We start from the raw sequence: 114,163 nt of genomic DNA, 5'->3' as shown, positions 1-114,163 counted from the left end.
GATGAGCAGTTGTTGGCGGCGGTGATGCTCAACCGCAGCCGTAAGATTTTTTGCTGCCTTTTGAGCTTCTGCGTTGGCGGCTTTCTCGCCCTCCACATCGCCCCAGGCGACAGCCTGCGCGTAAGCGGTGGCTGCGTCCGTTTCAGCTTGTCGAGCCTTTGCCATGTCTTCCTGATCGCTCTGGCGGACTTGCTGCAACCTGGTCTCGATGCTGCTGCGCTTTTCGTTAAGCTCCATCTCGTCGGCTTTCCAGTTCGCAATGCCGCTGAGGTAACCCGCAGCCAAGCTCTCACGGTTCGCCAGAGCCTCTAGGCGATCGATTTTTTGATTCACGCGATAGATCTCATGATCTCGTGAGTCGATGCGTCTTTTGTGATCGTTGATTTCATCTTGCACTGCCCGTTGACGGCCTGCTGGATAACCTCCGGGCTTTCCAGCGCTTCTTCGAAGGGCGCCAGGTCGCGCTGAATGCTCTCCATTTCGAGGGTCAGTGTGTCGCGGCGGTCTTTCAGTTCTTGGATAGTGTTCATCTGTATTGTCTCTGGTTACTGCGGTTGATAGGGATGGTTCTCGAACGGCTGGCGAGGCCGGAAATGAGCTGGCGCTACCTCAATCAGCAGGCATGCCGTCAGGCGGCCTTGGCCTCGCCTTCATCGTTCCCGGAACCGTCTTCACCACATAGCAGCGTTGACGTCCTAACCCTGGCAGGCGAATCGAGCTGTACGCCTTGCCGTCACTTCCCGGCTCAAGCACACCCCGTTGCAGCAGCTCCTTGTTCACCGCACTGATATTCATGCCCTTGAAGATCTCGGCCCTCCAAGCTTCCGGCAAGGGCATCGCCCATGCCGTGTTCCATCGTCTTGCGAAAGCCCAACCGATCAATCATGCGTGGGCCGTGCTCATCGATCTTGGCGGCGGCAGACTCCCACCAGGTAAAGCGGCTTTCTCCAAAACGCTCGATGACCTGTCTCAGCCGCGCCAAAATCGCATCACCCTCGAAATTTCCGACGCCGCCACGCTCGGCCAGCCACGCATGCAGGCATACGCGTATAGCGGTTGTGGTGGTGTCGTCCGCCAGCCGGTGACGCCGAACGCGGTGGCTAGCTCGCCAACAGCCGCGGCGAGGCCAAAGCGAAGGGCGGCGCACTGGGCTTGTCCACTGGCGGAGGCGGGCAGGTTTTGCGTGATGGACTGTTCAACCGTGTGGAGAACAATCACCGACCATCCGAGCATTTCCCCAGGCGCACACTGTGCGTGCAGGAAGGCGATGAGGGGTATGTGGTTACATGCGCCTTGACCACACCAGATGCGGTCTGCCATGGGCTGAGGTGGGGTGCGCGTGAGTTGTCGGCATAGAGACGTGAGTTGCTCGACTCTCGCCTGAGTACGTTCAGTAGTAGTCCTGTAAACGCCACTGAGATCACAAATGCCAAGCGGTAATTACGCTGTAACGGATAGCCAGAAACAAGAAAGCCCGCACAGGGCGGGCTTCTTGGGGTGTTTCGTAGACTGTCTGAGACAGCCAGAAACTAGTATGTGGTGCACCCGGCGGGATTCGAACCCACGACCCCTGCCTTCGGAGGGCAGTACTCTATCCAGCTGAGCTACGGATGCTTGTGCGGGCGACATCATACCCATGTCGACCTTGGGCGTCCATGCTGGTCTTTGGCCGTTCAAACGTAGGAATTTGCCGCGCAGAGGCCCTGCGCCGTGCGGTAGGGATCAACCCGGTGGAGCACGGGCCGATCACGCTGATCAGAAAAATCCGGTAAATGCGCGGTTTTCGTTCTTTTTTTCGAACAGACTATTGCCCTGCCCCCCCATTGATCCTAGGATTCGTTTGAGATTTCAAACGCTCTGTCTCCCGTGCGCTCTTTCACTTCCCGCGCGTGCTGGGGCTGATTTCCCTGACGGCAGCCCACAAGGCGCCTTTCAACAACTCTAATTCGCTCCGCGTGCGCGCGGTGCTGTTAAGGAAAGCCGACATGCAGCTCAAAGATACCCAGTTGTTCCGCCAACAAGCCTTTATCGATGGCGCTTGGGTGGATGCGGACAATGGTCAAACCATCAAGGTCAACAACCCGGCCACGGGTGAGATTATCGGCACCGTGCCGAAGATGGGCGCCGCTGAAACCCGCCGCGCCATCGAAGCCGCCGACAAGGCCTTGCCGGCCTGGCGTGCGCTGACCGCCAAGGAGCGCGCCAATAAGCTGCGCCGTTGGTTCGAACTGCTGATCGAAAACCAGGACGACCTCGGTCGCCTGATGACCCTCGAGCAAGGCAAGCCGTTGACCGAAGCCAAGGGCGAGATCGTCTACGCCGCTTCCTTTATCGAGTGGTTCGCCGAAGAAGCCAAGCGCATCTACGGTGACGTGATCCCTGGCCACCAGCCCGACAAGCGTCTGATCGTGATCAAGCAGCCGATCGGCGTGACTGCCGCGATCACGCCGTGGAACTTCCCGGCCGCGATGATCACCCGTAAAGCCGGCCCGGCCCTGGCCGCCGGTTGCACCATGGTGATCAAGCCTGCCTCGCAAACCCCGTTCTCGGCCCTGGCCCTGGTTGAGCTGGCGCACCGTGCCGGTATCCCTAAAGGCGTGCTGAGCGTGGTCACCGGCAGCGCCGGCGACATCGGCGGCGAGCTGACCAGCAACCCGATCGTGCGTAAATTGTCCTTCACCGGCTCGACCGAAATCGGTCGCCAACTGATGGCCGAATGCGCCAAGGACATCAAGAAAGTTTCCCTGGAGCTGGGTGGCAACGCGCCGTTCATCGTGTTCGACGACGCTGACCTGGATAAGGCCGTCGAAGGCGCGATCATCTCCAAGTACCGCAATAACGGCCAGACCTGCGTCTGTGCCAACCGCCTGTACATCCAGGATTCGGTGTACGACGCGTTCGCTGAAAAGCTCAAGGTGGCCGTGGCCAAGCTCAAGATCGGCAACGGTCTGGAAGAAGGCACCACCACGGGCCCGCTGATCGACGGAAAAGCCGTGGCCAAGGTTCAGGAGCACATTGCCGATGCCCTGAGCAAAGGCGCCAAGCTGTTGGCCGGTGGCAAGGTGATGGAAGGCAACTTCTTCGAACCGACCATCCTGGTCGACGTGCCGAAGAACGCTGCCGTGGCCAAGGAAGAAACCTTTGGCCCGCTGGCGCCGCTGTTCCGTTTCAAGGACGAAGCCGAAGTGATCGCGATGTCCAACGACACCGAGTTCGGCCTGGCGTCCTACTTCTATGCGCGTGACCTGGGCCGTGTGTTCCGTGTGGCTGAAGCCCTGGAATACGGCATGGTTGGCGTCAACACCGGGTTGATCTCCAACGAAGTGGCGCCGTTCGGCGGCATCAAGGCCTCGGGCCTGGGCCGTGAAGGCTCCAAGTACGGGATCGAGGACTACCTGGAAATCAAATACCTCTGCCTGGGCATCTAAGTTCTGTAAGGGATAAGCCCGGCAAGGGATTGCAGTAAACGCAAAGGGCACGAGAGCGCTGACCCTTTGCGTGTTTCACATCGTTATTCGTAGTGGCCGGGAAAGCTGTGGCAGTCGATCATCGCATGCTGCCGTAGTTGCCTCCCCGCCACGTATTCCTTGGACCACGCCACCCGATGAGTGGCGAATGAGGACTTTATGAGCAAGACCAACGCTTCCCTGATGAAACGCCGCGAAGCCGCTGTACCGCGCGGTGTTGGCCAGATTCACCCGATCTTCGCCGAATCCGCGAAGAACGCCACCGTGACCGACGTTGAAGGTCGCGAGTTCATCGATTTCGCTGGTGGTATCGCCGTGCTGAACACCGGCCACGTGCACCCGAAAATCATCGCGGCCGTGACCGAGCAGCTGAACAAGCTGACCCACACTTGCTTCCAGGTATTGGCCTACGAGCCCTACGTAGAGCTGTGCGAAAAAATCAACGCCAAGGTCCCAGGTGATTTCGCCAAGAAAACCCTGCTGGTCACTACCGGTTCCGAAGCGGTAGAAAACGCGGTGAAAATCGCCCGCGCCGCCACTGGCCGTGCCGGTGTCATCGCGTTCACTGGCGCCTACCACGGTCGTACCATGATGACCCTGGGCCTTACCGGTAAAGTCGTGCCTTACTCGGCCGGCATGGGCCTGATGCCAGGTGGCATCTTCCGCGCGCTGTACCCGAACGAGCTGCACGGCGTGAGCGTCGACGACTCCATCGCCAGCATCGAGCGCATCTTCAAGAACGATGCCGAGCCGCGTGACATCGCTGCGATCATCATCGAGCCAGTGCAGGGCGAAGGCGGTTTCTACGTCGCGCCTAAAGCCTTCATGAAGCGCCTGCGTGAACTGTGCGACAAGCACGGCATCCTGCTGATCGCTGACGAAGTGCAAACCGGTGCCGGCCGTACCGGTACTTTCTTCGCCATGGAACAGATGGGCGTCACTGCCGACCTGACCACCTTCGCCAAATCCATCGCCGGCGGTTTCCCGCTGGCCGGTGTGTGCGGCAAGGCCGAATACATGGACGCCATCGCCCCAGGTGGCCTGGGTGGCACCTACGCGGGTAGCCCGATCGCCTGCGCGGCGGCCCTGGCCGTGCTGGAAGTGTTCGAAGAAGAGCATCTGCTGGATCGCTGCAAAGCCCTTGGCGAACGTCTGGTCACCGGCCTCAAGGCCATCCAGGCCAAGTACCCGGTGATCGGCGACGTGCGTGCCCTGGGCGCCATGATCGCGATCGAGCTGTTCGAAGGTGGCGACACCCACAAGCCAAACGCCGCTGCCGTCTCCGCCGTGGTGGCCAAGGCGCGTGAGAAGGGCTTGATCCTGCTGTCCTGCGGCCCTTACGGCAACGTGTTGCGCATCCTGGTGCCGCTGACCGCGCCGGACGAGCAACTGGACAAAGGCTTGGCAATCATCGAAGAGTGCTTCTCCGAGCTGTAATCGGAAGCTGGCCTGTTCGTAAAGAAACCCGCTTCGGCGGGTTTTTTTGTGCCCGAGGCAGCACATTCAGGCGTTGTTCATTGTACGCAGGCGGCGGCATTGACTAAGGTTGCAGGCATTGCCGATGGAGCGTGCAGATGACTGCTGTTGTTTTACCCGCTGTACCCCGTGTGCTGATTGCCGAGGCAGACCCTTGGTCGCGGGATCTGCTCAAGCAAGTCTTGCTGAATGTGCGCTGTGACGCGCGGCTGGATGTGTGTGCCGATGGGCAGCACGCGGCCACGTTGCTGCGCGAAAAACACTACGACCTGATCCTGGCGGATTGGGAACTGCCGGGCATCGATGGCCTGAGCCTGCTGCGCGACGTACGCCAGCAGCGCCGCTCGCCCGTGCTGCCCTTCATTCTGCTGAGCAGTCGCAATGACAGCGCCAGCGTACGCGAAGCCTTGCCCCTGGCGCCCACGGCCTATCTCACCAAGCCCCTGAACTTGGATGGCCTGACCCAGCGCCTGCAAGACTTGCTGCTCAACGAAGGCGAAAGCGTGTATTGCGAAGTGCCGGCGCTGACGCCGGGCATGACCTTGCCGGCGTTCCTCGAACGTCGCCGCGACGCCTGCGATGGTGCGCCGTTGCGGGTCGATGTGAGGGCGGCCGTGCAGCACAGCCTTGGGCCTGAGGGCCTGGACCTCAAGCAGCTGGAAGATCAGGTGCGCATGGACCCGCAGATTACCGCCGTACTGATCGCCGCCGCCAACAGTGCCGGCCATCACGGCACGCCCGTGCAAACCCTGGCGGCAGCCCTGCACAAACTGGCGGCCGGGCAAAGCATGAACCTGATCCTCGGCCTGGCGCTCAAGCACAATGTGGTATTGGGCGACCCAGCCCTGGTGGCCTACGCCGAGCGCTACTGGCAGGTGTCCCAGGACACCGCCGACTACGCCCGGCGCCTGGCGCGCATGTTGGAACTGGACCACGAACGCTGTTACAGCGCCGGCATCCTGCATCGGCTGGGCGACCTGGCCTTGCTGCGCTGCCTGGAAGACTGGCGCCAGGGCGGCGGAGCCCTGGATGACGAAGCCATCGGCGAGTCCCTGTACACGTTTGGTGCCGCTTATGGCTCGGCACTGCGCGCACGTTGGCGCTTGCCGTTGGAGCTGCGCCAACTGATCGCCGCGATCTATTCCCTGGAGGGTGGGGTGTATGCCCGGGATGCGCTGGTGGTGCACCTGGCCGCGCAAATGGCGCGCTTGACCGAGCGAGAAGGGTTGGAAGAGTTGGCCAGAAGTAAAACGGCACGCTTGCTGAAAGTGGGGTTGTCGGAGCTGATGCGGTTGCGCAAGGCCTAGAGAACGATGACATTCAAGTATGGGAGGTGCAGTGCTGTCGCGCAGCAAACTGAACCCCCTGTGGCGAGCGGGCTTGCCCCGCGTTGGGCTGCGCAGCAGCCCCAATAAGGCCACCGCATTTCTTCTGGTAGAACCGGGAGACTGGTTTTAGGGCCGCTACGCGCCCCAACGCGGGGCAAGCCCGCTCGCCACAACGGCCCGCTTGCCACAACAGCTCGCGCGCCACAAAAATACGCTCGTTTAAGGAAAGGTTTTAATCCTTCATTTGATCTGATCTTCTAACCCGCAACCACGCGATTCTTGCCCTGCCGCTTGGCTTCGTACATCGCCGCATCGGCGCGGGCGAACAGGCTGTCCAGGGTTGAATCTTCGTCGGTGAGGCTGGCCAGGCCCTGGCTGACGGTCACGGTGAACGCCTGGCCTTCGTAGCTGAAATTCAGGGCCTGGATCTCTTTGCCCAGGCGTTCGGCCACTTGCAACGCCATCTCCGGTGCGCATCCAGGCAGTACGGCGGCAAACTCTTCACCGCCAATGCGCCCGAACAGGTCGCCACGGCGCAATACGCCTCGACCGCTCTCGGCGATGCGGCGCAGCACCTGGTCGCCCTCCAGGTGGCCGTAGGTGTCGTTGACGTCCTTGAAATCATCGATGTCCAGCAACAGGAACGCCAGCGGCGCGCCTTGGGCGCGGGCGCTGTCGAAGGCCTGCTTGGCACATTCGAAAAAGTGCCGGCGGTTGCTGCTCTGGGTCAGTACGTCGGTGGTGGCCAGCCGGTGCAGTTCCATCTCCAGCTGCTTCTTTTCGGTGATGTCTTCGGCTATGCCCACCACGATCACCGGTTCGCCCGGTCCGACCTGCTGGTTGATGTAGCATTTGTCGCTCAACCAGCGAATTTGCCCGTCGGCGGTGATGATGCGGTACTCACGGTCTTCCACGGCACCGTGGTCCAGCACGCGGGCCAGGCTGTATTCGGCGTAGTCGAGGTCTTCGGGGTGAATGCTGTTGCGCCATTCCCGATAGTCGGCGAGCAGCAGGCCGGCCGGGCGTCCAAATATCCGCTCATAGGCCGGGCTGACGTACAGCACGCGGCGCGTCTGCCAATCGACGGCCCACAGCACGGCGTTTACGCTGACCAGCAGTGAACTCAGTAATTGCTCGCGCTCACTGAGCCGTTCGACTTCGCCCTGGGCATGCATGAGCGCCAGCAAGGTCGCCGCCGCTGCGGGTCGGGGCGGCTCTGTGGTGGGCGGATCGGACAGGTAGGGTTTTTCGTGGACCATCGGCACAACTCTCTCTGGGCGCGCCGCAGGATTCAGCAGCGGTCACAACAAGGGGCCACCATGATGGCGAAGTGTTGTTTGAGAGGGACGAATTGCAGCGAAGTTCCGTCATCAGGGGCGATTAGGACGGATTAGCGCGTGTCTGGAGAATGACGTCAAAAAAGTGATTGCGGGGGAGGGCAGGCCCCTCCCCCTGCATCATCAGACCGCCGCAGGGCGCAGCGAATAGGTTTTCAGCTGGTGGGCAAAATCGCGCAGGGACTGAATACCACTGGCCTCTGCCTCATGCACCCATTCCTTGATTGCTGCCAGCATGTCGTGGCCATTGGAGCTGGTCTTGAGCCAGATCTGCTGCAGTGCCAGGCGTTTTTCGTAGATCACGGTCAGCGCGTGGCTGTGTTCCAGCATGCTCTGGATACGCAGGTGATGGCGGTCATCCAGCAAGCTGGTTTCCCGCGACAGCAGGCGCTTGGCGCGGTGGAACTGGTGGCGCACCGAGTGATCGACCTTTTCCAGCTCTTGCTTGACCAGTGGGCCGATCACCAGCTTGCGGTACTGGGCCATGATCTGGAAGCGGTTGTTGAGGATCGCCATGGCGGTGTCCATGTCCAGGTGGCCCTTGCCTTCCACGCGGTGGGCAATCGGTGCCACGCGCTGTACCTTGGCCAGGCGCAGGAAGCTGAACACCTTGATCCACGCCCAACCCAGGTCGAACTCCCACTTTTTCACCGACAATTTGGCGGAGTTGGGATAGGTGTGGTGGTTGTTGTGCAGCTCTTCGCCACCGACGATGATGCCCCATGGCACCAGGTTGGTCGCCGCATCGCGGCATTCGAAGTTACGGTAGCCGATGGCATGGCCGAGGCCGTTGATCACGCCGGCGGCCCAGAACGGAATCCACATCATCTGGATCGCCCAGATGGTGATGCCGATGGTGCCGAACAGCAGCAGGTCGATCACGCCCATGATCGCCACGCCCAGCAACGGGTACGGCGTGTAGAGCTTGCGTTCAAGCCAGTCGTCCGGGCAGTTCTTGCCGTAGATGCGCAGGGTCTCGGGGTTTTCCGCCTCGGCCCGGTACAGCTCGGCACCTTTGCGCAGTACGGTGGACAGGCCTTTGATCACCGGGCTGTGGGGGTCGTCGACGGTTTCGCATTTGGCGTGGTGCTTGCGGTGGATAGCGGTCCACTCGCGGGTGTTCTGCGCCGTGGTCAGCCACAGCCAGAAGCGGAAGAAGTGTTTCAGGCCGGCATTGAGCTCCAGGGAGCGATGGGCTGAATAGCGGTGCAGATAGACGGTGACCGCAACGATGGTCACGTGGGTCATCAACAGAGTGACTGCCACCAGTTGCCAGGCCGACAAGTCAAGAAAACCGTTGTACCACATAGGCTGTATGGCCCTCAGATAAAGAAAAAAACAGCTCACGCATTATCACTAAGCCTACAGAGAAAACCAGCCACCCTTTCAGATAGGAGTGACTGGATGTTTCTTATTCTATAATCCGCAGCCTTTGTAGGGCGAATCTGGCTTTTTAGTAAGGACTACTAACCATATGCTGTTTTCATACCGAGGCGCCCGCCGTGCCGGGTTGGTATATCTGCTGGTTTCGATGCTGTGGGTTGGGCTCACTCAACGGGTATTGATCGAGTTTCTCGATAATCCCAGCGAGCTGAACCAATGGCTGCAGGTGCGCGGCTATGTGTGGGTGGCGCTCAGTGCCCTGGCGATCTACCTGATTTGCGCGCGCTTTGCCCGGGCCAATCTGCTTGCCCAGCCCCTGAAAGAAAACCGCGAGCGCCTGCGCCAGGCGGCTGCTGTATTCGATTGCACCCGTGAAGGCGTACTGGTCACCGACGCCCGTGGGCTGATCGTGCATGTGAACCGCGCCTTTATGGCGATCACCGGTTATCGGCGCGAAGACGTCATGGGCCAGCAACCGAGCCTGTTCAAGTCCGGGCGCCATTCGTCGAGTTTTTATCAACAGATGTTCCAGACCCTGGAGCGAACCGGCGAATGGAGTGGCGAAATCTGGAACCGGCGCAAAAGCGGCGAAATTTATCCACAGTGGCAAACCATCCGCGTGATCCATGATGATCACGGCCAGCTCAGTCATTACGTCGCGGTGTTTTCCGATATCACCGCGATCAAGGATTCCGAGCACGAACTGGCCCACCTCGCCCACCACGACCCCCTGACCGGCCTGCCCAACCGCCTGTTGTTCACCGACCGCGCCGAGCAGGCACTGGCCTCGGCGCAGGTCCACAAGCGCGGCTGCGCCTTGCTGTTGCTTGACCTGGACCACTTCAAGATCATCAACGACAGCCTCGGCCATAACGTCGGCGACCAACTGCTCAAGCAGGTCAGTGAACGCCTTGCGGGTCTGTTTGGCCCGGGTGTCACCCTGGCACGCCTGGGTGGGGATGAGTTCGCCGTATTGGTGGAAAGTTGTCCACAGGTGGTGCAGGCCGCCGCGCTGGCGCAACGCATACTCGATGCTTTGCGGGAGCCGTTCATCTTCGACGGCCATCAGTTGTTTATCAGTGCAAGCATCGGTATCAGCCTGTTCCCCAGTGATGCCCTGAGCGCCGAACAGTTACTGCGCAACGCCGATTCCGCGCTGTTCAAGGCCAAGAGCGTGGGCCGCGAAGGTTACGCCCTGTACACCGAAGAGCTGACCGCCCACGCGCAGAACCGGGTGGAAATCGCCAGCGAACTGCGCCGCGCGCTCGAACAGCAAGAGCTGCGCGTCTACTACCAGCCGGTGCATGATCTGCACAACAGCCGCCTGATCGGTGTCGAAGCGCTGGTGCGCTGGCAACACCCGGAGCGCGGCCTGGTGCCGCCGGTCGAGTTCATCCCCATCGCCGAACGGACCGGGCTGATCGCCGATATCGACGCCTGGGTCATGGACCAGGCCTGTCGCCAAATGTGCCAGTGGCTGGCCGATGGCGTGCAACTGAGCTTTATCGCCATCAATGTCTCCAGCCGCCTGTTCGCCCGACGCGAGCTGTATGAGCAAGTGGCGCAGGTGCTGCACACCACTGGCCTGGACCCCGCCTTTCTGGAGCTGGAAGTCACCGAGAGCGCAGTGATGGAAGACCCTGAAGTGGCGCTGGAACAACTGCACCGCCTGCGCGAACTGGGCTTGCGCCTGGCCATCGACGACTTTGGCACTGGCTATTCCTCGTTGTTGCGCCTCAAGCGCCTGCCGGTGCAGAAGCTCAAGATCGACCAAGGGTTTGTTGCCGGGTTGCCGTGGGACGAAGATGACGCCGCGATTGTGCGGGTGGTCATCGCCCTGGCCAAAAGCATGGGCATGCAGGTGCATGCCGAGGGCATTGAACAGGTGGAGCAGGCCCGGTTCTTGTTGGAGCAAGGCTGCGATATGGGGCAGGGGTATTGGTTTGGGCGGCCAATGCCGGCGCAGGACATTGATTGGCAGCGCGCCCCGCCAATCCAGACCTGAAATGCAGTCAAATGTGGGAGTTAAGCGTACATCGCCTTCTGTAGGAGCGAGGGGGACGCCTAGTTCTTGCTCGCGAAAAACCTCAACGATAACGCGTGTGTCCTGAATGAACTCGGTGCCTGTGAGTTTTTCGCGAGCAAGCTCGCTCCTACAAAAAGCCTTCAGCAAGCCCCCTCCCACATTCGGAACTTCACAAGGCGTTATTTCGGCGCTCGGGCGCAAAACCCTCGCGCAACCCCGCGTCCTGCCAGAAAATTCTTTCTGGTTATATAAACATTCTTAAATAGTATTTTTAAGAATATCCGCGCTTATCTACTATCGCCCTCACGCCGCAAGCAGTGCCGCCACTGCGAGGCACTATTCATTTCAGGAGCGAGACCATGAGCGCATCTCTACGTAGCGTCGACGGCCAGGACGAAGCAGCCATTTTGCGTGAGATCCAGAGCGCCCTGCGCGATCTGCGGTTTGGCGCGGTGGAAATCACGGTGCACAACGCCCAAGTGGTACAGATCGAACGCAAGGAAAAATTCCGTCTGCAGAACCCGGGGAACAAACCGAGCTAGGCAAGAACGGCGATAGACCCGCAACTATAAGAAAAAGCCAACACCCCCAGAATTTCAGGAGCTTCTATGTCGTCGATTCGCCGTTATGCCCTGGCCGCCTTGGCCAGTGCCGTGTTTGCCGGTTCCGCCGTTGCCAAGGACTACGAGTTGCTCAACGTCTCGTATGACCCTACCCGTGAGCTGTACCAGGACTACAACGCTGAGTTCACCGCCTTCTGGAAACAGTCCCACCCCGGCGACAACGTCAAGATCCAGCAATCCCACGGTGGTTCGGGCAAGCAAGGCCGGGCCGTGATCGACGGCCTGCGCGCCGACGTGGTGACCCTGGCCCTGGCCGGTGACATCGACGAAATCGCCAAGCTGGGCAAGACCCTGCCGGAGAACTGGCAGACCCGCCTGCCGGACGCCAGCACCCCATACACCTCGACCATCGTGTTCCTGGTGCGCAAGGGCAACCCCAAAGGCATCAAGGACTGGGGCGACCTGATCAAGAAAGATGTGTCGGTGATCACTCCGAACCCGAAAACCTCCGGCGGTGCGCGCTGGAACTTCCTCGCCGCCTGGGCCTATGGCCTCAAGGCCGGTGGCAGCGAAGCCAAGGCCCAGGAGTACGTGAAAGAGCTGTTCAAGCACGTACCGGTTCTGGACACGGGTGCCCGTGGTTCGACCATCACCTTCGTCAACAACGGTCAGGGTGACGTGTTGCTGGCCTGGGAAAACGAGGCGTTCCTGGCGCTGAAAGAAGATGGCGGCGCCGACAAGTTCGATATCGTCGTGCCTTCCCTGTCGATCCTCGCCGAGCCGCCAGTGGCCGTGGTCGACAAGAACGCCGAGAAAAAGGGCAACACCGAAATCGCCACTGAATATCTGAAGCACCTGTACAGCCCAGCTGGCCAGGAGATTGCAGCCAAGAATTTCTACCGCCCACGCGATGCAAAAGTGGCTGCCAAATACGCCCAGCAGTTCCCGAAACTGGACCTGGTGACTATCGACAAAGACTTCGGCGGCTGGAAAACTGCCCAACCGAAATTCTTTAACGACGGTGGCGTGTTCGACCAGATCTACACGGCGCAGTAAGCCAAAGTACCTGTAGGAGCGAGGGGGACGCCTAGTTCTTGCTCGCGAAGATCGTCAATGATGACGCGGGCATTCTGAATGAACGCGGTGCCCTTGAGTTCTTCGCGAGCAAGCTCGCTCCTACAGTGGTTTCTACCTTTAACCAAGGACTCTTATGTCGCGTCGTATTTCCCCCGTCATACCCGGCTTCGGGCTGACGCTGGGCTACACCGTGGTGTACCTCAGCCTGATCGTACTCATCCCCCTCGCGGCGATGTTTGTACATGCCGCTCAACTCACCTGGGATCAGTTCTGGAACATCATCTCCGCACCCCGTGTGCTGGCGGCGTTGAAACTGAGCTTCAGCACCGCGTTGTACGCCGCGCTGATCAACGGTGTGATCGGCACGCTGCTGGCCTGGGTGCTGGTGCGCTACACCTTCCCCGGCCGCAAGATCATCGACGCGATGATCGACCTGCCGTTCGCCCTGCCCACCGCCGTGGCCGGTATCGCGCTGACCGCGCTGTACACGCCGACCGGCCTGGTCGGTCAGTTCGCCGCCGACCTGGGTTTCAAGATCGCCTACAGCCCCTTGGGCATCACCCTGGCGCTGACCTTCGTCACGCTGCCGTTCGTGGTGCGCACGGTGCAGCCGGTGCTCGCCGATATCCCCCGGGAAGTCGAAGAGGCCGCCGCCTGCCTGGGCGCCAAGCCGTTGCAGGTGTTCCGCTATATCCTCGTGCCCGCGTTGCTGCCCGCCTGGCTGACCGGCTTCGCCCTGGCGTTTGCCCGGGGTGTCGGTGAGTATGGTTCGGTGATTTTCATCGCCGGCAACATGCCGATGAAGACCGAGATCCTGCCGCTGCTGATCATGGTCAAGCTCGACCAATACGACTACCGCGGCGCCACGTCCATCGGTGTGCTGATGCTGGTGGTTTCCTTTGTCCTGTTGCTGCTGATCAACTTGTTGCAGCGGCGCATCGAACGTCCATAAGGAGGCGCGGAACATGTCCCAATCGTCTATTTCCGCTGCAGCCTCGGCCAACGCAGCCCGCCGTGGCAGCGCTGTTTCCCGGCGCATCCTGATCGGCCTGGGCTGGCTGGTGTTCTTCCTGTTCCTGTTGCTGCCGCTGTTTATCGTGGTGTCCCAGGGCTTGAAGAACGGCCTCGGTGCGTTTTTCACCGCGATCCTTGAGCCGGACGCGTTGTCCGCGCTGAAGCTCACGGTGATCGCCGTGTTGATTTCGGTGCCGCTCAACCTGGTATTCGGCGTCAGTGCCGCCTGGTGCGTGAGCAAGTACTCGTTCCGTGGCAAAAGCATCCTGGTGACGCTGATCGACCTGCCGTTCTCGGTCTCGCCGGTGATCGCGGGCCTGGTCTACGTATTGATGTTCGGCGCCCAGGGCCTCTTCGGACCCTGGTTGCAGGCGCATGACATCCAGATCGTGTTCGCCTTGCCCGGCATCGTGTTGGCGACCATCTTCGTGACCGTGCCCTTTGTCGCCCGTGAACTGATCCCGCTGATGCAGGAACAGGGCACCCAGGAAGAAGAGGCCGCGCGCCTGCTGGGCGCCAATGGCTGGCAGATGTTCTGGCATGTGACCGTGCCGAATATCAAATGGGGCCTGATCTACGGCGTGGTGTTGTGTACCGCGCGGGCCATGGGTGAGTTCGGCGCGGTGTCGGTGGTGTCCGGCCACATTCGTGGGGTCACCAACACCTTGCCGCTGCACGTCGAGATTCTCTACAACGAATACAACCACGTCGCCGCCTTTGCGGTGGCGAGCCTGCTGCTGATCCTGGCGCTCTTCATCCTGCTGCTCAAGCAGTGGAGCGAGAACCGTATTAACCGCCTGCGCGCCGCAGCGGCTGAGGAATAAGTCATGTCGATCGAAGTCCGTAATGTCAGCAAGAACTTCAACGCTTTCAAGGCCCTGGACAGCATCAATCTGGATATCCAGAGTGGCGAGCTGGTGGCGTTGCTGGGCCCCTCCGGCTGTGGCAAGACAACGTTGCTGCGCATCATCGCCGGCCTCGAAACCCCGGATGCCGGCAGCATCGTGTTCCACGGTGAAGATGTCTCCGGCCACGACGTACGTGATCGCAATGTCGGGTTTGTGTTCCAGCACTACGCGCTGTTCCGCCATATGACCGTGTTCGACAACGTTGCCTTCGGCCTGCGCATGAAGCCGAAGAACCAGCGTCCGAACGAAAGCCAGATCGCGGCCAAAGTCCACGAACTGCTGAACATGGTGCAGTTGGACTGGCTGGCCGACCGTTACCCGGAACAACTCTCCGGTGGCCAACGCCAGCGTATCGCCCTGGCCCGCGCCCTGGCGGTAGAGCCCAAAGTGCTGTTGCTGGATGAACCGTTCGGCGCCCTCGACGCCAAGGTGCGTAAAGAGCTGCGCCGCTGGCTGGCGCGCCTGCACGAAGACATCAACCTGACGTCGGTGTTCGTGACCCACGACCAGGAAGAGGCCATGGAAGTCGCCGACCGCATCGTGGTGATGAACAAGGGGGTGATCGAACAGATCGGCTCACCGGGCGACGTCTACGAAAACCCGGCCAGCGATTTTGTGTACCACTTCCTCGGCGACTCCAACCGCCTGCACCTGGGTGAAGACCAGCATGTGCTGTTCCGCCCCCATGAAGTGTCGCTGTCACGTCATGAGCTGGAAGACCACCACGCCGCCGAAGTGCGCGATATTCGCCCCTTGGGCGCGACCACGCGGGTGACGTTGAAGGTTGAAGGCCAAAGCGAGCTGATCGAAGCCGAAGTGGTGAAAGACCACGACAGCCTGACCGGCCTGGCCCGTGGCGAGACCCTGTTCTTCAAGCCCAAGGTCTGGCAAAAAGCGTGATAACTCCGCACTACCCAATGTGAAAATGGAACCAAATGTGGAAGGGGGCTTGCCCCCGATAGCGGTGTGTCAGCTAACGAATACTTGGCTGAAGGACCGCAATCGGGGGCAAGCCCCCTCCCACATTTAGATTTCTCTCGGCTTTAGATCGCGGCGCGCCACCGGGCCTGAGCGTTGCTCAATGTCCGCCTTCAGGTCATGCCGCAACCCCAGCAGAAACGCCAACTCCGCCACCACAAACAGCGGCCCGACAATCAGCCCCGACACATCATCCACAAACGCCGGTTTCTTGCCCTCGTAGTAGTGCCCGACGAACTGAATCACCCAGCCCACCACGAACATGCCGATGCCGCTGCCGAGCCACACCTGCGTGCTGTGCGCGGCCAGCTCATGCCCGGCCCACACTGACAGCCCCATCAGCACCGTCATCAACACACCCAGGGCCAGTTCCAGGCGTAGGTAAAACCACGCCGCCAGCAGCGCGACCAAGACGGCCGGCGATAGCCAGAACCCGGCCAGCGGCCATTCCGGGCGTGAAAGCAGCACCGCGACGGCCACCACGATCAGCGGGATGCCGATAAAGTGGCTGGCGATATTGCGCGGGTCGCGGTGGTAGGCGGCGTATTGACTGAGGTGGTCGACGAGGCTTTTCATTGTTGTTCCTCCTGTAGGATGTTTGATCATGCCCTGTCAGCCTGCGACTAACTGTCAGTTGGGCGACAATCTTCGGAGTTCCCATGGATGCGACGCAATGGCACGCCCGGCTGGCCGTCGGTCACTGGTTCAGTCACTTGCCTGTACCTTTCCAGCATAGTCTGCTGGCCCGTGCCCGGCTGCGGCAGCTGACGGCGGGACAATACCTGTTCAAGCGAGGTGATCCGCCCTGTGGCTTGTATGCGGTGCTTGAAGGCACCTTGCGTGTCAGTGCGGTGAACGAGCACGGCAAGGAAGCGCTGTTGAGCCTGGTGGGCGCGCCCTATTGGTTCGGCGAAATCTGCCTGTTCGACGGCTTGCCGCGCACCCACGACGCCTGTGCCACGGGGCCGTGCACGCTGGTGCAGGTGCCGCAGCAGGCGTTGCTGAAGATCCTCGAGGAGTCCCCCCAGTACTGGCGTGACCTGGCCTTGTTGATGAGCCAGAAGCTGCGCCTGAGTTTTATCGGCCTTGAACAGCTCAGCCTGATGCCTGCCTCGGTCCGCCTGGCCCACCGGCTGTTGATGATCGTTGAGGGTTACGGCGACATGGAACCGTCAAAACGCGTGCTGCAACTGCCCCAGGAAGACCTGGCGGCGATGTTGAGCCTGTCGCGCCAGACCACCAATGCCTTGCTCAAGGACCTGCAAGCCCAGGGCATCGTGCGCCTGGGCTACGGCGAGATCGAAATCCTCGACGCACAGCGGCTACGAGAGGCGGCGCACACCTGAGGGTGTTAGCCTGCAACCCTGATCAATCGAGGTGTGTTATGCGCGTGCTGTTAGTGGAACATGAATCCGAAGAGGCACAGCGGATGGCCCAGGGCTTGAACGAGGCGGGCTACACCGTGGAAGTCGCGGCCAACGGCATGGCGGCGCAGCGGTTTGTCGAAAGCGCGGAGTACGACCTGGTAATCCTGGATGTCATGCTGCCGGGCTTGAATGCCTGGAAGTTGCAGCAGGCGATTCGGCAGAAGGGCGAAACGCCGGTGTTGTTCCTGACCACGCCGGGTGGAATTGAAGATCGCCTGCGCGGGCTGGAATTGCACGAGGATGATTACCTGCTCAAGCCGTTTGCGGCCAAGGCATTGGTGATGCGGGTCAAGAAACTGTTGCGGCGGGACCGGAGCCGCTGAATGATCCCGTGACGGTAGTGCCCGAACGATCGCCATCGGGGGCAAGCCCCCTCCCACAGTTGAAATGCGTTGCCCTGTGGGAAGGGGCTTTGCTCAAGCCGTTTGCGGCCAAGGCATTGGTGATGCGGGTCAAGAAACTGTTGCGGCGGGATCGGAGCCGCTGAATGATCCCGTGACGGTAGTGCCTGAACGATCGCCATCGGGGGCAAGCCCCCTCCCACAGGGGAACGCATTTCAACTGTGGGAGGGGGCTTGCCCCCGATGAGGCCTTCAGCCACCCCGCAAATCCACCTACCGCAACCCATCCCGAAACTGCCCCGGCGTCATCCCCGTCCAGCGCTTGAACGCGCGATTAAAGCTGCTGGTATCAGCAAACCCGAGCAGATGACTGATCTCCGCCAATGAGCACTGCGGATCACGCAAGTGCAGCAGCGCCAGGTTTTCCCGGCATTCATTGAGCAACGCATCAAAGCGACACCCCTCGTCCGCCAGATGCCGTTGCAAACTGCGCAAACTCAAATGCAACGCCTGGGCAATCCGCTCGGCATTCGGCTCGCCATCGGGCAGTTGCGCCTCGATGGCCGCGCGCACCTTGCGTTCCCAGGTCAGCGGTTGCAGTTGGGCGAGGGTGCGTTTGAGCACGGTTTCGTTGTGTTCGGCCAGTTCCGGGTTGGCATCGTCCAGGTGGCTGTCGAAATCCCTGGCGGCGAATTCGAGGCGGTCTTCCTCGGCGCCGAAAAACACCGGGGCGCGGAACACCGTGTGCCAGGGCTTGGGGTCGGCGGGTTCCGGGCGCCGTAGGTAAACCGCCAACGGCGCATAGTCGCGGCCCAGGCGATTGCGGCAGGTGCGCACATAGATCGCGGCAAATGCATCGATGGCTTCCAGCGCCGGCGCCGGGCTGCCCGGCGGTTGCAGCAGCCGAAAGCGGTAGCGCTCGCCTTCCCGGCTCAGCTCCAGCGTCAGGGCATCGCTGACCACCTGGTGATAACGCACGATGCGTTCGAACACCTCGCGCAGGCTGCCGCTGGCCACCAACGCATAGCCCAACGCATGAAAGGTGGTCGGGCTGACAAACCGCGACACCCGCAAGCCGATCGCCGGGTCGTTGCTGGCCTGCACCGCCAGTTCCCATAGCCGGGTGGTGGCCGACAACGGGTAGCGCGCATTGGGGTCGTCCATCTGCTGGGGGTCGAGACCGGCCTGGGCGCACAGGGCGGCGCTGTCGAGGCCCAGGGCGTCGAGCTGCTTGCGCAGTGCGCGGGTCCAGCTGGCGAGGGAAGTCGGTTCGGTCATGGCGATTGGCGCTTGCGGTCAACAGGTTGGCGTCCGGGGCTAGCGTCCTGCCGGATCGCTTGGGGCAGGATGGACACATCAGTAAACAAGAGGATGGAAGCATGGACGGTACTTCTGCAAGTCCCCAGCAGATGAACGCGCAACAGCGTTCGGCGCATATCCGTGAGGTGGTGCTGGCCGAAGGCGTGCGCTTGCGCCAGCAGCACCCCTGGCTGTTGCATCAAGACGCATTGGGCGCGGGCATACTGGCGTTTGCCTTGGCCGGCATGATCGGCTCGGCGGCGCTCTACATCACGGGGGCCATGGCCTGGTGGGTGTGCCTGTTGCTGAACGCGTTCCTGGCCTCACTGACCCACGAGCTGGAACACGACCTGATCCACAGCATGTATTTTCGCAAGCAGCGCCTGCCGCACAACCTGATGATGGGCCTGGTCTGGCTGGCGCGGCCGAGCACCATCAACCCGTGGATTCGCCGGCACCTGCACCTCAATCATCACAAGGTCTCCGGCACCGAGACCGATATGGAAGAACGCGCCATCACCAACGGCGAGCCCTGGGGCTTGGCGCGGTTGCTGATGGTGGGCGATAACGTGATGTCGGCGTTTATCCGCATGCTGCGCGCCAAGACCTGGGACCACAAACTCAAGATCCTCAAGCGTTCGCTGCTGGTGTATGCGCCGCTGGCGTTGCTGCATTGGGGCGCGTGGTACGTGTTCCTCGGTTTTCATGCCGCCAACGGCATCGCCAGCCTGCTGGGCACGCCGATCGCCTGGTCCGCCGGTACCTTGCAGGTGATGCACGTGATCGATATCGCGGCCGTGGTGATCATCGGCCCCAACGTGCTGCGCACCTTTTGCCTGCACTTCGTCAGTTCCAACATGCACTACTACGGCGATGTTGAGCTGGGCAATGTGATCCAGCAGACCCAAGTACTCAACCCCTGGTGGATGTGGCCATTGCAGGCGTTCTGCTTCAACTTCGGCAGCACCCACGGGATTCACCATTTTGTGGTCAAGGAACCGTTCTACATCCGCCAGATGACGGCCAAGGTGGCGCATAAGGTCATGGCTGAGATGGGCGTGCGGTTCAATGATTTCGGTACGTTTGCGCGGGCCAATCGGCTTGAACCCGCCACGCGGCCGCAGGCCCGCCTCAATCCGGCTGAAACGGCGATGCGCTGAGCACCACGCCGGTTTCGTCCACATACTGTTGCCAGTGGCCGATTAACGTGGCGAGTTTGTCCGGATGACTCAAGGCCAGGTCGTGGATTTCTCCAGGGTCCTGGCCCAGGTCATACAGCTGCCAGGTCGCCGGGCCCACGGGGCCGGGGATGTATACGGCCTTCCACTGGCCCTGGCGAATCGCGCGGCTGCCAAACAGTTCCCAGCCGGTCACCGTATTGTCGTCGTGCACCTGGGTGGTTTCGCCAGAGAGGAAGCCCAGCCACGACTTGCCCCGCAGCGGCGCCACCGGCTTGCCGCGCCATTGTTTGCCCGGATGACGCACGCCGGCCAGGTCCAGGATGGTCGGCGTGATGTCCATCACCGTGCCGAACCCGTGGCTGATACGACCTTTGAGCGACAGCTGCGGATAGTGCACCAGCGCCGGTACGCGAATCCCGCCTTCGGTGGTGAACGCCTTGAACAACCGCGACGGCGCCGTCGCCACCTGCGCCCATGACGGGCCATACCAGACATAGGAGTTGGCGCGGCCAATGTTGTCCAGGCTGTTGTCGTAATGTTGGTTGAGGTAGGTGAGCAACTGCGGTCCGAACTTGGGGAACGCCTCCAACAGCGCACCTTCGGCGCCGTTGTCGGACATGAACACAATGAACGTATTGTCCAACTGCCCCTGCTGGCGCAGGTAATCCACGACCCGGCCGATGTTCCAGTCCATGCGCTCGACCATCGCCGCATACACCTCCATGGCCCGCGCCGATACCTGGCGCTGCTCGTCGGTCAAGGCGGCCCACTGGGTGGTCAGCTCGATCAACGGGTGGGGTTCGACTTCAGCGTCGATCAGCCCCAGTGCCTTGAGTTTTTCCAGGCGTTCCAGGCGCAGCACTTCGGGGCCGGCGTCGTAGCGGCCACGGTACTTCTCGACGATGTCCGCAGGCGCTTGCAACGGCCAGTGCGGCGCCGAAAACGGCAGGTAAGCGAAGAACGGCCGGGCCTGGTCGCGCTCCTTGAGGTAGTGCAGCAGCTTGTCGCCGAAGGCATCCGAGGAATAGAAATCCTTGGGCAACTGCTCGACGAACCGGTCGTCTTCGATGTACAGCGCCGGGGTGGATTTGAGCAGGCCTGGGGTGTCGTCGTTATAGGTCGGTTCGAAGCCGTAGTGGTTGGCCGCCCCCGGCAGCAGTGAGAACGAACGCTCGAAACCGCGGGCGTGAGGCGCCAGTTCGGCGGTCAGGCCCAGGTGCCACTTGCCGCTCATCAGCGTCTGGTAACCGGCCTCGCGCAGCAGCTCTGGCAGCGCCACCACCTTGTCATTCAAGTAACCCTCGTAGCCGGGCTTACCGATCAGCTCCGGGGTCAGCGCCTCGGCCATGGTGCCGATACCGGCGATATGGTGGTCGGTGCCAGTCAGCAGCATCGAGCGGGTGGGCGAGCAGGTGGGGGCGGTGTGGAAGTCGGTCAGGCGCAGGCCGTTCAGCGCCAGGGCGTCCAGGTGCGGGGTGGAAATTTCCCCGCCAAAGGCGCCGAGGTCGGAGAAGCCCATGTCATCGGCCAGGATCACGAGAAAATTGGGACGTTGCGGCATCAAGGCGCTCCTCATTAGCAGGCGGTTTTTCAGCAGGCAATAAAAGCCAGTGGCAGGTCGCGGATCTGTTCGCGCGCGGGCGGCTGGTAATGGCCGTCGCTGGTCAGTTCGTGCAGCAGCTCCTCACGCAGTTGGTGGAATTCGAAACTGCTGCGCTGGCGCGGGTGGGGCAGGGCGATATCCACCACCTGCTTGATGCGCCCAGGCCGGGGCTCCATCACCACCACGCGGTCGGCGAGGAAAATCGCTTCCTCCACATCGTGGGTCACCAATACCGTGGTGATTTTGGCGCGGGCGCGGATCGCCAGGAGTTCGTCCTGCATTTGCTGGCGGGTCAGGGCGTCGAGGGCGCCGAACGGTTCGTCCAGCAGCAGGATGCGCGGGCTGGCCACCAGGCCGCGGGCAATCGCCACCCGTTGCGCCATGCCACCGGACAGTTGGTGTGGATAGGCGCGGGTGAAGTCGGTGAGGCCGACCAGTTCGATAAAGTCAGCAATGCGCCGGTTTCGCTCGGCCTCGCTCAACGGCTCGTTGACCAGGCCCAGGCCGATGTTTTCCGCCACGGTCAGCCAGGGGAACAAACGGTGCTCCTGGAACACGATGCCGCGTTCGCCGCCGATGCCGCTGACCGCTTTGCCGTCGACGCGGATCTCGCCGCGAAACTGCGTATCCAGCCCCACCAACAGACGCAGCAGGGTGGATTTGCCGCAGCCGCTGGAGCCGACAATCGCGACGAATTCGCCTTCGGCAATCTCCAGGTTGAATTCGCGGATGGCTTCCAGCTCGAAGCCGTCGACGTCAAAGGTCTTGCCCACATGGTTGAAGCTGACGATAGGTGCGTTCATGCGTGTCTCCAGCGGGTGGCGCGGGTTTCGATGCGCTGGCCGATCAGGTTGAGGGCCGCGCCGGTGAGGCCGACCAGGAGCATGCCGCTCATGATCAGGTCCATGCGCAGCAGTTGTTGGGCGCCGATCATCAGGCTGCCGATACCGCCGTTGGACGGCATGAAATATTCCGCACCGATGGTGCCCAGCCAGGCGTAGATCAGGCTCAGGCGCAGGCCGGCGAAAATGCCGGCTGCGGCGCCTGGCAGCACCAGGCGTCGTAACCGTTGGAACAGGTTCAGGCGCAACACCTGCGCCGCTTCGTTGAGCTGCGGCGACAGATTCAGCACGCTGCGTTGGGTGGCGATAAACAGCGGGAAGAAGGCGGCGAGGGCGATGAACACCCACTTGGCCAACTCACCCAGGCCAAACCAGGCAGTGAGCAACGGCACCCAGGCGAAAATCGCGATCTGGCGCAAGGCGGCCAGGGTCGGCCCGAGGACCCGCTCGCTGCGCCGGGACAGCCCCAGCCACAGGCCCATGGCAAAGCCAAGGCCGCCCCCGAGTAGCAACCCGCCCAGGCTTCGCCCCAGGCTGGTGCCCAGTGCAGCGCTCAGGTTGCCATCCACGACCCCGGCGACGGTGGTGTGCAACACCACCCATGGGCTGACCAGAATGTTCGGGTCTACCCAGCCTTGTTGCGTCGCGACCTGCCACAGCGCCAGCAACAGCAAGGGCAGCAACCACGGTTGCAAACGCTGCCAGCCTTGATAGCGCGGCCCGCGACGAATCTGCGCCGTGGCTGGATGGGGCCAGTGCACCCATTTGCGATCCAGCCAGCCAATGCCACGGTCCATCGCCACGCCGAATACGCCGATGACCACGATGCACACGAAGACAATATCGAGCATGAACAGCTGGCGCGCCCACACCATCAGGTAGCCGATGCCTTCGCTGGAGGCCAGCAATTCCACCGCCAGCAGCGAGGTCCAGCCGGCCGCCAGGGCCAGGCGTACACCGGCCATGAATGCCGGCAGCGCGGCGGGCAGGATCAGGCGACGGATCAACAGATACGTGGGCAGGCGCAATACACGGGCGGCTTCACGCAACTGGGGTTGGGCGTCGCGTACGCCGACCAGGGTATGCAGGGTCACGGGCACCACGATCGCCTTCACCAGCACCACCAGTTTGAGGGTTTCGCCAATGCCGAAGAACACCATGAACAGTGGAATCCAGGCCAGCGTCGGTACTTGCGACAATGCGCTGAACGTCGGAAACACCAGGCGCTCGGCGCGCGCACTGAAACCCAGCAACGCCCCCAGCAGCGCCCCGGCGCCAATGCCCGCCAGCAGCCCCCAGAACAGGCGTTGCAGGCTGATTGCCAGGTGGCTCCACAACTCGCCGCCGGCCAGTTCCACGGCGCTGCTCCACACCAGGGACGGTGGCGGCAGGATCTGCTCGCTCATCCAGTGATTGCGGCTGGCCAGCCACCACAGCGCCAACAGCGTCACCGGCAGCAACCATGGCAACAGCCGTTCACTGCGCAGCGGCCAGCGTGGCGTGGCGCCGGGGGCCGCGAGCGGGAGGCTCAAAAGTGAAATTCGGGCCATGGAGGACCTCCGTTGTCGCCGATGGCGTTATGTGTTTTTGATCTTATAAAAACGCAATCAAGATGATTGGGGGATAAGAAAAATCATTTAAAGCTTCTGCCCGGCACGCATCCAATGCATTCGAAGAATATTTTCGATGCTGTTTATGCATAGTCCTCTGGGGCCGGCGTTTTCACTTGCATAGATCTAAAAGCTATTAAATTGTGAATTTATAGTATTTAAAGTTTTTATCCGCCTGTGCCTACTTTCTGCTCCCCAGGCGACCCTCGCCCACAAGGAGCTGCGCTTATGAAACTTCCTTTCAAACGTCTGATCACCCTGGTCGCAGGCACCGCACTGGCGGGCCTTGTACAGGCTGCTGACCTCAAGGAAATCCGCATCGCCGTGCCCGACCTCAGCGCCGGCAGCCAGCACAGTGGTGGGGGCATAACGGACGTGCTGCGCGAGCAGCAGATCTTCGAAAAAGCCTTTGCCGACCAAGGCATCAAGATCCAGTGGAACTACTTCAAGGGCGCCGGCCCCGTGATCAATGAAGCCTTCGCCAACGGGCAGGTGGACCTGGCTTACCTGGGCGACCTGGCGGCGATCATCGGCCGCTCCAATGGCCTGGAGACGCGCTTGCTCAGTGCCAGCGCGCGCGACGTCAAGCAGTACCTCGGCGTGGTGCCGGGCTCAGGCATCAAGACCTTGCAGGACCTCAAGGGCAAGCGCGTCGCGGTGTTCCGTGGTACGGCCAGCCAGTTGTCGTTCGATGCCGCATTGGCCAGCCAGGGCTTGAGTGAAAAAGACCTGAAGGTCATCAACCTGGACTTCAACGCCGCCGGTGCGGCGCTGGCCGCCAAGCAGATCGACGCCACCTGGGGCGGTTCGAACCTGACGGCGTTGCAAGCCAAGGGGCTGGCTGAAATACCCCTGACCACCAAGGATCTCGGCGGCGCCGGCAGCGTCCAGGCGGTGCTGGTGGGCAGCAAACAGTTTGTCGACGAGCATCCCGACGCCGTGGCCAAGCTGCTCAAGGCCCAGCAGCAGGCGGTGCAATGGTTGACCGATGACAACAACAAGCAAGCCTACATTGCGCTGGTGTCCGGGCTGGCCAGCTACCCGCCGCTGATCCTCACCAATGACTTGAAAGACCAGACCCTCAGCGAGATCTTCCCGTCGACCCTGGACCCGGTGTTCCTGGCTAAATTGCAGGGCGCGGTGGACCTGGCCTCCCAGGAGAAGCTGATTCGCAAGTCGTTCCAGGTGAGTGACTGGGTGGCGCCGAATCTGGCGGCGGCGGGGCTCTGAGTTGGGTGGTGTCCAGGCGATGAGACCCTTCAAACCGCCACACTCATCTCCTGGCTGTCCACCTCCACCAAGGTCTCGATCATCGCCTTCGCCGCCGGCGACAACCGCGAACCGGTGCGGCTGACGATGCCGCAGCGGGCGCTCATGGTCTCCATGTTCTGCGGCAGGTTGCGCCAGTGCAGCAGCTTCAACGTGCCCTGGGCGATGTCGTCGGCGAACGCCTCCTCGGTGCCCACGCCGATGGCATTGGACTGCAGCACAATCTTCACCAGCGCCGGGAAATGTTCGGTCTGGATGCTCGGGGAAAAATCCATGCGCCCACTCAGGTTCGCCAACAGTTTGCGAATGCCCTGGGAGATCAGCGGCGACGCCAGCGGGTAGTCGAACATGTCGTTGGTCGACAGGCTGTCCTTGTCCAGCAGCGGGTGCCCCGGGCGGCAGAAAAATACCCCGCGCTTGGGCGTCAGTGCACGGGTCTGGAAATTCGGATCAGCTTCGAACTGACGGATGTCGGCGATAAAGAATTCGATCTCTTCGCGGCTCAGGGCGCGGCTGAGTTTTTCCCAGTTATCCACCTGGAAACTGGTACGGATTTTCGGGTGGGCGCTGATAAAGCGCGCCACCGCATCCGGCACCAGTTTCACCGCTGGCGCGGGGCCGCAGCCAAAGCGCAGGTCGCCGGCGTCGAGCTTGGTCATGCGCGTCACTTCACTGCTCAGCAGGTTGGCGCCATGCACCAGGGTCAGCGCGTGTTGCAGTACCACCTGGCCTTCCGGCGTGGGGCGCAGATCCTTGTGGCCGCGGTCGACCAGCACACAGCCGAATTCCTGTTCCAGCCCCTGGATGCTGCGGCTGAACGCCGGTTGGGTGATGCCCATGGCGTCCGCCGCACGCACGAAACTGCGGTGTTCGTTGAGGGCGATGAAGTACCGCAGTTGGCGAAGATCCATATGCTTTCCCTGCATCTTAAAAATAGGTCGAAGGCATTTGCGACCACGGGAGCAGAGGTTTTAAATGCAAGCTCTTATTCCGTCAATGAAGCATTGGTTCATTTGCTAGATCTAAATTGCATATGAATAGAGCGTTGTCGGAAAGCTCCCCACCATCAGTAGGCACAAGAGGGTCATCACAATGAGCAACGCCGCATTAGCTGTTCAACCCGTCGCCCAGGCACTGGATATTCACCCGGTCGCCGGCCGCATCGGCGCCGAGATCCGTGGCATCAGGCTGTCCGGCGATCTGGATGCCGCCACGGTCGACGCCATCCAGCAGGCGCTGGTGCAATACAAGGTGATCTTCTTCCGTGAGCAGACCCACCTCGATGACCAGAGCCAGGAAGCTTTCGCCCACTTGCTCGGCGAGCCGATTGCCCACCCGACGGTGCCGGTGCGCGACGGTACGCGCTTCCTGATGGAACTGGACGGTACCCGTGGCCAGCGCGCCAATTCCTGGCACACCGACGTGACCTTCGTCGACGCCTACCCGAAAGCCTCGATCCTGCGTTCGGTACTCGCCCCCAAGTCCGGTGGCGACACGGTGTGGGCCAACACCTCAAGCGCCTACAACGACCTCAGCGTCGAACTGCGCGCATTGGCGGATAACTTGTGGGCGGTGCACAGCAACGAATACGACTACGCCGCGCTCAAGCCGGATGTGTCGGCAGAGCGGCTTGAGGCATACCGCAAGGTGTTCACCTCGACGGTGTACGAAACCGAGCACCCGGTGGTGCGCGTACACCCGGTCAGTGGTGAGAAGACCCTGTTGCTGGGGCACTTCGTCAAGCGCCTGAAAGGCTATTCCCAGGCAGATTCGACCCAGTTGTTCAACCTCTTGCAAAGCCACGTCACCCGCCTGGAAAACACCGTGCGCTGGCGTTGGAATACCGGCGACGTGGCGATCTGGGACAACCGCGCGACCCAGCATTACGCGGTGGACGACTACGGCACCCAGGAACGCATCGTGCGCCGGGTGACGCTCAAGGGCGATGTGCCGGTGGGTGTGCAGGGGCAGCGCAGCCAGACCACCAAAGGTCTCTGAGCTGACAACGCTTCACGTGTGGGAGGGGGCGAGCCCTGATGCCAGTCAGTTAAGGCTTTTTTGTAGGAGCGAGCTTGCTCGCGAAAAACGTCAACGATAACGCGTGTCTCCTGAATGAACGCGGCGCCTGTGAGTTTTTCGCGAGCAAGCTCGCTCCTACAAAAGGCGATGTACGCTTAACTGAACGGCATTAGGGCAAGCCCGCTCGCCACAACAGGCCCGCTCGCCACGGGTTACTGTTTGCCCATTCTATCTCTTAACTGACCGGCATCAGGGCTTGCCACGGAGGTACCCATTTGCTGCGCGACAGCGGCACCTCCCACATTCGATTTGTGGTTTACCAGACGCCGATTTTCACCACTTTCTCCGCCTCCGGCTCACCGTAACGAAACCGTTGGCCACGCAGATCGATCTCTGTGTGGCTGATGGTGGTGCGCCGCTTCAACCCGCGCAGCCATTCGAACAGATACCCCAAATGAATGTCGCGCACTTGAGCGTAGGCCGGGTCGCTGCCCAGGTCGTGCAGCTCCTGCGGGTCGTTTTCCAGGTCGAACAGTTGTGCGCGAAAGCCGTCGTACGCCAGGTATTTCCAGCGCTCGCTGCGTACCATCGTCATCCGGCAACGGTCGATGGGTTGCGCCAGGCGTTCGCGGGCCGGGGCCTGGAAGGCGTAGTCGTACTCGGCGATGGCGTAGCGGCGCCAGCTCGTTTCTTGGCAATGCAGCAGCGGGATCAGCGAGCGGCCTTCCAGGCGATGGTCGGCGGCGGGCAGGCCCAAGGCCTCGAGGAAGGTCGGCAGCGCATCGATGGTTTCCACCAGCCGCGCGTCCACTGTGCCACGGCTGATATCGGCCGCGGCCCGTGGGTCGCGCACGATCAGCGGAATGCCCACGGCCGGCTCCAGCAAAAATTCTTTTTCGCCGAGGAAGTGATCGCCGAGAAAGTCGCCGTGGTCGCTGGTGAACACAATCAGGGTGTCGTCCCAACGGCCGTTGCTTTGCAGGAAATCGAACAGTCGCCCCAGTTGGTCGTCGACTTGTTTGATCAAGCCCATGTAGGTGGGAATCACCGTGAGCCGTACCTCGTCACGGGAAAAGTTCAGGCTCTCCTGGTGTTGGCGGAACGCCTGGTACACCGGGTGATCGCTGGTTTCCCCAGGCTGGATCGGTGCCTGGATATGCTCGGCGCCATACAGCGCGTGATAGGGCGCCGGTGCGATGTAGGGCCAGTGTGGCTTGATATAGGACAAGTGCAGGCACCACGGTTGTTCGGCCTGCTCGCGGATGAAGTCGATAGCGCGGTCGGTGGTGTAGACGGTTTCCGAATGCTCCTCGGCCACGCGCGCGGGCAGGCCGGCATTGCGCATGTGCCAACCGCTGAGCACTTCGCCGTTTTCACCTGCTGCGGCATTGGCCCATTCGTGCCACGGGTTGGTGCCGCTGTAGCCCTGTTCGCGCAGGTAATGGGTATAGGGCGCGGACTCGCGTTTGTCATCGAACAGCGGGCTGTCGGGGTAGATGCCGTCGTGACGCAAGTACGCCTCGAAGCCGACCTCGTTCAATGGCTCGGCCTGCTCGCTCCCAGGGTCGATATTCAGGCGCTGCAAGGCTTCGACATTCGGCGTGGCGTGGGTCTTGCCGACCAGCGCCGTGCGGATACCGTGGGGGCGCAGGTAGTCGCCGATGGTCAGTTCTTCCAGGGGCAACGGCACTGCGTTCCACGCCACCTGGTGGCTGCTGACGTAGCGCCCGGTATAGGCCGACATGCGCGAGGGCCCGCAGATGGTGCCTTGGGTATAGGCGCGGCTGAAGCGCACACCGGCGGCTGCCAGGCGATCGATGTTCGGCGTGTGCAGGTGAGCGTGGCCGTAGCACGACAGGTAATCGCGGCGCAGTTGGTCGCACATGATGTACAGCACGTTGCGCACGGGTTGGGAGTGGGGCATGGGGTTTCACCAGACGGAGGACAGGTGAGTTTTTTCGCCGTTCGGGTGGGGGGCTGGCAAGTGCATTTGGGGACTGGATTTCATGCAGGGGATGCATGGCCTAAACCGCGACATTCTCCAGTGCACACACATCCTCATCCACCTCATCGATCTGTTTGATCTGCTCGATCATCGCTTGCGCCAGCGGCGACAAGCGATACCCGGCCCGGCTGACGATGCCGTAGCGGGTGTAACGCTCCTCCAGATCCTCGGCCAGGCCCTCGATCTTCAAGCACACCAACTCGCCCCGGGCCATGTGCAGCACATCGCTGTTGGCGCTGACGATGCCGATGGCGTCGGAGCGCAGCACCACACCCATCAGGCTATAGCCGTTCTCGCATTCGACATTGGGCTGGTAATCGGGGCGGCCGCTGAGGTCGACGATGACCTTGCGCAGGTTGGGCGGGCGGATGGTCACGGCCAGCGGGTAACTCATCAGCTCGGCGGCGCTCACGCTGTCGCGCAGGGCCAGCGGGTGGCCGGCGCGGCAGCAGAAATACCAGCGGCGCGGGCGCAGGCGGTGAGTGTGATAGTCCGGGTTGGCTTCGAAGTGGCGGGTGTCGGCGACAAAAAACTCGAACTCTTCACTGAGCAGGCGTTTGCTCAGGCTTTGCCAGTCGTCGACCTGGTACTGCACCCGTGCCTTAGGGTAGCGCCCGATAAAACTGCCGATGGCGCGGGGCACCAAGCCACCCGCCGGCGCCGGGCCACAACCGAAGCGCAACTCCCCTGCCTCCAGGCCATTGAACTGGTCGATCTCGTTGGCCAGTTGCTGCGCACCGCTGACCAGGCGCCGGGCGTGCTCCAGCAATACCTGGCCTTGTTTGGTCGGTGCCAGGTCTTTACGGCCACGGTCAATCAGCTGGCAGCCGGCGCTGTGCTCCAGGGCCTGGATACTGCGACTGAACGCTGACTGCGACAGGTTCACCGTCAACGCGGCTGCGACAAAACTGCGTTGTTCGGCAAGGGCGATGAAGTGACGAAGCTGGCGCAAATCGATATGCATTTTTCACATCAAAAATATCCGGGAAATGCATTGGCTATGCATTAGGTCGACTCTTTATAAAGGCTATCTCTTATGCAGTAAATGTTAGTTAAAACATAAATAAATAACCTAAAGGAATATCTCTCGATGGATATTTCCGGGTTCCGGAGCCGCTTATGAGTCTGTTGAAGTCCGCTGTCCCTTCCTCTCCCTGGCGGCTCAAGCGTTTGCCGCTGGCGCTGTTGCTGGCCGGCAGTGCCAGCTGGACGCCCAGCCACGCGGCCGACGCAAACAAGCCTGCGCCCGAAGGCGAGAACGCCACTGGCCAACTGGAAACCGTCACGGTCACCGCTCGGCGCCGCACCGAAAGTGCCCAGGATGTGCCGACGCCCATGAGCGTGATCGGTGGCCAGGCCCTGGAGAGCCAGCGGGTGTATCGGATTCAGGATTTGCAGCAACTGGTGCCCAGCGTCAACGTCGCCTACATGCATGCGCGCCAGTCCAGCGTGTCGATTCGCGGCCTTGGCAACAACCCGGCGAGTGACGGCCTTGAGGGCAGCGTGGGGCTGTATATCGACAACGTTTACCTCGGGCGGCCGGGCATGGCGGTGTTCGACCTGATGGACATCGAGCAGCTTGAAGTCTTGCGCGGCCCGCAAGGGACGTTGTTCGGCAAAAACACCACGGCCGGGGTGATCAACATCAGCACGCGCGCGCCGAGTTTCACCCCGGAGCGCAGCATTGAAACCTCGTTGGGCGAGGACGGCTACTTCCAGACCAAGGGCACGATTTCCGGCCCGCTCACCGATGAGCTGGCGGGGCGTTTCTCGGCGTATCGCACCCGCAGCGACGGCGACATCAAGAACGAATACAACGGCCATGATCTCAACGGTGGCTCGCGCCAAGGCTTTCGCGGGCAACTGCTGTACAAGCCCAGCGAGGCGTTCAACCTGCGCTGGATCGGCGATTACAACGAAGAGGATTCCAGCGCCGGCACCCGTGTGCTGTACAGCACCGGGCCGACCATCAACGGCACCAACCTCTACCAGTCGCGGGCCAACGCGGCAGGCGCGACCCTGGTCGATGGCACCCATCGCAAGGTCAACCTGGACAGCGACCAGCAGGTCACGGTGTTCCAGGGCGGCACGTCGCTGGAAGCCAACTGGACGTTGCCAAGTGACTTCACCCTGACCTCGGTGAGTTCCTATCGCTTCTGGAACTTCACCCCACGCAACGACGACGGCCTTAACGTGCCGGCGTCGTATAACGCCGGGGTGTCGGTGGAAGATAAGCAGTGGTCCCAGGAATTCCGGCTGGCTTCGCCCACCGGCGGTTTCTTCGATTACGTGCTCGGTGCCTACTACTTCGGCAATTCGCTGGACAACAAATCCTTCGCCTATTACGGGCCCCAGGCCGACATTTGGAACGGCACGCCAGCCGGGGCATTGGCCAACGTCAGCAGCGTCGGCAACGGGCACATTCGCACCGACAGTTTTGCACTGTTTGCCCAAGGCACCTGGCACCTCACCGAACGCCTGGATTTCACCGCCGGCCTGCGCGGCACCTATGAAGAAAAAAGTGCCTGGGTCACGCGTAACAATCCCCTCGGCGGTGCGGCGGTCACCGGTGCTGCCGCTACGGCTCGACGTGGCCGCGCGGGGGCGTACGATTCCGGTGACCTCACGCAATACAGCACCAGCCCCTCGGGTTTGCTCAACCTGAGCTACCGCTTCAACGAAAACCTGTTGGGCTACGCGACGCTGTCCCATGGCGAAAAGTCCGGCGGGGTCAACCTGGCGGTAGGCTCGGCACCGACGGCCGGTGCCGACTCACTGCTGATCGGCACCGAGCGCGCCAACAACGCCGAACTGGGTTTCAAAAGCACGCTGTGGGACCGACGGCTGCAGCTCAATGCCAACCTGTTCTGGACCCAGGTCAATGGTTACCAGACCAATGCCTATGACCAGGACAACCGTGTGCAGTACCTGACCAACGCCGGTTCGGTGCGCTCGCGGGGCGTCGAGGTGGAAAGCACCCTGGTGCCGATCAAGGGCCTGACGTTGAACGTCAACGGCTCGTTCAATGATGTGAGCTACCTGTCTTACAAGGATGCACCGTGCCCGCCGGAAGTCAGTCTGCGCCCCGGTGCGCCGGCCTCCTGCGACCTGAGCGGGCATCAAGTGGTGGGGGCGTCGAAATGGATCGCCAACGCCAACGGCGAATACAAGTGGAACCTGGATAACGGCTTCGAACCCTACGTCACCGCCAGCTATGCCTTCCGCTCCAAGGCCGTGGGCACGGTGGAGGACTCTGACTATGGACAGATTCCCGCCTACGCCGTGGTCAACCTGTCCACCGGCCTGCGCGGCAACTATGAGCAGGGGCAGTGGGACGTGTCGTTATGGCTGAAGAACGCCTTCGACAAGACCTACTACACCACCCTGTGGACCGGCGGTAACGGCGGTTATGAAGGGCTGCTGGGCACGCCGCGTACGCTGGGCCTGACCGGGCGCTACGACTTCTAGCCGGGTACGGCGGCGGTGCGGTAGGTGGCTGGGCTGAACACTCGCGTCACCATGAGCATCGCCACTGCCGTGAGCGTCAACACCCACCAGGCGCTGGTGAAATGGCCGGTAAGTTCGCGCAGCCAGCCGGTCATCCATGGCGAGACCGCGTTGATCAAAAAGCCTATGCCTTGCACAAAGGCCGCCAGTTGCCCGGCTTGCCGAGGGTCGCGATGGTGGTCGAGGGTCAGCAGCAGGCTCAGGGCGAAACACGCGCCCAGGCCGAAGCCGCACAGGGCGACCCACAGGTGGGTCAATTCCAGCGGCGCCAGCAACAGGCCGAGATAACCCACGGTCTGGGCGAGCAAGGCAATGCCCAGCAGCGGCCGCCGATCGATACCGCGTTGCGCCAGCCCCGGCATCAGCAGCGCGGCGATCACCTGGAAGATGGTCATGAACGCCAGCAACGAACCGCTGGGCAGCACGCCCCAGCCCAATTGCTGATAGTAGGCCGGCAACCACGCCACCAGGCTCATGTAGCCGCAATTGACCAGGCCGAAGTACAGCGCCAGCAACCAGGCGCGACGATTGCGCAGGCCCTTGAACGTGGGCATCACCTTGGAACTTCTGGCCGCGCCCAGCGGTAAGAACACCCACAGCAGCCACGCGGCCAGCGCCGGTAGCAACCAGATTCCCAGCCCCGCCTGCCATTGCTGGAAATGGCTGGCCACCAGTGGGCTGAGCAGCGCTGCCAGCCCACCGCCGGCCATCAGCGCCGCCGAATACACCCCCATCGCCACCGGCACGCGCTGCTGGAATTCGCGCTTGATCATCGCCGGCACCAACGCCTGGATCAGCGCGACACCGGCACCACCGAGCAGGGCAGTGGCCAGCAATGCCGAGCCCTGGCCCATCAGCCAGCGCGCCAGGCATGCCAGCAGGATCATCATCAAGCCCAGGGCAATGCCGCGCCGTTCACCCAAGCGCGCTTCCACCCGCACACCCACCAGCGCCACCAGGCCCATGCACACCACCGGCAGGCTGGTCAGCAGGGCGCTGCTCTGGAAACTCAGGCCGGTGGCCTGGCGAATCTCGCCGAGCAACGGGCTGATCGAGCTGAGGATCGGCCGCAGGTTGAGGCCCAGTACCACCAGCAGGCCCCAGCCCGCGAGTTTGCTCACGAATGAAGAGTTAAACGTCATGCGGGGCCTGTTCGAGGTGCCAGAAGAGGCAAGTAGTATCGCCAGCTGGTGAGGTATTCTGAAATTAAATATAACCATGCCAATCAGTGGCAAATGGAATGGTGACGAGCATGTTCGATCCTGTGTTGTTGCGCAGTTTTGTCGCGGTGGTGGATTGCGGCAATTTCACCCGCGCCGCCGAGCGCCTGCACTTGACCCAGTCCACCGTGAGCCAGCAGATCCGGCGGTTGGAAGAAGCGGTGACGTGCCAACTGCTGGACCGCGACCAGCGCCGTGTGGTCGCCACTGCCGAAGGCGAGCGGCTGCTGGCCTATGCGCGGCGCATCCTGGCGCTGCATGAAGAAGCCGCCGATGTGTTGATCAACCAGCAAAGTGATGGCGTGCTGCGCCTTGGCGTACCGGAAGACTTTGCTGCCGAGCGCCTGATGCCGTTGCTGTCGGCGTTCGTGCTGGCGTATCCACGGGTGCGCCTGGAGGTCACCAGCGGTCTCGGCCCCGAGTTGCAGCGTCAGTACCGCAGCGGCGAATTCGATGTGTTGCTGGTCAAGCAGATGGGCGACAGCGCCGACTGCCTGGCCTCATGGCCCGAGCCGTTGTGCTGGGTCGACAGCCGCAGCACACCCTCCCTGGGGCGCGATCCATTGCCGTTGGTGGCGTTTCCGGTGGGCGGCCTGTACCGCAATGAAATGCTCCAGCACCTGGAGGTGGCGGGTTGGCGCTGGCGCATCGGCTATTCCAGCGCGAGTTTGGCCAGTGTGTGCTCGGCGGTGGCGGCGGGGCTGGGGATCAGCCTGCTGCCGCGCCGGGTGGTGCAGGCCGGGCATGCGGTGCTGGGGGCCGAGAGTGGCTTGCCGGCCGTGCAGGGCGTGCGACTGGCGTTGTATGGCCGCAGTGGCCTGGGAGCGGCAGGGCAGAGTTTGCAGCGCCAATTGCTCGATTTGTGTGCAAACAGCCCTGCCTGATCCATGCCTTTGCTGAATATTTTGTATGCCTGAGAAGCATCAAAAAAACGCGCTGGGGCGCCAGGCCACGGATTACGGGGCTTTGGCGTCTGCGGGTATTTTGCTTATTCAGATTAGATCTATCTATAACTTTAAAGATTACTTTAAGAGATAAGCGTCTGGCCCCGATGATTCAGCCCTCGACGGCCGCTTTGGCAGGCCTGTCGGTTTTTTGTTGCGAAACCGTAGGGAGTGAATCAATGGGCAATGTCCAGACCGCCGCCAGTGCACCCGAGGCGCTATGGCGCCAGGCACCGAGTGGTGAGTTGGTCGACCTTGGCCGGCCGCATCGCGCGCCGTTAGGGCAGTTGCGTTTGCAGAAAACCCCCAAGCGCTTTTCGAGCCGTCGCGAGGGGATTCTGCTCGGGTTGCTGGTGTTGGCCCTGCACGGTGCGGTGATCTATTGGGTGAGCCAGAAGCCCACCCCGGTGCTGCCGATTGTGCCGCCGGAAATCCCGCCAATGACCATCGAATTTTCCCAGCCGGCACCGCCCGTGGTGGAACCGCCACCGCCTGTGCCACCACCACCGCCGCCGCCCGTGGTCGAGCCACCGCCGCCGGTTGTGGATGAGTTGGCCGCCAAGCCGGCACCGCCCAAGCCGATTCCAAAACCTAAGCCCAAGCCGGTGCCAAAGCCTGAGCCCAAGCCCGCCCCGAAACCGGTCGAGCAGGCGCCCACGCCACCGCAACCGGCGCCACCGGCCCCCGCGCCCGCTCCGCCCGCGCCAGCCCCGGTGACCCCTGCTTCGGCCAACGCCGCGTACCTCAAGAACCCGGCGCCGGAGTACCCGTCACTGGCGCAGCGTCGCGGTTGGGAAGGCACGGTGTTGTTGCGAGTGCATGTGCTGGCCAGCGGTAAGCCGGGCGAAATCCAGGTCCAGAAAAGCAGCGGTCGCCAGCAACTCGACGACGCCGCGCTGACCGCCGTGAAGCGTTGGAGCTTCGTGCCGGCCAAGCAAGGCGATGTGGCCCAGGACGGCTGGGTCAGCGTACCGATCGATTTCAAGATTCACTAACTATTCGGCTGCGGTGTGTTGCACACGCCGCGACCCGCACAAGAGGGAAAACATCATGGCATTAGCATCTCCACTTGAATCCATCGAAAGCGCGGTGATCTGGCTGCTGGTGGTCTTTTCGGTCGCCACCTGGGGCCTGGCCCTGCTCAAGGGCGTGCAGTTCGGTCGCCTTAAAGCGCAGGATCGCAAGTTCCACAAACAGTTCTGGGCGGCGTCGAGTCTCGACTCGGCCGCCGAGTTGGCCGAGACCCAGCCTGGCGCCGCTGCCCGTGTGGCCCAGGCCGGTTACGCCGCGATCCAGGTCGGGGAAGCGCCGCACGCGGCCGACCTGAGCCAGGCGATCAACCACCAGGACCGCCTCGAGCGTGCCCTGCGCCAGCAGATCGTACGTGAGCGCCGCTCCCTGGAAACCGGCCTGGCCGTGGTCGCCAGTATCGGCAGTACCTCGCCGTTTATCGGTCTGTTCGGCACCGTGTGGGGGATCATGGAAGCGCTGAAGGGGATCAGCGCGGCCGGCTCCGCCAGCCTGGAAACCGTGGCTGGCCCGATCGGTGCGGCGCTGGTCGCTACCGGCGTGGGTATTGCCGTCGCCGTCCCGGCGGTGCTGGTCTACAACTACTTCCTGCGCCGCCTGAAGCTCACGGCGGCCGACCTGGATGACTTTGCCCACGACTTCTATAGCCTGGCGCAGAAGAATTCGTTCCGCGTGCTGCTGCACCCTGCGCTGACCAAAGGCGCGGCCGGCAACCCGCAAAAAGTAAAGGAGGCGTCCTGAGATGGCCTTCTCCACCCAAGACAGCGATGAGGTGCTGAGCGAGATCAACGTCACGCCGTTGGTCGACGTGATGCTGGTACTGCTGGTGGTGTTTATCGTCACCGCGCCGCTTTTGACCAACGCGATCCCGATCAACCTGCCCAAGACCGAGGCGGTCGCCCCGGTGGAGCAGAAGGACCCGCTGGTGGTGAGCATCGACGGTGCCGGCAAACTGTTTATCAACAAGGACGAAATCCAGCCGGACCTGCTGGAATTCAACCTGCAGGCGGCCAAGGCCAAGGACCCCGATGTGCGGGTGCAACTGCAGGCCGATGATGGTGTGAACTACGGCGAAGTGGCGCGAGCTATGGCGTCTATCGAGCGCGCGGGGATTACCAAGCTGTCGGTGATCACGGCACGTTAGTTTCAAAGCCTCGACAATTTTTTGGCCGTTTCCTTGGCAGGGTGCGGCCTTTTTTTTGCCTGGAATTTAAGTCGCGCCGCCAAATCCCGATCGGGAATGGGGCCAATGTGGGAGGGGGCTTGCCCCGATGGCGGAGTGTCAGTTGGCCAATTTGTCTGCTGACCCACTGCCATCGGGGGCAAGCCCCCTCCCACATTTTGATCTCATGCAGGATTGGTTTTTTGGTTATTAATAAATAGCTTCTTATTCCTTAACGAATATAACCCTCGTCCCTATACTGTCCTACAACGTTAAACGCTGCAGGAGGGCACACCCATGCACAGCGAGTTGATTCGTTATCTGATCGTGCCGGGCTGGCAAGGATCGCCAGAAGATCATTGGCAAAGTCACTGGCAGAACAGCCTGCCCAACAGCGCACGCGTGGAGCAGGCCGATTGGCTCACGCCGCGCCGTGAAGACTGGGTCGCCGCGCTGGCCGAGGCGATTGCCGCCGACAGCACGCCGGTGATTCTGATCGCCCATAGCCTGGGCTGCATCACCGTGGCCCATTGGGCGGCCACTGCCCCGGTGCAGTTCCTGCGGCAGGTGCGCGGTGCCTTGCTGGTGGCCCCGGCGGACGTCGAGCGTCCGGCGTGCTCGCCTGCCCTGCGCAACTTTGCGCCGATCCCGACCGACCTGTTGCCGTTTCCCAGCCAGGTGGTCAGTTCCGATAACGACAGCGCCGTCAGCGCCCCCCGGGCCCTGGAATTGGCCCGCAACTGGGGGGCCGAAGCCGGCATTCTCTCGGGGGCCGGGCATATCAATGTGAAGTCCGGTCACCAACGCTGGGAGCAGGGCTTCGCCTACCTGTATCGCTTGCAAAGCCGCCTCGAACATCACGCCCGGCGCACTGCCTGATATTTTTTAAACGCCCCGTCCCTGAGCGGATTTGGGGCGGGAGCCTGCCATGAGCCTGCATGAAACCTTCGGTCAGCCCCTGCTGACCTTCCCCGACGCCGAAAAAAGCCCGCTGAGCATCCGCGCCAAAGCGCTGGTGTTTGTCGACCCGCGTTCGCGACAACTGCGCGAAGAACTGGAAAACCTCGCCCCCCGCGCCTTGCCCGTATTGATTCGCGGCGAGACCGGTAGCGGTAAAGAGCTGCTGGCGCGGCATATCCACCGTGGCAGCGATCGCGCCGGGCTGTTTGTCTCGGTCAATTGCGGCGCCATCAGCCCGACCTACGCCGATGCTGAGCTGTTCGGCTACGCTGCCGGCGCCCACAGCGGCGCGGCGAGCAGCCGTGCCGGCTGGTTCGGGTCGGCCAATGGCGGCACCTTGTACCTGGATGAAATCGGCGATTTGCCGCTGCCGATCCAGGTCAAGTTGCTCGCCGCCCTGGAAAACCACGAAGTCACTCGCGTCGGTGCGCATCAGCCAAGCCCGGTGGATGTGCGCCTGGTAGCAGCCACCAGCATCGACCTGGCCCAAGCCGTGGCTGCCGGCAAGTTTCATGAGCGGCTGTTCCATTACCTGAGCGAAGGCCAGCTGGAATTGCCGGCATTGCGCGAGCGGGTCGGCGATATCCTGTCCCTGGCCGAGTACTTCCTCGGTATCTACAGCCAGCGCCTGGACCTGCCGGTGCCGTTGATCAGCGACGCCGCCCAGCGCGTACTGGAACACCACAGCTGGCCGGGCAATACCCGCGAGTTGGAGAACGTCATTCACTTTGCGCTGCTGGTCAGCAGCGGCGATGAGATTCTGCCGGAGCATCTGAATCTGCCCGTCGCCGGTTCGCCCCTTGAACAGGTGCAGCGAATATTCGATAACGCCAGCCCCGCCGAGCAGGAAACCTTGCGCCGCTTTCTACATGAACAAAATGGAATATCAACGTGAATAAAAGATATTGTTCGGGAATAAAAAATCTAGGTATTGTCGCTTGCATGCCGCGATAGCACTTCCTGGCACTTCTCATCAAAACGGTCGTCAGAGACGCCCCGCAATTCCAATAAGGACACTGCATGAAAAAGGTTCTGTTGTTTACCGCACTGGCGGCTGCCCTGACTGCAAGCTTCGCCCAGGCCAACGAAAAACTGGTGGTGGCTGCCACTCCGATCCCGCACGCGGAGATCCTTGAGCTGGTCAAGCCGACCCTGGCCAAAGAAGGCGTGGACCTGGAAATCAAAGTCTTCACCGACTACGTTCAACCCAACACTCAAGTGGCCGAGAAGCGTCTGGACGCCAACTACTTCCAGACCCTGCCGTACCTGGAAAACTTCAACAAGGGCAAGGGCACCAACCTGGTCACCGTGATCGGTGTGCATGTTGAACCCATCGGTGGCTACTCGAAAAAGATCAAGAATATTTCCGAGCTCAAGGACGGCGCCACCGTTGCCATCCCGAACGAAGGCTCCAACAGCGGTCGTGCCCTGTTGCTGTTGCAAAAGAATGGTCTGATTACGCTCAAAGACCCGACCAACGCGCTGTCCACGCCGAAAGACATCAAGGACAACCCCAAGCACCTGAAATTCAAGGAGCTGGAATCGGCCCTGCTGCCACGTGTGCTGGACCAGGTCGACCTCGATGTGATCAACACCAACTACGCCCTGGAAGCTGGCCTCAACCCAGCGAAAGACGCGCTGATCATCGAAGACGCCAAGTCGCCTTACGTGAACTTCCTGGTGGCTCGCCCGGACAACAAGGACAGCGCCGCTATCCAGAAATTGGCCAAGGCGCTGACCAGCCCGGAAGTCAAAGCTTTCATCGAGAAGAAGTACAACGGCGCAGTCGTGCCAGCGTTCTGATGTAAGCCCAAACCCCTTCAAGGTTTCAACGCCGACGGCTACTACAGCGTCGGCGTTTTTTATGCCTGGAATTTGGAATGCAATAAAAACTGTGGGAGGGGGCTTGCCCCCGATGGCGGTATGTCAGTCACAGATGCATTGACTGAGCCACTGCTATCGGGGGCAAGCCCCCTCCCACATGGGATCTACGGTGTTTTAGAGATCCCGGCTATTGATCGCCCTGCGCAACGCCACCAACCATTTCACCAGCTCCTGCGGATCAATCGGCTTCGCTTTGTTCATTGTTCATTCCTTCGAAACACAGACCCCCCAACCATAGCCGTCACTTGGAAAACCCGCGAATCCGGCGGTTATCTTTTTGGGTGATATCAATATGCTATTTCGGTATTTAAATTTTATTTTTTATACCTTTAGAGTTCGCGCTACCCGGCGTTACCCACGCCGGCCTGGACGGCACTCGCTGCATTACCCCTGCGGCGTCATGGACTCAAGATGACCTTCGATTTCGCTTTTATCCTCAGCACCCTGCCGGCGTTTTTCAAAGCCGTGGGGGTGACGCTGCAAGTGGGCCTGATCGCCATTGCCACCTCGCTGTTGGTGGCGCTGATCAACGCCGCCTTGCTGGTGTTTCGCACGCCTTACCTGTCGCGCCTGGTTGGGCTCTATGTGGAGTTGGCGCGTAACACCCCGCTGCTGATCCAGCTGTTTTTTGTGTACTTCGCCCTGCCGGCCCTGGGCTTCAATATTTCCGGGTTTTGGGCGGCGATCATCACCATGACCTTCCTCGGCGGCGCCTACCTCACCGAAGTGCTGCGCGCGGGCGTGGAAGCGGTGCCGCTGGCGCAGGTCGAATCGGGCAAATCCATCGGTCTGTCCGACTGGCAGTTGCTGCGCCATGTGATCCTGCCCCAGGCCGGCATCCTCAGCCTGCCGGCGCTGTTCGCCAATTTCATCTTCCTGCTCAAGGAGACCACCGTGGTCTCTGCCGTGGCGGTGCCGGAGATTCTCTACACCACCAAGAGCTACATCGCTCTCTACTACAAGACTTACGAAATGCTCGCCGTGCTGACGCTGATTTGCGTGCTGCTGTTCCTGCCGTTGTCGCTGCTGCTCAGCCGCCTGGAAAGGAGGCTCCAGCATGGCCAGTTCGGGTCTTGAATTGTTGTGGGTGTCGCTGCCGCAACTGGGTAAGGGCGCTGCGCAAACCCTGTCGATTTCCTTTCTGAGCATCGCTTTCAGTACGGTCGGCGGGGTGCTGTACGGCGTGTTGCGCACGTTGAATCAAACGGTGATCAATGGGCTGCTGCGCATTTACCTGGAGCTGTTCCGTGCGATCCCGGTGCTGGTGTGGCTGTACCTGCTGTTTTTCGGCCTGCCGATTTTCTTCGGCCTGAGCATTCCGAGTTTCTGGTGTGCGGTGTTGGTGCTGTCGCTGTGGGGCGCCAGCGAGGTGGGCGAAGTGGTGCGCGGCGCTTTGCATTCGCTGCCCCGTGGCCAGCGCGAGGCGGGCTTGTCGATTGGCCTGTCCGCCCCGCAGCTGTACGGCTACGTGCTGCTGCCCCAGGCCCTCAAGCGCATGACGCCGCCGACCATCAACGTCTACACGCGCATCATCAAGACCAGCTCCCTGGCGGTGCTGATCGGTGTGGTGGACGTGATCAAGGTGGGCCAGCAAATCATCGAGCGCACCTATGAGTCGGTGTTGATCTACGGCGCGCTGTTCCTGTTTTTCTTCTTCATCTGCTACCCGTTGTCAGCCGCCTCCAAGCTGCTGGAACGGCGCTGGGGCCAAGCATGAGCGCACTGATCGAGTTCCGGGGTTTCAATAAGTTCTTCGGCGACCAGCAGGTGCTCAAGGGCATCGACCTGAGTGTGCAAAGCGGCGAAGTGGTGGTGATCCTCGGCCCCAGCGGCTGTGGCAAAAGCACGTTGCTGCGCTGCCTCAACGGCTTGGAAGCAGCCCATAGCGGCAGCCTGCGATTTGCCGGCAAGGAGCTGCTGGCTAAACACACGGATTGGCGCCAGGTACGCCAGGATGTGGGCATGGTGTTCCAGAGCTACCACCTGTTCCCCCATATGAGTGTGCTCGACAACCTGCTGCTCGGCCCGCTGAAAGTGCAAAAGCGCGAGCCCCGCGAAGCGCGCGCCCAGGCAGAAAAACTGTTGGACCGCGTCGGCCTGGCCGACAAGCGCGACGCCTACCCGCGCCAGCTTTCCGGCGGCCAGCAGCAACGCATCGCTATCGTCCGTTCGTTGTGCATGAACCCCCAGGTCATGCTGTTTGACGAAGTCACCGCCGCCCTCGACCCGGAGATGGTCAAGGAAGTGCTGGAAGTGATCCAGGGCCTGGCCCGCGACGGCATGACCCTGCTGATCGTCACCCACGAAATGGCCTTCGCCCGCGCCGTGGCCGACCGCGTGGTGTTCATGGAGGCCGGTCGCATCCTCGAACACAACACCCCCGAAGAATTCTTTACGAACCCGCAAACCGCACGCGCGCAGCAGTTCCTGGAGAAGTTCTCCTTTGTTTCAACACTGCCCAAGAAAACCCAGGAACTGGAGCTGATATGAAAAAGTTACTGCTGCCACTGTTTGCCGTTGCCTTACTGGCCGGCTGCGATAAAAAGGCCGAAGAGCCCGCTAAACCTGCCGCCGCCGTGAGTTACATCGACAAGATCAAGGCGCGCGACAAACTCATCGTTGGCGTGTTCACCGACAAACCACCGTTCGGCTTTGTCAACGAAGCCGGGCGCTACGTCGGCTTCGATACCGACATCGGCCGCCGATTCGCCAAGGACTTGCTGGGCGATGAGAACAAAGTCGAATTCGTCGCCGTCGAGCCGGCCAGCCGTATTCCCTTCCTGCAAAGCGACAAGGTCGACCTGATCCTCGCCAACATGACCGTGACCCCGGAGCGTAGGGAAGCGGTGGACTTCACCAACCCCAACCTGAAAGTCGCGGTACAGGCCCTGGTGCCCAACGACAGCCCGGTCAAGAGCCTGGATGACCTGGCCACCCGCACCACCATCGTCACCACCGGCACCACGGCCGATATCTGGCTGACCAAGAACCACCCGGACTGGAAACTGCTCAAGTTCGAGAAAAACTCCGAGTCGTTGCAGGCGCTGTCGGCCGGGCGTGGCGATGCGTACGCGCAAGACAACCTGGTGCTGTTCAGCTGGGCCAAGCAGAACCCGGGCTACCGCGTGTTGGAACAGAAACTCGGCGACGAGGCCCCGATCGCGCCAGCGGTGAAGAAGGGCAATATCGAATTGCGTGACTGGGTGAATGCCGAGTTGGCGAAGCTGGGTGAGGAGAAGTTCTTGCTCAAGTTGTATGACCAATATGTGCGCAAAGAGCTGAGCGACGACACCAAGCCTGAGAGTGTGATTGTCGAAGGCGGTAAGTGGCAGGGCTGATGCTGCGCTGACTGTTTTACTGCTATCGCAGGCAAGCCCTAATGCCGTTCAGTCAGGGCTTTTTTGTAGGAGCGAGCTTGCTCGCGAAGAACTCACAGGCGCCGCGCTCATTCAGGAAATACGCGTTATCGTTGACGTTTTTCGCGAGTAAGAACTAGGCGTCCCCCTCGCTCCTACAGAAGGCGATGTGCGCTTAACTGACCGGCGTTAGGTCAAACCCCCTCAATACGCCTTCCCCATGCAGAAAAGGAACCCTGATCTAAGCTCACAGTCGCATACACACTGGCACATCGCATCGCGCACAAGGAGTCCGCATGGGCGGTCGTATTTCCATCTGTATGGTCGGCATGGGTTTGGCGGTGTTGCTGAGTGGTTGTGGTCAGGAAAAAACCGAACCCAAGCAGCATTCCCGGGTGTTTGTGCAAACCGTGCAACCCGCGGATTTCGCTGCGGCCGTCACGCTGACCGGTGATATCCAGGCCCGTGTGCAAACCGATTTGTCCTTCCGCGTGGGCGGCAAGATCATTCAGCGCATGGTGGACGTGGGCGACCGGGTCAGCGCCAAGCAAGTGCTGGCCAAGCTCGATCCCAAGGACTTACAGACCAACGTCGATTCCGCCCAGGCCCAGGTCGTGGCCGAGCAGGCGCGGGTCAAGCAAGCCGCCGCGGCCTTCGTGCGCCAGGAAAAGCTCTTGCCCAAGGGTTACACCAGCCGCAGCGAATATGACAGCGCCCAGGCCGCGTTGCGCAGCAGCCAAAGCGCCTTGGCCGCTGCCCAGGCGCAGTTGGCCAACGCTCGCGAGCAATTGGGCTACACCGCCCTGGTCGCCGAAGCGCCTGGGGTGATTACCGCACGCCAGGCGGAAGTGGGCCAGGTGGTGCAGGCCACCGTACCGATCTTCAGCCTGGCCCGCGACGGCGAGCGTGACGCGGTGTTCGACGTGTATGAATCGTTGCTGGTGGAACCGGCCAATGATGACGTGATGACGGTCAAGTTGCTGGATAAGCCGCACGTGCAGGCCACCGGTAGAATCCGCGAGACCACCCCCGCGGTGAACGCTGCCAGCGGTACCTTGCAGGTGAAGATTGCATTGAACACGTTGCCCCAGGGCATGGACCTGGGCGCTGTGGTCAGCACCACTCTCCATGCCCCGGCCAAGGCCAGTATCGAACTGCCATGGGCGGCGCTGACCAAAGACCTCAGCGAACCCGCCGTATGGCTGGTGGACGGCGACGGCAAGGCGCAGTTGCACAAAGTCAGCGTGGCGCGTTACCTCACTGGCCAAGTGATCATCAGCGACGGCCTCAAAGGTGGCGAAAAAGTCGTGGTGGCGGGCGGGCAATTGCTGCACCCCGGCATGCAGGTCGAGATCGCCCAGGCGCCGGACCCGGCGCAGGCCCAAGGCGCGCAACCATGAAGTACCTGACGGTTGTCCTCATCGCCGGCCTGCTGCTCGTGGGTTGCTCCAAGCCGGAACCGCCGCCCGAGCCGGTGCGCCCGGTGCTGTCCATGGAAGTGAAATCCGAAGACCAGGAAACCTTCGGCCGTTTCGCTGGCACCATCCAGGCGCGCTATGAAAGCAACCTCGGCTTTCGTGTTCCGGGTCGCATCGCCCGGCGCGCCGTGGATGTGGGCGCCGAAGTGGAGAAAGGTGCCGTGCTCGCCGTGCTCGACCCCACCGACCAACAAAACCAACTGCGCGCGGCCCAGGGCGACCTCGCGCGCGTCCAGGCGCAATTTATCAACGCCCAGGCCAATGCCCGGCGCCAGCAAGCGTTGTTCAACCGTGGCGTCGGCGCCCAAGCCCAATTGGATGCGGCCCAGACTGACCTGAAAACCACCCAGGCCAGCCTCGACCAGGCCCAGGCCACGGTCAACCAGGCCAAGGACCAGCTCAACTATGCCGAACTGCGCACCGACCATGGCGGCATTGTCACCGCCTGGAGCGCCGAAGCCGGCCAGGTGGTCAGCGCCGGCCAGCAAGTGGTGACCCTGGCCCGCCCGGACGTCAAGGAAGCGGTGATCGACCTGCCCGCCGGCCTTGCCGAGCGCCTGCCGCCGGACGTGGTGTTCCTCGTCGCCGGGCAGCTGGACCCCAGCATCAACACCACCGCCACCGTGCGCGAGATCGAGCCCCAGGCCCAGAGCGCCACGCGTACCCGTCGGGCGCGGCTGACCCTGGCCGAAACACCGCCCGCGTTCCGCCTTGGCACGGCGATCAGTGTGACCTTGAGTTCGACCATCGCCCCACGTATCGAGTTGCCCCTGAGCGCCTTGCAGGAAGTCGACGGCAAGACCCGCATTTGGCTGCTCGATACCCACAGCCAGACCGTGCAACCGCGCGACATCACCGTGCTTAGCCGTGACGCTGACAGCGCCTTGCTCAACGGCGGCGTCAACCCCGGCGAGCGTATCGTCACCGCCGGCGTGAACAGCCTGAAACCCGGGCAGAAAGTCAAAATCGACGAGGACAGCCCGCGATGAAAGGGAGCTTCAACTTATCCGACTGGGCCCTCAAGCATCAGTCCTTCGTCTGGTACCTGATGTTCGTCGCGCTGCTGATGGGCGTGTTCTCCTACCTGAACCTGGGCCGCGAGGAAGACCCTTCGTTCACCATCAAGACCATGGTGATCCAGACCCGCTGGCCGGGTGCGACCCAGGAAGAAACCCTCAAGCAGGTGACCGACCGCATCGAGAAAAAACTCGAAGAGATCGACTCTCTCGACTACGTGAAAAGCTACACCCGGCCTGGAGAGTCCACGGTGTTCGTGTTCCTCAAGGACACCACCAGCGCCAAGGCGATCCCCGAGATCTGGTACCAGGTGCGCAAGAAGCTCGACGATATTCGCGGCACCTTCCCCCAGGGCCTGCAAGGGCCGTCGTTCAACGATGAATTTGGTGATGTGTTCGGCTCGGTGTATGCGTTTACCGGCGATGGCCTGTCGATGCGCCAACTGCGCGATTACGTGGAGCAGGTGCGCGCCGAGATCCGCTCGGTGCCGGGGTTGGGCAAGGTCGAGATGATCGGCCAGCAGGATGAAGTGATTTACCTGAATTTCTCCACGCGCAAACTGGCGGCCCTGGGCATTGACCAGCGCCAGGTGGTGCAGAGCCTGCAATCGCAGAACGCCGTAACGCCCGCTGGGGTGATCGAGGCTGGGCCGGAGCGGATTTCCGTGCGCACCTCCGGGCAGTTTGCTTCGGAAAAAGACCTGGCCGACGTGAACCTGCGGCTCAATGATCGCTTCTATCGCCTGGCGGATATCGCCGAGATCACCCGCGGCTACGTCGACCCGGCGCGGCCGATGTTTCGCTTCAACGGCAAGCCGGCCATCGGCCTGGCTATCGCCATGCAGAAGGGCGGCAATATCCAATCGTTCGGTGAGGCCCTGCACACGCGCATGGACGAGCTGACCGCCGACTTGCCCGTGGGCGTCGGCGTGCACAAGGTCTCCGACCAGGCCGAAGTGGTGGAAGAGGCCGTCGGCGGCTTTACCAGTGCGCTGTTCGAAGCGGTGATCATTGTCTTGGTGGTGAGCTTTATCAGCCTCGGCCTGCGTGCCGGGCTGGTGGTGGCGTGTTCGATCCCGCTGGTGCTGGCGCTGGTATTCGTGTTCATGGAATACAGCGGCATCACCATGCAGCGTGTGTCGCTGGGCGCGTTGATCATCGCCCTTGGCTTGTTGGTGGACGACGCGATGATCACCGTGGAAATGATGATCACACGCCTGGAAAAAGGCGAAACCAAGGAACAGGCGGCGACCTACGCGTACACGTCCACGGCATTCCCCATGCTCACCGGCACGCTGGTGACCGTGGCCGGCTTTGTCCCGATTGGCCTCAACGCCAGCTCGGCGGGGGAGTACACCTTCACCCTGTTCGCGGTCATTGCGGTGGCGATGCTGGTGTCGTGGGTGGTGGCGGTGCTGTTTGCGCCGGTGATTGGCGTGCATATCCTCAGTGCCAATGTGAAGCCCCATGGCAACGAACCGGGGCGCATCGGCCGCGCGTTCAATGCCGGTATGCTCTGGGCCATGCGCAACCGTTGGTGGGCGATCGGCATCACCGTGGCCCTGTTTGCCGCGTCGGTGTTTTCCATGCAGTTCGTGCAGAACCAGTTCTTCCCGTCGTCGGACCGCCCGGAAATCCTCGTCGACCTCAACCTGCCGCAAAACGCCTCGATCAATGAAACCCGCAAGGCGGTCGACCGCCTCGAAGCCATCATCAAGGACGACCCGGACATCGCGCGCTGGAGCACCTACATCGGCCAGGGCGCGATCCGTTTCTACCTGCCCCTCGACCAGCAACTGGAGAACCCGTATTACGCGCAGTTGGTGATTGTCAGTAAGGGCCTGGAAGAGCGCGGTGCGTTGATCACGCGTCTGCAAAAACGCCTGCGTGACGATTTTGTCGGTGTCGGCAGCTTTGTGCAGCCGCTGGAAATGGGCCCGCCGGTGGGGCGGCCGATCCAGTACCGCGTTTCCGGTAAAGACACCGACCAGGTGCGCAAGCACGCCATCGAATTGGCGACCTTGCTCGACAAGAACAGCCACCTGGGCGAGATCATTTACGACTGGAACGAGCCGGGCAAAGTGCTGAGGGTCGACATCGCCCAGGACAAGGCGCGGCAGTTGGGTTTGTCATCCGAAGACGTGGCGCAGTTGATGAACAGCGTGGTCAGCGGGGCCTCGGTGACCCAGGTGCATGACGATATCTACCTGATCAACGTGGTCGGCCGCGCCGTAGACGCCGAACGTGGCACGCCGGAAACCTTGCAGAACCTGCAGATCGTGACACCCAACGGCACCTCGATCCCGCTGCTGGCCTTCGCCACCGTGCGCTATGAGTTGGAGCAGCCGCTGGTGTGGCGCCGCGACCGCAAGCCGACCATCACCATCAAGGCGGCGGTGCGCGACGAGATGCAGCCCACTGACCTGGTCAAGCAGCTCAAGCCCGAGATCGACGCGTTCAGCGCCGACCTGCCGGTGGGCTACACGGTCGCCACGGGCGGCACCGTGGAAGAAAGCGGCAAGGCCCAGGGCCCGATTGCCAGCGTGGTGCCGTTGATGCTGTTTTTGATGGCGACCTTCCTGATGATCCAACTGCACAGCGTGCAGAAGATGTTCCTGGTGGCCAGCGTCGCGCCGCTGGGACTGATCGGCGTGGTGCTGGCGCTGATCCCCACAGGCACGCCCATGGGCTTTGTGGCGATCCTCGGTATTCTCGCGCTGATCGGCATCATCATCCGCAACTCGGTGATCCTGGTGACGCAGATTCACGAATATGAAGTGGCCGGCCATTCGCCGTGGGATGCGGTGGTGCAAGCCACCGAGCACCGGCGCCGGCCGATCCTGCTCACGGCCGCGGCGGCCAGCCTGGGCATGATCCCGATTGCACGGGAAGTGTTCTGGGGGCCGATGGCCTACGCGATGATTGGCGGCATCATCATCGCCACCTTGCTGACGCTGTTATTCCTGCCGGCGCTGTATGTGGCCTGGTACAAGATCCGCGAACCCCAACAGTAACCTGTGGCGAGCGGGCTTGTTGTGATGAACGGGTTTGTTGTGGATAGCAGGCTTGTTGTGGCGAGCGGGCTTGCCCCGCGTTGGGCTGCGAAGCAGCCCCAATAAGGCCGCCGCATTTCTTCTGGTAGAACCGGGAGACTGGTTTTAGGGCCGCTACGCGCCCCAACGCGGGGCAAGCCCGCTCGCCACAACAAGCCCGCTTGCCACAACAAACCCGTTCATCACAACAAGCCTGCTATCCACAACAAGCCCGCTCGCCACAGTTACAGTGTTGCTCCTTAATTGACTGGCATCCGGGCTTGCCCCCTCCCACAAGTTGATCTCGGCTGGGCATTTGAGCCGTGGGAAATTTCTGGAAGTGACGCTTGTTACCCTGGCCGACCGTTGAGTGATTTAACCTCCGGCCTCCACCTCTCAACGGTCGCCTGCCATGAACCGTATGCGTCATACCTTGCTGATGTGTTGCTGCTTGCTGTCGCCCGTGGCTTTTGCCAGCACCGTATTGGAAAACCCGTTGTGGCGAGTCGAACTCGACCCGGCCACCCTCGCCATCCGCGTGACACCCAGCGGCCAGCCAGAGGTCCAGGCCTCCAACGGCGTAGCGGCCCGTGCCGTCAGTCAACTTGCACAACACGATCAACAGGCCAGTTGGCAATGGGATGACGGTGCCTATCGGGTAACTGCCAGCCTGGAGCAGCGCGACCTGGTGCTGTCGATCACGGCGCGGGAAGCCGGTGAGCTGCCGATACTTTTGCAGCCGGCGAGCGCCATGGGCCGAGGGTTGATGTGGCCGCTGGCCGAAGGGCATTACGTGCCGGTCGGCAATACCACGTGGAACACTTTCCTGGTGGCCCAGGGCGATATCAACACCACCCAGGACCTCAGCCTGCCGCTGTGGGGTGTCGATCACGGCGCCTTCACCCTTAACTGGTTGCTGACCAATCCCTATAACAACCGCCTGCGCTGGCGGGGCCAGGCGTTGTCGTTGACCCATGAGTTCACCTCGCTCGCACCTGCCGCCCCCATGACCCTGTTGTTGCACCTGGGCGAAAGCGATCCGCTGGCCGGCGCCAGGCGCTATCGCCAATGGCTGGTTGAGCAGGGCCGCTATGAACCCCTGGCAGACAAGCTGCGGCAAACCCCTGGGGCTGAAAAGCTGCTGGGCGCCAGCCATGTTTACCTGTGGGGCAATGATCTGCTGGCGCCGGAGGATGTGCGTGATTGGCCGCTATTGCTCAAGCGCTTGCGTGCTCATGAGCTCAAAGGCCTGTTGGACAAGGACTCCGCAAAGATCCTGGCGCAGCCCCGCGGGTTGAATCGCTACGAACAAAGCGTGCTGTTGCGCGGCCTCAACGCCGCGATCAACAGGAAGGCCCGGCAGAGTTGGCAGGTGGACGAGCCCGATATGAGCCGTCTTGCCGCCCGCTACGGTGAATTGCGTCGCGAACTGGCCGTGGACTTTGCCGGTGCCCTCGGCGACAGTCCCGACACCTGGGGCAGCCAGGCAGTACAAACCCTGCGCGACGCCGGCTTGCCACGCTTGATGCTGACCCTGGGCGAAGGCTGGGAAGGCGGCCTTTGGCACCCCGAAACCATCCGCGCCGGCGTCGACGCCGGCTACCTGATGGCGCCCTACGATTCCTATCAAACCGCGTTGTCCGCCACCGAAAACCCCGACTGGACTACCGCCCACCTGGGCAACCGGGCCTACCGCGACTGCGCCATCGTGTTGAAGGACGGCAAACTCAAGACCGGCTTCCAGCAGTCCGGCCACTACACTGACCCGCGCTGTGTGCGGCCTCTGCTGGAAGCGCGGGTGAAAGCCGTGCAGGCCAGGGCCGGCTTCAATGCCTGGTTTCTCGATGCGTATGCCACCAGCATGGTGCTCGACAGTTACCGCGACAGCGCTCCGATGACCCAGGCGCAGAACGCTGAAGGCAATATCGATGCGTCCCGTTGGCTGAATACCACGCTGCAAATGCCGACAGGTTCCGAAGACGGCAACGCCATCACCGCCCAGGGCATTCTGTTCGCCCATGGCATGCAAACCCCGGTGCTGGGCTGGGGTGATCGCGACATGACCCAGGACAAGCAGTCGCCCTACTACGTGGGTAACTGGTACCCGCCGGAGCAACCGGCGGTGTTCTTCAAGTCGGTGCCGCTGAACGAGCCGTTTCGTACGCTCTACTTCGACCCGACGCTGCGCCTGCCGCTGTATCAGGCGGTGTTCCACGGCGCGGTGATCACCACCCATCACTGGCTGTTCGACAGCCTCAAACTGAGCAATGTGCGCGCCGAGAACGAGCTGGCCCAACTGCTCTACAACGTGCCGCCGCTGTATCACCTGAGTGCCGCGACGCTCAAGGCGCGGCTGCCGCTGATCCAGCGCCAGGACCGATTTTTTCGACCGTTGCATGAGCGCCTGGCCACCCAGGCGATGACCGGGTTTCGCTGGCTGACGGCGGATCGACAGGTGCAGGAAACCACGTTTGCCGATGGCACGCGGTTGGTGGCGAATTTTTCCACGGCGTCGAGAGAGGGGTTTGCGGCAAGGAGCGTGACAGCGGTGGTGGATGAGAAATCGGTGGTGTATCAGGTGCAGTAGTGGCGTCCATCAGTCCGTCATCGGGGGCAAGCCCCCTCCCACAGGGGCATGCATTTCAAATGTGGGAGGGGGCTTGCCCCGATGGCATCCGCCCAGGCAACCCAGCCTCAAGCCTTGCGCCAAACACTGGCCAGCCAAGGCTGCTGCTCCCTGGGCAATCCCCCTCCCACAGGGGCATGCATTTCAAATGTGGGAGGGGCTTGCCCCCGATGGCATCCGCCCAGGCAACCCCGGACTCAAGCCTTGCGCCAAACACTGGCCAGCCAAGGCTGCTGCTCCCGGGGTAATCCCGCCGGGCGGTAGTAATGCTCCAGCTCCACAAACCCGGCGGTGGTGAGCAGTGTTTGCCACGCATCGAGGTCGTGATAAGACCCATAGCGCGGCCCATTCCAGCCTTCCTGGTTTTCCCCCCGTGGATTGGAGCTGAACAACACTCCACCCGGTTTCAGCGCCCCATGCAGTTGCCTGAGCACACGCGGCAGTTCCTGCTTGGGGATATGAAACAGCACCGCATTGGCAAAGATGCCGTCAAAGCGTTCAGCGGGCAGTTCCAGCTTGAGGAAATCCTGCTGCAACACCTCACAGCCACTGTCTTCCCGCGCCATCTGCGCAAAGCGTTCCGAACCATCGAGCCCGACGGCGATATGCCCCATGCGCGTAAAGGTCTGCAAATCCCGCCCCGGCCCGCAGCCGAAGTCCAGCACGGTAAAGGGCGGCGTGCCCTGGATATGCCGCAGCAGCGCGTTGATGTTCTGGCTCACATCGTGGTCGCGGGTACCTTCACGGAAGTCCTCGGCCACCTTGTTGTAGTGGCCGAGGGTGGTGGACGTGATCTGGTCGAGGTCGTCGGGCTTGAGAGGCATGGTGATGAATACCGGGCGCTGAGATGGCCCGACTATACCCCATGTGTCGAGCGGGCTTGCCGTCACACCAGTCAGTTAAGGAGGAGCACTGTAACTGTGGCGAGCGGGCTTGCCCTAATGCCGTTCAGTTAAGCGTACATCGCCTTCTGTAGGAGCGAGGGGGACGCCTAGTTCTTGCTCGCGAAAAACGTCAACGATAACGCGTGTTTCCTGAATGAACGCGGCGCCTGTGAGTTTTTCGCGAGCAAGCTCGCTCCTACAAAAAAGCCTTAACTGAACGGCATTAGGGCTTGCCCCGCGTCGGGCTGCGCAGCAGCCCCAGCTTTCAGCGCTTATTCAGCCCCCGCGCCAACCGATCGCCACCCAACTGGATCGCCGCCACCAGGATCACCAGCAGCACAATCACCGTGAGCATGATCTGCGTATCGAAACGCTGGTAGCCGTAGCGGTAGGCAATGTCGCCCAAGCCACCGGCGCCGATTGCCCCGGCCATGGCCGACGAGTTGATCATGGTCACCAGGGTGATGGTGAACCCGCCGACAATCCCCGGCAGGGCTTCGGGCAACAGCACGTGCCAGATGATGTGCCAGCGCCGGCAGCCCATGGCCTGTGCGGCTTCGATCAGGCCGTGGTCGACCTCGCGCAGACTCACTTCGGCGATCCGCGCAAAGAACGGTGTAGCGGCGATAGTCAGCGGTACCACCGCCGCCCATACGCCATAGGTGGTGCCGACGATCAACCGCGTGAACGGGATCAGCGCCACCATCAGGATCAGGAACGGAATGGAGCGGAACAGGTTGACGAACGCCCCCAGCACCCGGTTCAACGCAGGCGCCTGGTAGATGCCGCCCTTGTCGCTGGTGACCAGGAACACCGCCAGCGGAATGCCCACCAGCAACGCGATCAGCGATGACACGCCGACCATCAACAAGGTGTCGAGGGCACCCTGTACTAAACGATCAAACCACATAGCCCACCACCTCTACCTGTTGTGCCCAGCGCCCGGCGCGATTGCGCAGCGCTTCGGCGTTATGGGGCGAGCCGTTCACTGCCAGCAGCAGTTGCCCCAGGGCATGCCCCTGGATGCGTTCCACGCCGCCCTGCAGCAAGCGCACGCGCCCGCCAAGTGCGCCGAACAGCGCGGCCAGGTCTGGTTCATCGGTAGCGCTGCCGGTGAACTGCAAGCGCAGCACCACGGCCGCGTCTGACGACGCGGGCGTGGCCTGCAAACGGCTTTGCAGTTCGTCCGGCAAACCGTGCTGCAACGGTGCCAGCAGGGTCTTGCTGACCTCATGTTGCGGGTTGCCGAACACTTTCCACACCGGGCCTTGCTCGACGATGCGCCCGTGTTCCAGCACGACCACGCGGTCGCAGATTTCGCGGATCACCGCCATCTCGTGGGTGATCAACACGATGGTCAAACCCAGGCGCCGGTTGATCTCGCGCAACAGGCCGAGGATCGATTGGGTGGTCTCCGGGTCGAGGGCCGAGGTGGCCTCGTCGCATAACAGGATTTGTGGGTCGTGCACCAGCGAGCGGGCAATGCCCACACGCTGTTTCTGCCCGCCTGAGAGCTGCGCCGGGTAGGCCTTGTGCTTGTCCTGCAAACCCACCAGTTCCAGCAGCTCACGGACCTTTTGCTCGCGTTGCGGCTTAGGCACGCCGGCGACTTTGAGCGGCAATTCGACGTTCTGCCACACGGTCTTGGCCGACATCAGGTTGAAGTGCTGGAAGATCATGCCGATACGCCGACGCAGCGCCACCAGGCGGTCTTCGTCGTAGTCGCCGATGTCCACCTGATCGATCAGCACGCGCCCGCTGCTGGGTTGCTCCAGGCGGTTGATGGTGCGGATCAGCGATGACTTGCCGGCGCCGCTGCGGCCGATAATGCCGAACACTTCACCACGCTGGATCGCCAGGTCGATGCCTTGCAAGGCATGCACGCTGCCGTCGTAGGTCTTGCCCAGGTTGATAAAGCGCACGTGCGCGCGGTTCAGGTCCGGGTGCAGTTCGGTCTGCTCGGCGTCCCTGGGCGGTAAACCCAGGTCGCGCAGTTGAGAGTGGGCGGCGGTCATTTTTTGTCTTCCCAACCGACTTGGTACAACTTGCCAAGGGATTTATCCAACGCCGCGCGCACCACTGGCGAGTGCTGGTAGATGTCGACGAACTTGATCACGCGTGGGTCGGTTTTGCTTTTGGGCTGGATCACGAACTGGATCACGTATTCCGGGTGGTCGAGACCGTCGAACAGCAGCGCCGACTCGGCATCGAAGGTCTTCGACAGGCGGATATACGCCGGGTAGCCCTGCACCAGGTCCGCATCGTCATACGCGCGCACCAGTTGCACGGCTTCGACTTGCAGGATCTTGATCTTCTTCGGGTTGCTCACGATGTCTTCTTCGGTCGCCTTGTAGCCCACGCCCGGCTTGAGGGTGATCAAGCCGGCCTTGGCCAGCAGTTGCAGGCCGCGACCGCTGTTGATCGGGTCGTTGGCAATCGCCACGCTGGCGCCTTGGGGCAGGTCGTTGATGCTTTTGTATTTTTTCGAATACAGCCCGACGTTGTTGATGATGCCCGGCGCGTACGGCACCAGGTCAAAACCAGCGGCGGCCTTGGCGTTTTCCAGGAACGGGATGTGCTGGAAGTAGTTCACGTCGATGTCACCGGCGGCCAGGCTGACGTTGGGCGCGATCCAGTCGGTGAATTCCACCAGCTCGACTTTCAAGCCTTGCTTGCCGGCTTCGGCGACGGCGGCTTCCAGGGGAATGGCGAAGGCGGCGGTGGTGCCGATTTTCAACGGTGCATCGGCGGCGAACACCGCCGCGCTGAACAACCCGAAGGCCAGGGCCAGTGCTTTGACTGGGTGGGAGAGCAGGATCTTTTTCATAATCGAGTTCCAGTTGTAGGAGCGAGCTTGCTCGCGAAAAATTTGAGGGCGCTGCGGGGTATCAGAGGCCACGCGTTATCGTTAACTATCTTCGCGAGCAAGCTCGCTCCTACAGGGGGCAGTGGCGGTAGGTGGAGCCGGTGTGTTGTTTGGGCAAGCGCGCGCTGCGCTGGAATACCTTTTCCCGTAGCGTGCCGTTCTCATACTCGGTCTTGTACGACCCACGCTTCTGCAACTCCGGCACCACCAGGTCGATAAAGTCCACGTAGCTTTCCGGCGTCACAATGCGCGTGAGGTTGAAGCCATCCAGGCCGGTTTCGCTGATCCAGGATTCCAGCTCGTCAGCGACCTGTTCGGGCGAGCCGACCAGGGTGATATAGCGCCCACCGAGGGCGTGCTGCTCGAGCAATTTGCGCCGGGTCCAGTCGTTGTTTTGCAGGTTCTTGGTGGCCGACTGGATCGCGTTGCTCTTCACGTACTGGATCGGTTCGTCGATTTCGTATTGGGAAAAATCAATCGCGGTGGACGCCGAGAAATGCGCCACGCCGGCCTCCGCGCTGGCGTAGCTCAAGTACTCGGCGTGCTTGGCCCACGCCAGTTCTTCGGTGGCGCCGACGATCACGTTGAGGCCCATGAACACCTTGATGTCGTCCGGGTTGCGCCCGGCCTCGACTGCGCTGGCGCGCACCTTGTCCACCTGCACCTTGGTAGCGGCCTTGTTTTGCCCGCTGATGAATACGCACTCGGCATGCCGCCCGGCGAACAGCAAGCCACGCTCCGAACTGCCGGCCTGGAACAGCACGGGCGTACGCTGCGGCGACGGTTCGCACAGGTGGTAACCCTCCACCTGGTAGAACTCGCCGTGATGCTCGACCTTGTGCACCTTGCCCGGCTGCGCATACACCCGCGCTTGCGGATCGTTGAGCACCGCGTCGTCTTCCCAGCTGCCTTCCCAGAGCTTGTAGAGCACCTCCAGGTATTCATCGGCCTGGTCGTAGCGCCGGTCATGCTCGACCTGTTCGGACAGGCCCATGGCCTTGGCGGCGCTGTCGAGGTAGCCGGTGACGATGTTCCAGCCGACACGGCCACGGCTCAGGTGATCGAGGGTGGACATGCGCCGGGCGAACAGGTACGGCGGCTCATAAGTGAGGTTGGCGGTGAGGCCGAAGCCGAGGTTTCTGGTCACGGCGGCCATCGCCGAGAGCAGCAGCAACGGGTCATTGACCGGCAGTTGGATCGACTCCTTGAGCGGCACATCAATCGAGCGCTGGTACACGTCGTACACGCCGACGATATCGGCGATGAACAAACCGTCGAACAACCCGCGCTCCAGGGTTTGCGCCAGGTCGGTCCAGTACTCGATGCTCTTATATTGGGTGGAGGTGTCCCTTGGGTGGGTCCACATACCGTGGTTGATATGCCCGATGCAGTTCATGTTGAAGGCATTGAGCAGGATCTTTTTCTTCGCCATCAGATGGTCCCCCGCAGTGGCGGGTTTTCAGCGTTGAGGTAGTAATTACCTACCGCGTGGTACTTCCAGCGCACCGGGTCGTGCAGGGTGTGCACGCGGGCGTTGCGCCAGTGGCGGTCGAGGCCGTGCTCGGCCAGGGTGGCCTGGCTGCCGGCCAGTTCGAACAGGGTGCTGCCGGCGGCCAGGGAAATCTCGGTGCTCAAGGCGCGCACTTCGGCCACGGCAATCGATGCCGCCGCCACGGTGTCGGCATTGCTGTCGGCCTGGGCGCGGTCGAGGTAAACACCGGCACGTTCCAGCAAGGCTTCGGCAGCGTGCAGGCGGATGCTCAGGTGGCCAAAACTCTTCAGGGTGAGCGGGTCTTCGGTGGCTTTGTCGTTGCCGGAATCGATCCACGGGCGGGTCTTGGTGCGCACAAAGTGCAGCGCGTCCTCGAAGGCGGCGCGGGCGATGCCGGTGTCGATGGCGGCGTGAAGGATCTGCGCCAACGGGCCTACGGTGGTGGGGCGCTCGAAGGCGCTCTGGAACGCAATCACGTCGTGCGCGGCGACCCACACATTGTCGAAGACGACGGAGCCGCTGCCGGTGGTGCGCTGGCCGAAGCCACTCCAGTCGTCGATCACGTTCAGGCCTTCGCTGTCGCGGGGCACGAAGGCCAGTTGCTGGATGCCGTGTTCATCCACCACCGAGGTGGGGATGCGTTGGGCATAGATCGCGCCGGTGGCGTAGAACTTGCGTCCGCTGATACGAAAGCCATCGCCATCGCGGGTGATGGCGGTCACGCGGTCGTGGGCGGTCTTGGTGCCCAGTTCCGCCAGGGCGTTGCCGAAGCGTCGGCCGGCGAGCACTTCGGCGTACAGGCGTTGTTGCTGTTCAGGGCTGCCATTCACGCGCAGCACTTCGAGGGCATAGAAATGGTTTTGCGGAATCTGGCCCAGCGAGGCGTCGGCCTGGGCGATCAGCGCAATGACTTTGGCGAGGGTGACGTTGGATACGCCGGCGCCGCCGTATGCCTTGGGTACGCTGATACCCCACAGGCCGGAGCGCGAAAACACGTCCAGTTCGGGCAGCGGCAGGCGGCGTTCGCGGTCGCGCTGGGCGCTGTCGCGGCGCAAGTCTTCGGCCAGGTCGCTGGCGACAATAAGGGCTTGTTCGTCGCTGGTGATAACCGCGACACGGTGAGAAAGGGTCATGAGTTTCTCCAGAGGTCTGGTCGGTTAAATCCAGGAATGGCGAGCCGGCAATGTGCCGTTCAAGCGATAGGCGCCAACGGCGTGATACTTCCAGCGCACCGGGTCGTGCAGGGTGTGCACCCGCGCGTTGCGCCAGTGACGGTCGAGGTTGAATTCGGCGAGGGTGGCGCGGCTGCCGGCCAGTTCGAAGAGTTTTTCGCTGACCAGCAACGACACTTCAGTGGTGAGCACCTTCGCCTCGGCCACGGCAATCGACGCCCGCGCGGCGGACTGGGCGGTGATCGGCGCGGCGCTGACCTGGTCCAGCACCTGACCGGCCTTGCGCAGCAGCGCCTCGGCGGCGTGCAGTTCGATTTTCAGCTTGCCGATATCGGCGATCACATACAGGTCATCGCTGGCGCGTTCGACCTTGGCGTCGATCCACGGGCGCGAACGCTCGCGCACAAAGGCGATGGTGTCATCCAGCGCGCCACGGGCAATGCCGGCGTCGATGGCGGCCTGGATCAATTGCGAGACGGCGCCCTGGATATTCGGGCTTTCGCCGATGCGCCAGTTCTCGACCACCAGCTCTGCGTCGACCGGCACCTGGTCCAGCAGCACGGTGCCGCTGGCGGTGGTGCGTTGGCCAAAGCCGGACCAATCGTCGACGATGCGCAGCCCTTCGGTGCCACGGCGCACAAATGCCATGACCTGCTTGCCGTCATCGTTCAACGCTTTGACCGCCACCCAATGGGCAAACAGCGCACCGGTGGAATAAAACTTCTGGCCGCTGATCACATAACCATCGCCCTTGGCAGTGATGCGCGCCTTGAGTTCCAGGGTGTTCCTGGTGCCACGCTCCGGGCCGCCGTTACCAATGCGCCAGCCGTCGAGCACGCTTTGGAACAGCTGCTTTTTCTGGCGCTCGGTGGCGGCACCCTGCAACAGGTGCAGGATGCCGAAATGGTTCTGCGGGATCTGCCCGAGGGCCGGGTCTGCCGCGCTGATGATCGCGAACACATCGGCCAGGGTCACGAACGACACTTGTGGGCCGCCGTACTCACGGGGAATGGAAATACTGCCCAGCCCGCTGCGGGTGAATTGCTCGATCTGTGCCCACGGCAACTTGCGCTGCTGGTCGCGCTTGGCGGCTTGCAGGCGCGCAGCCTGGGCCAGCTCATGGGCCGCGCTCAACGCTTGGGCGTCGTTGCGCAGCACAGTGGCTGGCAACAGCAGGGGGGCTACGTCCAGATCACTCTGGGGGGGTGTTAGAGCCAAGTTAGACATCAGCGCCGCTCCTTGGCTGCACGTAATGCCCTGGCGTTGCGCACCGGGGTAATTCTGACCATACCGACCTCGCATTCAATGAAATGAAAACAAAACAATCAGGAATGTCCGGTGGTCCGGTGCATATACCCTAAGCGTGTTAAATCTTTAAATAAACTAACTTTTAGGAATATGCATAGAAGGTCCGTCACCCAGGTTCCAAGGGGGAACCGAGGCGACGCGGTTGATAGGGCAGCGCGTCCCTGGCCGCACGGGTCGGCGCCTGGGGCGCACAGGCGGCGATGCGCAAAGTGCGGGCGGGCGCCCAGCGTGAATTATTGCCAACCCGATCGAGGATGCAGTACGTCACGTCCAGCCGGCTGTCGTCGCCCGCTTCGAGAATCACCGCTGAAGGTACCCACACCTGGACCGCCAGGCCGACGCTGCGCGTCGTTATTTTCGGCAGGTCCAGGCGCACATCACCCCAGCGCAGGGTGATGGCGTCGCCGCTGGCCATGTTCAGGTAAGGCTCGATGGTCAGCGGAATACCGCGACGTACCTGGCTGCCGTTGACGCCGTAACGGCCGATCATCGCGGGTACCCTGATGGGGGCGAGGTTCTGGTTTTCGTCGCTGTACAGCGGCGAGGGCTGGCCGCCTGGGCCGTTGGTCTTGACGCGTACCTGCGTCACCGCCGAGCGGGCCGGGCTGCGGCCGACTTGCATGACCTGGTAGTGAACCTGTGCCAGGCCATCCTGCACGAAGCTTTCGGGCACCCGCAGGTGGGTGGGGGTGCCGACCTTGCACGCCGTTACCCGACGTGAGGCGGCGAAGCAGTTGTTCCAGAACAGTTCGATCAGGTCGCCTTCATCCATGCCCGGATAGGGGGCGATATCGACCTGCAGTTGGGTGGCGGCCAGGGCGTTGATGCCGTGCGGCAGGGCCTGGGGCAGGGTCGGGGCGGTGAGCATGGCCGGGGTTGCAGTGCGCGTCATAAGTCATCTCCTTGATGCAGCCAGCAGCAATCGTTCCGGACCTTGGGCGCAGGTGCGCAAACGGGACCGAAAGGAACGATTCAGTGAGTAGCCGGGATAGGATCCAATCCTCTGGGTGCTAGATAAGAGGGTTGGCCAGGGAGCGTCAATGGCGGCAAAAGGCTAAACGGCGGGTTCGGGAAGATTCAGAAGGGTCTGACTGGGCGGGGGATTTTAAGAGGGGGTGGTGGGGCGATTTACTGGCTGGAACGAAGCATTCCTGTAGGAGCTGGCTTGCCAGCGAAGACCGTCCAGACGACACGGTTAATCCGGTTAAACGCGTTATCGTTGACGATTTTCGCTGGCAAGCCAGCTCCTACAGGGTTACAGGGTGGGTCTCAGTGGGCCAGGAATTTGCTCAGGAACTGCCGGGTCCGTTCTTCCTTGGGGTTGGCGAACAGCGCCTTGGCTTCACCCTGTTCGACGATCACGCCCTTGTCGAAGAAGATCACCCGGTTGGCCACATCACGGGCAAAGCTCATCTCGTGGGTGACGATGACCATGGTGCGGTTTTCTTCGGCCAGGCTGCGAATGGTCGCCAGCACTTCACCCACCAACTCCGGGTCGAGTGCCGAGGTGGGTTCGTCAAACAGGATCACCTCCGGCTCCATGGCCAAGGCGCGGGCAATCGCCACGCGCTGTTGCTGGCCGCCGGACAGGCGCCGTGGGTAGGACGCTTCCTTGCCCGCCAGGCCGACCTTGGCCAACAAACTGCGACCCAGGGTAACCGCCGCTTCGCGGGGCATCTTCTTGACCACGATCGGGCCTTCGATGACGTTTTCCAGTGCGGTGCGGTGGGGGAACAGGTTGAAGTTCTGGAACACAAAGCCCACGTGCTGGCGCAGACGCCGCACCAGGCCCTGTTGCTGGTTGAGCGGCTTGCTGCCGTCGATCTCGATGTCACCCACCTTGATGCGGCCGCTGGTGGGTTCTTCGAGGAAGTTCAGGCAGCGCAGGAAGGTGGTCTTGCCGGAACCGCTGGGGCCGATGATGGCGACGACTTCGCCTTCCTTGACCTCAAGGTCGATACCGTTGAGCACCACCTGGCCGTTGAATTGTTTGGTCAGTTTTTCAACCACGATCATGCTTCAAGACTCCAGGTCATGCCGGTTGACCCGGTCTTCCAGGCGGTTTTGGAAGTGCGCCAGGATGCTTGCCAGCACCCAGTAGATCAGGGCGGCGGACAGATACATGGTGAAAATCTCGAAGGTGCGCGCCGACACCAATTGAGCCTGGCGGAATAGCTCCGGCACCTGGATGGTGGCGGCCAGCGCGGTGTCCTTGACCAGCGAAATAAAGCTGTTGCCCAAAGGTGGCAAGGCGGTGCGCATCGCCTGCGGCAGGATGGCCCGGCGCAGGGTCTGCGCACGGGTCATGCCGATACTGGCGGCGGCTTCCCACTGGCCACGCTCGATGGAAGCGATGGCGGCCCGCAGGATTTCACAGGCGTAGGCGGCCATGTTCAGCGAGAAGCCGATCATCGCCGCCGGGATCGGATCCAGCTCGATGCCCACTTGCGGCAAGCCGTAGTAGATCAGGAACAGCTGTACCAGCAAGGGCGTGCCGCGAAAGAACGACACGTAGACGCGGGCTGTCCAGCTCAGCAGCTTGAAGCGCGACAGCCGCATCAAGGCCAGGCCGAAGCCCAGCAGCAAACCGAAAAACATCCCGCCAAGGCTGAGAATCACCGTGTAATACGCGCCCTTGAGCAGAAAGGGCGCGGAGTCCAGCGCGAGTTGGAAACCTGCTTCCATTATTGAGTGACGTCAGCGTTGAAGTACTTCTCGGACAGCTTCTTCAAGGTGCCGTCGGCGCGCAGCTTGTCGAGGGCCTTGTTCACCGCTTCAAGCAACTCGGGCTCGCCTTTGCGCAGGGCGATACCGGCTTCCTGACGGGAGAAGGCGTCGCCGGCAGCGGCGGTGTCCGGGGCTTTCTTGGCGTATTCCAGGGCCGCCAGGCGGTCGATCAGGATGGCGTCGATACGGCCGATGCGCAGGTCCTGGAACTTGGTCGGGTCATCGTTATAGGTCTTGATAATGGCTTTGGGTTGGTTGTCCTTGAGCCATTGTTCGTAGTTGGTGCCCAGGCCTACCCCGACTTTCTTGCCGGCCAGGTCGTTGGCGGTCTTGATGGTGTCGAGGTTCTTTTTCAGCACCAGCGCCTGGATACCGGAAACGGTGTAAGGCGTGGAGAAGTCGTACTTCTTCTTGCGCTCTTCGGAGATGGTGACTTGGTTGACGACGGCATCCAGGCGCTTGGATTCCAGGGCGGCGAGGATGCCGTCCCATGGCGTGGCCTGGAGCTTGACCTTCACGCCCAGCTCTTTGGCCAGGGCTTCGGACAGTTCGACTTCGAAACCGCTGAGCTTGCCGCTTTCATCGACGAAGCTGAACGGCGGGTAGGTGCCTTCCAGGCCGATTTTGATCTCGCCGGCCTTTTTGATATTGCCCAGTTGCTCGCCGGCAACTGCCTGGCCCAGCCAACCAGCCCCGAGAGCCAGCCCCAATGTGCCGACCAGCAAGGTGCGACGGAATACGGAAATAGTCATGAAGAGCCCCTGTGTTTTTTATGTTGAGCGAAGCAGGTGACGCGGTAGTCGTATCCTGCCTTAAAGCGCGAAGCGCGTCTTCGCCTTCGGCGCGATGATAAAGCCGGGTTTTAAGACTTGAAAATAATATAAATCAATTCATTTATGCTTATCTGGAATATGTAGCGACCCTAATGTGGGAGGGGGCTTGCCCCCGATAGCGGTGTATCAGTAACAAGTGAGCTGGCTGACGCTCCGCTATCGGGGGCAAGCCCCCTCCCATATTCAGCCCGCGTTTATTCAGTTGAAAACCGAGTCATAGGCAAACAACGCCGGTGCCCCACCGGTATGCAGGAAAATAATCGGGCCATCTTCAAAGCGCTGGCGCCCGATACCGTCCAGCAAGCCGGCCATGGCCTTGCCAGTGTAGACCGGGTCCAGCAGCAGGCCTTCCTGGCTTGCCAATAGCTTGACCGCCGAAAGGGTGCCGGCGTTCGGTTCGCCATAACGAGGGCCGAAATATTCGTCCCACAGAATCACCTTGAACGCGTCGGGGATGTCCACGCCGAGCAACTCGGCCGTGCGTTCGGCCAGGCCCTGCACTTTCGGCAACTGCGCTTCCTCGGTGCGCGACACCGTAACGCCGATTACCGGCAACTTCGGCAGCATTTCGCTCAAGGCCAGTGCCAGGCCGCTGTGGGTACCGGCGCTGCCGGAGGCCAGCACCACGGCGGCAAACTCGATCCCTCTGGCCTCGATCTGCCCGGCCAGTTCCAGGCCGGCGCGCACGTAGCCCAGGGCGCCGAGTGCATTGGAGCCGCCGATGGGGACGAGGTAAGGCTTCTTGCCGTTGCTGCGCAGGCGTTCGGCGAGGGCGTTGAGTTGCTCGTCGACGTTGTCGAGGTTCTCCACCAACTCGACCTTGGCGTCGAACAGCTCCAGCAGCAGGCGGTTGCCGTTGCCCAGGTAGTTGGGGTCTTCGGTGCCGGTGGGGTTTTCCAGCAGGGCGACGCAGCCCAGGCCGAGCTTGGCGGCGAGCGCGGCGGTCTGGCGTACGTGGTTGGACTGGATGGCGCCAGCGGTCACCAGGGTGTCGGCCCCCTGGGCGAGGGCATCGGCGGCCAGGTATTCGAGTTTGCGCAGCTTGTTGCCGCCCAGGGCCAACGGCGTGGTGTCATCGCGTTTGACGTAGATATCGCGTCCCAGCCAGGTCGACAGCCGCTCGAGTTTTTCCAGGGCGGTGGCACCGCCCAGCAGTTCCAGACGGTTAAAGCGGTCGAGCTGTTGTTTGATCATGGCTACGCACGGTTGCTAAGTGATGGAGGGACTATAGGCAGGCACTTTTCATCGGGCAACCGTCAATCGCATATGCCGGAAGGTTCTTAGCATCACACCATTGGTTCTTAAGGGCGGCCGGGGTGCATACCGTAAAGTGATGGCCATTTCGTCAGGAGTGAATACCGTGAGTGAGCGTTCCAGTCATTGGCAATTACAGACCATCGTCAGCCAACTGCGCGGCGCCCGTGACCAGTGGCGTGCGCGCAATGGCCGTTTGAGCGGCGAGCACGGCGGGCGTGAGCTGCCCTCGCGCGAAGCGGTGGCGCAGATTCTTGAAGCGCTGTGTGGTGCGCTGTTCCCGATGCGCCTGGGGCCGGTGGACCTGCGTGAAGAGAGTGAAGATTTCTACGTCGGGCATACCCTCGATGTTGCCCTCAACGCCTTGCTCGCTCAGGCGCGCCTGGAACTGCGCTATGCCGCCCGGCAAAGCGGCCAGGACGACAGCGACGTCGACGCCCTTGCCATCCGCTTGATCCAGGACTTCGCCCTGGCCTTGCCGTCCCTGCGCAGCCTGCTCGACACCGACGTGCTGGCCGCTTACCACGGCGACCCTGCCGCGCGCAGCGTGGACGAAGTGCTGCTGTGCTATCCGGGGATCCTCGCGGTGATTCACCATCGCCTGGCGCACCATCTGTACCGGGCCGGCCTGCCGCTTTTGGCGCGGATCAGCGCGGAAATCGCCCACTCGGCCACGGGCATCGACATTCACCCCGGCGCGCAGATTGGCCCAAGCTTCTTTATCGACCATGGGACCGGCGTGGTGATCGGCGAAACCGCGATCATCGGTGAGCGGGTGCGCATCTACCAGGCCGTGACCCTTGGCGCCAAGCGTTTCCCGGCAGATGAAGATGGGCAGTTGCAGAAGGGCCATCCGCGCCATCCGATTGTCGAGGATGACGTGGTGATCTATGCCGGGGCGACGATCCTCGGGCGGATCACCATCGGCAAGGGTTCGACCATTGGCGGCAACGTGTGGCTGACCCGCAGTGTGCCGGCGGGGGCGAATATTACGCAGGCGAATTTGCAGCATGATGATGGGGCGCAGAAATAGCGCCGGTCTTGAAAATCACACACAACCCTGTGGGAGGGGGCTTGCCCCCGATATAGGTGGTTCAGTCAATGCATCTGTGACTGACACACCGCTATCGGGGGCAAGCCCCCTCCCACATTTTGTGACTGCATTGCAAAGTTGAGCCGTATTTCAGTCAGTAATCGCTGAACGATTTGCCTCTCCCACCCGTCATACCAATCCTTGAGCTGATGTAGGAATCCCCTACCACTCGGCCCTGCGATTAGTCCCAGACTGCCTATCCATGTTTAACTTGAATGCTCGTTCAAGTTAAACCGGTGGTTCGCTGCCCGCTCACAACAGGAGGCTTACCTTTGCTGAGTCCGTTATTCACAGCCACATCCTTCACCCTCGGGGTGCATCGTTCATGAGTGCATCGTCCACCCCAGCCAGCGGCCTGGTGCGCATGAATGCGCCCGTCTTCTACTTTGCCGCGACCTTCATCCTGCTGTTCGGCATCACTGTCATCGCTATCCCGCAACAGGCTGGTGCCTGGCTGCTGGCGGCGCAAAACTGGGCGGCCAATACGGTCGGCTGGTACTACATGCTGGCGATGACCCTGTATCTGGTCTTCGTGGTGGTCACCGCGTTATCGGGCTACGGCAAGATAAAACTCGGTGCCGACCACGACGAGCCCGAATTCAGTTACCTGTCCTGGGCCGGCATGCTGTTCGCCGCCGGCATCAGCATCACGCTGTTTTTCTTCTGCGTTTCCGAGCCGCTGACCCACCTGGTGCAACCGCCCCAGGGCGAAGCGATGAATGCCGATGCCGCGCGCCAGGCTATGCAGATTCTCTTCCTGCACTGGGGCCTGCATGGTTGGGGGGTGTTTGCCTTTGTCGGCATGGCCCTGGCGTACTTCGCCTACCGGCATAACCTGCCGCTGGCCCTGCGCTCGGCGCTGTACCCGCTGATCGGCAAACGCATCAATGGCCCTATCGGCTATGCGGTGGACGGCTTCGGCATCATCGCCACGGTGTTTGGCCTGGGTGCCGACATGGGCTTTGGCGTGCTGCACCTCAACTCCGGCCTCGACTACCTGTTCGGGGTTGCCCACACGCAGTGGATCCAGGTCGGCTTGATCACCTTGATGATGGGCGCGGCGATCCTCGTCGCCGTGGCCGGCGTCGACAAGGGTGTGCGGGTGATGTCCGACATCAACATGCTGCTGGCCTGCGCGCTGCTGCTGTTCGTGTTGTTTGCCGGCCCCACCCAGCACTTGCTCAACACCCTGATCCAGAACATCGGTGATTACCTGGGTGCGCTGCCGACCAAGAGTTTCGATGTGTACGCCTACGACAAACCGAGCGACTGGCTGGGCGGCTGGACGGTGTTCTACTGGGCCTGGTGGATCGCATGGTCACCGTTCGTGGGCCTGTTTATCGCACGGATTTCCCGTGGCCGGACCATCCGCGAATTCGTGTTCGGCGTGCTGCTGATCCCGCTGGGTTTCACCCTGGCGTGGATGTCGATTTTCGGCAACAGCGCTATCGACCAGGTGCTCAACCACGGGATGACCGCGCTCGGTCAGTCGGCCATCGATGACCCCTCGATGAGCCTCTACCTGCTGCTGGAAACCTACCCGTGGAGCAAAACCGTCATCGCGGTCACGGTGTTTATCAGCTTCGTGTTCTTCGTCACGTCGGCCGACTCCGGCACGGTGGTGCTCTCAACCCTGTCGTCCAAGGGCGGCAACGCCGATGAAGACGGGCCGAAATGGCTGCGGGTGTTCTGGGGCGCCATGACCGCGCTGGTCACCAGTGCGTTGTTGTTTGCCGGCAGCATCGACTCGCTGAAGTCGGCCGTGGTGCTGACCTCATTGCCGTTCTCGCTGATCCTCTTGCTGATGATGTGGGGGCTGCACAAGGCCTTCTACCTCGAATCGCAAAAGCGCATCGCCCAGTTGCATTCGCTGGCGCCGGTGTCGGCCTCGCGCAAAGGCAAGGGCGGTTGGCGCCAGCGCCTGAGCCAGGCGGTGCACTTCCCATCGCGGGACGAGGTGTACCGCTTCCTCGAATCGACCGTGCGCCCGGCGATCGAAGAAGTGACAGCGGTGTTTGTCGAGAAGGGGCTCTCGGTCGTGACTCAGCCCGATCCTTCCAACGACAGCGTCAGCCTGGAAATCGGCCACGGCGAGGAGCACCCGTTCATCTACCAGGTGCAGATGCGCGGCTACTTCACGCCGTCGTTTGCCCGTGGCGGCATGGGTTCCAAAGAGATCAACAACCGTCGCTACTACCGCGCGGAAGTGCACTTGAGCGAGGGCAGCCAGGACTACGACCTGGTGGGCTACACCAAGGAGCAGATCATCAACGACATCCTCGACCAGTACGAGCGGCACCTGCAGTTTTTGCACTTGGTTCGCTAGCCGTTTGTGGGAGGGGGCTGGCCCCCTCCCACAAAAAACCGCGCAAGGCCCTGAATTCACGGGCTTTCTTAAATTTAATTTCATCCGCCTGCGCGCCGTTTTGACGCGTAACTGTCATCTGGCCACTGCGTAATTGTGTGAAGCGTTTGACGCTTTCATTTCAGAACAGTGACGGAGACCGGTACCCATGAAGACGTTTTTAAGCCCTGTGGTGGGAGCCGCCATGGCGAGCTTTATGCTGTCTGCCCATGCCGATTTTATCGATGACAGCCACGCCGACGTGACCCTGCTCAACCGCTACCTCAACCAGCAGGGGCGTGACGTGGTTGGCAGCAATGCCAAGGCCCACAGCATTCGGGATTGGGGCCAGGGGTTCGAGTTCAACTTCAAATCGGGCTACACCGAGGGGCCGGTTGGCTTTGGCTTGGACCTGCAAGCGTTCTACGGCTTGAAGCTGGATTCCGGCGGCGACCTCAACGACAAGGACCACCAGGGCCGCTACCCTGGCAGCATGTTCCCGCTGGACAACGGCAAGTCCGCCGACCAATTCGGTGTGCTCAGCCCGACTTTCAAGATGCGCTTTGCCAAGGATGAGTTGCGCGTTGGCACGCTGTACGGCAACAACCCGGTGCTGGCCAACACCGACGGGCGCCTGTACCAGCAGACCAACACCGGTGTGCAACTGGTGTCCAAGGACCTCAGTGACTTTACCTTCACCGGCGGCGATATTTTCAAGACCAAGATCCGCAACGAAACCGGCGACCAGGGCATGATCACCGCCGGCGGGACCAAAGAAAGTGACCGCTTCCTGTTCGGCGGTGCGGACTACACCGGCCTACAGAACACCACTGTCAGCTTGTGGTACTCCAACCTTGAGGATTACTACCAGCAGTTCTTCCTCGGCGCCAAGCGCCATGACGCCTTGTCAGTCGGTGCGATCGACACCGATGTACGCGTGTTCCGCAGCCTGGGGGTAGGCGGTAACGCCGATGGCGACAAAGACTTTGCCGGCGCCGGTTTATATGGCGATGGCAGCACCAAGGGGCGCATCAACCAGTCCACCGTCAGCCTGCTGGAAAGCTACAGCCTGGAGGGCCATACCGTCGGCCTGGGCATCCAGAAAAACAGTGGCGACAGCGACTTCCCGTACCTGGATTCCGGCCTGAACAGCGGCGATAACCGGCAAGGGCCTGGCTCGGGTGCCGACACTCCGGCGTTGACCAACATGCAGTTGAACAAATTCCAGCACGCGGGTGAGCGCACCTGGCTGGCGCAATACAAATATGACTTCGGCAAGCTTGGCCTCAACGGCCTGACGTTCTCCGCTGCCTATGCCCACGGCGATGACATCCGCACTGCCCAAGGCACCACCAGCGAATGGGAACGTAACGTGGCCGTGGCCTATCAAGTGCCGACCGGGACCCTCAAGGGCCTTGGTGTCACATGGAAAAACGCGCACGCCAGCCCGGACATTACCGGCGCCACGGTGCAGGACGAAAACCGCTTCTATGTCAGCTATGTCGTTCCCCTCTGGTAGGCAATTGCTGTAAAACGGAAAGGCAGACTTAAGCGATTCAGCTGGTTAAAAGGCCTGGGAATATCGTTATTCCCAGGCCTTATTTGCCTACGTCCAAGAGAGGATTCGATGACTTACATTGCTGCCGAAAACCGCTATGAATCTATCCCGTATCGCCGCGTAGGCCGCAGTGGACTGGTGCTGCCGGCACTGTCCCTGGGCCTGTGGCACAACTTTGGCGACAGCACCCCGATCGACACACAACGCGCCCTGTTGCGCACCGCGTTCGACCTTGGGATCAACCACTTCGACCTGGCCAACAACTACGGCCCACCCTACGGCAGCGCCGAGATCAACTTCGGCCGTTTGCTGCGCGAAGACTTCAAGCACTACCGCGACGAATTGATCATCTCCAGCAAAGCCGGTTGGGACATGTGGCCGGGCCCTTACGGCCAGGGCGGCGGCTCGCGCAAATATGTGCTGGCAAGCCTGGACCAGAGCCTGCAACGCCTGGGCGTCGACTACGTGGATATTTTCTACTCCCACCGCTTCGACGCCGACACCCCCCTGGAAGAAACCGCCAGCGCCCTCGCCACCGCCGTGCAACAGGGCAAGGCGCTGTACATCGGTATCTCTTCTTACTCCGGTGTGAAAACCCGCGAAATCGCCACCCTGCTCAAAGAGTGGAAAGTGCCGCTGCTGATCCACCAACCGGCCTATAACCTGCTTAACCGCTGGGTGGAAAAAGACCTGCTGGACACCACCGAAGAACTCGGCGCCGGGGTGATCGCATTCACGCCGCTGGCCCAGGGCCTGCTCACCGACAAGTACCTCAACGGCGTGCCGGCCGACGCCCGGGTCAACCGTCCGGGTGGCGGTTCGTTGCAGGCCAAGCACCTGTCTGAAACCAACATCGCCCACGTACGTGCACTGAACGAAATCGCCCAGCGCCGTGGCCAAAGCCTGGCGCAACTGGCGCTGGCCTGGACCTTGCGTGACCCTCGGGTGACCAGCGCGCTGATCGGTGCAAGCCGGCCGGAGCAGATCATCGAGAACGTCGGGGCGTTGAAGAACTTGAGCTTCACCGCCGAGGAACTGGCGGAGATCGATCGGTTTGCGCAGGAAGGCGGGATCAACTTGTGGGAAAAGCCATCCAGCGCTGAATAACCCGGCTGCACTGGGTCAATGAGGGAGGGAGCAAGCCCCCTCCCTCATTTGATTTTCAGTGTGGCGACTAGAACGGCACATCCCCAAGAATCGTCGCCCGATGCATCACCCGCCGTTGCGGCCGGTAGTCATCCACCGCGTAATGCTGGGTTACGCGGTTATCCCAGAACGCCACGTCATTTTCCTGCCAGCGCCAGCGAATGGTGAACTCCGGGCGGGTCGCATGGGCGAACAACAGCTTGAGGATCGCCTCGCTTTCAGCAGGCTCAAGCTCATTGATCCTGGTGGTGAAGCCCTCACTGACGAACAGCGACTTGCGCCCACTCACCGGATGCGTGCGCACCACAGGGTGTGACAGCGGTGGGTTCTTCTTGCGGGTTTCTTCCCAGCGCGCCAGGTCTTCGGTGGTGTTGCCGAAGCGCTCCAGCGGGAAGGACTTGATGAAGTCATGGGTTGCCGTCAGCCCGTTGAGCAGCACTTTCAACGGCTCCGACAACGCCTCGTACGCGGCAATGCCACTGGCCCACAACGTGTCGCCACCAAACGCGGGCAACTGCTTGGCACTCAACACCGCGCCGAGGGCAGGGGTGGGCAGGAAGGTCACGTCGGTGTGCCATACGGCATTGTCGCGTACGTCGGTGACGGCGGTGTCGAGGATCAGCACTTCGGGCTGTTCCGGCACGTTGGGGTAGATCGGGTGGATGTGCAGGTCGCCGAAATTCGCCGCAAACCGCGCCTGTTGCTGCGGCGTGATCGGCTGGTCGCGGAAGAACAGCACGGAGTGGGTGAGCAACGCCTGTTCGATGGCGTCGCGTTGTTCGATGTTCAGCGGTTGGGTGATATCCACGCCACTGATCTGGGCGCCCAGGGCGGTGCTCAATGGGGTAACGGTCAGGCTGCTCATGCTGTTCTCACTTAATGTGCCTGGCCGTGCCATGGCACTAATTTACGCTGCAGGGCGCGCAGGCCCATTTCCATGGCGAAGGCGATCAGTGCGATCACCAGAATGCCAAGCACCACCACATCGGTGACCAGGAATTGCGCCGCTGACTGCACCATGAAACCCAGGCCGCTGGTGGCGGCGATCAACTCGGCGGCGACCAGGGTCGACCAGCCCACCCCTAAACCAATGCGCACGCCGGTGAGAATGTCCGGCAGCGCGCTGGGCAGGATCACATGGCGGATCAACTGCGCGCGGGTGGCGCCCAATGACTGCGCGGCGCGCAGCTTGGCCGGGTCGACGGTGCGCACACCGGTCGCGGTGGCGATGGCGATCGGCGCAAAGATCGCCAGGTAAATCAGCAACACCTTGGACAGCTCGCCGATACCGCACCAGATCACGATCAACGGCAGGTAGGCCAGGGGCGGAATCGGCCGGTAGAACTCGATCAGCGGGTCGAGAATGCCGCGGGCAATGCGGTTGGAACCGATGGCAATACCCACGGGCACGGCGGTCAACACCGCAAAGCCCAAGCCCAGGCCGATACGGCTGAGGCTCGCGCCCAGGTGCTGCCACAGAGTGGAATCCATGTAGCCGGAGGTCGCCAGCAACCAGCCCTTTTGCAGCACGGCGGATGGCGGCGGCAGGAACAGCGGTTCGATCAAGCCCGTGGCGGTCACCGCCCACCAGATCGCCAGCAAGGCGACCAGGGTCAGCAGGCTGATCCAGCGTGTGCTCAAGCTGCGACGCGCGGGGATAACCACGTGCGCTACCGGCTTTGCAGCGGTGGCGGGGAGTTCGTAGCTGCTCATGCGGACACCTGCCGTTGCGAGAACACTTTGCCCAGCACGTGTTCGCGGGTTTCGATAAAGCGTGGGTCGGACTTGATCGCACGCGCCGCTTCACCGGCCGCGTAGCGCTGGCCGAAGTCCAGGTGCAGGCGCTCGACGATCTGGCCTGGGTTGGGCGCCAGCAGGATCAGGTCGGTGGCAAGAAACACGGCCTCTTCGATGTCATGGGTAATCAGGAAGGTCGGCTTGGCCGTGCGCTTCCAGACTTGCAGCAACAGCTCCTGCATCTGCTCGCGGGTGAAGGCATCGAGGGCACCGAAGGGTTCGTCCATCAGCAATACGCGAGGATCTGCCGCCAGGGCGCGAGCCAGGCCCACGCGCTGTTTCTGCCCGCCTGACAGTTGCCAGATGCGGCGGCTGTCAAAACCGGCCAGGTCCACCAGCGCGAGCATTTCCCGCGCACGCGTTTCGCGTTGCGCCTTGGGCACGCCGGCCAGCTCAAGGCCAAAACCGACGTTGGCCAGCACGTCCTGCCAGGGCAGCAGGGCGTCGTCCTGGAACACCACGCCGCGTTCGGCGCTGGGGCCTTTGACCGGTATGCCATCGAGGGTGATGCGCCCGGCAGAAGGTTCGACAAAGCCGGCGATCAGGTTCAACAGCGAAGTCTTGCCACTGCCGGACGGGCCGAGGGCCACCAGCAATTGCTGAGGCCCAAGGTTCAGTGAAATGTCAGCCAGTACCGGTTCTGTGGCGCCTGGGTACTGTGCGCTGATGCGCTCCAGTTGTAGCAAGGCCATCGCGATGAACTCCTTGAATCAGTGGGTGATGAACTTGGCGCTGACGTAAGGGGCGTAGTCCGGCAGCACGGCCTCGACCTTGCCTTGTTCCTTGAGGAACGCGGCGGTATCGGTCACCGCCTTGGTGGTCGGTGCGCCCAGCAGGGTCACCTGGTCAGCGGCCAGCGGGTAGACGTTGCCTTGCAGCAGCAACGGGATGTCGCTGGCCTTGGCGCCGGAGAGTTTCACCAGCTTGTCGACGTTGCCTTTGTCGGCCAGCCAGGCTTGTGGGTCTTTGCGGTACTCGGCGTAGGCGTCGAGCGTGACTTTGGCGAACGCGCTGACGATTTCCGGGTGTTTCTCGGCAAAGTCCTTACGCACGATCCACGCATCGAAGGTGGGCGCACCGAACTTGGCCAGTTCGCCGGAGGTGATCAGCACCTTGCCGTTTTCCTTGGCTACGCCCAGGGCTGGGTCCCACACGTAGGTGGCGTCGATATCACCGCGCTTCCAGGCGGCGATGATTGCCGGTGGTGCGAGGTTGAGGATGGTGACTTTCGACGGGTCGATATTCCAATGCTTCAACGCGGCCAACAGGCTGTAGTGGCCGGTGGATACGAACGGTACCGCGACTTTCTTGCCGATCAGGTCCTGGGGGCCGTTGATCCCGGAACCGTTGCGCGCCACCAGGGCTTCGGCACCGCCGATCTGGGTGGCGACGAGGAAGGTTTCCACTGGCACTTTGCGTGTGATCGCAGCGGTCAGCGGGCTGGAACCGAGGTAGCCGATTTGCACATCGCCGGAGGCGATGGCGGCGATGATATCGGCGCCGTTGTCGAATTTGCGCCAGTCGATCTTGGCGTGGGTGGCTTTTTCATAAGCACCGTCGGCCTGGGCGACTTTGGCCGGGTCCACGGTGGTCTGGTAGGCGATGGTCACATCCGCCGCCTGGGCAAACAGGCTGGCACCGGCCAGGGACAACGCCGCCAAGAGGCGCAGAGGGGTAAGCAGTTTCAAGGGGAAGCTCCTCAATCAAGCGGCCGAGGGTCGGCATGTGAGGAGACTAAATGATCTAAGAATCCGAAAATAAATAACATTTTCGAATTAGCTTATGTGGAGAAAAGTTGAGGCTGATCTTGAGATTGAAGAAGGCAAATGTGGGAGGGGGCAAGCCCGAATGCCAGTCAGTTAAGGCTTTTTTGTAGGAGCGAGGGGGACGCCTAGTTCTTGCTCGCGAAAAACCTCAACGATAACGCGCGTGTCGTGAATGAACGCGGCGCCTGTGAGTTTTTCGCGAGCAAGAACTAGGCGTCCCCCTCGCTCCTACAGAAGGCGATTTACGCTGGCATTAGGGCAAGCCCCCTGCCACAGGGGACCGAGTAGGTTCTTAGTTACTGATGGCGAGGATGCTCGCCTGGTACGACCCGACAAACACATCAAAGTCGCCCACTTCGTTCTGCTCCAGTTCCGCCTGTTGTGCCAGCGACGTGCGCGCCAGCTCTTCAAAGCGCGCCTGCTCAGCAGCTGGCAGTGGCTCCTGGCGGAAATGCTCGGCATGCACCTCGCTTTGGTGCAGGGAGAACTGCGCGAAGCTTTCCTTGCGTTCGGCCATCGCCGCCAGCACTTGGGCCGAGGGGGTCAGCGACGGGTCGTTGACCTTGGCCAACTGAGCGTCCAGCGCCTGGCTGTGCTCGGTGATGCCGTGGCTTTCATCAAGCAGGGCTGCCAGGGGCGCTATCTGCTCCAGCAACTCGGTGGCCCATTCCTTCATGTCCACGGCCTGGCCCTTGCGCTGCAATTGCAGGCCGGGGCGGCGGCCTTCCTTGACCACGCTGAGGAAGTTGGAGGTGGCGTTGCCGCACTCGTTGTTGGCGAACAACGGGCTGTCGTTCAGCGCGCAATACAACAGGAAGGCGTCGAGGAAGCGCGACTCCGGCAGGTCGATGCCCATCGGCAGGAACGGGTTGATGTCCAGGCAACGCACTTCGATGTACTGGATGCCGCGCGCCATCAGCGCCTGGATCGGCCGCTCGCCGGTGTAGGTCACGCGCTTGGGGCGGATGTTGGAGTAGTACTCGTTTTCGATCTGCAGGATGTTGGTGTTGAGCTGAACCCATTCACCATCCTTGTGGGTGCCGATTTCGACGTAGGGCGCGTAGGGCGTTGCGACTGCCTTGCGCAGGCTGTCGGTGTAGCTGGCGAGGTCGTTGTAGCACGGCGTCAGGCCGGCCTGGGCGTTGCTCTGGTAACCCAGGTCGCTCATGCGCAGGCTGGTGGCGTACGGCAGGTACAGGGTGTCGGCATCCAGCACTTCCAGTTGGTGCGAGCGCCCGCGCAGGAAGCCGGCGTCCAGGGCCGGCGAGGCGCCGAACAGGTACATCAGCAGCCAGCTGTAGCGGCGGAAGTTACGGATCAGCGCGATATAGGCGTCGGACTGGTAGTCGCGGTCGGTGCCAACAAAACCTTCGGTTTCCTTGAGCAGTGGCCACAGCTGTTCCGGCAACGAGAAGTTGTAGTGAATCCCGGCGATGCATTGCATGGTCTTGCCGTAACGCAAGGCCAGGCCCTTGCGGTACACATACTTGAGCTGGCCGATATTGGAGGTGCCGTAGTAGGCAATCGGAATATCTTCCTCGGCCGGCAACGGGCACGGCATCGAGGGGCTCCACAGGTATTCGCTGCCGAGCTTGGAATAAGCGAAGCGATGGATCTTGTCCAGGCTGCTCAGGGTATCGGCCGGGTTGGGCAGGGCTGGTGTAATGAACTCCAGCAGCGATTCCGAGTAGTCGGTGGTGATCTGCTCATGGGTCAACGCGGCGCCCAGGGCTTCAGGGTGCGGGGTTTGCGCCAGGCGTCCCTCACTGGTGACACGCAGGCATTCGCGCTCGATGCCATGCAGGCAATGCTCTAGCAGGGAGAGGTGTTCGCGCTTGCCGAGCAGGGCCAGGCGGCGGTTGAGAAGTTCGCTCAAGTTGGATTCCTTCACGCGTCAGTCGCCCCAATATGGGGGTGGGCAGGACGGTCTACAAGGGTGAAGTTAAAACTGGCGTTATCGCCTGGTTTTGAGTCGATTTGACTCGCTTTGAAAAAGCCTACTTCACTCCATGAATTGGGCTATAGCGCAGCAAGAAAATTCCGACGCCGTTATCGCAGCGCCGAAATTAACTCAAATCGAGGGTGGGGAGCTATAGGACAGCGAAGGTGCCTTGCGCTTTTGCGACAAGTCTTTCGTCCTGGTACACGTCAGCCTCGACCACCAGCGTGCGACGGCCTGCGTGGATCACTCGGGAGGTGCACAGCACATCACCGTCTTCCACGGCGCGGATGTAGTTGATCTTGCACTCGATGGTCGCGCTCTGCTGGTCGAACCCATGGGAACTGGAGCACGCCAGCCCCATGGTGATGTCCACCAGGCTGAAAATCGCCCCGCCATGGAGCTTGCCTGCGCGGTTGCGCAAGTGCGGCTCCAGGGTCAGGGCCACCTCGGCAACGCCTGGCTCCAGGCGTTGCAGGCGGCAGCCGATCAGCTCGCTGAACGCGCTCTGGGTCAAGCCGGCTGGGATCTCCATCAGCGCTTCTTCAACTGCTTGGCATTGGCGAACAGCGAAGCCATGGCGTTGTTGGCCGGGGCGGCGGTCGCGGTTTCCTTGCGCGGCGCGTTGTTCTGCGACTGCCGGGGGGCCGAGCCTGGGCGTGCGCCACGTGCGCCGTCGATTTTCTCGCCGGGGGTGTCGCTCATGCGCATCGACAGGCCGACGCGTTTGCGCGGGATGTCGACTTCCATGACCTTGACCTTGACCACATCACCGGCTTTCACCGCTTCGCGCGGGTCCTTGATGAACTTCTCCGAAAGTGCAGAGATATGCACCAAGCCGTCCTGATGCACGCCGATGTCCACGAAGGCGCCGAAGTTGGTCACGTTGGTCACCACGCCTTCGAGGATCATGCCCAGTTGCAGGTCCTTGAGGTCTTCGACGCCATCCTGGAACTCGGCGGTCTTGAACTCGGGACGCGGGTCGCGGCCAGGTTTCTCCAACTCTTGCAGGATGTCGGTGATGGTCGGTACGCCGAAGGTTTCATCGGTGTACTTCTTCGGGTCCAGGCGCTTGAGGAATGCGGCATCGCCGATCAGCGAACGGATATCGCGGTCGGTCTCGGCGGCAATGCGTTGGACCAGCGGGTAGGCTTCCGGGTGGACCGCCGAGGCGTCCAGTGGGTTGTCGCCGTTCATGACGCGCAGGAAGCCGGCGGCCTGTTCGAAGGTTTTTTCACCCAGGCGGGCGACTTTTTTCAGCGCGGCGCGGGTCTTGAACGCACCGTTTTCGTCGCGATGGGTCACGATGTTCTGGGCCAGGGTGGCGTTGAGCCCGGAGATACGCGCCAGCAGTGCGACGGAGGCGGTGTTCACGTCCACGCCCACGGCGTTCACGCAGTCTTCCACGACCGCATCCAGGCCGCGCGCCAGTTTCAGCTGCGACACGTCGTGCTGGTACTGGCCGACGCCGATGGATTTAGGGTCGATCTTCACCAGCTCGGCCAATGGATCCTGCAGGCGACGGGCGATGGACACGGCGCCACGGATCGACACATCGAGGTCCGGGAATTCCTTGGACGCCAGCTCCGACGCCGAATACACCGATGCGCCAGCCTCGGAGACCATCACCTTGGTCATCTTCATTGCTGGGTATTTTTTGATCAGTTCGGCGGCCAGCTTGTCGGTTTCACGGCTGGCGGTGCCGTTGCCGATGGCGATCAGGTCCACGGCGTGCTTGGCGCACAGGGCGGCCAGGATCGCGAGGGTCTGGTCCCACTTGTTGTGCGGTACGTGGGGGTACACGGTGGCGTGGTCCAGCAACTTGCCGGTGGCGTCGACCACGGCGACCTTGCAGCCGGTGCGCAGGCCCGGGTCGAGGCCCAGTGTGGCGCGCGGGCCGGCCGGGGCGGCCAGCAGCAGGTCATGCAGGTTGTGGGCGAATACGTTGATCGCCTCGGTTTCGGCACCGTCGCGCAGCTCGCCGAGCAGGTCGGTTTCCAGGTGGGTGTAGAGCTTGACCTTCCAGGTCCAGCGCACCACTTCACCGAGCCACTTGTCGGCAGGACGGTTCTGGTTCTGGATGCCGAATTGCTGGCCGATCATGCCTTCGCACGGGTGCATGGTACCGGGCAGTTCGTCGCCGACTTTCAGTGCGGAGCTGAGAATGCCTTCGTTGCGGCCGCGGAAAATCGCCAGGGCGCGGTGGGACGGCATGCTTTTCAGCGGTTCGTCGTGTTCGAAATAGTCACGGAACTTGGCGCCTTCTTCCTCTTTGCCGGCGATGACGCGGGCGCTGAGGGTGGCTTCCTGTTTCAGGTAATTGCGCAGTTTTTCCAGCAGGTTGGCGTCTTCGGCGAAACGCTCCATCAGGATGTACTTGGCGCCTTCGAGGGCGGCCTTCACATCGGCGACGCCTTTTTCGGCGTTGATGAAGCGCGCGGCTTCGGTCTCCGGGGTCAGCGACGGGTCGTTGAACAGGCCGTCGGCCAGCTCGCCCAGGCCGGCCTCCAGGGCGATCTGGCCCTTGGTGCGGCGCTTCTGTTTGTAGGGCAGGTAAAGGTCTTCGAGGCGGGTCTTGGTGTCGGCGAGCTTGATGTCGCGTTCCAATTGCGGGGTCAACTTGCCCTGTTCCTCGATGCTGGCGAGGATACTGATGCGCCGTTCGTCGAGTTCTCGCAGGTAGCGCAGGCGTTCTTCCAAGTGTCGCAACTGGATGTCGTCGAGGCTGCCGGTCACTTCTTTTCGGTAACGGGCGATGAAGGGCACCGTGGAGCCTTCATCCAGTAGAGCGACGGCCGCTTCGACCTGTTGTGGGCGTACGCCGAGTTCTTCGGCGATGCGGCTGTTGATGCTGTCCATAAAACCACCTGAAATTCTTAGAAGCAGCTCGCAGGCCCGGAAAACAAGGCCTTGCGAGGCTGGTTGAGCGGCCCGACTGGCGCCGCTGCCTGGGTCAAGAGGCTGCCTATTGACCCTCGAAATCGAAAAAATCACGACAAGCGGGTGAAAAAAGCCCGGCAGTAAGCGGTAACGATCTGACGTTGCCCTGCACGAAGGCGCCGCATTATAACCAGCGTTCTGCCCTTGGGGGGTACTGCGCCAAATGTGAGGCAGGGCACGGGTTCGCTGGCGGTAGAGGAAAAATCTGCTAACAATGCACACGGTGCGTATAACGGCAGCTACGCCATAATGCGCGCCGAGATAAGAGGAGCATCCAATGAGCAGCACTGCACAAACTGCTGAAGGCGAAAAAATTCTCATCGTTGACGACGATCCGGGGCTGAGCAGCCTGCTGGAGCGCTTTTTCAACTCCAAGGGCTATCGTGCCCGCGCGGTACCGAATACCGAGCAGATGGACCGCCTGCTGGGGCGTGAAGTGTTCAACCTGGTCGTACTCGACCTGATGTTGCCTGGCGAAGACGGCCTCACCGCCTGCAAACGCCTGCGCAGCGCAAACAACCAGATTCCCATCATCATGCTGACTGCCAAGGGTGATGAGCTGAGCCGCATCAAGGGCCTGGAACTGGGCGCTGATGACTATCTGGCCAAACCGTTCAACCCTGACGAGTTGATGTTGCGGGTCAAGGCCGTATTGCGTCGCCAGGCACCTTCGGTACCGGGTGCTCCGGGCAGTGAAGACGAAAGCGTCACCTTTGGCGACTATGAGCTGTCCCTGGCCACCCGTGAACTCAAGCGTGGTGACGAAGTTCACATGCTGACTACCGGTGAATTCGCCGTGCTCAAGGCCCTGGTGATGAACGCGCGCCAGCCGCTGACCCGCGACAAGCTGATGAACCTGGCCCGTGGCCGCGAGTGGGATGCCCTGGAACGCTCCATCGACGTGCAGATTTCCCGTCTGCGCCGCATGATCGAGCCGGACCCATCCAAGCCGCGGTATATCCAGACGGTATGGGGTGTGGGTTACGTGTTCGTGCCGGATGGCACCGCAACCAAGTGACCAATGATTTGCAGGGGCGGGTATCCTGGCGATTGGCCCGATGAGGGTCGACGGGATACCCGGCGTCTGCAATTCTGCGAGCGCTGCTCGTTCCTGCAAGGTGTCTAGCTGTCTTCTATGAAAACCCCGCTGTGGTTCCCCCAAAGTTTTTTCTCCCGCACCCTTTGGCTGGTGCTGATCGTCGTTCTGTTCTCCAAGGCACTGACGCTGGTTTATCTATTGATGAACGAGGACGTGCTGGTGGATCGACAATACAGCCACGGCGTTGCACTGACATTGCGTGCCTATTGGGCCGCCGATCCCGAGAACCGCGAGAAGATCGCCAAGGCGGCCACCCTCGTGCGCGTCGCCGGCGCGGGTGTGCCGGAGGGAGAACAGCATTGGCCCTACAGTGAAATCTACCAGCGCCAGATGCAGGCGGAGCTGGGTGAAGACACCGAGGTTCGGTTGCGTATGCACGTTTCTCCAGCGTTGTGGGTGCGCGCGCCGAGCCTGGGTGAAGACTGGTTGAAAGTACCGCTGTACCCGCACCCACTGCGGGGACAGAAGATCTGGAACGTGTTGGGCTGGTTCCTGGCCATCGGCCTGCTCTCGACGGCGTCGGCGTGGATCTTTGTGCGTCAGCTCAACCAGCCTCTCAAACGCCTGGTATTTGCCGCCCGCCAGCTGGGGCAGGGGCGCAGCGTGCGCCTGCCGGTCAGCGATACTCCCAGCGAGATGACCGAGGTGTATGGCGCGTTCAACCAGATGGCGGAGGACGTCGAACAGGCCGGGCGCGAACGCGAGCTCATGCTGGCGGGGGTGTCCCATGACTTGCGTACGCCGTTGACGCGATTGCGCTTGTCCCTGGAACTGATGGGCAACCATACCGACCTGACCGATGACATGGTGCGCGATATCGAGGATATGGACGCGATTCTCGACCAGTTCCTGGCGTTTATCCGCGATGGCCGTGATGAAGTCGTGGAAGAAGTCGACCTCACCGACCTGGTGCGCGAGGTGGTGGCGCCCTACAACCAGAATGGCGAACAGGTGCGTATGCGTCTGGAGCCGATCCAGCCGTTCGCGTTGCGCCGGGTTTCCATGAAGCGCCTGTTGAACAACCTGATCGGAAACGCCTTGCACCACGCCGGTTCCGATGTGGAAGTAGCGGCATATGTGTCCGGCGACAGCGCAGCGCCTTATGTGGTGCTGAGCGTGATGGACCGAGGAGCGGGTATCGACCCTGCGGAGCTGGAAGGCATCTTCAACCCGTTCACCCGTGGCGACCGTGCCCGGGGTGGCAAGGGCACCGGTTTAGGCTTGGCGATTGTGCGGCGGATTGCGTCGATGCATGGCGGTAACGTCGAACTGCGTAACCGTGAGGGCGGCGGTCTGGAGGCGCGGGTGCGCTTGCCGCTGGGGCTGATGTTGCCCAGGGACGCTGTCTAGCAAACAACCCAGATCAAAATAGGGGAGGGGCGGTGCTGTCGCACCGCCCCTCCCGCATTGGGTTATAGATTGCGTCAGGGGCGGTGGTGCTAGCCCTTGCCTTTGGTCCTGGTCATATTCGGCCCGCCACTCTTCTCCAAGTGCTGAATGATGATCCCCGCCACATCCTTGCCGGTGGTAGTCTCGATCCCTTCCAGGCCCGGCGATGAGTTCACTTCCATCACCAGCGGCCCGTGATTGGAACGCAAGATATCCACCCCCGCCACGCTCAACCCCATGACCTTGGCCGCCCGTAGCGCGGTCATGCGCTCTTCCGGGGTGATCTTGATCAGGCTGGCGCTGCCGCCCCGGTGCAGGTTGGAGCGGAACTCACCCGGCTTGGCCTGGCGCTTCATTGCTGCAATCACCTTGTCGCCCACCACGAAGCAGCGGATATCCGCACCGCCGGCTTCCTTGATGTACTCCTGCACCATGATGTTCTGCTTGAGGCCCATGAAGGCTTCGATCACCGACTCGGCCGCCGTCGCGGTTTCGCACAGCACCACACCGATACCCTGGGTACCTTCGAGCACCTTGATCACCAGCGGTGCACCGTTGACCATTTCGATCAGGTCGGGGATATCGTCGGGGGAGTGGGCAAACCCGGTGACCGGCAGGCCGATCCCGCGACGCGAAAGCAGTTGCAGGGAACGCAGCTTGTCCCGCGAGCGCGCGATGGCGACCGATTCATTGAGCGGGTACACCCCCATCATTTCAAACTGGCGCAACACGGCGCAGCCATAGAACGTTACCGAGGCGCCAATACGTGGGATCACCGCATCGAATCCCTCCAGCGGCTTGCCGCGGTAGTGAATCTGCGGCTTGTGGCTGGCAATGTTCATGTAGGCACGCAACGTGTCGATCACCACCATTTCATGGCCACGCTCGGTGCCGGCCTCGACCAGGCGGCGGGTGGAATACAGACGCGGGTTTCGCGACAGCACAGCAATCTTCATGCAGCACCTGGGGTAGAAATTGTAGAGACCGGGAACACCGGCTTGTCTTGAACGTACTTGACGCCGGGATTGACCACCAGGTGGCCGTCAATCAGCGCCTTGGAGCCCAGCAGCAGGCGGTAACGCATGGCCTTGCGGCAGGCCAGGGTGAACTCAACTCGCCACACCCGATCACCCAATGCCAAGGTGGTGCTGATCACGTAGCGCACCTGCGCATGGCCGTTGGAGCTCTTGATGGTTTTCATCGTCACCAGGGGTGCTTCGCAGCGGCGGTGGCGCAGTTGTACAACGCTGCCCAGGTGCGCGGTAAAGCGCACCCACTTCTCACCGTCACGCTCAAAAGGCTCGATGTCGGTGGCGTGCAGGCTTGAGGTGCTGGCACCGGTGTCGATCTTGGCGCGCAGGCCAGCCACTCCCAGGTCGGGAAGTGCTACCCACTCACGCAGACCCACAACGGTCAAATGGTCAAATGTCTTCAATATGGGTAACCGGTCAATTCGCCCAAGCCTTCGGTGTAACCTCGGCCAGGGCTTTGAATGCGGGTTTGGCGAACCAGTATCCCTGCATCAGAAATATTCCGCAGTCGGACAGGAAGTCACGCTCCCCGGCACTTTCGATGCCTTCGGCGATGACAGTAACCCCCAACTGCTCACAGATTGTGACAATCCCCTGGACGATGACCTGCCGGACACGATCCTGGTCGACATCGCGAATCAGCGCCATGTCGAGTTTGATCAGGTCAGGTTGGAAATCAGCCAGCAGATTCAGCCCCGAATAGCCCGCGCCGAAATCGTCGATGGCGGTCATGAAGCCGAATTCGCGGTATTCACGCAGAATATTGGTCAAATGGCGATAGTTATCTACATGCTCGCTTTCCAGTGTCTCGAAAATCAGCTGGTTCAGTGGAAAGTTATGTGCCCGGGCTGCCTCCAGGGTGCTGCGAATGCACAGCTCGGGCCGATAGACGGCATTGGGCATGAAGTTGATGGACAGTCGGGTTTGCATGCCCAGTGCCGCGGCACCGGCAATCGCCAGGGTGCGGCAGCGCTGGTCGAAACGGTAGCGGTTGCTATCGTTGATCTGCTCCAGCACTGACAGCGCCCCTTCGCCATGGGTGCCGCGCACCAGGGCCTCGTGGGCAAAGATCGAATGGTCACGCAGGTCTACGATAGGCTGGTAGGCGAAAGCGAAATCAAAGCCCAGGGGTTCGCTTTGCTGGCACCCCACGCAGCGTTGATCAGGCGAGGTGAGTGAAGTCGGGAATTCGGTCACAGGATATCCTCGCGTAAACAAGTTACTACCTGGCGTATCTTAGGTGAGCCTGGGGGTTTATGCGTCGAAGGGTTTCAACGGTAAAGTTGCGACATTTTTCAGAGCGAGGAATTCAAGTGGCTCAAAAGCAGGAAGAGGAAGAAAAAGTCCGTCTGGACAAATGGTTGTGGGCGGCGCGTTTCTTTAAAACGCGTGCCCTGGCCAAGGCCGCTATCGAGAGCGGCAAGGTGCATCATCGCGGCGAGCGCTGCAAACCGGGCAAGGAGCCGCGGATCGGCGATGAGTTGCAGGTTCGTATAGGTTTTGAAGAAAAGACCGTCGTGGTCCAGGCCCTTTCCACCGTTCGCCGTGGTGCACCCGAAGCGCAAGCGCTGTATGTCGAAACGGAAGCCAGCATCGCCAAGCGCGAAAATGCGGCGGCCATGCGCAAGGCAGGTGCCACCGGCATGACCACCGATGGCAAGCCGAGCAAGAAGCAGCGCCGCGACCTGTTCAAGTTTCGCGGCAGTGGCAATGATGATTAACCTTGTCGAACGGTGGCGGGCTTGTTGTGGCAAGCCCGCTCGCCGCAGGCTAATGCGTTGCCCTTACGACACTGAGTCGACCGATCAGCGGCACTCGCTGAAACAGGCCGAACAGCGGCGCCGTCACGTGTAGCAAAGCGCCCGACACCTTCGCCGCAAACGGCGTGTAATACCCCCACCCCAGCGCCAGCAACGCCAGCAGCACGCCGCCGATGTAATCGTCCTGGCCCCAGTGCGCCCCCGCCACCAGGCGCGGCATCATGAACAACAGCGCCAGGCCCCAGATCACCAGTACCTGGCCAACCCGCCTGGCGAACACGGTCATGAACATCCCCCAGATCAGCAACACCGAAGCATGGTCCCCCGGGAAGCCCTGGCTCGAACGGTCTTTCAGCTCCCAGGCCTTCTCCAGGCCAGGGAAAAAGTCACTCATTTGAATGGCGCCGCTGATGACCATCGACGGGCTGCTGTGTTGCCAGCCCATCTGTGCCGCGAGTTTGGAAAACAGCATGCGGATGAACAGCAACAGCAGCAGAATGCCGACAAATCCTAACGTCGCCTGGCGCACCTGCGCGGCCTTGAATACCCAGTCACCGCGAATCAGCAACGTCAGCAAGATAACCCCGACCACCGCATCAAACGGCCGCAGACTGGCTACGGCCCACGTGTGCAGCCAGGTCGGGCTGGTCGCCAGCGGGTCATTGAGCAGGTGAAACAGCCACTCGTCGAAAATCACACACAGCATCTGGCCCGTGGGCCACAGCCAAAAAACCAGCAGTCCGATAGCGAGTAGATTGCAAAGAGCCCATCGCCGGAGGTTCCACTTGGCTTGGAACAAACCCGGATTGTTCATAAACTGTCCCTCTTCGCTCTATATAAGCTCTCTGTTGCCAGGAGAAAACCGCACCAATTTGGTGCTAAAGCGTTTAATTTTATAAACCTTGTCATCAATTTGTCATCAATTCAGATACCCAGACCTATGACTGATTTACCGGATACCGACTTCACCCAACGCTTCATCTTCGACGAGATCGACGCCCGCGGCGAACTGGTCTCGCTGGAGCGCAGCTATGCCGAAGTCCTTGCCAAGCACCCCTATCCGGAGCCGGTCGCGCAACTGCTCGGTGAGTTGATGGCGGCGGCTTCGCTGCTGGTAGGCACCATGAAATTCGATGGTTTGCTGATTCTTCAGGCGCGGTCCGAAGGCCCTGTTCCGATGCTGATGATCGAATGTTCCAGCGAGCGGGAAATCCGTGGCCTGGCCCGTTACGACGCCGACTTGATCGCCCCGGACGCGACCCTGTCCGACCTGATGGCCAACGGCGTGCTGGCAATTACCGTTGACCCCACCGAAGGCCAGCGCTACCAGGGCATCGTCGACCTCGACGGCGAAACCCTGTCGGATTGCTTCACCAACTATTTCGTGATGTCCCAGCAAGTCGGCACCAAGTTCTGGCTCAACGCCGACGGCATGTGTGCCCGTGGCCTGTTGTTGCAACAATTGCCGGCCGACCGCATCAAGGACGACGATGAGCGCACCGACAGCTGGCGCAAGCTGACCGCCCTGGCGGGCACCCTCACCGCTGAAGAGCTGCTGGCCCTGGATAACGAAACCATCCTGCATCGCCTCTACCACGAAGAGGCTGTACGCCTGTTCGATGCACAGTCCCTGCGCTTCAATTGCAGCTGCTCGCGCGAGCGTTCGGCCAATGCGCTGGTCAGCCTGGGCCTGGAAGATGCGCAGGCATTGGTGGTGGAGCACGGTGGAAATATCGAGATCGATTGCCAGTTCTGCAACGAGCGCTACCTGTTCGATGCTGCCGATGTGGCTCAATTGTTCGCCGGGGCGGGCATTGATACCCCTTCCGATACCCGCCACTAAAACGTTTAAGTACAGGTAAATCACCTGACAAATGCCGGATTAGCGCTGTTCTGACGGGAGGGCCCTACTTTTTTTGGGCTTTTCTGGCATAATCCGGCCCACTTTTTTCGCGGTAGTAGTGCGCAACTTTCTACTACAAAACGTTTGGAGCACTCGGCCATAGGCCGACGGGGAACCTCATGACGCAAGCCAATAACGCCGTATACACCGATCTGAGTGTTGACGATCTGGTCAAAGAAGCCCTGCAGCGCGGTGAAGGCGTGCTTGCCGATACTGGCGCGCTGGTCGTAGAAACCGGTCACCGTACCGGCCGTTCGCCAGTCGACCGTTTCATCGTTGAAGAGCCTTCCACCCAGGACGCCATTGCCTGGGGCCCGATCAACCGCAAGTTTCCGGCCGACAAGTTCGACGCCCTGTGGGCGCGTGTCGAGGCGTTCAACAACGCGCAAGAGCATTTCGTTTCCCACGTGCATGTAGGGGCTTCCGAAGACCACTACCTGGCCGTGAAGATGACCACCCAGACTGCCTGGCAGAACCTGTTCGGTCGTTGCCTGTTCATCAACCCGGCCAAGTACAACCCGGCCGGCCGTGACGAGTGGCAAGTGCTCAACGTGGCCAACTTCGAATGCGTGCCAGAGCGTGACGGCACCAATTCCGACGGTTGCGTGATCCTCAATTTCGCCCAGAAAAAAGTGCTGATCGCCGGCATGCGCTACGCCGGTGAGATGAAAAAAGCCATGTTCTCGGTACAGAACTTCCTGCTGCCGGCTGCCGACGTTTTGCCGATGCACTGCGCCGCCAACATTGGCGAAGCAGGCGACGTGACCCTGTTCTTCGGCCTGTCCGGCACCGGCAAGACCACTCTGTCTGCCGACGAAAGCCGTTACCTGATCGGTGACGACGAACACGGCTGGGGCGAAGGCGTGGTGTTCAACATCGAAGGCGGCTGCTATGCCAAGTGCATCGACCTGTCCGAGAAGAACGAGCCGGTTATCTGGAAAGCCATCAAGCATGGCGCCGTGCTGGAAAACGTCGTCATCGACGAGGCCGGGCACGCCGACTACTCCGATGTCAGCCTGACCCAGAACAGCCGCGCGGCCTACCCGCTTGAGCACGTGGCCAAGCGTTCCGAGAAGAACCTTGGTGGCGAGCCTAACGCGGTGATCTTCCTGACCTGCGACCTGACCGGCGTACTGCCGCCAGTGTCCATCCTCAGCGAAGAACAAGCGGCCTACCACTTCCTGTCCGGCTACACCGCACTGGTGGGCTCGACCGAAATGGGTTCCGGCAGCGGCATCAAGTCGACCTTCTCCACCTGCTTTGGCGCGCCGTTCTTCCCACGCCCTGCCGGTGAGTACGCTGAGCTGCTGATCAAACGCATCCGCGGCTTCGGTTCCAAGGTCTACCTGGTCAACACCGGCTGGACCGGCGGCGGCTACGGCGTCGGCAAGCGCTTCAACATCCCGACCACTCGCGGCGTGATCGCAGCGATCCAGAGCGGCGCGCTGATCGGCGTTGAAACCGAGCACCTCGACACCATCAACCTGGACGTGCCGTTGGCGGTACCGGGTGTTGAGACTGGCCTGTTGAACCCACGTAACACCTGGGCTGACAAGGCGGCTTACGACGAGGCAGCGAAGGCGCTGGCCGGCCTGTTCATCGAGAACTTCAAGAAGTTTGAAGTGAGTGATGCGATCAAGGCTGCGGGTCCGAAGTTGTAAGAGTCAGTCGCTGTTAAAAAGCCGCCCCCAGTGGGCGGCTTTTTTGTGGGCGCTGATCATTGCGCAAGGTGCAGGACTACGGCCCCGACCAGTACCAGCACAACCCCCAGCAGCTGCACCGCCGACAAGCGTTCCTTGAAAAACACAAACCCCAGGATCGCCGCAATCCCGCCTGATAACGTACTGATGACCGTCACTACTGACACCGACCCTGCCATCGCCCCCCACGAAAACGCCGAGAAACCACCCAGGTTCATCACACTCGCGCCGGTCAGCGCCGCGCAGTTTTTCAACGGCGGGATCTTTAGGCCATCCTTGATCTTCAACACCATCACCACCAGCACGCATAGGCCCACCAGGTAGCCGAGCCAGAGCATGGTGATCGCTCCCAGCGTCGGTAGCGTGTAGCGGCCTTGCAACCAGAAACTGGTGCCGTACAGCATCGCCGCGAGCATGGCGTAGGCGATGGAGCGGTTTGACGTGCTGTGGGGGACGCCGTTGTCCTTGTGAATGCTGGAGAGGATTACACCGATGACGCACAGGACAATGCAGCTGAGCTGGATCAGGCTGATGTGTTCGCCGCTCGCCCAGGACAGCAGGGTAGTGACGACGCCGTAGGACGTCACCAGCGGCGCGACGATGGCGGCTTTGCCCAAGGCGAAAGCCTTGGACAGGGCGAGGGCGCCGGAGACGGTGAACAGCGCGGCAGCAATGCCCAGCAGCCAGGTGCTCAGGGAGGCGTTCAGGGCCTTGAGAAGCAAGGCCGGGAAGATCACCAGCAGCAGGGTCATGATCAGGACGCCGAGGGCTTGGCCGAAGTACACCGCGCGTTTAACGCCCACGGCCCGGGCGTTAAGGCCCACGAGAAAGTCTGTGCCACCCCAGAGCAGGGCGGCCAGCAGGCCCATTGTTACATCCATGTAAGGTCCTTGTTGTTTTGAGCGCGGCTCGCCAGGTTAGCGCAGATCCAATGGTGTGCCTGGAGTCGACGGTCGCTCAGCTCAGGTTTTCCAGCGTCTGCGTATCCCAGCTGTGGGTTTTGATCGCCAGGTAGAGCATGCCGATGGTCAGCGGGACCTTTTCGCCACGCCCCTTGGCTCGACGCTTGAGGAACACGTCAAAGACCGGTGGGTTGAAGTAACGATAAGTGTCGTAGTCGCCCAGGTCGAGGGCAAATTCCTGCTCCAGTGCTTCCATGAGTTGCTTGGCTTCACTGCCGTCACAGCCCAGGTCGAAATTGAGTGAGGTTTGCAGGCGGATGGTCTTGTGTTTCGGCAGGCCGATTTCTTCGTGCAGCAGTTGCAGGAGCTGCTGCATCACGGGGTCTTCGGGGAAGTTGGGGGCGAGGTTCATGGTGGGGGCACGCAGGAGTGGGTGAGGGGGAGGGTTGCGTTGGAGGCGGTAACTGTTTCGAGTGACCAGCAAGCGAATGCCGTAGCTAAAAGCGAGCACCGGAATGCTGTCGAATTGTAGCTCGGTTACCCAGCGCGTGGCGCCAAACAGAAGTGTTGGGCTTGTCACTATCAGGGCGAACCCAAGCCACGTTCTGAGGGCAGGGCGCTTCATCTTTCTGTCGAGCAATACGGCGAGTAAGACGAGGGTGATGAGGATGATCCAAAAAGAGTATTCGGTCATCGTTTCACCCACCTTGGTATTGTCGGACGAAGGTTGAGAGTGATCGCTCAGGGCCGACCAGGACATGGCTATTGCCAGGCACCTCTGCAAAGCGCATCACGGTGAAGATGACCCCGTAGTGGCCGATGTGTTGAGTCCTTTCGATGTTCACGGGTTTCTGCCGAAACAGTTGAGAGGGCGTTATTTTCATTCATCTACGGGTAACTTCTGTAGAGGGTTGAACGGGTATTTGAAGCAGTTTGGGAAGAGGATGTCGCGGTGTTTGGAGGTTTCCTACAACCGTTTCTGGCACTGGTGACTTAGCAATGCTTCAACAGGCCAAGCTGCTCAATTGTAGGTGCGAGCGGCTCGCGAAGAACTCAACGCTGCCGCGTTTCTTCTGGTTTACCGCGTCATCGTTGATCAGACCGTTCCCGCGCTCCCGCGTGGGAATGCATCCACCCCTGCCGAGGGTTCAAGCCGTGCGCGGATGGCGGGACGCAGAGCGTCACAGGCGGCGCTCCCATGCTGAGTGTGTGGAACGATCATTGCCCTGTAGGCCTGCTGATACACCGCTCGAAAATCGCCTCCAAGCCCCGATAATCACACGCCACCGCGTCAATATTCGCCGGTATCCATGCCGCGTGCTTGACCAGCCACCAGTTCACCGAATATCCCGCGTTCACGATGATCTGTTCAAACAAAATCCGCTGCGCCCGGCCGTTGCCCTCGCGGAAGGGGTGGATGACGTTGAGGTCTCCATAGGCCTCGGCGACCTTGCTCACCAACTCGGTTTGGCTCTCGCCGATAAACCAGTTTGCCTCGGCCATCTGCCGGATGATCTTCGCGGCTTCTGGTGGGATGCGTTCCGGGGTGCAGAACAGGGTGTCGCCTTTCTGGATGTTGACGCTGCGCAGTTCACCGGCCCAGTCGTAGATGTCACCGAACAGGGTGCGATGGATGTGTTGCAGCCGTTCAAGATCGTAGGGCGGCGGGAAGAGTGGGAGGCCGCCTACGGCGATTTCGGATAATTCCCGCTCGGCCTGGTGCAGGCGCGCTTCATCGTGCAAATCGAGGCGGTTGCGCAGGACGCTGCTACCGGGGTAGCAGTACGGATCCTGGCCCACCCCGTATTTGTCGAGCATCAGCGTGGGGTGTTGCGGTACTTGGCGAGGACAGCTTCACGGGTCGGCAGGGGTTTGTCGACATCGGCGGGTTGGGTGTCGAACCCTTCCAGGCGCAGGCTGGCCAGGTAATTGGAACGGCGGATCTTGTGATAGTGATCCTGTTTTTGCTCAAACGTCAGTTCGCTCATCGCAGCGTACTCCTGGGTAGCAAGGTTTGATTGTAGCGCAATGCGTCAGCGGGCAGGCGGGATAAAAACCACGTCACATTTTGTATAAAAAGTCCGCCGGCGTGCTGAATTCAGCGTATGTTTCACCGCAAAATCTTGTAGGACGATTCCGTCCACTACTTAAAGGGAGTTAAGCATGGGTTTGCTTCGTGTCGCTTCGGCGATGTCTTTGTGCGCAGTGGCGTTTTCGATCCAGGCCGAGCAGTTGCCGATCGAGGTGCTCAGCGCAGTGGTCAAGGATCAGAAAATCGCCGACGCCGAAGTGTTGCTGCAACGCAACGGCGCGCAGAACGTGGTAGGCCGTACCAACGCCCAGGGCCAGGTGACCCTCACCAGCGAAGCCGCTGATGATGCCAGCAACCTGTTGATCATCAAGAAGCCCGGCTACTCAAACCTGGTGGTGAAGTGTCCGTGCAAAGGCATGACCTACGCCATCAGCCCAGTGATGGAAAACCTCGACGGCCTGCGTGTGGTGCTGACCTGGGGCAAGACCCCGGAAGACCTCGACTCCCATATGATCTTCCCTGGCAACAATATCTATTTCGAGAATCAGAAAGGTACCGATGCCGAGCTGGACGTGGATGACGTCGACAGCTACGGCCCGGAAACCATCACCCTGCAGAAAAAACACTACGGCGAAAGCTACGTATATGCCGTGCATGACTTCACCAACATCGCCAACCCGGGTTCGCGCCAACTATCCAACAGCGAAGCCAAGGTGTTCGTGTATATGGGCCAGTCCCTGGTGCGCACCTACTACGTGCCGAAAAACCGCAGTGGCAACCTGTGGACCGTGTTCCGCATGACGGGCAGCGGTGACTTCCAGGACATCAACACCTTCAGCGGTGTGAATGTGGACGCCAAGGATGTGCTCAACGAAGTCAAGCCGTTGCTGGATGACAGCGTCGCGGTGGCAGCCGTGGCTGTCAGCTCTTCCGCACAAACGGATGCGAAGCGTCTGAACCTGCAAGGGGAGGCGGCCTACCAGGCGGGCAAGCTGGATGAAGCCATCGACCTGTTCCGTCAGGCCATCGAGCTGGACAACGGCTTCGGCAAAGCCTACGGCAACCTGGGCCTGGCGTATCAGAAAGCCGGCAACACCGCCGAGTCGATCTGGGCCAACCGCAAGGCCATCGCCCTGGCGAGCGGCGCCAATGCCGCAACCGTGCGGGCCGGTGCCTACTACAACATCGCGCGGATCTACGAAGCGGCGGGGCAGTTCGCGGATGCGTTGCGTCATTACCAGTTGGCCAAGGAGCAGAAGGCCAATCCAGTGTATGACACGGCCATCGAGCGGGTGCAAAACCGCTGATCCAGCCGTAGCGCAGCTCTAAAAATGTGGGAGGGGGCTTGCCCCCGATAGCGGTGGATCGGTTACTCATAACTGACGGATCTACTGCCATCGGGAGCACGCCCTCTCCCACATTTGGTTTGTGGCGTTCCTGCAGACCCAGTCGAACTTGTCGCATTTGGCCCAAGGCCATTGCTGCACCCTGTGTATCATCCTGTCTCTTTTTTCCTCACGACCTTTCTCGATTCGCTGAATATCCCAGGCTATGTTTTTGAGCCACCTTCAGCGGTCAATGGAGTGACAGCTATGCACGACACCCTCCAGCAGGTCTTTGGTTATCCACAGTTTCGTTCGGGCCAGGAAGAAACCGTCAGCGCCGTACTGGCCGGGCGTTCGGCCGCGGCGATTTTCCCTACCGGGTCGGGAAAGTCCCTGTGTTACCAGCTGTCGGCGGTATTGCTGCCGCACCTGACGTTGGTAGTGTCGCCGTTGCTGGCGCTGATGCAGGACCAGTTGGGGTTCCTGCAACGCCATGGCATTTCGGCCGGCAGTATCGATTCGGCCCAGAGCCGCGATGACGCCAACGATGTGATGGCGCGTGCGCGTTCGGGCGAGTTGAAAATCCTGATGATTTCCGTGGAGCGTTTGAAGAACGAGCGCTTTCGCAACTTTCTGCAAAGCGTGCCGATCTCGTTGCTGGTGGTGGACGAAGCGCACTGTATTTCCGAATGGGGTCACAACTTTCGTCCGGACTATCTGAAGCTGCCGGACTACCAGTGCCAGTTCAATATCCCACAAGCGCTGCTGTTGACTGCCACGGCCACGCCCAAGGTGATTGCTGACATGCAGGCCAAGTTCGCCATTGCCCCAGGCGACGTGGTCACCACAGGCTTCTACCGGCCCAACCTCAACCTGCTGGTGGAGCCGGTAGCGGGCGCAGACAAGCGTCGGCGGTTGGTGCAGTGGATGGGCGAACGCGCCAACCAGCCGAGCATCGTCTACGTCACCTTGCAGAAAACCGCCGAGCAGATTGCCGAGCACCTGAACCGCAACGGCATCCAGGCCGAGGCGTATCACGCGGGTTTGCCCCACGATAAGCGCGAGGGCATCCAACAGCGCTTCATGGGGGGACGCTCCAATTGCATCGTCGCCACCATTGCGTTTGGCATGGGGATCGACAAGAGCGACATTCGCAATGTGGTGCACTTCGACCTGCCCAAGTCCATCGAGAACTACAGCCAGGAAATCGGCCGCGCGGGGCGCGATGGCCAGCCGTCCGATTGCCTGGTACTGGCCAACCGCGACAGCCTCAATGTGCTGGAGAACTTTGTGTATGGCGACACGCCCGAGCAGGAGGGGATTCGCCGTGTACTGGAAGAGTTGCAGGCGGTACGCAGCGATGGGCAGTGGGAGTTCCTGCTGCGTTCACTGTCGGACCACAGCAACATCCGCGAGCTGCCGCTCAAGACGTTGCTGGTCCAGCTGGAGCTCAAGGGCGTGATCGCCCCGCGCTATGCGTTTTATGCCGAGTACCGCTTCAAGTACCTGATAGAGCCCGACGCCTTGCTGGCGCGTTTTTCCGGCGAGCGCCAGCAGTTTGTCGCGGCGATCGTCCAGGTGTGCAAACGTGCGAAAACCTGGGCGACGGTGGATTTCGACGCGCTGTATCAACAGCACAATGCCGAGCGCAATCGGGTGGTGAAGGCGCTGGATTACTTCCAGGAACAGGGCCTGATCGAGCTGGAAAGCAAGCAGATGACTGAGGTCTATAGCCTGCTCAATACCGACTTTGATCCACAGGCACTGAGTGCTGAGTTATACACAGGCTTCAAGCAGCACGAGGTGGGAGAAGTTGCACGGATTCACGCCATGCTCGACCTGTTTGCCACCGATCATTGCCTGGGGCAACGCCTCGCCCAGTATTTTGGTGATGAGAATGCGCCGCAGCGTTGCGGGCATTGTTCGGTGTGCCACGGTCATGTCGCGCATTTGCCGGCGCCGCCGAGCCTGCCGCCGCTTGTGGATAAAAACTTCATGGGACTGTGCGGTGATTTTATCCACAGGCATCATGAGCACACCGGTCACTTGCCTGGTGCGGAGCGGCTGACGCGCTTCCTGGGCGGTATCAGCGTGCCGTTGTTCACCAAGTTGAAGGCACGGGGCATTCCGGGGTTTGCAGCGCTGGAAGACTACCCCTACGCCGAAGTGCGCGAATGGGCAGCAGCCCATTTGAATGATCTGTAAACCCACTTTCATGAGGTGTGCCCATGCCCGACTCAACGCCCCAACGCGCCGATTACCGTCACTTCCAGCCGATCATCACGCGCTGGCACGACAACGACGTGTATGGCCATGTGAACAACGTGACCTACTACAGCTTCTTTGACACGGCGGTGAATACCTACCTGATCGAGCAGGGCGGGTTGGATATTCACGATGGCGAAGTGGTGGGGTTCGTGGTGAGTTCGGCGTGTGACTACTTTGCGTCGATCGCCTTTCCCGACCGTATAGAAATCGGCCTGCGGGTAGGCAAGTTGGGCAACAGTTCAGTGCAGTATGAGTTGGCGGTGTTCAAGGCGGGCGAAGAGGAGGCCTGTGCGGCGGGACGCTTCGTGCATGTGTTCGTGGATCGTGGGTCGAACCAGCCGGTGACGATTCCGGGGCGATTACGCGAAGCGTTGCAGGGGTTGGTGGCCTGACTTTGCATGGAAACCCATGTGGAAGGGAGCAAGCGCCCTCCCACAGTGTTTCTTCGATGTTCTCTAGACCTGATCAATCACGGTAGTGATGTTTGTTCTTGCGATGCCCATAGGCATGGCCACGGCCAGGATGACCATCCCGGTAGTAGCGACGGTCGTCACGGCCACGATAACGGCGGTCGTCGTCATCGCTCTTGTTGCCCATGTAGTTGCCCAGTGCGCCACCCGCGCCGCCGCCGGCAGCTGCGCCGATCAGGCTGCCGGTGGTGCCGCCCATGCTGCGGCCTACCACGTTGCCGCCGGCTGCGCCCAGAGCGCCGCCAATAGCGGCTTCGCCGCGGCTGCGTTTGTCGGCGCCCACCGCGCTGCCGCCCGCACCGCCCAGGGCTGCGCCAATGGCCGAACCGGTGTTACCGCCGACCTGCTGGCCCACAACCGAACCGAGTACCCCGCCCAATGCGCCGCCCACACCGGCTTCGGTGGTGCCGCCGGCCATGGCTGCGCCACTGACCAGGCCAAGGGACAACAAGAGAATCGAGGAGAACTTCATAGAGAGACCTCAAGAGGATGACGGCGCGATCCTGAGGCTGTATCGACATTGTGACAATAGAAATCCGACCAGTAACACGAGTTGTGCACAATTCCATAAGTTACTGTTTTAGCAGGGGAACTTAAGTAATTTTTGTGGGTCTTTAGCTACTTCGGAACGGCCGCTTTTATGCAAAAGCGGCCTTTTTTGTGTCCGGATTCTAGTCAGGCCGAGCGGGCCATGATCAGCCCACTGTCACTTGCCGCTTCCAAACGAATCGCCACGAACTTCGACGTTGGCGTATGGCTGCCATCCCCCGTGCTTTCCAGCGGCACCAGCGGGTTCACTTCCGGGTAGTAGGCCGCTGCCTGCCCCGCCGGAATATCAAACGCCAGCAAGGTAAAGCCTTTCACCCTGCGCTCCCGACCGTCCTCCCACAACGACACGATGTCAGCCTTCTGCCCCGGCTTGAAACCCAGGCGGATGATGTCGGCTTCGTTGACGAACAGCACGTCACGCTGGCCTTTCACCCCGCGATAGCGGTCATCCAGGCCATATATGGTGGTGTTGTACTGATCGTGGGAACGCATGGATTGCATGATCAGGTCTGGCACGCGACCGGTGGCGTGGGTGCGTTCGTGGATCAGGTCTGCGGGCAGGATATTCGGGCGGAAGTTGGCGCGACCCGACGGTGTGTTCCAGCGACGCGCACCGGCGGAATTACCGAGGTAGAAGCCACCCGGGTGCTTGAGGCGTTCGTTGAAGTCCTTGAAGCCTGGGATGGTATCGGCGATCAGGTCGCGAATGCGGCTGTAGTCGCCCACCAGCCAGTTCCAGTCCACCGGCTTGCTGCCCAGGGTGGCGGCGGCGATGCCGGCGAGGATGGCCGGCTCGGATTTCATCAGTTTCGACAGCGGCTGCAATTGGCCGTTGGAGTCGTGGACCATGCTGAACGAGTCTTCCACGGTCACGGCCTGCGGGCCTTCGGCCTGGATATCGATGTCGGTACGGCCCAGGCACGGCAGGATCAGTGCGTCTTTGCCGTGGGTCAGGTGGCTGCGGTTGAGCTTGGTGCTGATCTGTACGGTCAGGTCGCAATTGCGCAGTGCTTCGAAGGTGCGCGGGCTGTCCGGCGTGGCTTGGGCGAAGTTGCCGCCCAGGCCGATGAACACCTTGGAGCGACCTTCGAGCATGGCGTGAATCGCTTCCACCACGTTGTGGCCGTTGGTACGTGGCACCTGAAACTGGAAGCGGCGTTCCAGGGCGTCGAGGAACGCCACCGGTGGGCGTTCGTTGATGCCCATGGTGCGGTCGCCCTGCACGTTGCTGTGACCGCGCACCGGGCACAGGCCGGCGCCCGGGCGGCCAATGTTGCCGCGCAACAGCATCAGGTTGGCGATCTCCTGGATGGTCGGCACCGAATGGCGGTGCTGGGTAATGCCCATCGCCCAGCACATGATCACGTTCTTGCCTTTGGCGTACATGCGCGCCGCTTGCTCGATCTCGACCAGGGGCAAGCCGGACTGCGCGACGATTTCATCCCAGGAGGTGTCGTCGATCTGGCCCAGGTAATCGAGCACGTTGGTCGTGTGCTCGTTGAGGAAGTCGTGGTCGAACACCGCTTCCTTGCCTTCAGCCTGGGCCTGGCGCTCCCACAGCAGCAGGAATTTGGCCATGCCACGCAGGATGGCCATGTCGCCCCCCAGCGCCGGGCGGAAGTAGGCGGTATTGGTTGGCTTGTCACCGTTGGTGAGCATTTCCAGCGGGTGCTGCGGATGCTGGAAGCGTTCCAGGCCGCGCTCTTTCAGCGGGTTGATGCACACCACCTGGGCGCCGCGTTTCACGGCCTCACGCAGCGGTTCGAGCATGCGTGGGTGGTTGGTGCCGGGGTTCTGGCCCCAGACGAAAATCGCGTCGGCATGTTCAAAGTCGTCAAAGGTCACGGTGCCTTTGCCGACGCCTACACTTTGCGCCAAGGCCACGCCGCTGGCTTCGTGGCACATGTTCGAGCAATCCGGGAAGTTGTTGGTGCCGTAGGCGCGTACAAACAATTGATACAGGTACGCCGCTTCGTTGCTGGCACGGCCGGAAGTATAAAACTCGGCCATATCAGGGCTGGGCAGTGCGTTGAGGTGCTTGCCGATCAGGTCGAACGCTGCGTCCCAACTGATGGGTTTGTAGCGGTCGGTCTCGGCGTCATAGCGCACCGGTTCGGTCAGGCGGCCCTGGTATTCCAGCCAATAGTCGCTTTGTTCCAGCAGCGCGGTGACGCTGTGCTTGGCGAAGAATGCAGCGTCGACACGGCGCTTGGTGGCTTCCCAGTTGACGGCCTTGGCGCCGTTTTCGCAGAACTTGACCATGCCGCTTTCCGGCGAGTCGCCCCAGGCGCAGCCCGGGCAGTCGAAGCCGCCGTTCTGGTTGGTCTTGAGCATCATGCGGATGTTTTTCAGCGCGTTGTCGCTGGTCAGCCACGCCTGCGCCACGCTGATCAACGCGCCCCAGCCACCCGCCGGGCCTTTGTAGGGCTTGTAGCGCGGGGTTGGGGTTTGGTCGGCTTGGTGGTGATTGCTCATGGCTGGTACTCCATCGCAGGGCTATAGACCCGCGGCGCACTTTTCTGCGGCAGGTGGATGAGGTTGAGGTTGTGCCGGCGCGCCCATTGCAGGGCCAGGCCGGTGGGCGACGACAGGCTGACCAGGGTCTGGATGCCCGCGCGCAGGACTTTCTGGATCAATTCGAGGCTGCAACGGCTGGTGACAATTGCCAGGCCACCCGCTGTCGGGATCTTTTGGCGGATCAGGGCGCCGATCAACTTATCCAGGGCGTTATGCCGGCCAATGTCTTCGCGGCCCAGCAACAGTTCGCCCTGATTGTTCATAAACACGGCCGCGTGCACGGCGCCACTGTATTGGCCCAAAGGCTGGAAGGCGCTGATGCGTTGGCGCAGGCCGTCGAGCCATGCGGCGGGCGGCAAGGGGGCGCCGGGCAGCACTTGGAGGTCTGGCAGTGCCTGTTCCACGGCTTCCACGCCACACAAACCGCAGCCGCTGGTGCCCGCCAATTGGCGACGCTGCTGCTTGAGGTTCCAAAACGCGCGGCTGGAGATTTGGACTTGAGCGTATTGAGTGGCGCCCGAGCCGCTGAGTTTCAGGTCATAAATGTCGCCAACGTCGGTAATAATGCCGCTACCCATGCTGAACCCGACAATAAAGTCTTCCAGGTCAGTGGGCGTCACCAGCATGACTGCCTGGCTGATGTCGTTATAGGCAATTGCCAGCGCCACTTCTTCCGCCAATGCCGTGCTGGCGGCCTCTGTGTGTTCGAGGTTGCAGAACTGGTAGCTCTGGCTGGCGGCGGGCGCGGACGTTTCAGGGGCGGGCGCCGCGCAGACTGGGCGCTTGGCGTTCATGGGGCAGTACCACCGGCGGATTGATCAGTGTCTAGACTAGGCGCGACAAAGCGTCGCGTCTAATTGCCAGTACTGATCTGCCGATAGATGACGTCGATCAATGCTCTGCCAGCAATTTCTGGTACAGCGCAAAACAGGCTTCCGCCAGCGCCGAACGGGGCGCGCTGCGACGCATGATCAGCCCCAGGCGCGCGAGGGTGTGGGCGTCTTCGATCGGTTGCAGGCGCAAGTGCTCGGTGAGCGCATCCAGGCCACCGTCCAAGGGCATTACCGCGCAGCACAGCCCGCCGTGTACCGCTTGTAACAACTGATGGACGGCATCGGTTTGCAACAGCGGCTGCGGGTGCAGGCCCCGGCTGTGGAAGTTGTGGTCGATGGACTGGCGAAAGTGCATGCCGCTGGTGAGCATGCCCAGGGGCAGTTCGATCAACGCTTCCCAGCTCAGCGGCGTGTCGCCGAAGCTGAAATAGCGCTGGTCGTAGAGCAGGCCCATGCGGGTTTCGCCGAGCGCCAGGGAGTCGAAGCGTTCATTGTCCAGGCGCTCCAGGTACGACACGCCGAGGTCCAGGCGATTGCTCGCCAGTTGTTCCAGAATCTGTTCGGAGCTAAGGGCCGAAAGCTCAAAGCGCAGGCTCGGGTGTTCCTTGTGCAGTTGCTGCATCAACGCCAACGGATCGAAGCTCGACAGCGGCACCACCCCCAGGCGCAACGTACCGACGAGGTTGCCACGACAGGCCGCCGCTTCGGCCTGCAAGCCGTCATACGCTGCCAGCACCGTGCGCGCCCAGGCCAGTACTCGCTCGCCGGGGGCGGTAAAGCCCTCGAAGCGCTGGCCACGATTGACCAGCGGCAGGTCCAGTTCTTCTTCCAGGCTGCGCAGGCGCATCGACAGGGTCGGCTGGGTGATATGGCAACGCGCTGCTGCCTGGCCGAAGTGACGGGTCTCGTCGAGGGCGATGAGGAATTTCAGCTGCTTGATGTCCATCTTCGCTCCAGGGCTTATTCCAATGGCGGGGGGATTCTAGCGCGTTTGGGTCTTTGGTCGGGCTGGAACCCAAGTCTTCGGGGCTGGTCTAGTCTTGGGCATCTGGAAATCAACTATCAAGGAGAGCGCACTATGAGTCTTTTTAGCTTTGTTAAGGAAGCCGGCGAGAAGTTGGTCAAGCTGTTGACGCCGGGCAACGCCAATGCCAGTGATGATCTGAAAAAGCACATTGAAGAAGTCGGGCTGGGTAATCCGGATGTTCACGCCACTGTCGAGGGTGACAAGGTCACGCTTACAGGGACCGTGGCCAGTCAGGAAGAGAAAGAAAAAATCATTCTGGCGGCCGGCAACATTGCCGGTGTGGCCAGTGTGGATGACCAGATCACCGTAACCGGCCCGGTAGTTGCCGCCGCCCGTTTCGTCGTGGTGAAAAAGGGCGACACCCTCAGCGCGATTTCCCTGGCGGTTTACGGCAAGGCCAGCCGGTACAACGATATCTTCGAGGCCAACAAGCCGCTGTTGTCTCATCCAGACAAGATTTACCCAGGGCAGACGCTGCGTATTCCTGAGTAATTCACAAAGTAAAAATGTGGGAGGGGGCTTGCTCCCTCCCACAAGGGGTCAAAGTCCGACAATAAGGTCCCGGTAATCCTCGACTGCGGCAAATTCCCCAGTGTCCTTGGGCCCTTTTTGGCTGTCCGGCTCTTTCACCGCCAGCAAATGCCCCACGCCAAATTTCTGGGCGCTGCGCAGGATCGGCAACGTGTCGTCGATAAACAGGCTGCGCGCCGGGTCGAACCGGATATCGGCTTGCAAGGCATCCCAGAACTGCGGGTTTTCCTTGGCGAAACCGTAGTCGTGGGAGCTGATCAATCGCTCGAAATACGGCGCCAACTCAATGCGTTCCAACTTCAATGACAGCGAGTCACGATGAGCGTTGGTGATCAGGATCACCCGTTTTCCGGCCTGCTTGATCGCCGCCAGAAAGGTATCGGCACCTGGGCGCAGGGCGATCAGGTGGGCGGTTTCCAGCTTGAGCTCGCGCACCGGAATGTTCAGTTCGGTGCTCCAGAAATCCAGGCAATACCATTGCAACTGTCCGGCGTTACGCTCGAACAGCGGCTGCAACTCCATCTCGGCCATGGCCCGACTCACACCATGCAACTGGGCGTAGCGCTGAGGCAGGTGTTCCATCCAGAAATGGTTGTCGTAATGCAGGTCGAGCAGGGTGCCGTCCATGTCCAGCAGGACAGTGTCGATGGCGTGCCAGGGCAAAGAGGGCATGGGGCGGTCTCATGTAAGTAAAGATATCCGACACAGACAATCGGAAAAGCCACGGTATAGTAACCCGATCACGCCAAGGAGCCGCTTATGCGCCAGAAACCCACCGTCCTCGCCCGCGAAATAGTCGCCAGTAGCCGTTTGTTCCGCGTGGAGGAAGTGCAATTGCGCTTTTCCAATGGCGTTGAACGCACCTACGAGCGCCTGGTGGGACGTGGTGCCGGGTACGGCGCGGTGATGATCGTGGCAATGATCGACGCCGACCACGCGCTGCTGGTGGAAGAGTACTGCGGTGGCACCGACGAATACGAGCTGTCCTTGCCCAAGGGGCTGATCGAGCCCGGCGAGGACGTGCTGGCGGCGGCGGACCGCGAGCTCAAGGAGGAAGCCGGTTATGGCGCCCGCCAGTTGGAGCACCTCACTGAGCTGTCACTGTCCCCCGGCTATATGAGCCAGAAAATCCAGGTGGTGCTGGCCACCGACCTCTATGAAGAACGCCTGGAAGGTGATGAACCTGAACCGATGCGCGTGGACAGGGTCAACCTGCGCGAGTTGTCGCAACTGGCGCAAAATGAGCAGTTCAGCGAAGGCCGCGCGCTGGCTGCGTTGTATCTGGTACGAGACCTGTTGACCCAGCGAGGAGCGTTTAGCGCATGAGCGAACTGTTTTTAGGCCACCCGTTTATCGCCCCTGTGATCGAACTGGCTCGCCAGGCGGGTGAAGTCATCCTGCCGTACTGGCGCGCCGAAGTGGCGGTGACGTCCAAGGCTGACGATTCGCCGGTGACGGCCGCGGACCTGGCCGCCCATCACCTGATTCTCGCCGGTTTGACAGCCCTGGACCCGAGTATCCCGGTGTTGTCCGAAGAAGACGCCGATATCGACCAGAGCGTACGCGCCGGCTGGCAGCGGTGGTGGCTGGTGGACCCGCTGGATGGCACCAAGGAATTTATCGCCGGCAGTGAAGAATTTACCGTCAACATTGCGTTGATCGAACAGGGCCGTGTGATATTTGGCGTGGTATCCATGCCCACCAACGGCCGGTGCTACTTCGGCGGCGCAGGGCTTGGCGCGTGGCGTTCGGACGTGAATGAAGCGCCCAGGCAGATCCAGGTACGCGAGACTCCGGCGGCGGGTGAAGCCTTCACCGTGGTTGCCAGCCGTCGGCATACCAGCCCAGAGCAGGAGCGTTTGCTCAATGGCTTGAGCGAAGGGGTGGGGGAGTTGAAGCTGGCGAATATCGGCAGTTCGTTGAAATTCTGCCTATTGGCCGAAGGCAGCGCCGATTGCTATCCGCGCCTGGCGCCGACCTCGCAGTGGGATACCGCTGCGGCGCAGGGTGTATTGGAAGGGGCGGGCGGCGAGGTACTGGAGTTGAGTGGCGAGCCGTTCAGCTACCCGGCGCGGGCATCGTTGTTGAACCCCTTCTTCCTGGCGTTACCGGCGAAGGCGGCGTGGCGTGAACGCTTGCTGACTTTGGCAAGATCTTAAAACCAGCGCAGATCAAAATGTGGGAGGGGCGGTGCGACGATTCGACTTGCCCCCTCCCACATTGGTTTTGTGTGATGGCTTTCAGCGGTGCAGGACGTACTGGCCGGTGAAAGTCACTGCCAGCTCTTCACTGCCCTCATTTACGATCCACGTGTCCAACGTCAACCGCGCCCGGCCATAGCGCTTGTAGGTGGCTAAAAAGCGCTTCCACACCTTCTCCTCCGGCGCCGCGCAAATGGCGGTCGCGTCTTGCGTCACGGGCAGCGGATAGCTGATCTGCCCTTCCTGAATCACGATATGCCCGTCTTCAATCCCTTCCTCGCGCAGTTGCAGGTGCAGCCAGCCCCAACCCGCCAGCACCGCGCCGCAATAGAGGCTGCCACCGAACATGGTGCTCTTGTGGTTGATATTGGCTTGCAAGGGCAGGTGCAATCGCAGTTGGCCGTGTTGCCAGTCGAGCACCTTGAGGCCCATTTCACGGGTCAGGGGGATGTCATGGTGGAGGATGGATTCCAGGTAACGGCTGTCGCGGCTCATGGCGGCCTCTTGGTGAGTGGGCAGGGTCATTCGTCGTCAGCGCCTTGGTTGCTGCTGTCGGCGAAGTTCAGGCCGTGCTTGCGAAGTTTGTCGTGCAAGGTCTTGCGCGGTACGCCCAGGGCTTCGGCGAGGCTGCGCAGGGAACTGTGGGGGCGGGTCAGTTCGGCGGCGATCAGGCTTTTTTCGAACTGCTCGACCTGTTCGCTCAAGCCGCCCGGGGTCGAGGTCAGCACACCGGTTACCGGATTGTCCGGGGTGTTATCCAGCGCCAACTCCAGGCCGAGGGCGAAGCGTTCTGCGGCGTTCTGCAGTTCGCGCACATTGCCCGGCCAGTTGTGGCGCAACAGCAACGCACGTTGGCCTGGTTGCAGCTCGTGCAGTGGCAGGCCGTGGCGGCTGCTGGCTTCGTCGGCAAAGTGCTGGAACAGCATCAGTGCGTCTTCGCCCCGTTCGCGCAGCGGCGGAATGCGCAACGGTGCGACGTTGAGGCGGTAGTACAAGTCGGCACGGAAGCGGCCCTGGTCGGCGGCCTGGCGCAAGTCTTCCTTGGTGGCCGCGATGATGCGGATATCCAGCGGGATCAACTGATTGCCGCCAAGGCGTTCGACCACGCGTTCCTGTAACAGGCGCAGCAGTTTGACCTGCACATCCAGGCTCATGCTTTCGATTTCATCAAGGAACAGCGTGCCGCCATTGGCGAATTCGAACTTGCCGATACGGCGCTTCTGCGCCCCGGTAAACGCGCCGGGCTCATGGCCAAACAGTTCGCTTTCCACCACCGACTCCGCCAGCGCCCCGGCGTTGATCGCCACGAATGGCCCGCTGCGCCGGTTCGACAGGTCGTGCAGCGCACGGGCCACTACTTCCTTGCCGGCCCCGGTTTCACCCAGGATCAGTACATCGGCGCGGGTCGCTGCCAGTGCGCCGATCTGTTCGCGCAGGCGCAGCATTTGGGGCGAGTGCCCGACCAGGCGTGTGCTCAGTTGCTGGCGATCGCTGAGGGCCAGGCGCAGGCTGCGGTTGTCCAGGACCAGGCGACGCAGGGCCAGGGCGCGGCGCACGCTGTCAAGCAGGGCGTCGCTGGCGAAGGGTTTTTCGAGGAAGTCGTAGGCACCCGCGCGCATGGCTTGCACCGCCAACGGCACGTCGCCGTGGCCGGTGATCAGCAGCACCGGCAGCTCCGGGTCCTGGCCGTGCAGTTCGGCGAGCAGCTCCAGGCCGTCCATGCCGGGCATGCGGATATCGCTGACCACGACCCCCGGCCAATCCCGCGACAAACGCGCGGTGAGGCCGGTGGCTTCGCCCAGGGGCAGGACCTTCAGCCCGGCCAGGTCCAGGGTCTGGCACAGGGCCTGACGCAAGTGTGGATCGTCGTCGATCAACACCACCTGAATCTGGTTATCGATACTCATACACTGCGGTCCTCGGACGGTTGCAGACTGACGCCCGGCGAGCCGGCACGCAATTTCAAGGTTAACAGCGCGCCGCCTTCCTTGTGGTTGGCAAACAGCAGCTCGCCGCCAAAGGCGCGCATCAGCGTGTCACAGATGGCCAGGCCCAACCCCAGGCCCTGGGTGCGGGTCTTGGTGGTGTAGAACGGCTCGCTGGCGCGGCCCAGTGCTTCCATGCAAAAGCCTGGGCCATTATCGCGAATGTACAGGTTGACGCCCTGTTCGGTGGTTTGGGCACTCAGCCAGAGTTTGCGCGGCGGGCCTTTTTCGGTCAGGGCGTCGAGGGCGTTGGCCAGCAGGTTGCCCAGCACCTGGCGCAGGCGCGTTTCGCCGGCTTCTACCCACAAGGTTGCCTCGGGCAAATCGCGGATCAGTTCGACTTCCATCGAGCGCCGTCGCTTGGCCAGCAACGCCAGGGCGTCGTCCAGCGCCGGTTGCAGGGCGACGCTTTCCGGCGCGTGCCGATCGCGGCGGGCGAACGCACGCAGGTGGGCGATGATCGAGGCCATGCGCCCGGTCAGTTCGCTGATCAGCTTGAGATTGCCGCGCGCATCGTTGGTGCGTTCATGGTCGAGGAGGATTTCGGCGTTTTCGGCATAGCTGCGAATCGCCGCCAGGGGTTGGTTGAGTTCGTGGCTGATACTCGCCGACATGGTGCCCAGTGCCGACAGTTTGCCCGCTTGCACCAAATCATCCTGGGCGCGCACCAGTTCCTGCTGGGCGTGTTCGCGTTCCAGTACCTCCTGTTTCAGGCGGCGGTTGAGCCCTTCCAGGTCGCTGGTCCTCTCGACCACGCGCATCTCCAGCTCGCGACGGGCCTTGGCTTCAAAGGCGATGCGCTCCAGGTAATGACGGCGGCGCTGCATCATCAGCCCCAGCAGCAACATCAATACCAGCAGTGTGGCGCCACCTACGGCCACTACCGTGCGCACCGGGCGGTTGATCAGTGAGCGTGGCGCGAGGATTTCCACGTTCCAGCCGGTCTCGGCGATCGCAGTGGATTGGCGCAACCATGCCGTGGAACTCAGGGTCAGCGGTTGCGGGTCGCGGGTCGGGTAGGGCTGGATGGCGATGATGGCCTGGCGCTCTTCATCGGTCAGCGGCCGGGTGGCGCGGAATCGCCATTGCGGGCGCGACGTGAGGATCACCACGCCGTTATGGTCGGTTACCAATAGTTGTTCGGGGGTGTTGCCCCACAGGCTTTCGGTGTGGTCCAGGTCGACCTTGACCACCAGCACGCCGATGATTTTTTCGCCATTGCGCACGGCGGCGGCGAAGAAGTAACCGCGCTTGGCCGAGGTGGTACCCAGGCCGAAGAACCGCCCCAGCCGCCCGGCCATGGCTTCGCTGAAATACGGGCGGAACGAAAAGTTGCGCCCGACGAAGCTGTCCTGCTTGTCCCAATTGGACGCGGCAAGGGTCTTGCCGGTGGTGTCCATCAGGTACATCACTTCCACCCCGGCCTGGGCGGCGACGTCCTTGAGCAGCAGGTTGGCGTTGACCAGGTTGGTGCTGACGTCCGGTGCCTCCAGCGCGGTGCGCAAGGCCGGCAAGTCACCGAGGATTTGCGGCAGCACCTCGTAGCGGTGCAGCGTGCCCAGCAGGTTGGCGACGTAGAGGTCGAGGGTCTGGCGGTTCTGCCCGGCCAGTTCGCTGCGGTAATAACGCTCGGCCAGGTGCTCCAGCGGCCACAGCAGCGGCGCCAGGCACAGCGCCAGCAGGGCGAGGCTGCGCCAGCGGGGTCTTCGCGGGAGAGGTGGAGTCATGGGTGTCGTGCGCCTGTGGGTACAGGCGCATTATGCCTAGTGCTGCTCGGCAAGACACTCGCGCAATGCGTCTTGCCACTGTGGCTGGCCAACCTGCCACTGCTGGCGCAGGCGGCTGCAATCGAGGCGCGAGTTCAGGGGGCGCTTGGCCGGCGTCGGGTAGGCGCTGGAAGGGATCGCTTCCAGCTCGGCGCAGGGTTTGCCCGCAGCACGCAGATGCTCGCCAATCGCCTGGGCGAAGCCGAACCATGACGTCTCGCCCTGGGCGGTCAGGTGATAGATGCCCCAATCGCCCGCCTGGCCGGCCTGCCAGCGCTCGATCAACGTGCGGGTGCTGTTGGCGATGGTACCGGCCCAGGTCGGAGCGCCGATCTGGTCGGCGACGATGCGCATCTGCGGTTTCTCTTGCAGCAGGCGTTGCATGGTCAGCAGGAAGTTCTTGCCGTGGCTGGAATAGACCCAACTGGTGCGCAGGATCAGGTATTGGCCACCCACGGCGGCGATCGCCTGCTCACCGGCCAGCTTGCTTTGGCCATACACACCCAGTGGGTTCGGCACATCGGCTTCGGTGTAGGGCGCAGGTTTACTGCCGTCGAACACGTAGTCGGTGGAGTAATGGATCAGCGGGATGCCCAGGGCCTTGGCTTCCTCGGCGAGGATGCCGGGAGCGATGGCGTTGATGGCGAAAGCCGCGTCCGGTTCGCTTTCGGCCTGATCGACCGCGGTGTGCGCTGCGGCGTTGATGATCAGGCCGGGGCGATGGGCACGTACCTGCTGTCGAATCTGCTCGACGTTGGCCAGGTCAAGCTGGTCGCGGCCCAGCACGATGAGTTCGCCCAGGCCCTGGAGCTTTTGTTGCAGCGCCAGGGAGACCTGGCCGTGTTGGCCGGTGATGAGGATTTTTAAAGGGCGGCTCATGGGAACAGGTCTGCATCTTCCAGACTTTTGCCTTGCTGATCCTTGGCGGACAAGGTCGGAGTGCCGTTCAGTTGCCAATCGATATTGAGCTTCGGATCATCCCAACGAATGCAGCGCTCCGCGGAGGGTGTGTAGTAGTCGGTAGTTTTGTAGAGGAACTCGGCGTAATCGCTCAGTACTACAAAGCCATGGGCGAACCCCTGTGGAATCCACAGTTGGCGATTATTGTCGGCGGATAAATGCACACTGGCCCACTTACCGAAATGAGGTGAGCTACGACGGATATCCACCGCGACATCCAGGACTTCGCCAGCTGTCACACGTACCAACTTCCCCTGGGCGTGCTCAATTTGATAATGCAGGCCCCTTAGCACACCTTTTTGCGAGCGTGAATGATTGTCCTGGACAAACTGTTGCTGCTGCAGGCCCGTGGCCTGGGCAAAATCCCGGGCATTGAAACTTTCGTAGAAGAAGCCGCGTTCGTCGCCAAAAACCTTCGGCTCGATGATCAATACACCGGGCAACTCAGTGGCGGTTACATTCATGGAGCATCCCCAGCCAGCGTGTACAGGTATTGGCCATAGCCGGTCTTGCCGAAATACTGCGCACGCTCCAGCAGGTAATCGCGGTCGATCCAGCCATTTTCGTAGGCGATTTCTTCCAGGCACGCCACTTTCAGCCCCTGGCGATGCTCGATGGTCTGCACATAGGTCGACGCTTCGAGCAGGCTGTCATGGGTCCCTGTGTCGAGCCAGGCAAAGCCACGGCCGAAGCGCTCGACATGCAGGTCGCCGCGCTTGAGGTAAGCGTTGTTGACGTCGGTAATCTCCAGCTCGCCACGGAGTGAAGGCTTGACCGCCTTGGCGATGCTGATCACGTCGTTGTCATAGAAATACAGGCCGGTCACCGCGTACGACGACTTGGGCTTGGCCGGTTTTTCTTCGATGGACAGGGCGCGGCCGTCTTTGTCGAAGTCGATCACCCCGAAACGCTCCGGGTCCTTGACCCAGTAGCCGAATACGGTAGCCCCGGAGGGGCGCTCGGCCGCGGTACGCAGCTGGTCGCCAAAATGCTGGCCGTGGAAGATGTTGTCACCCAGGATCAGGCAGACCGGATCATCGCCGATGAACTCTTCACCGATGATGAACGCTTGGGCCAGGCCATCTGGCGAGGGTTGCTCCGCATAGCTGAAGCGTACGCCAAACTGGCTGCCATCCCCCAGCAGGTTGCGGTATTGCGGCAGGTCGACCGGTGTAGAAATCACCAGGATGTCCTTGATTCCCGCCAGCATCAGCACCGAGATCGGGTAGTAGATCATCGGTTTGTCATACACCGGCAACAGCTGCTTGGACACCCCCAGGGTAATGGGGTGCAAACGGGTGCCGGAGCCCCCGGCCAATACGATTCCCTTCATCATGCAATCAGATCCTTGAAGTCAGTGTTGCCCAATCGTTCGCCCTGATAACTGCCGTCCTGGACCCTGCGGCACCACTCCAGGTTGTCGAGGTACCACTGCACGGTCTTGCGCAGCCCGCTTTCAAAGGTTTCCTGTGGGACCCAGCCCAGCTCGCGTTCGATCTTGCTGGCGTCGATCGCATAGCGCTGGTCGTGGCCGGGGCGATCCTTGACGAAGGTGATCAGGTCGGTGAATTGCTCGACGCCGGCCGGGCGTTGCGGCGCCAGCTCTTCGAGCAGGGCGCAGATGCCGCGCACCACGTCGATGTTTTTCTGCTCGTTATGCCCGCCAATGTTGTAGGTCTCGCCGACCACACCCTCGGTCACCACCTTGAGCAATGCGCGGGCGTGGTCTTCTACGAACAGCCAGTCGCGCACCTGCAAGCCATCGCCATAGACCGGCAACGGCTTGCCCGCCAGGGCATTGAGGATCACCAGGGGGATCAGCTTTTCCGGGAAGTGGAACGGCCCATAGTTGTTCGAACAATTGGTCAGCAACACCGGCAGCCCATAGGTTCGCTGCCAGGCGCGCACCAGGTGGTCGGACGCAGCCTTGCTGGCCGAGTAGGGCGAGCTGGGCGCGTAGGGCGTGGTTTCGGTGAACAGGTCGTCCACGCCATGCAGGTCGCCATACACTTCGTCGGTGGAGATGTGATGGAAGCGGAACGCGCGCTTGGCGGGTTCGTCGAGCTTTTGCCAATAGGCGCGGGCGGCCTCCAGCAGGCTGTAGGTGCCGACGATATTGGTCTGGATAAAATCCGACGGGCCATCGATGGAGCGGTCGACATGGGACTCGGCCGCCAGGTGCATGATCGCCTGCGGCTCGAAGCGCGCGAGCACGGCGCTGACGGTGGCCTGGTCGACGATATCGGCCTGTACGAACTCATAGCGGCTGTTGGACGCGATGCTGGTCAGCGACTCCAGGTTGCCGGCGTAGGTGAGTTTGTCCAGGTTGAGCACTTCGTGCTCGGTGTGCTGGATCAGGTGGCGGATCAGGGCGGAGCCGATAAAACCAGCGCCGCCGGTGATGAGAATGCGCATGTCGGGGGGCCTTTTCCTTAGACGGACATTAAGCAAATGGAGCATAGCTTGAGTGGTGGAGCAGGTCGGCGCAAGCGTGCCGTGTGCTGGGGGTTGCGTTAGCCCCTTAACAATGGCGATATAGACGCCTAAAAAAACCGAGGTCGTCACAATGTTGCTCGCCACGTTGATCCATCGCGCCAGCCTACCTTGCCCGCAAGTGGACCCCGATCAGGCGGCACACCTGCTTGAGCAGCATTACGGCCTCACCGGCACCCTGCAGGCGCTGGGCAGCCAGCAAGACCTCAACTACAAGGTCGACAGCGACCGTGGCCGCTTTGTTCTGAAAATCTGCCGGGGTGACTACGCTGCTGTTGAGTTGCAGGCCCAGCACGCGGCCCTCAACAACCTGCAGGCCCATGTGCAGATGCAGGTACCTCAGGTCATCAAGGCGCACACCGGTGAAGAGTTGCTCACCGTTGCGGTGGGTGGACAAAACCTGCACCTGCGGTTGCTGGACTACATCGACGGACAGCCCCTGACCCATCTCCCCCATCTGGGCCGCGATGTCATTGCAGGCTTCGGCGCATTGTGCGGGCGAATGAGCCTGGCCCTGGCCGATTTCCAGCACCCAGGCCTGGACCGCACCTTGCAATGGGACCCGCGCCACGCCCAGGAGCTGATCACCCACCTGTTGGCAACCCTGCAAAACCCGCCCCATCGCGCCCTCTTGGAGCAGGTGGCCGAACAGGTTGGCGCGCGCCTGCGCGACCTGGCCGATCACCTGCCCTGGCAAGCGGTGCACATGGACATCACCGATGACAACGTCATGTGGCAACGGGATGCCCAGCGGCACTGGCAGATCCAGGGGGTGATCGACTTCGGCGACCTGGTGCACACCTGGCGCATCGCCGATTTGTCGGTGACGTGTGCCGCGCTGCTGCACCATGCTGAAAGCGATCCCTTTGCCATCCTCCCGGCCATCCGTGCGTTCCATGCGGTCAACCCCTTACAGCGCGAAGAACTGCAGGCCCTGTGGCCACTGATTGTCGCCCGCGCGGCGGTGCTGGTGCTGAGCAGCGAACAGCAGCAACGCCTGGATCCGAATAACAGCTACCTGCTGAAAAACGCCGAGCATGAGTGGGAAATCTTCCATGTGGCAATGTCGGTGCCCTTTGAACTAATGGAAGCGGCGATTCTGAGCAGTGTCGGGGAGACGCCGGCGCCGTTGGCCGACCAGAACTTCGCCCCTTTGTTGCCAGGGTTGGTGGGCCAGGAATTCGCGCTGATTGACCTGGGTGTGCTCAGCCCGCATTTCGAAGCGGGCAATTGGGAACAGCCCGGCATCGATCGCCGATTACTGGATGAAGCGGCCACCGTGCACGGGTTGGCCGCCAGCCGCTATGGGCAATATCGGCTGTCGCGCACCCGTCCCGACAGCGCCGTTGAGCCTGAGACGTTCCCGCTGCATGTTGAACTGCACTTGCCCCATGGCACCGTGTTGGAGGCGCCCTTTGGCGGCACGTTGCGCAAGGGCGCCGACGGTCTGCTGAGCCTGCATGACGGTCCGCTGAGCCTGCGTCTGTGGGGGGTGAAAACCGCATTGAACCCCGGCGCGGTGCTGGTGGAAGGGCAAATAATCGGCGAAGTCCATGCCCCGCTGATGGTGCAGGTATGCCGCGCGGACATCGAGCCGCCGCTGTTCTGCGCGCCCTCCCGGGTACCAGCGTGGCAAGCGCTTTGCCCGTCACCGGCGACGCTGCTTGGCCTGGCCTGTGACGCTGAGCCGGAACTGGACCCCGAGGCCCTGCTGGCCCGGCGCGACGCCAGTTTCGCCCGTTCGCAGAAGCATTATTACGTCGACCCGCCGCGCATCGAACGCGGCTGGCGCAACCATCTGATCGACATGCAGGGCCGTTCCTACCTCGACATGCTCAACAACGTGGCCGTGCTCGGCCACGGCCACCCCCGTATGGCGGCCGTGGCGGCTCGGCAATGGTCATTGCTCAACACCAACTCGCGGTTCCACTACGCGGCGATTGCCGAGTTTTCCGAGCGCTTGCTGGCGCTGGCGCCGGAGGGTATGGACCGGGTGTTCCTGGTCAACAGCGGCACCGAGGCCAATGACCTGGCCATTCGCCTGGCCTGGGCCTACAGCGGCGGGCGCGACATGCTCAGCGTGCTGGAGGCTTACCACGGGTGGTCGGTGGCGGCGGATGCGGTGTCCACCTCGATCGCTGACAACCCCAAGGCCCTGAGCAGCCGCCCGGATTGGGTACACCCGGTGACTGCGCCGAATACCTATCGCGGTGAGTTCCGCGGACCAGACAGTGCGCCGGATTATGTCCGCAGTGTGGAGCACAACCTGGCGAAAATCGCCGCGAGCCAGCGCCAACTGGCTGGCTTCATTTGTGAGCCGGTGTACGGCAATGCCGGCGGTATTTCCCTGCCTCCGGGCTATCTGCAGCAGGTGTATGCGCGGGTGCGTGCCCAGGGCGGCGTATGCATTGCCGATGAAGTGCAGGTGGGCTATGGGCGCATGGGGCATTTCTTCTGGGGCTTTGAAGAGCAGGGTGTTGTGCCGGACATCATCACCATGGCCAAGGGCATGGGGAACGGTCAGCCCTTGGGGGCGGTGATCACTCGGCGCGAGATTGCCGAAGCGCTGGAAGCCGAGGGGTATTTCTTTTCGTCGTCGGGGGGCAGCCCGGTCAGTTGCCGGATCGGCATGGCGGTGCTGGATGTGATGGAAGAAGAAAAGCTGTGGGAAAACGCCCAGGTCGTGGGCGGGCATTTCAAGGCGCGGCTGCAAGCACTGATCGACCGTCATCCGTTGGTCGGCGCCGTGCATGGCTCCGGTTTCTACTTGGGGCTGGAGCTGGTGCGGGATCGACACACCCTGGAGCCCGCCACCGAAGAGACCGCGCTGTTGTGCGAGCGTCTGCGGGAACTTGGGATTTTCATGCAGCCGACCGGTGACTACCTGAACATCCTCAAGATCAAGCCGCCGATGGTCACCTCCAAACGCAGCGTGGACTTCTTTGTCGACATGCTGTCGAAGGCGTTGAATGAACAAGCGTAAATAATCGATTGTTATCGGTTATTTGCTGTCATATTTATCGCCTATGATTGCAGTCCGCTGTTAAAGCCGATTTTTATCCGTTATAAAGTCGGCCTTCACCCCCATTCGGAGCCCTGATTGCCATGACCACCCTGCACAGCACACCTCGCGCCGATGGCTTTTATATGCCCGCCGAATGGGCGCCCCAGACCCAAACCTGGATGATCTGGCCCGAACGCCCGGACAACTGGCGCCTGGGTGGTAAACCGGCGCAGGCCGCTCACGTGGCGGTGGCCAAGGCTATCGCGCGGTTTGAACCGGTGACGGTCGCGGTGTCTGCCGGCCAGTACGAAAACGCCCGCGCCCGCCTGGACGTGCCGAATATCCGCGTGGTGGAAATGTCCAGTGACGACGCCTGGGTGCGCGACACCGGCCCGACGTTTGTGATCAACAACACCGGCGAAGTGCGTGGCGTGAACTGGGATTTCAACGCCTGGGGTGGTTTTGATGGTGGCCTGTATGCGCCGTGGAACCGTGACTCGCAGGTGGGCGGCAAGATCCTCGAGATCGAACGCGCGCCGCGTTACCGCACCGAAGGGTTCGTGCTGGAAGGCGGTTCGATCCACGTCGACGGCGAAGGCACTCTGATCACCACCGAAGAATGCCTGCTCAACCGCAATCGCAACCCGCACCTCGACCGTGCGGCTATCGAAGCGGTGCTCAGTGCCAACCTGGCGGTGGATAAGATCATCTGGTTGCCGGATGGCCTGTTCAATGACGAAACCGACGGCCATGTGGATAACTTCTGTTGCTATGTGCGCCCGGGCGAAGTGTTGCTGGCCTGGACCGACGACCCGCAAGACCCGAACTACGCCCGTTGCCACGCAGCCATGGACGTCCTGCAAAGCAGCACTGACGCCCAGGGCCGCTCGTTCACAGTGCACAAAATGCCGATTCCGGGCCCGCTGTATGCCACCGAGGAAGAGTGTGCCGGCGTGGACCCGATGGATGGCACCCAGGAGCGTAATCCGAGCGTGCGGTTGGCCGGTTCCTATGTCAACTTCCTGATCGTCAACGGCGGCATCATCGCCCCGAGCTTTGACGACCCGTTGGACAGCCAGGCCAAGGCCATCCTGCAGAGCCTGTTCCCGCAGCACGAAGTGGTGATGGTGCCGGGCCGCGAACTGTTACTGGGTGGCGGTAATATCCATTGCCTGACCCAACAACAGCCGGCCCCGCACAAAAACTGAGTGCAGTTGTAACAGCGCCTCAACGGCGACCGGGCACTACTCGGTTCCAGCGCTCGCAGCAAGCCCGCGGCCCCGCAAGGCCGTGGGCTTTTTTGTGTCTGAATACCTATAAATCCGGGACATTGGCATAGCTCTTGTATTGGTGTTGTCACAGTAGCCAAGGCTGATGACTGCGCAGTTCTGTCATAAACCTTGAGTAAGTTAGCCGCTCACGCAGTAGGAGAGAGCGCTGAAATGAATGCCAACATCAACCCAATGAATACGCGCACGTTTCACCCCTTGCGGGTCAACGGTGACGCCATCCATGCGCTGGCGCTCTGGTTGAAGGCAAACGGTTCGCGACAGCTCAGGCAGCAGCCGGATTTGCACAGTGTGATGAGTGAACGCTACCCGGCGGGGTTGTTCAGTGACGATGAGATGCAGGTGTTGTGCGAGTTACTGAATAACTGACGTGCCCGCCTTCAACATGTGGACGCGGGCTGTTGTGGCGAGCGGGCCTGTTGTGGCGAGCGGGCTTGCCCCGCGTTGGGCTGCGCAGCAGCCCCAAACCCTCCCCCGGAACTGACTGACACACTGCAGCGTTCTCATTAGGGCTCCTGCGCAGCCCAACGCGGGGCAAGCCCTAATGCCGTTCAGTTAAGAGTACATCGCCTTCTGTAGGAGCGAGCTTGCTCGCGAAAAACTCACAGGCGCCGCGTTGATTCAGGAAACACGCGTTATCGTT

At 61.6% G+C, this 114,163-nt stretch carries 98 protein-coding genes, 1 tRNA gene and 2 pseudogenes (1 of these 101 cut by a window edge); 48 read left to right on the top strand and 53 right to left on the bottom strand.

Annotation, left to right across the window (positions count from 1 at the left end; all coding sequences use genetic code 11):
- From AC1Q6I_RS12350 to AC1Q6I_RS12340, 3 genes and pseudogenes are all read right to left on the bottom strand, one after another.
- Window positions 1-530 (bottom strand): annotated as a pseudogene (locus AC1Q6I_RS12350) (chromosome segregation protein SMC) (it extends 312 nt beyond the left edge of the window).
- A 98-nt stretch (window positions 531-628) separates the two neighbouring features.
- A pseudogene (locus tag AC1Q6I_RS12345) lies at window positions 629-1,275 on the bottom strand (DUF927 domain-containing protein); the annotation flags it as partial.
- A gap of 262 nt (window positions 1,276-1,537) precedes the next feature.
- Window positions 1,538-1,614: transfer RNA gene (locus AC1Q6I_RS12340), tRNA-Arg, on the bottom strand.
- 371 nt (window positions 1,615-1,985) lie between these two features.
- On the opposite strand from AC1Q6I_RS12340, the gene gabD reads away from it, so the two are divergent.
- From gabD to AC1Q6I_RS12325, 3 genes are all read left to right on the top strand, one after another.
- Window positions 1,986-3,428 carry an NADP-dependent succinate-semialdehyde dehydrogenase gene (gene gabD, locus AC1Q6I_RS12335; RefSeq protein ID WP_069075000.1) on the top strand — a complete coding sequence of 481 codons (1,443 nt, stop codon included), beginning with the start codon at window positions 1,986-1,988 and terminating at the stop codon, window positions 3,426-3,428.
- A 198-nt stretch (window positions 3,429-3,626) separates the two neighbouring features.
- Window positions 3,627-4,904 carry a 4-aminobutyrate--2-oxoglutarate transaminase gene (gabT, locus tag AC1Q6I_RS12330; RefSeq protein ID WP_024072736.1) on the top strand — a complete coding sequence of 426 codons (1,278 nt, stop codon included), beginning with the start codon at window positions 3,627-3,629 and terminating at the stop codon, window positions 4,902-4,904.
- 137 nt (window positions 4,905-5,041) lie between these two features.
- The gene (locus AC1Q6I_RS12325) at window positions 5,042-6,250 is read left to right on the top strand and encodes an HDOD domain-containing protein (protein ID WP_102624807.1); all 1,209 of its coding nucleotides are present in this window, start codon (window positions 5,042-5,044) and stop codon (window positions 6,248-6,250) included.
- Between the two features lie 278 nt (window positions 6,251-6,528).
- Here the strand turns inward: AC1Q6I_RS12325 and AC1Q6I_RS12320 are convergent, their stop codons facing one another.
- Together AC1Q6I_RS12320 and desA are read right to left on the bottom strand one after the other, a co-directional pair.
- Complete coding sequence (locus AC1Q6I_RS12320) at window positions 6,529-7,530, bottom strand: GGDEF domain-containing protein (protein WP_102624808.1); 1,002 nt, start codon at window positions 7,528-7,530, stop codon at window positions 6,529-6,531.
- Window positions 7,531-7,731: 201 nt separating this feature from the next.
- Window positions 7,732-8,916 (bottom strand): delta-9 fatty acid desaturase DesA, encoded by a 1,185-nt coding sequence (gene desA, locus AC1Q6I_RS12315; protein WP_024072739.1) that lies wholly within the window; start codon window positions 8,914-8,916, stop codon window positions 7,732-7,734.
- A gap of 166 nt (window positions 8,917-9,082) precedes the next feature.
- On the opposite strand from desA, the gene dibA reads away from it, so the two are divergent.
- From dibA to AC1Q6I_RS12285, 6 genes are all read left to right on the top strand, one after another.
- Complete coding sequence (gene dibA / locus AC1Q6I_RS12310; protein ID WP_069075003.1) at window positions 9,083-10,996, top strand: phosphodiesterase DibA; 1,914 nt, start codon at window positions 9,083-9,085, stop codon at window positions 10,994-10,996.
- 380 nt (window positions 10,997-11,376) lie between these two features.
- Window positions 11,377-11,559, top strand: a complete 183-nt coding sequence (gene oscA, locus AC1Q6I_RS12305; protein WP_003170956.1) for a sulfur starvation response protein OscA — start codon at window positions 11,377-11,379, stop codon at window positions 11,557-11,559.
- Window positions 11,560-11,625: 66 nt separating this feature from the next.
- Entirely contained in the window at window positions 11,626-12,636 is a 1,011-nt protein-coding gene (locus AC1Q6I_RS12300; protein ID WP_069075004.1) for a sulfate ABC transporter substrate-binding protein, read from the top strand.
- A gap of 154 nt (window positions 12,637-12,790) precedes the next feature.
- Window positions 12,791-13,609, top strand: a complete 819-nt coding sequence (gene cysT, locus AC1Q6I_RS12295; protein ID WP_024072742.1) for a sulfate ABC transporter permease subunit CysT — start codon at window positions 12,791-12,793, stop codon at window positions 13,607-13,609.
- A 13-nt stretch (window positions 13,610-13,622) separates the two neighbouring features.
- Window positions 13,623-14,495, top strand: coding sequence for a sulfate ABC transporter permease subunit CysW (gene cysW / locus AC1Q6I_RS12290; RefSeq protein WP_024072743.1), 873 nt, complete (start codon window positions 13,623-13,625; stop codon window positions 14,493-14,495).
- Between the two features lie 3 nt (window positions 14,496-14,498).
- Entirely contained in the window at window positions 14,499-15,479 is a 981-nt protein-coding gene (locus AC1Q6I_RS12285) for a sulfate/molybdate ABC transporter ATP-binding protein (RefSeq protein ID WP_024072744.1), read from the top strand.
- A 126-nt stretch (window positions 15,480-15,605) separates the two neighbouring features.
- On the opposite strand, the gene AC1Q6I_RS12280 is transcribed toward AC1Q6I_RS12285, so the two are convergent.
- Window positions 15,606-16,133 (bottom strand): Mpo1 family 2-hydroxy fatty acid dioxygenase, encoded by a 528-nt coding sequence (locus AC1Q6I_RS12280; RefSeq protein WP_024072745.1) that lies wholly within the window; start codon window positions 16,131-16,133, stop codon window positions 15,606-15,608.
- 83 nt (window positions 16,134-16,216) lie between these two features.
- Between AC1Q6I_RS12280 and AC1Q6I_RS12275 the strand changes: the two genes are divergently transcribed.
- Window positions 16,217-16,903 (top strand): Crp/Fnr family transcriptional regulator, encoded by a 687-nt coding sequence (locus tag AC1Q6I_RS12275; RefSeq protein ID WP_024072746.1) that lies wholly within the window; start codon window positions 16,217-16,219, stop codon window positions 16,901-16,903.
- A gap of 38 nt (window positions 16,904-16,941) precedes the next feature.
- Entirely contained in the window at window positions 16,942-17,307 is a 366-nt protein-coding gene (locus tag AC1Q6I_RS12270; RefSeq protein ID WP_024072747.1) for a response regulator, read from the top strand.
- Window positions 17,308-17,598: 291 nt separating this feature from the next.
- On the opposite strand, the gene AC1Q6I_RS12265 is transcribed toward AC1Q6I_RS12270, so the two are convergent.
- Window positions 17,599-18,603: an AraC family transcriptional regulator gene (locus AC1Q6I_RS12265; RefSeq protein ID WP_024072748.1), complete on the bottom strand. Its 1,005-nt coding sequence runs from the start codon at window positions 18,601-18,603 to the stop codon at window positions 17,599-17,601.
- Window positions 18,604-18,704: 101 nt separating this feature from the next.
- Between AC1Q6I_RS12265 and AC1Q6I_RS12260 the strand changes: the two genes are divergently transcribed.
- Entirely contained in the window at window positions 18,705-19,784 is a 1,080-nt protein-coding gene (locus AC1Q6I_RS12260; RefSeq protein ID WP_069075007.1) for a fatty acid desaturase, read from the top strand.
- On the opposite strand, the gene AC1Q6I_RS12255 is transcribed toward AC1Q6I_RS12260, so the two are convergent.
- From AC1Q6I_RS12255 to AC1Q6I_RS12245, 3 genes are read right to left on the bottom strand one after another with little or no spacing between them, the layout of a single operon-like run.
- A complete protein-coding gene (locus tag AC1Q6I_RS12255; protein ID WP_102624810.1) occupies window positions 19,756-21,366 on the bottom strand; it encodes an arylsulfatase in 1,611 nt (536 codons plus the stop codon). The two genes, AC1Q6I_RS12260 and AC1Q6I_RS12255, sit on opposite strands and share 29 nt — an antisense overlap.
- Window positions 21,367-21,395: 29 nt before the next feature.
- The gene (locus AC1Q6I_RS12250) at window positions 21,396-22,211 is read right to left on the bottom strand and encodes an ABC transporter ATP-binding protein (protein WP_102624811.1); all 816 of its coding nucleotides are present in this window, start codon (window positions 22,209-22,211) and stop codon (window positions 21,396-21,398) included.
- A complete protein-coding gene (locus AC1Q6I_RS12245; RefSeq protein WP_102624812.1) occupies window positions 22,208-23,800 on the bottom strand; it encodes an ABC transporter permease in 1,593 nt (530 codons plus the stop codon). The genes AC1Q6I_RS12250 and AC1Q6I_RS12245 overlap by 4 nt, the downstream gene beginning before the upstream one ends.
- A gap of 288 nt (window positions 23,801-24,088) precedes the next feature.
- Here AC1Q6I_RS12245 and AC1Q6I_RS12240 point away from each other — a divergent pair, with 288 nt between their 5' ends.
- Window positions 24,089-25,090 (top strand): ABC transporter substrate-binding protein, encoded by a 1,002-nt coding sequence (locus tag AC1Q6I_RS12240; protein ID WP_102624813.1) that lies wholly within the window; start codon window positions 24,089-24,091, stop codon window positions 25,088-25,090.
- Window positions 25,091-25,119: 29 nt separating this feature from the next.
- On the opposite strand, the gene AC1Q6I_RS12235 is transcribed toward AC1Q6I_RS12240, so the two are convergent.
- Window positions 25,120-26,040 carry a LysR family transcriptional regulator gene (locus AC1Q6I_RS12235; RefSeq protein ID WP_024072753.1) on the bottom strand — a complete coding sequence of 307 codons (921 nt, stop codon included), beginning with the start codon at window positions 26,038-26,040 and terminating at the stop codon, window positions 25,120-25,122.
- A gap of 181 nt (window positions 26,041-26,221) precedes the next feature.
- Here AC1Q6I_RS12235 and AC1Q6I_RS12230 point away from each other — a divergent pair, with 181 nt between their 5' ends.
- The gene (locus AC1Q6I_RS12230) at window positions 26,222-27,127 is read left to right on the top strand and encodes a TauD/TfdA dioxygenase family protein (protein ID WP_069075011.1); all 906 of its coding nucleotides are present in this window, start codon (window positions 26,222-26,224) and stop codon (window positions 27,125-27,127) included.
- Between the two features lie 337 nt (window positions 27,128-27,464).
- Here the strand turns inward: AC1Q6I_RS12230 and AC1Q6I_RS12225 are convergent, their stop codons facing one another.
- Together AC1Q6I_RS12225 and AC1Q6I_RS12220 are read right to left on the bottom strand one after the other, a co-directional pair.
- A complete protein-coding gene (locus AC1Q6I_RS12225) occupies window positions 27,465-29,072 on the bottom strand; it encodes an alkaline phosphatase family protein (RefSeq protein ID WP_102624814.1) in 1,608 nt (535 codons plus the stop codon).
- A 100-nt stretch (window positions 29,073-29,172) separates the two neighbouring features.
- On the bottom strand, window positions 29,173-30,117 hold the full coding sequence (locus AC1Q6I_RS12220; RefSeq protein WP_102624815.1) for a LysR family transcriptional regulator: 945 nt from the start codon (window positions 30,115-30,117) through the stop codon (window positions 29,173-29,175).
- Window positions 30,118-30,272: 155 nt separating this feature from the next.
- On the opposite strand from AC1Q6I_RS12220, the gene AC1Q6I_RS12215 reads away from it, so the two are divergent.
- Window positions 30,273-32,621 (top strand): TonB-dependent receptor, encoded by a 2,349-nt coding sequence (locus AC1Q6I_RS12215; RefSeq protein WP_102624816.1) that lies wholly within the window; start codon window positions 30,273-30,275, stop codon window positions 32,619-32,621.
- Here AC1Q6I_RS12215 and AC1Q6I_RS12210 read toward each other — a convergent pair.
- Window positions 32,618-33,802, bottom strand: a complete 1,185-nt coding sequence (locus AC1Q6I_RS12210; RefSeq protein WP_102624817.1) for a CynX/NimT family MFS transporter — start codon at window positions 33,800-33,802, stop codon at window positions 32,618-32,620. The two genes, AC1Q6I_RS12215 and AC1Q6I_RS12210, sit on opposite strands and share 4 nt — an antisense overlap.
- 110 nt (window positions 33,803-33,912) lie before the next feature.
- On the opposite strand from AC1Q6I_RS12210, the gene AC1Q6I_RS12205 reads away from it, so the two are divergent.
- The 15 genes from AC1Q6I_RS12205 to AC1Q6I_RS12135 all read left to right on the top strand — a co-directional run bounded on the left by AC1Q6I_RS12205 (window position 33,913) and on the right by AC1Q6I_RS12135 (window position 51,328).
- Window positions 33,913-34,764, top strand: coding sequence for a LysR family transcriptional regulator (locus tag AC1Q6I_RS12205; protein WP_102624818.1), 852 nt, complete (start codon window positions 33,913-33,915; stop codon window positions 34,762-34,764).
- 239 nt (window positions 34,765-35,003) lie between these two features.
- Complete coding sequence (locus tag AC1Q6I_RS12200) at window positions 35,004-35,819, top strand: energy transducer TonB (RefSeq protein WP_024072761.1); 816 nt, start codon at window positions 35,004-35,006, stop codon at window positions 35,817-35,819.
- A gap of 52 nt (window positions 35,820-35,871) precedes the next feature.
- The gene (locus AC1Q6I_RS12195; protein ID WP_102624820.1) at window positions 35,872-36,594 is read left to right on the top strand and encodes a MotA/TolQ/ExbB proton channel family protein; all 723 of its coding nucleotides are present in this window, start codon (window positions 35,872-35,874) and stop codon (window positions 36,592-36,594) included.
- 1 nt (window position 36,595) lies between these two features.
- Entirely contained in the window at window positions 36,596-36,997 is a 402-nt protein-coding gene (locus tag AC1Q6I_RS12190) for an ExbD/TolR family protein (protein ID WP_010565408.1), read from the top strand.
- Between the two features lie 315 nt (window positions 36,998-37,312).
- A complete protein-coding gene (locus AC1Q6I_RS12185; RefSeq protein WP_024072766.1) occupies window positions 37,313-37,894 on the top strand; it encodes an alpha/beta hydrolase in 582 nt (193 codons plus the stop codon).
- Window positions 37,895-37,943: 49 nt separating this feature from the next.
- Entirely contained in the window at window positions 37,944-38,870 is a 927-nt protein-coding gene (locus AC1Q6I_RS12180) for a sigma 54-interacting transcriptional regulator (RefSeq protein WP_024072767.1), read from the top strand.
- A 125-nt stretch (window positions 38,871-38,995) separates the two neighbouring features.
- Window positions 38,996-39,778 carry a MetQ/NlpA family ABC transporter substrate-binding protein gene (locus AC1Q6I_RS12175; protein WP_024072768.1) on the top strand — a complete coding sequence of 261 codons (783 nt, stop codon included), beginning with the start codon at window positions 38,996-38,998 and terminating at the stop codon, window positions 39,776-39,778.
- A 492-nt stretch (window positions 39,779-40,270) separates the two neighbouring features.
- Complete coding sequence (locus tag AC1Q6I_RS12170) at window positions 40,271-40,936, top strand: amino acid ABC transporter permease (RefSeq protein ID WP_024072769.1); 666 nt, start codon at window positions 40,271-40,273, stop codon at window positions 40,934-40,936.
- Window positions 40,917-41,576, top strand: coding sequence for an amino acid ABC transporter permease (locus AC1Q6I_RS12165; RefSeq protein WP_024072770.1), 660 nt, complete (start codon window positions 40,917-40,919; stop codon window positions 41,574-41,576). Before AC1Q6I_RS12170 ends, AC1Q6I_RS12165 begins: the two co-directional genes overlap by 20 nt.
- On the top strand, window positions 41,573-42,349 hold the full coding sequence (locus tag AC1Q6I_RS12160) for an amino acid ABC transporter ATP-binding protein (RefSeq protein WP_024072771.1): 777 nt from the start codon (window positions 41,573-41,575) through the stop codon (window positions 42,347-42,349). Before AC1Q6I_RS12165 ends, AC1Q6I_RS12160 begins: the two co-directional genes overlap by 4 nt.
- Window positions 42,346-43,197 carry a transporter substrate-binding domain-containing protein gene (locus AC1Q6I_RS12155; protein WP_102625447.1) on the top strand — a complete coding sequence of 284 codons (852 nt, stop codon included), beginning with the start codon at window positions 42,346-42,348 and terminating at the stop codon, window positions 43,195-43,197. Before AC1Q6I_RS12160 ends, AC1Q6I_RS12155 begins: the two co-directional genes overlap by 4 nt.
- Window positions 43,198-43,511: 314 nt before the next feature.
- Window positions 43,512-44,615, top strand: a complete 1,104-nt coding sequence (locus AC1Q6I_RS12150) for an efflux RND transporter periplasmic adaptor subunit (RefSeq protein WP_102625446.1) — start codon at window positions 43,512-43,514, stop codon at window positions 44,613-44,615.
- A complete protein-coding gene (locus tag AC1Q6I_RS12145; protein ID WP_102625445.1) occupies window positions 44,612-45,682 on the top strand; it encodes an efflux RND transporter periplasmic adaptor subunit in 1,071 nt (356 codons plus the stop codon). The genes AC1Q6I_RS12150 and AC1Q6I_RS12145 overlap by 4 nt, the downstream gene beginning before the upstream one ends.
- Window positions 45,679-48,723 carry an efflux RND transporter permease subunit gene (locus AC1Q6I_RS12140; protein ID WP_102625444.1) on the top strand — a complete coding sequence of 1,015 codons (3,045 nt, stop codon included), beginning with the start codon at window positions 45,679-45,681 and terminating at the stop codon, window positions 48,721-48,723. Before AC1Q6I_RS12145 ends, AC1Q6I_RS12140 begins: the two co-directional genes overlap by 4 nt.
- 430 nt (window positions 48,724-49,153) lie before the next feature.
- Window positions 49,154-51,328: a glycoside hydrolase gene (locus AC1Q6I_RS12135; RefSeq protein WP_102625443.1), complete on the top strand. Its 2,175-nt coding sequence runs from the start codon at window positions 49,154-49,156 to the stop codon at window positions 51,326-51,328.
- A 236-nt stretch (window positions 51,329-51,564) separates the two neighbouring features.
- Here the strand turns inward: AC1Q6I_RS12135 and AC1Q6I_RS12130 are convergent, their stop codons facing one another.
- From AC1Q6I_RS12130 to AC1Q6I_RS12075, 12 genes are all read right to left on the bottom strand, one after another.
- Window positions 51,565-52,191 carry a class I SAM-dependent methyltransferase gene (locus AC1Q6I_RS12130; RefSeq protein ID WP_102625442.1) on the bottom strand — a complete coding sequence of 209 codons (627 nt, stop codon included), beginning with the start codon at window positions 52,189-52,191 and terminating at the stop codon, window positions 51,565-51,567.
- A 325-nt stretch (window positions 52,192-52,516) separates the two neighbouring features.
- Window positions 52,517-53,161 (bottom strand): methionine ABC transporter permease, encoded by a 645-nt coding sequence (locus AC1Q6I_RS12125; protein WP_102625441.1) that lies wholly within the window; start codon window positions 53,159-53,161, stop codon window positions 52,517-52,519.
- Complete coding sequence (locus AC1Q6I_RS12120; RefSeq protein ID WP_102625440.1) at window positions 53,151-54,266, bottom strand: methionine ABC transporter ATP-binding protein; 1,116 nt, start codon at window positions 54,264-54,266, stop codon at window positions 53,151-53,153. The genes AC1Q6I_RS12125 and AC1Q6I_RS12120 overlap by 11 nt, the downstream gene beginning before the upstream one ends.
- Window positions 54,263-55,078, bottom strand: a complete 816-nt coding sequence (locus AC1Q6I_RS12115) for a MetQ/NlpA family ABC transporter substrate-binding protein (protein WP_102625439.1) — start codon at window positions 55,076-55,078, stop codon at window positions 54,263-54,265. Before AC1Q6I_RS12115 ends, AC1Q6I_RS12120 begins: the two co-directional genes overlap by 4 nt.
- A 109-nt stretch (window positions 55,079-55,187) precedes the next feature.
- The gene (locus AC1Q6I_RS12110; RefSeq protein WP_102625438.1) at window positions 55,188-56,549 is read right to left on the bottom strand and encodes an LLM class flavin-dependent oxidoreductase; all 1,362 of its coding nucleotides are present in this window, start codon (window positions 56,547-56,549) and stop codon (window positions 55,188-55,190) included.
- Entirely contained in the window at window positions 56,549-57,742 is a 1,194-nt protein-coding gene (locus AC1Q6I_RS12105) for an SfnB family sulfur acquisition oxidoreductase (protein WP_069075023.1), read from the bottom strand. The genes AC1Q6I_RS12110 and AC1Q6I_RS12105 overlap by 1 nt, the downstream gene beginning before the upstream one ends.
- 24 nt (window positions 57,743-57,766) lie before the next feature.
- The gene (locus AC1Q6I_RS12100) at window positions 57,767-59,008 is read right to left on the bottom strand and encodes an SfnB family sulfur acquisition oxidoreductase (RefSeq protein ID WP_024072783.1); all 1,242 of its coding nucleotides are present in this window, start codon (window positions 59,006-59,008) and stop codon (window positions 57,767-57,769) included.
- Between the two features lie 187 nt (window positions 59,009-59,195).
- Entirely contained in the window at window positions 59,196-59,981 is a 786-nt protein-coding gene (locus AC1Q6I_RS12095; protein WP_024072784.1) for a hypothetical protein, read from the bottom strand.
- Between the two features lie 377 nt (window positions 59,982-60,358).
- Window positions 60,359-61,105 carry an L-cystine ABC transporter ATP-binding protein TcyN gene (gene tcyN, locus AC1Q6I_RS12090; protein ID WP_024072785.1) on the bottom strand — a complete coding sequence of 249 codons (747 nt, stop codon included), beginning with the start codon at window positions 61,103-61,105 and terminating at the stop codon, window positions 60,359-60,361.
- A 3-nt stretch (window positions 61,106-61,108) separates the two neighbouring features.
- Window positions 61,109-61,774, bottom strand: a complete 666-nt coding sequence (gene tcyL, locus AC1Q6I_RS12085) for a cystine ABC transporter permease (RefSeq protein WP_032884921.1) — start codon at window positions 61,772-61,774, stop codon at window positions 61,109-61,111.
- Complete coding sequence (gene tcyJ / locus AC1Q6I_RS12080) at window positions 61,774-62,568, bottom strand: cystine ABC transporter substrate-binding protein (protein ID WP_024072787.1); 795 nt, start codon at window positions 62,566-62,568, stop codon at window positions 61,774-61,776. Before tcyJ ends, tcyL begins: the two co-directional genes overlap by 1 nt.
- A gap of 279 nt (window positions 62,569-62,847) precedes the next feature.
- Entirely contained in the window at window positions 62,848-63,843 is a 996-nt protein-coding gene (locus AC1Q6I_RS12075) for a D-cysteine desulfhydrase (protein ID WP_102625254.1), read from the bottom strand.
- Window positions 63,844-64,009: 166 nt separating this feature from the next.
- Here AC1Q6I_RS12075 and epsC point away from each other — a divergent pair, with 166 nt between their 5' ends.
- The 4 genes from epsC (at window position 64,010) to mgrA (ending at window position 70,005) form a co-directional block, all read left to right on the top strand.
- On the top strand, window positions 64,010-64,936 hold the full coding sequence (epsC, locus tag AC1Q6I_RS12070; protein WP_041160815.1) for a serine O-acetyltransferase EpsC: 927 nt from the start codon (window positions 64,010-64,012) through the stop codon (window positions 64,934-64,936).
- A gap of 424 nt (window positions 64,937-65,360) precedes the next feature.
- A complete protein-coding gene (gene betT, locus AC1Q6I_RS12065) occupies window positions 65,361-67,322 on the top strand; it encodes a choline transporter BetT (protein WP_172831369.1) in 1,962 nt (653 codons plus the stop codon).
- Window positions 67,323-67,509: 187 nt separating this feature from the next.
- Window positions 67,510-68,859, top strand: coding sequence for an OprD family outer membrane porin (locus AC1Q6I_RS12060; RefSeq protein WP_024072791.1), 1,350 nt, complete (start codon window positions 67,510-67,512; stop codon window positions 68,857-68,859).
- A gap of 108 nt (window positions 68,860-68,967) precedes the next feature.
- Window positions 68,968-70,005, top strand: coding sequence for an L-glyceraldehyde 3-phosphate reductase (gene mgrA, locus AC1Q6I_RS12055; RefSeq protein WP_102625253.1), 1,038 nt, complete (start codon window positions 68,968-68,970; stop codon window positions 70,003-70,005).
- 67 nt (window positions 70,006-70,072) lie between these two features.
- Here the strand turns inward: mgrA and tauD are convergent, their stop codons facing one another.
- The 7 genes from tauD to AC1Q6I_RS12020 all read right to left on the bottom strand — a co-directional run bounded on the left by tauD (window position 70,073) and on the right by AC1Q6I_RS12020 (window position 78,405).
- Window positions 70,073-70,909, bottom strand: a complete 837-nt coding sequence (gene tauD / locus AC1Q6I_RS12050) for a taurine dioxygenase (RefSeq protein WP_102625252.1) — start codon at window positions 70,907-70,909, stop codon at window positions 70,073-70,075.
- 11 nt (window positions 70,910-70,920) lie between these two features.
- The gene (tauC, locus tag AC1Q6I_RS12045; protein ID WP_102625251.1) at window positions 70,921-71,757 is read right to left on the bottom strand and encodes a taurine ABC transporter permease TauC; all 837 of its coding nucleotides are present in this window, start codon (window positions 71,755-71,757) and stop codon (window positions 70,921-70,923) included.
- Window positions 71,754-72,533, bottom strand: a complete 780-nt coding sequence (gene tauB / locus AC1Q6I_RS12040) for a taurine ABC transporter ATP-binding subunit (RefSeq protein WP_102625250.1) — start codon at window positions 72,531-72,533, stop codon at window positions 71,754-71,756. Before tauB ends, tauC begins: the two co-directional genes overlap by 4 nt.
- An 18-nt stretch (window positions 72,534-72,551) precedes the next feature.
- Complete coding sequence (gene tauA, locus AC1Q6I_RS12035) at window positions 72,552-73,529, bottom strand: taurine ABC transporter substrate-binding protein (RefSeq protein ID WP_024072796.1); 978 nt, start codon at window positions 73,527-73,529, stop codon at window positions 72,552-72,554.
- Window positions 73,530-73,899: 370 nt separating this feature from the next.
- Window positions 73,900-75,483, bottom strand: coding sequence for a glutamate--cysteine ligase (gene gshA, locus AC1Q6I_RS12030; protein WP_069075036.1), 1,584 nt, complete (start codon window positions 75,481-75,483; stop codon window positions 73,900-73,902).
- Window positions 75,484-75,697: 214 nt separating this feature from the next.
- Window positions 75,698-76,081: a PaaI family thioesterase gene (locus AC1Q6I_RS12025; RefSeq protein ID WP_024072798.1), complete on the bottom strand. Its 384-nt coding sequence runs from the start codon at window positions 76,079-76,081 to the stop codon at window positions 75,698-75,700.
- Window positions 76,081-78,405 (bottom strand): Tex family protein, encoded by a 2,325-nt coding sequence (locus tag AC1Q6I_RS12020; protein ID WP_102625249.1) that lies wholly within the window; start codon window positions 78,403-78,405, stop codon window positions 76,081-76,083. The genes AC1Q6I_RS12025 and AC1Q6I_RS12020 overlap by 1 nt, the downstream gene beginning before the upstream one ends.
- A 358-nt stretch (window positions 78,406-78,763) precedes the next feature.
- Here AC1Q6I_RS12020 and ompR point away from each other — a divergent pair, with 358 nt between their 5' ends.
- Both ompR and AC1Q6I_RS12010 read left to right on the top strand, forming a co-directional pair.
- Complete coding sequence (ompR, locus tag AC1Q6I_RS12015; protein WP_024072800.1) at window positions 78,764-79,504, top strand: osmolarity response regulator transcription factor OmpR; 741 nt, start codon at window positions 78,764-78,766, stop codon at window positions 79,502-79,504.
- A 117-nt stretch (window positions 79,505-79,621) separates the two neighbouring features.
- Window positions 79,622-80,935 (top strand): ATP-binding protein, encoded by a 1,314-nt coding sequence (locus AC1Q6I_RS12010; protein ID WP_024072801.1) that lies wholly within the window; start codon window positions 79,622-79,624, stop codon window positions 80,933-80,935.
- An 89-nt stretch (window positions 80,936-81,024) separates the two neighbouring features.
- On the opposite strand, the gene rimK is transcribed toward AC1Q6I_RS12010, so the two are convergent.
- The 3 genes from rimK to rimA are packed head-to-tail and all read right to left on the bottom strand — an operon-like array spanning window position 81,025 to window position 83,202.
- Window positions 81,025-81,930, bottom strand: a complete 906-nt coding sequence (gene rimK / locus AC1Q6I_RS12005) for a 30S ribosomal protein S6--L-glutamate ligase (protein WP_024072802.1) — start codon at window positions 81,928-81,930, stop codon at window positions 81,025-81,027.
- On the bottom strand, window positions 81,927-82,409 hold the full coding sequence (gene rimB / locus AC1Q6I_RS12000) for a retropepsin-like aspartic endopeptidase RimB (RefSeq protein WP_024072803.1): 483 nt from the start codon (window positions 82,407-82,409) through the stop codon (window positions 81,927-81,929). Before rimB ends, rimK begins: the two co-directional genes overlap by 4 nt.
- A 13-nt stretch (window positions 82,410-82,422) precedes the next feature.
- Window positions 82,423-83,202, bottom strand: a complete 780-nt coding sequence (gene rimA / locus AC1Q6I_RS11995; RefSeq protein WP_024072804.1) for a S6 modification regulatory phosphodiesterase RimA — start codon at window positions 83,200-83,202, stop codon at window positions 82,423-82,425.
- Window positions 83,203-83,318: 116 nt separating this feature from the next.
- On the opposite strand from rimA, the gene AC1Q6I_RS11990 reads away from it, so the two are divergent.
- Complete coding sequence (locus tag AC1Q6I_RS11990) at window positions 83,319-83,726, top strand: RNA-binding S4 domain-containing protein (RefSeq protein ID WP_024072805.1); 408 nt, start codon at window positions 83,319-83,321, stop codon at window positions 83,724-83,726.
- Between the two features lie 49 nt (window positions 83,727-83,775).
- Here AC1Q6I_RS11990 and AC1Q6I_RS11985 read toward each other — a convergent pair whose 3' ends face one another.
- Window positions 83,776-84,579: a phosphatase PAP2 family protein gene (locus AC1Q6I_RS11985; protein ID WP_102625248.1), complete on the bottom strand. Its 804-nt coding sequence runs from the start codon at window positions 84,577-84,579 to the stop codon at window positions 83,776-83,778.
- Between the two features lie 126 nt (window positions 84,580-84,705).
- Here AC1Q6I_RS11985 and hslO point away from each other — a divergent pair, with 126 nt between their 5' ends.
- Window positions 84,706-85,608: an Hsp33 family molecular chaperone HslO gene (gene hslO / locus AC1Q6I_RS11980; protein ID WP_024072807.1), complete on the top strand. Its 903-nt coding sequence runs from the start codon at window positions 84,706-84,708 to the stop codon at window positions 85,606-85,608.
- Window positions 85,609-85,787: 179 nt separating this feature from the next.
- Window positions 85,788-87,329 carry a phosphoenolpyruvate carboxykinase gene (locus tag AC1Q6I_RS11975; RefSeq protein ID WP_024072808.1) on the top strand — a complete coding sequence of 514 codons (1,542 nt, stop codon included), beginning with the start codon at window positions 85,788-85,790 and terminating at the stop codon, window positions 87,327-87,329.
- Between the two features lie 56 nt (window positions 87,330-87,385).
- On the opposite strand, the gene AC1Q6I_RS11970 is transcribed toward AC1Q6I_RS11975, so the two are convergent.
- From AC1Q6I_RS11970 to AC1Q6I_RS11955, 4 genes are all read right to left on the bottom strand, one after another.
- Window positions 87,386-88,237 (bottom strand): DMT family transporter, encoded by an 852-nt coding sequence (locus AC1Q6I_RS11970; RefSeq protein WP_069075034.1) that lies wholly within the window; start codon window positions 88,235-88,237, stop codon window positions 87,386-87,388.
- Window positions 88,238-88,325: 88 nt separating this feature from the next.
- Window positions 88,326-88,682: a DUF1493 family protein gene (locus AC1Q6I_RS11965; protein WP_017848567.1), complete on the bottom strand. Its 357-nt coding sequence runs from the start codon at window positions 88,680-88,682 to the stop codon at window positions 88,326-88,328.
- Between the two features lie 806 nt (window positions 88,683-89,488).
- Window positions 89,489-90,088: a putative adenosine monophosphate-protein transferase Fic gene (locus AC1Q6I_RS11960; RefSeq protein ID WP_102625256.1), complete on the bottom strand. Its 600-nt coding sequence runs from the start codon at window positions 90,086-90,088 to the stop codon at window positions 89,489-89,491.
- Window positions 90,088-90,258: a YhfG family protein gene (locus tag AC1Q6I_RS11955; protein WP_003236014.1), complete on the bottom strand. Its 171-nt coding sequence runs from the start codon at window positions 90,256-90,258 to the stop codon at window positions 90,088-90,090. The genes AC1Q6I_RS11960 and AC1Q6I_RS11955 overlap by 1 nt, the downstream gene beginning before the upstream one ends.
- A gap of 175 nt (window positions 90,259-90,433) precedes the next feature.
- Here AC1Q6I_RS11955 and AC1Q6I_RS11950 point away from each other — a divergent pair, with 175 nt between their 5' ends.
- The 3 genes from AC1Q6I_RS11950 to AC1Q6I_RS11940 all read left to right on the top strand — a co-directional run bounded on the left by AC1Q6I_RS11950 (window position 90,434) and on the right by AC1Q6I_RS11940 (window position 94,287).
- Window positions 90,434-91,609, top strand: coding sequence for a tetratricopeptide repeat protein (locus AC1Q6I_RS11950; protein ID WP_024072812.1), 1,176 nt, complete (start codon window positions 90,434-90,436; stop codon window positions 91,607-91,609).
- Window positions 91,610-91,894: 285 nt separating this feature from the next.
- Window positions 91,895-93,832 carry a RecQ family ATP-dependent DNA helicase gene (locus AC1Q6I_RS11945; protein WP_102625257.1) on the top strand — a complete coding sequence of 646 codons (1,938 nt, stop codon included), beginning with the start codon at window positions 91,895-91,897 and terminating at the stop codon, window positions 93,830-93,832.
- Between the two features lie 23 nt (window positions 93,833-93,855).
- Window positions 93,856-94,287, top strand: coding sequence for an acyl-CoA thioesterase (locus AC1Q6I_RS11940; protein ID WP_024072814.1), 432 nt, complete (start codon window positions 93,856-93,858; stop codon window positions 94,285-94,287).
- A 73-nt stretch (window positions 94,288-94,360) separates the two neighbouring features.
- On the opposite strand, the gene AC1Q6I_RS11935 is transcribed toward AC1Q6I_RS11940, so the two are convergent.
- The 4 genes from AC1Q6I_RS11935 to AC1Q6I_RS11920 form a co-directional block, all read right to left on the bottom strand.
- A complete protein-coding gene (locus AC1Q6I_RS11935; RefSeq protein ID WP_017848563.1) occupies window positions 94,361-94,837 on the bottom strand; it encodes a glycine zipper domain-containing protein in 477 nt (158 codons plus the stop codon).
- 203 nt (window positions 94,838-95,040) lie between these two features.
- On the bottom strand, window positions 95,041-97,389 hold the full coding sequence (locus tag AC1Q6I_RS11930; RefSeq protein ID WP_024072815.1) for an FdhF/YdeP family oxidoreductase: 2,349 nt from the start codon (window positions 97,387-97,389) through the stop codon (window positions 95,041-95,043).
- Window positions 97,386-98,225 carry a formate dehydrogenase accessory sulfurtransferase FdhD gene (gene fdhD / locus AC1Q6I_RS11925; protein ID WP_024072816.1) on the bottom strand — a complete coding sequence of 280 codons (840 nt, stop codon included), beginning with the start codon at window positions 98,223-98,225 and terminating at the stop codon, window positions 97,386-97,388. Before fdhD ends, AC1Q6I_RS11930 begins: the two co-directional genes overlap by 4 nt.
- 97 nt (window positions 98,226-98,322) lie before the next feature.
- Window positions 98,323-99,210, bottom strand: coding sequence for a LysR family transcriptional regulator (locus AC1Q6I_RS11920; RefSeq protein ID WP_024072817.1), 888 nt, complete (start codon window positions 99,208-99,210; stop codon window positions 98,323-98,325).
- A gap of 132 nt (window positions 99,211-99,342) precedes the next feature.
- Between AC1Q6I_RS11920 and lysM the strand changes: the two genes are divergently transcribed.
- Window positions 99,343-99,783: a peptidoglycan-binding protein LysM gene (gene lysM, locus AC1Q6I_RS11915; protein WP_024072818.1), complete on the top strand. Its 441-nt coding sequence runs from the start codon at window positions 99,343-99,345 to the stop codon at window positions 99,781-99,783.
- A 48-nt stretch (window positions 99,784-99,831) separates the two neighbouring features.
- On the opposite strand, the gene yrfG is transcribed toward lysM, so the two are convergent.
- Window positions 99,832-100,494, bottom strand: a complete 663-nt coding sequence (gene yrfG / locus AC1Q6I_RS11910; protein ID WP_069075030.1) for a GMP/IMP nucleotidase — start codon at window positions 100,492-100,494, stop codon at window positions 99,832-99,834.
- Between the two features lie 87 nt (window positions 100,495-100,581).
- On the opposite strand from yrfG, the gene nudE reads away from it, so the two are divergent.
- Window positions 100,582-101,148 (top strand): ADP compounds hydrolase NudE, encoded by a 567-nt coding sequence (gene nudE, locus AC1Q6I_RS11905; RefSeq protein WP_024072820.1) that lies wholly within the window; start codon window positions 100,582-100,584, stop codon window positions 101,146-101,148.
- The gene (gene cysQ / locus AC1Q6I_RS11900; protein ID WP_024072821.1) at window positions 101,145-101,981 is read left to right on the top strand and encodes a 3'(2'),5'-bisphosphate nucleotidase CysQ; all 837 of its coding nucleotides are present in this window, start codon (window positions 101,145-101,147) and stop codon (window positions 101,979-101,981) included. Before nudE ends, cysQ begins: the two co-directional genes overlap by 4 nt.
- A gap of 81 nt (window positions 101,982-102,062) precedes the next feature.
- On the opposite strand, the gene AC1Q6I_RS11895 is transcribed toward cysQ, so the two are convergent.
- The 7 genes from AC1Q6I_RS11895 to rfbB are packed head-to-tail and all read right to left on the bottom strand — an operon-like array spanning window position 102,063 to window position 109,149.
- Window positions 102,063-102,518 carry a YiiD C-terminal domain-containing protein gene (locus AC1Q6I_RS11895; protein WP_041161075.1) on the bottom strand — a complete coding sequence of 152 codons (456 nt, stop codon included), beginning with the start codon at window positions 102,516-102,518 and terminating at the stop codon, window positions 102,063-102,065.
- Window positions 102,519-102,544: 26 nt separating this feature from the next.
- Window positions 102,545-103,930 (bottom strand): sigma-54-dependent transcriptional regulator, encoded by a 1,386-nt coding sequence (locus AC1Q6I_RS11890; RefSeq protein WP_024072823.1) that lies wholly within the window; start codon window positions 103,928-103,930, stop codon window positions 102,545-102,547.
- Window positions 103,927-105,735, bottom strand: a complete 1,809-nt coding sequence (locus AC1Q6I_RS11885) for a sensor histidine kinase (protein ID WP_069075029.1) — start codon at window positions 105,733-105,735, stop codon at window positions 103,927-103,929. Before AC1Q6I_RS11885 ends, AC1Q6I_RS11890 begins: the two co-directional genes overlap by 4 nt.
- Window positions 105,736-105,771: 36 nt before the next feature.
- The gene (gene rfbD, locus AC1Q6I_RS11880; protein ID WP_102625258.1) at window positions 105,772-106,653 is read right to left on the bottom strand and encodes a dTDP-4-dehydrorhamnose reductase; all 882 of its coding nucleotides are present in this window, start codon (window positions 106,651-106,653) and stop codon (window positions 105,772-105,774) included.
- Window positions 106,650-107,198, bottom strand: a complete 549-nt coding sequence (gene rfbC / locus AC1Q6I_RS11875; protein WP_024072826.1) for a dTDP-4-dehydrorhamnose 3,5-epimerase — start codon at window positions 107,196-107,198, stop codon at window positions 106,650-106,652. Before rfbC ends, rfbD begins: the two co-directional genes overlap by 4 nt.
- Entirely contained in the window at window positions 107,195-108,070 is an 876-nt protein-coding gene (gene rfbA / locus AC1Q6I_RS11870) for a glucose-1-phosphate thymidylyltransferase RfbA (protein WP_024072827.1), read from the bottom strand. Before rfbA ends, rfbC begins: the two co-directional genes overlap by 4 nt.
- Complete coding sequence (gene rfbB / locus AC1Q6I_RS11865; RefSeq protein WP_102625259.1) at window positions 108,067-109,149, bottom strand: dTDP-glucose 4,6-dehydratase; 1,083 nt, start codon at window positions 109,147-109,149, stop codon at window positions 108,067-108,069. Before rfbB ends, rfbA begins: the two co-directional genes overlap by 4 nt.
- Window positions 109,150-109,300: 151 nt before the next feature.
- Here rfbB and AC1Q6I_RS11860 point away from each other — a divergent pair, with 151 nt between their 5' ends.
- The 3 genes from AC1Q6I_RS11860 to AC1Q6I_RS11850 all read left to right on the top strand — a co-directional run bounded on the left by AC1Q6I_RS11860 (window position 109,301) and on the right by AC1Q6I_RS11850 (window position 113,889).
- Window positions 109,301-112,210 carry an aminotransferase gene (locus AC1Q6I_RS11860; RefSeq protein ID WP_102625260.1) on the top strand — a complete coding sequence of 970 codons (2,910 nt, stop codon included), beginning with the start codon at window positions 109,301-109,303 and terminating at the stop codon, window positions 112,208-112,210.
- A 122-nt stretch (window positions 112,211-112,332) separates the two neighbouring features.
- Complete coding sequence (gene aguA / locus AC1Q6I_RS11855; protein WP_102625261.1) at window positions 112,333-113,439, top strand: agmatine deiminase; 1,107 nt, start codon at window positions 112,333-112,335, stop codon at window positions 113,437-113,439.
- 234 nt (window positions 113,440-113,673) lie between these two features.
- Complete coding sequence (locus tag AC1Q6I_RS11850) at window positions 113,674-113,889, top strand: hypothetical protein (protein WP_024072831.1); 216 nt, start codon at window positions 113,674-113,676, stop codon at window positions 113,887-113,889.
- The last annotated feature ends 274 nt before the right edge of the window (window positions 113,890-114,163 follow it).

This window comes from Pseudomonas sp. MPR-R2A5 (genome assembly GCF_058793055.1).
Note: the sequence above shows the minus strand (reverse complement) of the source record. Positions and strands in the feature narration are given on the sequence as shown.

Coding starts and splice junctions, on each gene's coding strand:
- AC1Q6I_RS12245 (WP_102624812.1), bottom strand. CDS start 23,800: ATGGCCCGAATTTCACTTTTGAGCCTCCCGCTCGCGGCCCCCGGCGCC.
- AC1Q6I_RS12150 (WP_102625446.1), top strand. CDS start 43,512: ATGGGCGGTCGTATTTCCATCTGTATGGTCGGCATGGGTTTGGCGGTG.
- AC1Q6I_RS12170 (WP_024072769.1), top strand. CDS start 40,271: ATGACCTTCGATTTCGCTTTTATCCTCAGCACCCTGCCGGCGTTTTTC.
- AC1Q6I_RS12275 (WP_024072746.1), top strand. CDS start 16,217: ATGGATGCGACGCAATGGCACGCCCGGCTGGCCGTCGGTCACTGGTTC.
- AC1Q6I_RS12215 (WP_102624816.1), top strand. CDS start 30,273: ATGAGTCTGTTGAAGTCCGCTGTCCCTTCCTCTCCCTGGCGGCTCAAG.
- AC1Q6I_RS12250 (WP_102624811.1), bottom strand. CDS start 22,211: ATGAACGCACCTATCGTCAGCTTCAACCATGTGGGCAAGACCTTTGAC.
- AC1Q6I_RS11885 (WP_069075029.1), bottom strand. CDS start 105,735: ATGACTCCACCTCTCCCGCGAAGACCCCGCTGGCGCAGCCTCGCCCTG.
- AC1Q6I_RS12130 (WP_102625442.1), bottom strand. CDS start 52,191: ATGCCTCTCAAGCCCGACGACCTCGACCAGATCACGTCCACCACCCTC.
- AC1Q6I_RS12120 (WP_102625440.1), bottom strand. CDS start 54,266: ATGACCGCCGCCCACTCTCAACTGCGCGACCTGGGTTTACCGCCCAGG.
- hslO (WP_024072807.1), top strand. CDS start 84,706: ATGACTGATTTACCGGATACCGACTTCACCCAACGCTTCATCTTCGAC.
- gabT (WP_024072736.1), top strand. CDS start 3,627: ATGAGCAAGACCAACGCTTCCCTGATGAAACGCCGCGAAGCCGCTGTA.
- AC1Q6I_RS12235 (WP_024072753.1), bottom strand. CDS start 26,040: ATGGATCTTCGCCAACTGCGGTACTTCATCGCCCTCAACGAACACCGC.
- mgrA (WP_102625253.1), top strand. CDS start 68,968: ATGACTTACATTGCTGCCGAAAACCGCTATGAATCTATCCCGTATCGC.
- desA (WP_024072739.1), bottom strand. CDS start 8,916: ATGTGGTACAACGGTTTTCTTGACTTGTCGGCCTGGCAACTGGTGGCA.
- AC1Q6I_RS12105 (WP_069075023.1), bottom strand. CDS start 57,742: ATGACCCTTTCTCACCGTGTCGCGGTTATCACCAGCGACGAACAAGCC.
- AC1Q6I_RS12060 (WP_024072791.1), top strand. CDS start 67,510: ATGAAGACGTTTTTAAGCCCTGTGGTGGGAGCCGCCATGGCGAGCTTT.
- AC1Q6I_RS12240 (WP_102624813.1), top strand. CDS start 24,089: ATGAAACTTCCTTTCAAACGTCTGATCACCCTGGTCGCAGGCACCGCA.
- AC1Q6I_RS12145 (WP_102625445.1), top strand. CDS start 44,612: ATGAAGTACCTGACGGTTGTCCTCATCGCCGGCCTGCTGCTCGTGGGT.
- rfbB (WP_102625259.1), bottom strand. CDS start 109,149: ATGCGCATTCTCATCACCGGCGGCGCTGGTTTTATCGGCTCCGCCCTG.
- AC1Q6I_RS12165 (WP_024072770.1), top strand. CDS start 40,917: ATGGCCAGTTCGGGTCTTGAATTGTTGTGGGTGTCGCTGCCGCAACTG.
- AC1Q6I_RS11890 (WP_024072823.1), bottom strand. CDS start 103,930: ATGAGTATCGATAACCAGATTCAGGTGGTGTTGATCGACGACGATCCA.
- nudE (WP_024072820.1), top strand. CDS start 100,582: ATGCGCCAGAAACCCACCGTCCTCGCCCGCGAAATAGTCGCCAGTAGC.
- fdhD (WP_024072816.1), bottom strand. CDS start 98,225: ATGAACGCCAAGCGCCCAGTCTGCGCGGCGCCCGCCCCTGAAACGTCC.
- AC1Q6I_RS12100 (WP_024072783.1), bottom strand. CDS start 59,008: ATGTCTAACTTGGCTCTAACACCCCCCCAGAGTGATCTGGACGTAGCC.
- AC1Q6I_RS12185 (WP_024072766.1), top strand. CDS start 37,313: ATGCACAGCGAGTTGATTCGTTATCTGATCGTGCCGGGCTGGCAAGGA.
- AC1Q6I_RS12010 (WP_024072801.1), top strand. CDS start 79,622: ATGAAAACCCCGCTGTGGTTCCCCCAAAGTTTTTTCTCCCGCACCCTT.
- oscA (WP_003170956.1), top strand. CDS start 11,377: ATGAGCGCATCTCTACGTAGCGTCGACGGCCAGGACGAAGCAGCCATT.
- AC1Q6I_RS12260 (WP_069075007.1), top strand. CDS start 18,705: ATGGACGGTACTTCTGCAAGTCCCCAGCAGATGAACGCGCAACAGCGT.
- betT (WP_172831369.1), top strand. CDS start 65,361: ATGAATGCGCCCGTCTTCTACTTTGCCGCGACCTTCATCCTGCTGTTC.
- tcyL (WP_032884921.1), bottom strand. CDS start 61,774: ATGGAAGCAGGTTTCCAACTCGCGCTGGACTCCGCGCCCTTTCTGCTC.
- AC1Q6I_RS12220 (WP_102624815.1), bottom strand. CDS start 30,117: ATGCATATCGATTTGCGCCAGCTTCGTCACTTCATCGCCCTTGCCGAA.
- tauC (WP_102625251.1), bottom strand. CDS start 71,757: ATGAGCAGCTACGAACTCCCCGCCACCGCTGCAAAGCCGGTAGCGCAC.
- tcyN (WP_024072785.1), bottom strand. CDS start 61,105: ATGATCGTGGTTGAAAAACTGACCAAACAATTCAACGGCCAGGTGGTG.
- AC1Q6I_RS12025 (WP_024072798.1), bottom strand. CDS start 76,081: ATGGAGATCCCAGCCGGCTTGACCCAGAGCGCGTTCAGCGAGCTGATC.
- AC1Q6I_RS12285 (WP_024072744.1), top strand. CDS start 14,499: ATGTCGATCGAAGTCCGTAATGTCAGCAAGAACTTCAACGCTTTCAAG.
- AC1Q6I_RS11970 (WP_069075034.1), bottom strand. CDS start 88,237: ATGGGCCTGCTGGCCGCCCTGCTCTGGGGTGGCACAGACTTTCTCGTG.
- AC1Q6I_RS12230 (WP_069075011.1), top strand. CDS start 26,222: ATGAGCAACGCCGCATTAGCTGTTCAACCCGTCGCCCAGGCACTGGAT.
- AC1Q6I_RS12115 (WP_102625439.1), bottom strand. CDS start 55,078: ATGAAAAAGATCCTGCTCTCCCACCCAGTCAAAGCACTGGCCCTGGCC.
- cysT (WP_024072742.1), top strand. CDS start 12,791: ATGTCGCGTCGTATTTCCCCCGTCATACCCGGCTTCGGGCTGACGCTG.
- rfbA (WP_024072827.1), bottom strand. CDS start 108,070: ATGATGAAGGGAATCGTATTGGCCGGGGGCTCCGGCACCCGTTTGCAC.
- AC1Q6I_RS11935 (WP_017848563.1), bottom strand. CDS start 94,837: ATGAAGTTCTCCTCGATTCTCTTGTTGTCCCTTGGCCTGGTCAGTGGC.
- AC1Q6I_RS12095 (WP_024072784.1), bottom strand. CDS start 59,981: ATGACGCGCACTGCAACCCCGGCCATGCTCACCGCCCCGACCCTGCCC.
- dibA (WP_069075003.1), top strand. CDS start 9,083: ATGCTGTTTTCATACCGAGGCGCCCGCCGTGCCGGGTTGGTATATCTG.
- gabD (WP_069075000.1), top strand. CDS start 1,986: ATGCAGCTCAAAGATACCCAGTTGTTCCGCCAACAAGCCTTTATCGAT.
- AC1Q6I_RS12320 (WP_102624808.1), bottom strand. CDS start 7,530: ATGGTCCACGAAAAACCCTACCTGTCCGATCCGCCCACCACAGAGCCG.
- lysM (WP_024072818.1), top strand. CDS start 99,343: ATGAGTCTTTTTAGCTTTGTTAAGGAAGCCGGCGAGAAGTTGGTCAAG.
- tcyJ (WP_024072787.1), bottom strand. CDS start 62,568: ATGACTATTTCCGTATTCCGTCGCACCTTGCTGGTCGGCACATTGGGG.
- tauB (WP_102625250.1), bottom strand. CDS start 72,533: ATGGCCTTGCTACAACTGGAGCGCATCAGCGCACAGTACCCAGGCGCC.
- AC1Q6I_RS11850 (WP_024072831.1), top strand. CDS start 113,674: ATGAATGCCAACATCAACCCAATGAATACGCGCACGTTTCACCCCTTG.
- AC1Q6I_RS11895 (WP_041161075.1), bottom strand. CDS start 102,518: ATGAGCCGCGACAGCCGTTACCTGGAATCCATCCTCCACCATGACATC.
- AC1Q6I_RS11930 (WP_024072815.1), bottom strand. CDS start 97,389: ATGAGCAATCACCACCAAGCCGACCAAACCCCAACCCCGCGCTACAAG.
- AC1Q6I_RS11985 (WP_102625248.1), bottom strand. CDS start 84,579: ATGAACAATCCGGGTTTGTTCCAAGCCAAGTGGAACCTCCGGCGATGG.
- AC1Q6I_RS12020 (WP_102625249.1), bottom strand. CDS start 78,405: ATGGACAGCATCAACAGCCGCATCGCCGAAGAACTCGGCGTACGCCCA.
- AC1Q6I_RS12280 (WP_024072745.1), bottom strand. CDS start 16,133: ATGAAAAGCCTCGTCGACCACCTCAGTCAATACGCCGCCTACCACCGC.
- AC1Q6I_RS12325 (WP_102624807.1), top strand. CDS start 5,042: ATGACTGCTGTTGTTTTACCCGCTGTACCCCGTGTGCTGATTGCCGAG.
- AC1Q6I_RS12205 (WP_102624818.1), top strand. CDS start 33,913: ATGTTCGATCCTGTGTTGTTGCGCAGTTTTGTCGCGGTGGTGGATTGC.
- AC1Q6I_RS11955 (WP_003236014.1), bottom strand. CDS start 90,258: ATGAGCGAACTGACGTTTGAGCAAAAACAGGATCACTATCACAAGATC.
- AC1Q6I_RS12255 (WP_102624810.1), bottom strand. CDS start 21,366: ATGCCGCAACGTCCCAATTTTCTCGTGATCCTGGCCGATGACATGGGC.
- AC1Q6I_RS11950 (WP_024072812.1), top strand. CDS start 90,434: ATGGGTTTGCTTCGTGTCGCTTCGGCGATGTCTTTGTGCGCAGTGGCG.
- rfbD (WP_102625258.1), bottom strand. CDS start 106,653: ATGAGCCGCCCTTTAAAAATCCTCATCACCGGCCAACACGGCCAGGTC.
- AC1Q6I_RS12110 (WP_102625438.1), bottom strand. CDS start 56,549: ATGGCGAAGAAAAAGATCCTGCTCAATGCCTTCAACATGAACTGCATC.
- rfbC (WP_024072826.1), bottom strand. CDS start 107,198: ATGAATGTAACCGCCACTGAGTTGCCCGGTGTATTGATCATCGAGCCG.
- AC1Q6I_RS12180 (WP_024072767.1), top strand. CDS start 37,944: ATGAGCCTGCATGAAACCTTCGGTCAGCCCCTGCTGACCTTCCCCGAC.
- AC1Q6I_RS11940 (WP_024072814.1), top strand. CDS start 93,856: ATGCCCGACTCAACGCCCCAACGCGCCGATTACCGTCACTTCCAGCCG.
- AC1Q6I_RS12125 (WP_102625441.1), bottom strand. CDS start 53,161: ATGTGGTTTGATCGTTTAGTACAGGGTGCCCTCGACACCTTGTTGATG.
- AC1Q6I_RS11975 (WP_024072808.1), top strand. CDS start 85,788: ATGACGCAAGCCAATAACGCCGTATACACCGATCTGAGTGTTGACGAT.
- AC1Q6I_RS11860 (WP_102625260.1), top strand. CDS start 109,301: ATGTTGCTCGCCACGTTGATCCATCGCGCCAGCCTACCTTGCCCGCAA.
- AC1Q6I_RS11960 (WP_102625256.1), bottom strand. CDS start 90,088: ATGCTCGACAAATACGGGGTGGGCCAGGATCCGTACTGCTACCCCGGT.
- AC1Q6I_RS12155 (WP_102625447.1), top strand. CDS start 42,346: ATGAAAAAGTTACTGCTGCCACTGTTTGCCGTTGCCTTACTGGCCGGC.
- AC1Q6I_RS11945 (WP_102625257.1), top strand. CDS start 91,895: ATGCACGACACCCTCCAGCAGGTCTTTGGTTATCCACAGTTTCGTTCG.
- cysW (WP_024072743.1), top strand. CDS start 13,623: ATGTCCCAATCGTCTATTTCCGCTGCAGCCTCGGCCAACGCAGCCCGC.
- AC1Q6I_RS12190 (WP_010565408.1), top strand. CDS start 36,596: ATGGCCTTCTCCACCCAAGACAGCGATGAGGTGCTGAGCGAGATCAAC.
- AC1Q6I_RS12160 (WP_024072771.1), top strand. CDS start 41,573: ATGAGCGCACTGATCGAGTTCCGGGGTTTCAATAAGTTCTTCGGCGAC.
- cysQ (WP_024072821.1), top strand. CDS start 101,145: ATGAGCGAACTGTTTTTAGGCCACCCGTTTATCGCCCCTGTGATCGAA.
- rimK (WP_024072802.1), bottom strand. CDS start 81,930: ATGAAGATTGCTGTGCTGTCGCGAAACCCGCGTCTGTATTCCACCCGC.
- AC1Q6I_RS12210 (WP_102624817.1), bottom strand. CDS start 33,802: ATGACGTTTAACTCTTCATTCGTGAGCAAACTCGCGGGCTGGGGCCTG.
- AC1Q6I_RS12265 (WP_024072748.1), bottom strand. CDS start 18,603: ATGACCGAACCGACTTCCCTCGCCAGCTGGACCCGCGCACTGCGCAAG.
- AC1Q6I_RS12270 (WP_024072747.1), top strand. CDS start 16,942: ATGCGCGTGCTGTTAGTGGAACATGAATCCGAAGAGGCACAGCGGATG.
- AC1Q6I_RS12135 (WP_102625443.1), top strand. CDS start 49,154: ATGAACCGTATGCGTCATACCTTGCTGATGTGTTGCTGCTTGCTGTCG.
- aguA (WP_102625261.1), top strand. CDS start 112,333: ATGACCACCCTGCACAGCACACCTCGCGCCGATGGCTTTTATATGCCC.
- AC1Q6I_RS12140 (WP_102625444.1), top strand. CDS start 45,679: ATGAAAGGGAGCTTCAACTTATCCGACTGGGCCCTCAAGCATCAGTCC.
- AC1Q6I_RS12075 (WP_102625254.1), bottom strand. CDS start 63,843: ATGATCAAACAACAGCTCGACCGCTTTAACCGTCTGGAACTGCTGGGC.
- AC1Q6I_RS11920 (WP_024072817.1), bottom strand. CDS start 99,210: ATGGACATCAAGCAGCTGAAATTCCTCATCGCCCTCGACGAGACCCGT.
- ompR (WP_024072800.1), top strand. CDS start 78,764: ATGAGCAGCACTGCACAAACTGCTGAAGGCGAAAAAATTCTCATCGTT.
- yrfG (WP_069075030.1), bottom strand. CDS start 100,494: ATGCCCTCTTTGCCCTGGCACGCCATCGACACTGTCCTGCTGGACATG.
- AC1Q6I_RS12175 (WP_024072768.1), top strand. CDS start 38,996: ATGAAAAAGGTTCTGTTGTTTACCGCACTGGCGGCTGCCCTGACTGCA.
- AC1Q6I_RS12300 (WP_069075004.1), top strand. CDS start 11,626: ATGTCGTCGATTCGCCGTTATGCCCTGGCCGCCTTGGCCAGTGCCGTG.
- AC1Q6I_RS12225 (WP_102624814.1), bottom strand. CDS start 29,072: ATGCCCCACTCCCAACCCGTGCGCAACGTGCTGTACATCATGTGCGAC.
- tauD (WP_102625252.1), bottom strand. CDS start 70,909: ATGAGCAGCCTGACCGTTACCCCATTGAGCACCGCCCTGGGCGCCCAG.
- AC1Q6I_RS11965 (WP_017848567.1), bottom strand. CDS start 88,682: ATGAACCTCGCCCCCAACTTCCCCGAAGACCCCGTGATGCAGCAGCTC.
- AC1Q6I_RS12200 (WP_024072761.1), top strand. CDS start 35,004: ATGGGCAATGTCCAGACCGCCGCCAGTGCACCCGAGGCGCTATGGCGC.